At 38.7% G+C, this 112,069-nt stretch carries 121 protein-coding genes, 1 rRNA gene, 2 pseudogenes and 2 other annotated features (1 of these 126 only partly in view); of the genes and pseudogenes, 26 read left to right on the forward strand and 98 right to left on the reverse strand.

The window, feature by feature from the left end; translation table 11 throughout:
• Together B494_RS19740 and B494_RS0117015 are read right to left on the reverse strand one after the other, a co-directional pair.
• Positions 1–17 (reverse strand): 16S ribosomal RNA (locus tag B494_RS19740); it reaches 1,558 nt to the left of the window's first position.
• Positions 18–182: 165 nt separating this feature from the next.
• The gene (locus B494_RS0117015; protein WP_017473583.1) at positions 183–398 is read right to left on the reverse strand and encodes a hypothetical protein; all 216 of its coding nucleotides are present in this window, start codon (positions 396–398) and stop codon (positions 183–185) included.
• A gap of 131 nt (positions 399–529) precedes the next feature.
• On the opposite strand from B494_RS0117015, the gene pdaB reads away from it, so the two are divergent.
• Together pdaB and gerD are read left to right on the forward strand one after the other, a co-directional pair.
• On the forward strand, positions 530–1,291 hold the full coding sequence (pdaB, locus tag B494_RS0117020; RefSeq protein ID WP_026065307.1) for a polysaccharide deacetylase family sporulation protein PdaB: 762 nt from the start codon (positions 530–532) through the stop codon (positions 1,289–1,291).
• Between the two features lie 76 nt (positions 1,292–1,367).
• Complete coding sequence (gene gerD, locus B494_RS0117025; RefSeq protein ID WP_017473585.1) at positions 1,368–1,988, forward strand: spore germination lipoprotein GerD; 621 nt, start codon at positions 1,368–1,370, stop codon at positions 1,986–1,988.
• 109 nt (positions 1,989–2,097) lie between these two features.
• Here gerD and B494_RS0117030 read toward each other — a convergent pair whose 3' ends face one another.
• From B494_RS0117030 to B494_RS0117075, 10 genes are all read right to left on the reverse strand, one after another.
• Positions 2,098–3,141: an Mrp/NBP35 family ATP-binding protein gene (locus B494_RS0117030; RefSeq protein ID WP_017473586.1), complete on the reverse strand. Its 1,044-nt coding sequence runs from the start codon at positions 3,139–3,141 to the stop codon at positions 2,098–2,100.
• 69 nt (positions 3,142–3,210) lie between these two features.
• A complete protein-coding gene (cwlD, locus tag B494_RS0117035; protein WP_017473587.1) occupies positions 3,211–3,921 on the reverse strand; it encodes an N-acetylmuramoyl-L-alanine amidase CwlD in 711 nt (236 codons plus the stop codon).
• Positions 3,922–4,065: 144 nt separating this feature from the next.
• On the reverse strand, positions 4,066–4,869 hold the full coding sequence (locus tag B494_RS0117040; RefSeq protein WP_017473588.1) for an HAD family hydrolase: 804 nt from the start codon (positions 4,867–4,869) through the stop codon (positions 4,066–4,068).
• Between the two features lie 322 nt (positions 4,870–5,191).
• Positions 5,192–5,995, reverse strand: coding sequence for an inositol monophosphatase family protein (locus B494_RS0117045; RefSeq protein ID WP_017473589.1), 804 nt, complete (start codon positions 5,993–5,995; stop codon positions 5,192–5,194).
• 95 nt (positions 5,996–6,090) lie between these two features.
• A complete protein-coding gene (phnE, locus tag B494_RS0117050; protein WP_017473590.1) occupies positions 6,091–6,894 on the reverse strand; it encodes a phosphonate ABC transporter, permease protein PhnE in 804 nt (267 codons plus the stop codon).
• Positions 6,894–7,712, reverse strand: coding sequence for a phosphonate ABC transporter, permease protein PhnE (gene phnE / locus B494_RS0117055; protein ID WP_017473591.1), 819 nt, complete (start codon positions 7,710–7,712; stop codon positions 6,894–6,896). The genes phnE (B494_RS0117050) and phnE (B494_RS0117055) overlap by 1 nt, the downstream gene beginning before the upstream one ends.
• Positions 7,712–8,485 (reverse strand): phosphonate ABC transporter ATP-binding protein, encoded by a 774-nt coding sequence (phnC, locus tag B494_RS0117060; RefSeq protein WP_017473592.1) that lies wholly within the window; start codon positions 8,483–8,485, stop codon positions 7,712–7,714. The genes phnE (B494_RS0117055) and phnC overlap by 1 nt, the downstream gene beginning before the upstream one ends.
• Positions 8,486–8,766: 281 nt before the next feature.
• Positions 8,767–9,711, reverse strand: coding sequence for a phosphate/phosphite/phosphonate ABC transporter substrate-binding protein (locus B494_RS0117065; protein WP_017473593.1), 945 nt, complete (start codon positions 9,709–9,711; stop codon positions 8,767–8,769).
• A 285-nt stretch (positions 9,712–9,996) separates the two neighbouring features.
• The gene (locus B494_RS0117070; RefSeq protein ID WP_017473594.1) at positions 9,997–10,674 is read right to left on the reverse strand and encodes an AroM family protein; all 678 of its coding nucleotides are present in this window, start codon (positions 10,672–10,674) and stop codon (positions 9,997–9,999) included.
• Between the two features lie 171 nt (positions 10,675–10,845).
• A complete protein-coding gene (locus B494_RS0117075; protein ID WP_017473595.1) occupies positions 10,846–12,456 on the reverse strand; it encodes an ABC transporter substrate-binding protein in 1,611 nt (536 codons plus the stop codon).
• 245 nt (positions 12,457–12,701) lie between these two features.
• Here B494_RS0117075 and nikB point away from each other — a divergent pair, with 245 nt between their 5' ends.
• The 8 genes from nikB (at position 12,702) to B494_RS0117115 (ending at position 20,586) form a co-directional block, all read left to right on the forward strand.
• Positions 12,702–13,667: a nickel ABC transporter permease gene (gene nikB / locus B494_RS0117080; protein ID WP_017473596.1), complete on the forward strand. Its 966-nt coding sequence runs from the start codon at positions 12,702–12,704 to the stop codon at positions 13,665–13,667.
• 10 nt (positions 13,668–13,677) lie between these two features.
• Entirely contained in the window at positions 13,678–14,562 is an 885-nt protein-coding gene (locus tag B494_RS0117085; protein WP_420884354.1) for an ABC transporter permease, read from the forward strand.
• 20 nt (positions 14,563–14,582) lie between these two features.
• Positions 14,583–15,608, forward strand: coding sequence for an ABC transporter ATP-binding protein (locus B494_RS0117090; protein WP_017473598.1), 1,026 nt, complete (start codon positions 14,583–14,585; stop codon positions 15,606–15,608).
• On the forward strand, positions 15,592–16,560 hold the full coding sequence (locus B494_RS0117095) for an ABC transporter ATP-binding protein (protein ID WP_017473599.1): 969 nt from the start codon (positions 15,592–15,594) through the stop codon (positions 16,558–16,560). Before B494_RS0117090 ends, B494_RS0117095 begins: the two co-directional genes overlap by 17 nt.
• 17 nt (positions 16,561–16,577) lie before the next feature.
• A complete protein-coding gene (locus tag B494_RS0117100; RefSeq protein WP_017473600.1) occupies positions 16,578–17,513 on the forward strand; it encodes a DUF1177 domain-containing protein in 936 nt (311 codons plus the stop codon).
• An 11-nt stretch (positions 17,514–17,524) separates the two neighbouring features.
• Complete coding sequence (locus B494_RS0117105) at positions 17,525–18,793, forward strand: M20 family metallopeptidase (protein ID WP_017473601.1); 1,269 nt, start codon at positions 17,525–17,527, stop codon at positions 18,791–18,793.
• A 90-nt stretch (positions 18,794–18,883) separates the two neighbouring features.
• A complete protein-coding gene (locus B494_RS0117110; RefSeq protein WP_017473602.1) occupies positions 18,884–19,654 on the forward strand; it encodes an IclR family transcriptional regulator in 771 nt (256 codons plus the stop codon).
• 5 nt (positions 19,655–19,659) lie between these two features.
• On the forward strand, positions 19,660–20,586 hold the full coding sequence (locus tag B494_RS0117115) for an aminopeptidase (RefSeq protein ID WP_017473603.1): 927 nt from the start codon (positions 19,660–19,662) through the stop codon (positions 20,584–20,586).
• Between the two features lie 228 nt (positions 20,587–20,814).
• Here the strand turns inward: B494_RS0117115 and B494_RS0117120 are convergent, their stop codons facing one another.
• Entirely contained in the window at positions 20,815–21,780 is a 966-nt protein-coding gene (locus B494_RS0117120; protein WP_017473604.1) for a glutathione S-transferase family protein, read from the reverse strand.
• 335 nt (positions 21,781–22,115) lie between these two features.
• Between B494_RS0117120 and B494_RS0117125 the strand changes: the two genes are divergently transcribed.
• Together B494_RS0117125 and B494_RS0117130 are read left to right on the forward strand one after the other, a co-directional pair.
• Complete coding sequence (locus B494_RS0117125) at positions 22,116–22,694, forward strand: TetR/AcrR family transcriptional regulator (protein ID WP_017473605.1); 579 nt, start codon at positions 22,116–22,118, stop codon at positions 22,692–22,694.
• Positions 22,695–22,801: 107 nt separating this feature from the next.
• Complete coding sequence (locus B494_RS0117130) at positions 22,802–25,261, forward strand: YhgE/Pip domain-containing protein (RefSeq protein WP_017473606.1); 2,460 nt, start codon at positions 22,802–22,804, stop codon at positions 25,259–25,261.
• Between the two features lie 262 nt (positions 25,262–25,523).
• On the opposite strand, the gene B494_RS0117135 is transcribed toward B494_RS0117130, so the two are convergent.
• Together B494_RS0117135 and B494_RS0117140 are read right to left on the reverse strand one after the other, a co-directional pair.
• Positions 25,524–25,922, reverse strand: coding sequence for a GyrI-like domain-containing protein (locus tag B494_RS0117135; protein ID WP_017473607.1), 399 nt, complete (start codon positions 25,920–25,922; stop codon positions 25,524–25,526).
• Positions 25,923–26,080: 158 nt separating this feature from the next.
• Positions 26,081–26,401, reverse strand: a complete 321-nt coding sequence (locus B494_RS0117140; protein ID WP_017473608.1) for a MazG nucleotide pyrophosphohydrolase domain-containing protein — start codon at positions 26,399–26,401, stop codon at positions 26,081–26,083.
• Positions 26,402–26,501: 100 nt separating this feature from the next.
• Here B494_RS0117140 and B494_RS0117145 point away from each other — a divergent pair, with 100 nt between their 5' ends.
• Positions 26,502–27,083, forward strand: a complete 582-nt coding sequence (locus B494_RS0117145; protein WP_017473609.1) for an LOG family protein — start codon at positions 26,502–26,504, stop codon at positions 27,081–27,083.
• 250 nt (positions 27,084–27,333) lie between these two features.
• On the opposite strand, the gene B494_RS0117150 is transcribed toward B494_RS0117145, so the two are convergent.
• The 7 genes from B494_RS0117150 to B494_RS0117180 all read right to left on the reverse strand — a co-directional run bounded on the left by B494_RS0117150 (position 27,334) and on the right by B494_RS0117180 (position 36,880).
• Positions 27,334–28,677: a NosD domain-containing protein gene (locus B494_RS0117150; RefSeq protein ID WP_017473610.1), complete on the reverse strand. Its 1,344-nt coding sequence runs from the start codon at positions 28,675–28,677 to the stop codon at positions 27,334–27,336.
• Positions 28,678–28,903: 226 nt separating this feature from the next.
• Positions 28,904–29,776, reverse strand: a complete 873-nt coding sequence (locus B494_RS0117155) for a carbohydrate ABC transporter permease (RefSeq protein WP_017473611.1) — start codon at positions 29,774–29,776, stop codon at positions 28,904–28,906.
• A gap of 15 nt (positions 29,777–29,791) precedes the next feature.
• Entirely contained in the window at positions 29,792–30,673 is an 882-nt protein-coding gene (locus B494_RS0117160; protein WP_017473612.1) for a carbohydrate ABC transporter permease, read from the reverse strand.
• 75 nt (positions 30,674–30,748) lie between these two features.
• A complete protein-coding gene (locus tag B494_RS0117165; protein ID WP_017473613.1) occupies positions 30,749–32,038 on the reverse strand; it encodes an ABC transporter substrate-binding protein in 1,290 nt (429 codons plus the stop codon).
• Between the two features lie 401 nt (positions 32,039–32,439).
• On the reverse strand, positions 32,440–33,525 hold the full coding sequence (locus tag B494_RS0117170) for a LacI family DNA-binding transcriptional regulator (protein ID WP_017473614.1): 1,086 nt from the start codon (positions 33,523–33,525) through the stop codon (positions 32,440–32,442).
• A 384-nt stretch (positions 33,526–33,909) separates the two neighbouring features.
• On the reverse strand, positions 33,910–35,766 hold the full coding sequence (locus B494_RS0117175; RefSeq protein WP_017473615.1) for a BCCT family transporter: 1,857 nt from the start codon (positions 35,764–35,766) through the stop codon (positions 33,910–33,912).
• Between the two features lie 151 nt (positions 35,767–35,917).
• Positions 35,918–36,880, reverse strand: coding sequence for a tRNA dihydrouridine synthase (locus B494_RS0117180; protein WP_017473616.1), 963 nt, complete (start codon positions 36,878–36,880; stop codon positions 35,918–35,920).
• A 407-nt stretch (positions 36,881–37,287) separates the two neighbouring features.
• Between B494_RS0117180 and B494_RS0117185 the strand changes: the two genes are divergently transcribed.
• Positions 37,288–37,758, forward strand: coding sequence for a DinB family protein (locus tag B494_RS0117185; protein ID WP_017473617.1), 471 nt, complete (start codon positions 37,288–37,290; stop codon positions 37,756–37,758).
• Between the two features lie 128 nt (positions 37,759–37,886).
• On the opposite strand, the gene B494_RS0117190 is transcribed toward B494_RS0117185, so the two are convergent.
• Both B494_RS0117190 and B494_RS0117195 read right to left on the reverse strand, forming a co-directional pair.
• The gene (locus B494_RS0117190; RefSeq protein ID WP_017473618.1) at positions 37,887–38,855 is read right to left on the reverse strand and encodes an aldo/keto reductase; all 969 of its coding nucleotides are present in this window, start codon (positions 38,853–38,855) and stop codon (positions 37,887–37,889) included.
• A gap of 66 nt (positions 38,856–38,921) precedes the next feature.
• Positions 38,922–39,710, reverse strand: coding sequence for an SDR family NAD(P)-dependent oxidoreductase (locus B494_RS0117195; protein WP_017473619.1), 789 nt, complete (start codon positions 39,708–39,710; stop codon positions 38,922–38,924).
• Between the two features lie 221 nt (positions 39,711–39,931).
• On the opposite strand from B494_RS0117195, the gene B494_RS0117200 reads away from it, so the two are divergent.
• Positions 39,932–40,489, forward strand: a complete 558-nt coding sequence (locus B494_RS0117200) for a TetR/AcrR family transcriptional regulator (RefSeq protein WP_017473620.1) — start codon at positions 39,932–39,934, stop codon at positions 40,487–40,489.
• A gap of 392 nt (positions 40,490–40,881) precedes the next feature.
• Here B494_RS0117200 and B494_RS0117205 read toward each other — a convergent pair whose 3' ends face one another.
• From B494_RS0117205 to B494_RS0117240, 8 genes are all read right to left on the reverse strand, one after another.
• The gene (locus tag B494_RS0117205) at positions 40,882–41,217 is read right to left on the reverse strand and encodes a hypothetical protein (RefSeq protein WP_017473621.1); all 336 of its coding nucleotides are present in this window, start codon (positions 41,215–41,217) and stop codon (positions 40,882–40,884) included.
• On the reverse strand, positions 41,210–41,542 hold the full coding sequence (locus B494_RS0117210) for a hypothetical protein (RefSeq protein ID WP_144032279.1): 333 nt from the start codon (positions 41,540–41,542) through the stop codon (positions 41,210–41,212). The genes B494_RS0117205 and B494_RS0117210 overlap by 8 nt, the downstream gene beginning before the upstream one ends.
• Positions 41,543–42,329: 787 nt before the next feature.
• Positions 42,330–42,722 (reverse strand): 30S ribosomal protein S9, encoded by a 393-nt coding sequence (rpsI, locus tag B494_RS0117215; RefSeq protein WP_017473623.1) that lies wholly within the window; start codon positions 42,720–42,722, stop codon positions 42,330–42,332.
• A gap of 20 nt (positions 42,723–42,742) precedes the next feature.
• Positions 42,743–43,180: a 50S ribosomal protein L13 gene (gene rplM / locus B494_RS0117220; RefSeq protein ID WP_017473624.1), complete on the reverse strand. Its 438-nt coding sequence runs from the start codon at positions 43,178–43,180 to the stop codon at positions 42,743–42,745.
• 192 nt (positions 43,181–43,372) lie between these two features.
• Positions 43,373–44,119 (reverse strand): tRNA pseudouridine(38-40) synthase TruA, encoded by a 747-nt coding sequence (gene truA, locus B494_RS0117225; protein WP_338131644.1) that lies wholly within the window; start codon positions 44,117–44,119, stop codon positions 43,373–43,375.
• Positions 44,120–44,137: 18 nt separating this feature from the next.
• Positions 44,138–44,935 carry an energy-coupling factor transporter transmembrane component T family protein gene (locus tag B494_RS0117230; RefSeq protein WP_017473626.1) on the reverse strand — a complete coding sequence of 266 codons (798 nt, stop codon included), beginning with the start codon at positions 44,933–44,935 and terminating at the stop codon, positions 44,138–44,140.
• On the reverse strand, positions 44,928–45,803 hold the full coding sequence (locus B494_RS0117235; RefSeq protein WP_017473627.1) for an energy-coupling factor ABC transporter ATP-binding protein: 876 nt from the start codon (positions 45,801–45,803) through the stop codon (positions 44,928–44,930). Before B494_RS0117235 ends, B494_RS0117230 begins: the two co-directional genes overlap by 8 nt.
• Positions 45,779–46,618 carry an energy-coupling factor ABC transporter ATP-binding protein gene (locus B494_RS0117240; protein ID WP_017473628.1) on the reverse strand — a complete coding sequence of 280 codons (840 nt, stop codon included), beginning with the start codon at positions 46,616–46,618 and terminating at the stop codon, positions 45,779–45,781. The genes B494_RS0117235 and B494_RS0117240 overlap by 25 nt, the downstream gene beginning before the upstream one ends.
• Positions 46,619–47,105: 487 nt before the next feature.
• Here B494_RS0117240 and B494_RS20025 point away from each other — a divergent pair.
• Positions 47,106–47,941 (forward strand): annotated as a pseudogene (locus tag B494_RS20025) (manganese catalase).
• A gap of 24 nt (positions 47,942–47,965) precedes the next feature.
• On the opposite strand, the pseudogene B494_RS20880 reads toward B494_RS20025, so the two are convergent.
• A pseudogene (locus B494_RS20880) lies at positions 47,966–48,070 on the reverse strand (FAD-dependent oxidoreductase); the annotation flags it as partial.
• A 703-nt stretch (positions 48,071–48,773) separates the two neighbouring features.
• Here B494_RS20880 and B494_RS0117250 point away from each other — a divergent pair.
• The 7 genes from B494_RS0117250 to B494_RS0117280 all read left to right on the forward strand — a co-directional run bounded on the left by B494_RS0117250 (position 48,774) and on the right by B494_RS0117280 (position 54,888).
• Positions 48,774–50,240: a BglG family transcription antiterminator gene (locus B494_RS0117250; RefSeq protein WP_017473629.1), complete on the forward strand. Its 1,467-nt coding sequence runs from the start codon at positions 48,774–48,776 to the stop codon at positions 50,238–50,240.
• A 2-nt stretch (positions 50,241–50,242) separates the two neighbouring features.
• Positions 50,243–50,725, forward strand: a complete 483-nt coding sequence (locus B494_RS0117255; RefSeq protein ID WP_017473630.1) for a PTS sugar transporter subunit IIA — start codon at positions 50,243–50,245, stop codon at positions 50,723–50,725.
• A 17-nt stretch (positions 50,726–50,742) separates the two neighbouring features.
• Positions 50,743–51,054, forward strand: a complete 312-nt coding sequence (locus B494_RS0117260; RefSeq protein ID WP_017473631.1) for a PTS fructose transporter subunit IIB — start codon at positions 50,743–50,745, stop codon at positions 51,052–51,054.
• Positions 51,055–51,082: 28 nt separating this feature from the next.
• Entirely contained in the window at positions 51,083–52,168 is a 1,086-nt protein-coding gene (locus B494_RS0117265; protein ID WP_017473632.1) for a PTS fructose transporter subunit IIC, read from the forward strand.
• 12 nt (positions 52,169–52,180) lie between these two features.
• Positions 52,181–53,023 (forward strand): class II fructose-bisphosphate aldolase, encoded by an 843-nt coding sequence (locus B494_RS0117270; RefSeq protein WP_017473633.1) that lies wholly within the window; start codon positions 52,181–52,183, stop codon positions 53,021–53,023.
• Positions 53,024–53,056: 33 nt separating this feature from the next.
• Positions 53,057–53,956, forward strand: a complete 900-nt coding sequence (locus tag B494_RS0117275) for a ketose-bisphosphate aldolase (RefSeq protein ID WP_017473634.1) — start codon at positions 53,057–53,059, stop codon at positions 53,954–53,956.
• Positions 53,957–54,021: 65 nt separating this feature from the next.
• Complete coding sequence (locus B494_RS0117280) at positions 54,022–54,888, forward strand: ROK family protein (RefSeq protein ID WP_017473635.1); 867 nt, start codon at positions 54,022–54,024, stop codon at positions 54,886–54,888.
• A gap of 56 nt (positions 54,889–54,944) precedes the next feature.
• Here the strand turns inward: B494_RS0117280 and B494_RS0117285 are convergent, their stop codons facing one another.
• The 31 genes from B494_RS0117285 to rpsJ all read right to left on the reverse strand — a co-directional run bounded on the left by B494_RS0117285 (position 54,945) and on the right by rpsJ (position 70,472).
• Positions 54,945–55,415 carry a transposase family protein gene (locus B494_RS0117285; RefSeq protein ID WP_017473636.1) on the reverse strand — a complete coding sequence of 157 codons (471 nt, stop codon included), beginning with the start codon at positions 55,413–55,415 and terminating at the stop codon, positions 54,945–54,947.
• A gap of 380 nt (positions 55,416–55,795) precedes the next feature.
• Entirely contained in the window at positions 55,796–56,149 is a 354-nt protein-coding gene (gene rplQ / locus B494_RS0117290; RefSeq protein ID WP_017473637.1) for a 50S ribosomal protein L17, read from the reverse strand.
• A gap of 44 nt (positions 56,150–56,193) precedes the next feature.
• Positions 56,194–57,138, reverse strand: coding sequence for a DNA-directed RNA polymerase subunit alpha (locus tag B494_RS0117295; protein ID WP_017473638.1), 945 nt, complete (start codon positions 57,136–57,138; stop codon positions 56,194–56,196).
• A gap of 236 nt (positions 57,139–57,374) precedes the next feature.
• Positions 57,375–57,764: a 30S ribosomal protein S11 gene (rpsK, locus tag B494_RS0117300; RefSeq protein WP_017473639.1), complete on the reverse strand. Its 390-nt coding sequence runs from the start codon at positions 57,762–57,764 to the stop codon at positions 57,375–57,377.
• Between the two features lie 25 nt (positions 57,765–57,789).
• Positions 57,790–58,155 carry a 30S ribosomal protein S13 gene (rpsM, locus tag B494_RS0117305; protein ID WP_017473640.1) on the reverse strand — a complete coding sequence of 122 codons (366 nt, stop codon included), beginning with the start codon at positions 58,153–58,155 and terminating at the stop codon, positions 57,790–57,792.
• Between the two features lie 24 nt (positions 58,156–58,179).
• Entirely contained in the window at positions 58,180–58,293 is a 114-nt protein-coding gene (rpmJ, locus tag B494_RS0117310; protein WP_017473641.1) for a 50S ribosomal protein L36, read from the reverse strand.
• Positions 58,294–58,326: 33 nt separating this feature from the next.
• On the reverse strand, positions 58,327–58,545 hold the full coding sequence (gene infA / locus B494_RS0117315; protein WP_003464670.1) for a translation initiation factor IF-1: 219 nt from the start codon (positions 58,543–58,545) through the stop codon (positions 58,327–58,329).
• Positions 58,523–58,858 carry a KOW domain-containing RNA-binding protein gene (locus B494_RS0117320; RefSeq protein ID WP_017473642.1) on the reverse strand — a complete coding sequence of 112 codons (336 nt, stop codon included), beginning with the start codon at positions 58,856–58,858 and terminating at the stop codon, positions 58,523–58,525. Before B494_RS0117320 ends, infA begins: the two co-directional genes overlap by 23 nt.
• A 383-nt stretch (positions 58,859–59,241) precedes the next feature.
• Complete coding sequence (locus B494_RS0117325; RefSeq protein ID WP_017473643.1) at positions 59,242–59,892, reverse strand: adenylate kinase; 651 nt, start codon at positions 59,890–59,892, stop codon at positions 59,242–59,244.
• Between the two features lie 49 nt (positions 59,893–59,941).
• Entirely contained in the window at positions 59,942–61,237 is a 1,296-nt protein-coding gene (secY, locus tag B494_RS0117330; RefSeq protein ID WP_017473644.1) for a preprotein translocase subunit SecY, read from the reverse strand.
• Positions 61,237–61,674 (reverse strand): 50S ribosomal protein L15, encoded by a 438-nt coding sequence (gene rplO, locus B494_RS0117335; protein WP_017473645.1) that lies wholly within the window; start codon positions 61,672–61,674, stop codon positions 61,237–61,239. Before rplO ends, secY begins: the two co-directional genes overlap by 1 nt.
• A 29-nt stretch (positions 61,675–61,703) precedes the next feature.
• Complete coding sequence (gene rpmD / locus B494_RS0117340) at positions 61,704–61,886, reverse strand: 50S ribosomal protein L30 (RefSeq protein WP_017473646.1); 183 nt, start codon at positions 61,884–61,886, stop codon at positions 61,704–61,706.
• A gap of 13 nt (positions 61,887–61,899) precedes the next feature.
• Positions 61,900–62,403, reverse strand: coding sequence for a 30S ribosomal protein S5 (gene rpsE / locus B494_RS0117345; protein ID WP_017473647.1), 504 nt, complete (start codon positions 62,401–62,403; stop codon positions 61,900–61,902).
• Positions 62,404–62,424: 21 nt separating this feature from the next.
• Positions 62,425–62,787, reverse strand: coding sequence for a 50S ribosomal protein L18 (gene rplR, locus B494_RS0117350; RefSeq protein ID WP_017473648.1), 363 nt, complete (start codon positions 62,785–62,787; stop codon positions 62,425–62,427).
• 61 nt (positions 62,788–62,848) lie between these two features.
• Positions 62,849–63,385 carry a 50S ribosomal protein L6 gene (gene rplF, locus B494_RS0117355; protein WP_017473649.1) on the reverse strand — a complete coding sequence of 179 codons (537 nt, stop codon included), beginning with the start codon at positions 63,383–63,385 and terminating at the stop codon, positions 62,849–62,851.
• A 32-nt stretch (positions 63,386–63,417) separates the two neighbouring features.
• Complete coding sequence (gene rpsH, locus B494_RS0117360) at positions 63,418–63,816, reverse strand: 30S ribosomal protein S8 (RefSeq protein ID WP_017473650.1); 399 nt, start codon at positions 63,814–63,816, stop codon at positions 63,418–63,420.
• 30 nt (positions 63,817–63,846) lie between these two features.
• Entirely contained in the window at positions 63,847–64,032 is a 186-nt protein-coding gene (gene rpsN, locus B494_RS0117365) for a 30S ribosomal protein S14 (RefSeq protein WP_017473651.1), read from the reverse strand.
• 30 nt (positions 64,033–64,062) lie between these two features.
• On the reverse strand, positions 64,063–64,602 hold the full coding sequence (rplE, locus tag B494_RS0117370; protein ID WP_017473652.1) for a 50S ribosomal protein L5: 540 nt from the start codon (positions 64,600–64,602) through the stop codon (positions 64,063–64,065).
• A 26-nt stretch (positions 64,603–64,628) separates the two neighbouring features.
• A complete protein-coding gene (gene rplX / locus B494_RS0117375; RefSeq protein ID WP_017473653.1) occupies positions 64,629–64,940 on the reverse strand; it encodes a 50S ribosomal protein L24 in 312 nt (103 codons plus the stop codon).
• Positions 64,941–65,010: 70 nt separating this feature from the next.
• Positions 65,011–65,379 (reverse strand): 50S ribosomal protein L14, encoded by a 369-nt coding sequence (gene rplN / locus B494_RS0117380; RefSeq protein ID WP_017473654.1) that lies wholly within the window; start codon positions 65,377–65,379, stop codon positions 65,011–65,013.
• 51 nt (positions 65,380–65,430) lie between these two features.
• Positions 65,431–65,694 carry a 30S ribosomal protein S17 gene (rpsQ, locus tag B494_RS0117385; RefSeq protein WP_017473655.1) on the reverse strand — a complete coding sequence of 88 codons (264 nt, stop codon included), beginning with the start codon at positions 65,692–65,694 and terminating at the stop codon, positions 65,431–65,433.
• Positions 65,695–65,720: 26 nt separating this feature from the next.
• On the reverse strand, positions 65,721–65,921 hold the full coding sequence (gene rpmC / locus B494_RS0117390; RefSeq protein WP_017473656.1) for a 50S ribosomal protein L29: 201 nt from the start codon (positions 65,919–65,921) through the stop codon (positions 65,721–65,723).
• Positions 65,911–66,345 (reverse strand): 50S ribosomal protein L16, encoded by a 435-nt coding sequence (gene rplP, locus B494_RS0117395; protein WP_017473657.1) that lies wholly within the window; start codon positions 66,343–66,345, stop codon positions 65,911–65,913. The genes rpmC and rplP overlap by 11 nt, the downstream gene beginning before the upstream one ends.
• A gap of 17 nt (positions 66,346–66,362) precedes the next feature.
• Positions 66,363–67,004, reverse strand: coding sequence for a 30S ribosomal protein S3 (gene rpsC / locus B494_RS0117400; protein ID WP_017473658.1), 642 nt, complete (start codon positions 67,002–67,004; stop codon positions 66,363–66,365).
• 3 nt (positions 67,005–67,007) lie between these two features.
• On the reverse strand, positions 67,008–67,349 hold the full coding sequence (gene rplV, locus B494_RS0117405; protein WP_017473659.1) for a 50S ribosomal protein L22: 342 nt from the start codon (positions 67,347–67,349) through the stop codon (positions 67,008–67,010).
• A gap of 20 nt (positions 67,350–67,369) precedes the next feature.
• A complete protein-coding gene (gene rpsS, locus B494_RS0117410) occupies positions 67,370–67,648 on the reverse strand; it encodes a 30S ribosomal protein S19 (protein ID WP_017473660.1) in 279 nt (92 codons plus the stop codon).
• 57 nt (positions 67,649–67,705) lie between these two features.
• Positions 67,706–68,536 (reverse strand): 50S ribosomal protein L2, encoded by an 831-nt coding sequence (gene rplB, locus B494_RS0117415; protein WP_017473661.1) that lies wholly within the window; start codon positions 68,534–68,536, stop codon positions 67,706–67,708.
• A gap of 27 nt (positions 68,537–68,563) precedes the next feature.
• Positions 68,564–68,857: a 50S ribosomal protein L23 gene (gene rplW, locus B494_RS0117420; protein WP_017473662.1), complete on the reverse strand. Its 294-nt coding sequence runs from the start codon at positions 68,855–68,857 to the stop codon at positions 68,564–68,566.
• On the reverse strand, positions 68,857–69,480 hold the full coding sequence (rplD, locus tag B494_RS0117425) for a 50S ribosomal protein L4 (RefSeq protein ID WP_017473663.1): 624 nt from the start codon (positions 69,478–69,480) through the stop codon (positions 68,857–68,859). Before rplD ends, rplW begins: the two co-directional genes overlap by 1 nt.
• Before the next feature lie 25 nt (positions 69,481–69,505).
• Positions 69,506–70,138, reverse strand: coding sequence for a 50S ribosomal protein L3 (gene rplC, locus B494_RS0117430; protein ID WP_017473664.1), 633 nt, complete (start codon positions 70,136–70,138; stop codon positions 69,506–69,508).
• Positions 70,139–70,163: 25 nt separating this feature from the next.
• On the reverse strand, positions 70,164–70,472 hold the full coding sequence (gene rpsJ, locus B494_RS0117435; protein ID WP_017473665.1) for a 30S ribosomal protein S10: 309 nt from the start codon (positions 70,470–70,472) through the stop codon (positions 70,164–70,166).
• Positions 70,473–71,240: 768 nt separating this feature from the next.
• Between rpsJ and B494_RS0117440 the strand changes: the two genes are divergently transcribed.
• Positions 71,241–72,635 carry an L-cystine transporter gene (locus B494_RS0117440; protein WP_017473666.1) on the forward strand — a complete coding sequence of 465 codons (1,395 nt, stop codon included), beginning with the start codon at positions 71,241–71,243 and terminating at the stop codon, positions 72,633–72,635.
• Positions 72,636–72,724: 89 nt separating this feature from the next.
• Here the strand turns inward: B494_RS0117440 and B494_RS0117445 are convergent, their stop codons facing one another.
• Positions 72,725–73,258 carry a hypothetical protein gene (locus B494_RS0117445; RefSeq protein WP_017473667.1) on the reverse strand — a complete coding sequence of 178 codons (534 nt, stop codon included), beginning with the start codon at positions 73,256–73,258 and terminating at the stop codon, positions 72,725–72,727.
• A 429-nt stretch (positions 73,259–73,687) separates the two neighbouring features.
• On the opposite strand from B494_RS0117445, the gene B494_RS0117450 reads away from it, so the two are divergent.
• The gene (locus tag B494_RS0117450) at positions 73,688–75,397 is read left to right on the forward strand and encodes a methyl-accepting chemotaxis protein (protein WP_017473668.1); all 1,710 of its coding nucleotides are present in this window, start codon (positions 73,688–73,690) and stop codon (positions 75,395–75,397) included.
• Positions 75,398–75,416: 19 nt separating this feature from the next.
• Complete coding sequence (locus tag B494_RS0117455) at positions 75,417–76,460, forward strand: sugar ABC transporter substrate-binding protein (RefSeq protein WP_017473669.1); 1,044 nt, start codon at positions 75,417–75,419, stop codon at positions 76,458–76,460.
• Positions 76,461–76,700: 240 nt separating this feature from the next.
• Here B494_RS0117455 and tuf read toward each other — a convergent pair whose 3' ends face one another.
• The 33 genes from tuf to B494_RS0117620 all read right to left on the reverse strand — a co-directional run bounded on the left by tuf (position 76,701) and on the right by B494_RS0117620 (position 111,675).
• Positions 76,701–77,891 carry an elongation factor Tu gene (gene tuf / locus B494_RS0117460; RefSeq protein WP_017473670.1) on the reverse strand — a complete coding sequence of 397 codons (1,191 nt, stop codon included), beginning with the start codon at positions 77,889–77,891 and terminating at the stop codon, positions 76,701–76,703.
• Positions 77,892–78,005: 114 nt separating this feature from the next.
• A complete protein-coding gene (gene fusA, locus B494_RS0117465; RefSeq protein ID WP_017473671.1) occupies positions 78,006–80,084 on the reverse strand; it encodes an elongation factor G in 2,079 nt (692 codons plus the stop codon).
• A 199-nt stretch (positions 80,085–80,283) separates the two neighbouring features.
• Entirely contained in the window at positions 80,284–80,754 is a 471-nt protein-coding gene (rpsG, locus tag B494_RS0117470) for a 30S ribosomal protein S7 (RefSeq protein WP_017473672.1), read from the reverse strand.
• A 37-nt stretch (positions 80,755–80,791) separates the two neighbouring features.
• Positions 80,792–81,205: a 30S ribosomal protein S12 gene (gene rpsL / locus B494_RS0117475; protein WP_017473673.1), complete on the reverse strand. Its 414-nt coding sequence runs from the start codon at positions 81,203–81,205 to the stop codon at positions 80,792–80,794.
• 110 nt (positions 81,206–81,315) lie between these two features.
• On the reverse strand, positions 81,316–81,567 hold the full coding sequence (locus tag B494_RS0117480) for a ribosomal L7Ae/L30e/S12e/Gadd45 family protein (protein WP_017473674.1): 252 nt from the start codon (positions 81,565–81,567) through the stop codon (positions 81,316–81,318).
• 160 nt (positions 81,568–81,727) lie between these two features.
• Positions 81,728–85,342, reverse strand: a complete 3,615-nt coding sequence (gene rpoC / locus B494_RS0117485; protein WP_017473675.1) for a DNA-directed RNA polymerase subunit beta' — start codon at positions 85,340–85,342, stop codon at positions 81,728–81,730.
• A 90-nt stretch (positions 85,343–85,432) separates the two neighbouring features.
• On the reverse strand, positions 85,433–88,969 hold the full coding sequence (rpoB, locus tag B494_RS0117490) for a DNA-directed RNA polymerase subunit beta (RefSeq protein ID WP_017473676.1): 3,537 nt from the start codon (positions 88,967–88,969) through the stop codon (positions 85,433–85,435).
• A 781-nt stretch (positions 88,970–89,750) separates the two neighbouring features.
• The gene (locus B494_RS0117495) at positions 89,751–90,350 is read right to left on the reverse strand and encodes a class I SAM-dependent methyltransferase (RefSeq protein ID WP_017473677.1); all 600 of its coding nucleotides are present in this window, start codon (positions 90,348–90,350) and stop codon (positions 89,751–89,753) included.
• A 388-nt stretch (positions 90,351–90,738) separates the two neighbouring features.
• On the reverse strand, positions 90,739–91,104 hold the full coding sequence (gene rplL / locus B494_RS0117500; RefSeq protein ID WP_017473678.1) for a 50S ribosomal protein L7/L12: 366 nt from the start codon (positions 91,102–91,104) through the stop codon (positions 90,739–90,741).
• Positions 91,105–91,173: 69 nt separating this feature from the next.
• Positions 91,174–91,674 (reverse strand): 50S ribosomal protein L10, encoded by a 501-nt coding sequence (rplJ, locus tag B494_RS0117505; protein ID WP_017473679.1) that lies wholly within the window; start codon positions 91,672–91,674, stop codon positions 91,174–91,176.
• A 53-nt stretch (positions 91,675–91,727) separates the two neighbouring features.
• Positions 91,728–91,887, reverse strand: a sequence feature (ribosomal protein L10 leader region).
• A gap of 42 nt (positions 91,888–91,929) precedes the next feature.
• Positions 91,930–92,625: a 50S ribosomal protein L1 gene (rplA, locus tag B494_RS0117515; RefSeq protein ID WP_017473681.1), complete on the reverse strand. Its 696-nt coding sequence runs from the start codon at positions 92,623–92,625 to the stop codon at positions 91,930–91,932.
• 199 nt (positions 92,626–92,824) lie between these two features.
• Positions 92,825–93,250: a 50S ribosomal protein L11 gene (gene rplK / locus B494_RS0117520; RefSeq protein ID WP_017473682.1), complete on the reverse strand. Its 426-nt coding sequence runs from the start codon at positions 93,248–93,250 to the stop codon at positions 92,825–92,827.
• Between the two features lie 166 nt (positions 93,251–93,416).
• Positions 93,417–93,953: a transcription termination/antitermination protein NusG gene (gene nusG / locus B494_RS0117525; protein WP_017473683.1), complete on the reverse strand. Its 537-nt coding sequence runs from the start codon at positions 93,951–93,953 to the stop codon at positions 93,417–93,419.
• A gap of 111 nt (positions 93,954–94,064) precedes the next feature.
• Positions 94,065–94,244 (reverse strand): preprotein translocase subunit SecE, encoded by a 180-nt coding sequence (gene secE, locus B494_RS0117530; protein ID WP_017473684.1) that lies wholly within the window; start codon positions 94,242–94,244, stop codon positions 94,065–94,067.
• Between the two features lie 53 nt (positions 94,245–94,297).
• On the reverse strand, positions 94,298–94,462 hold the full coding sequence (rpmG, locus tag B494_RS20705; RefSeq protein ID WP_420884353.1) for a 50S ribosomal protein L33: 165 nt from the start codon (positions 94,460–94,462) through the stop codon (positions 94,298–94,300).
• 67 nt (positions 94,463–94,529) lie between these two features.
• A complete protein-coding gene (sigH, locus tag B494_RS0117535) occupies positions 94,530–95,189 on the reverse strand; it encodes an RNA polymerase sporulation sigma factor SigH (RefSeq protein ID WP_017473685.1) in 660 nt (219 codons plus the stop codon).
• A 71-nt stretch (positions 95,190–95,260) separates the two neighbouring features.
• Positions 95,261–95,770 (reverse strand): NYN domain-containing protein, encoded by a 510-nt coding sequence (locus tag B494_RS0117540; RefSeq protein ID WP_017473686.1) that lies wholly within the window; start codon positions 95,768–95,770, stop codon positions 95,261–95,263.
• Positions 95,771–95,774: 4 nt separating this feature from the next.
• Positions 95,775–96,518: a 23S rRNA (guanosine(2251)-2'-O)-methyltransferase RlmB gene (rlmB, locus tag B494_RS0117545; protein ID WP_017473687.1), complete on the reverse strand. Its 744-nt coding sequence runs from the start codon at positions 96,516–96,518 to the stop codon at positions 95,775–95,777.
• A 1-nt stretch (position 96,519) separates the two neighbouring features.
• The gene (locus tag B494_RS0117550; RefSeq protein ID WP_017473688.1) at positions 96,520–96,921 is read right to left on the reverse strand and encodes a Mini-ribonuclease 3; all 402 of its coding nucleotides are present in this window, start codon (positions 96,919–96,921) and stop codon (positions 96,520–96,522) included.
• Between the two features lie 2 nt (positions 96,922–96,923).
• Positions 96,924–98,327 carry a cysteine--tRNA ligase gene (cysS, locus tag B494_RS0117555; RefSeq protein WP_017473689.1) on the reverse strand — a complete coding sequence of 468 codons (1,404 nt, stop codon included), beginning with the start codon at positions 98,325–98,327 and terminating at the stop codon, positions 96,924–96,926.
• Positions 98,317–98,976 (reverse strand): serine O-acetyltransferase, encoded by a 660-nt coding sequence (gene cysE, locus B494_RS0117560; protein ID WP_017473690.1) that lies wholly within the window; start codon positions 98,974–98,976, stop codon positions 98,317–98,319. Before cysE ends, cysS begins: the two co-directional genes overlap by 11 nt.
• A gap of 135 nt (positions 98,977–99,111) precedes the next feature.
• Positions 99,112–99,333, reverse strand: a binding site (T-box leader).
• A gap of 35 nt (positions 99,334–99,368) precedes the next feature.
• A complete protein-coding gene (gene gltX / locus B494_RS0117565) occupies positions 99,369–100,829 on the reverse strand; it encodes a glutamate--tRNA ligase (RefSeq protein ID WP_017473691.1) in 1,461 nt (486 codons plus the stop codon).
• Positions 100,830–100,846: 17 nt separating this feature from the next.
• On the reverse strand, positions 100,847–101,038 hold the full coding sequence (locus B494_RS0117570; RefSeq protein WP_144032281.1) for a hypothetical protein: 192 nt from the start codon (positions 101,036–101,038) through the stop codon (positions 100,847–100,849).
• Positions 101,039–101,042: 4 nt separating this feature from the next.
• Positions 101,043–101,522, reverse strand: coding sequence for a 2-C-methyl-D-erythritol 2,4-cyclodiphosphate synthase (gene ispF / locus B494_RS0117575; protein WP_017473693.1), 480 nt, complete (start codon positions 101,520–101,522; stop codon positions 101,043–101,045).
• Positions 101,523–101,536: 14 nt separating this feature from the next.
• A complete protein-coding gene (gene ispD, locus B494_RS0117580) occupies positions 101,537–102,226 on the reverse strand; it encodes a 2-C-methyl-D-erythritol 4-phosphate cytidylyltransferase (RefSeq protein WP_017473694.1) in 690 nt (229 codons plus the stop codon).
• A 359-nt stretch (positions 102,227–102,585) separates the two neighbouring features.
• Complete coding sequence (locus tag B494_RS0117585) at positions 102,586–103,704, reverse strand: PIN/TRAM domain-containing protein (RefSeq protein WP_017473695.1); 1,119 nt, start codon at positions 103,702–103,704, stop codon at positions 102,586–102,588.
• Positions 103,705–103,786: 82 nt separating this feature from the next.
• Positions 103,787–105,154: a DNA repair protein RadA gene (gene radA / locus B494_RS0117590; RefSeq protein ID WP_017473696.1), complete on the reverse strand. Its 1,368-nt coding sequence runs from the start codon at positions 105,152–105,154 to the stop codon at positions 103,787–103,789.
• 260 nt (positions 105,155–105,414) lie between these two features.
• Positions 105,415–107,844 (reverse strand): ATP-dependent protease ATP-binding subunit ClpC, encoded by a 2,430-nt coding sequence (gene clpC, locus B494_RS0117595; protein ID WP_017473697.1) that lies wholly within the window; start codon positions 107,842–107,844, stop codon positions 105,415–105,417.
• 14 nt (positions 107,845–107,858) lie between these two features.
• Positions 107,859–108,926 (reverse strand): protein-arginine kinase McsB, encoded by a 1,068-nt coding sequence (locus B494_RS0117600; RefSeq protein WP_017473698.1) that lies wholly within the window; start codon positions 108,924–108,926, stop codon positions 107,859–107,861.
• A gap of 6 nt (positions 108,927–108,932) precedes the next feature.
• Entirely contained in the window at positions 108,933–109,478 is a 546-nt protein-coding gene (locus tag B494_RS0117605; protein WP_017473699.1) for a protein-arginine kinase activator protein McsA, read from the reverse strand.
• A gap of 25 nt (positions 109,479–109,503) precedes the next feature.
• Positions 109,504–109,965 carry a CtsR family transcriptional regulator gene (locus tag B494_RS0117610; RefSeq protein WP_017473700.1) on the reverse strand — a complete coding sequence of 154 codons (462 nt, stop codon included), beginning with the start codon at positions 109,963–109,965 and terminating at the stop codon, positions 109,504–109,506.
• A gap of 86 nt (positions 109,966–110,051) precedes the next feature.
• Entirely contained in the window at positions 110,052–110,738 is a 687-nt protein-coding gene (locus B494_RS0117615) for an MgtC/SapB family protein (RefSeq protein WP_017473701.1), read from the reverse strand.
• A gap of 94 nt (positions 110,739–110,832) precedes the next feature.
• A complete protein-coding gene (locus B494_RS0117620) occupies positions 110,833–111,675 on the reverse strand; it encodes a DegV family protein (protein WP_017473702.1) in 843 nt (280 codons plus the stop codon).
• Positions 111,676–112,069: the final 394 nt, after the last annotated feature.

Below are 112,069 nucleotides of genomic sequence, written 5' to 3' on the forward strand. Positions count from 1 at the left end.
TAAGTTGTCTTATTTTTGCGACGAGATATAATATATCACGTTTAAAAAATGGCGTCAACACTTTTTTGAAAAGAATTTTAAAAAGTAGATGATTATTTTATAGCATATTTTTTCTGACAACAAAAAATAATATAGCATACCCTTCCTATGTATGCAATACTTTTTTAATACAATATTAAAAATTATAATTTATAATTTGGGATATACTTTATCACTTCTTGATCATCTGCTATTTTTCGCAATAGTTGAAACAACACTCGATATCTAGCTGTCATTGCTTCCTTAACAACTTGGTCGACTCGACTATCTTCCATATCTAACAATATTTCCTCCATCTCTCTTTTTACTAGATATTCCATTTCTTTCAATTCTGTATCTGAGACCATCAATCCCAACATGTAACCTACTCCATTTCACTCAATCATTATTTATAATTGCAGATCTGCTTGTTTTAATTTGCATGATATACATATTTAGTAGATGGACATGCATATAATGGAGTACATTCTTTTCTAAAAGGAGTTATGTTATGACTTTTTTCTATACCATTAAATTAAAGCATGCCAAAAGATATTTCATCATTATAGTCTGCACCATCCTAGCGATAACTATTCTTGCTATAAACGGAGGCAACCACTTGTCCGTATTCTCCTCACAAGATGGCCCTGTTGGGTTAGCAAAGGGAAATGAAAAAAACGAAGATGTCAGCTTGACCTTTAACGTTACATGGGGAGATCAAATGCTGGAGCCTATTTTAGACCAACTTAACGAACATGATGTTCAAGCAACCTTCTTTTTACTCGGGGAGTGGGCAGAGCACCACCCGCATTTAATCGAACTTATTGATAAGGCTGGACATGAAATAGGCATGCTAGGCTACCGATATAAAAGCTATCTCGACTTAGACAACAGCGACATTGTTAAAGACTTACACCGCGCAAAGGATGTATTTAACAAATTAGGCTACACCGATTTAAACCTATTACGCACACCTAGCGGTCATTTGGATGAAGAGGTTCTAACAATAGCAGTCAATCAAGGCTATGACGTTATTCAGTGGCGGGTTAATTCAAACGATTGGAAAGCACCAGGAATAGATAATATCGTAGAGGAGGTCATATCTGAGACTAAAAATGGAGATATCATTCTCATGCACGCATCAGATTCTGCTATTCAAACAGCAAAAGCTTTAGAGTTAATACTCCCTACTTTAAAAGAGAAAGGTTTTAAATTTGTCTCCGTATCAGAACTTATTTCTCAAGCTGACATTGAAACAGACCCCGTTGAATAGTGATTACACATAATTCTCCTTCTTTCTTCTCATATTAAGACTGTGATGATTTTATTCCAGAAGGAGTAGAGTGGCGATGTCTTATCAAAAAATAGCGTTTTTCATATTAATAGCAGTCATCTCTTTAATGGGCTGTAGCCCGGCTAACAACAATTCAGGTAATCAAGAGGCTAACTACGAAACAACAAAGAAGATGGTGACAGATATTCTCAAAACGGATGATGGCAAGCAAGCTATTGTAGAAGTAATTGCCGATGAATCAACCCAACAGATTTACGTGATTCATGATCAAATCGTCCAGTCAGCGATTGAGGAAGCATTAACCTCTAAAGAAGGACAAGAATTTTGGTCGAATATGTTTAGTGATCAAGAATTTGTAAAAGAATTCTCTGATGCAATGATTAAACAACAAGAAGATGTATTTAAGCGACTAATGAACGATGCTTCTTTTCAAGAAAAAATGCTTGAGCTTTTAGCAAATCCTGAAATTGACGAACAAATGCTAAGCCTAATGAAAAGTCAACAATTTAAAAGCCATTTAGAAGAAAGCATACAAGAAACTTTGGAATCCCCTTTATTCCAAGCGAAGGTTTCAGAAATTGTAGTTGATCACGCAAAAAAAATAATGGAAGCTAAAGATGAACAAGCAACCGAAGATCAGCAATCTGAAGAGGACCCTTCTAACAACAATGATTAAAATATCTAGCTCTCATTAGGCACCTTGCTAGAGCAGACAATAAAAAGACCTATCCTTTGAAAAACGTAGGATGGGTCTTTTTATACGTTGTGACTTTTTCTCATTAATATTATTCTTTATCAATCACATACTGCGCAATTTGATGATATATTTGTCCAATCGGATCGTCTTTGGTGTAAATTGAGCCTCTTGCACTCGGTTGATCACTTGGTTGACCTAATGGAATTTGACCAATTAGTGGTGCTTGTAATTCCTCTGCTAGCGCCTGGCCGCCCCCTTGTCCAAACACATATTCTTTTTCCTTCGTTACTTTACTTTCAAAATAAGCCATATTCTCTATAATACCAATAATTTCATGTTGAGTGTTAATGGCCATTCTACCAGCGCGAGAGGCTACAAACGCCGCGGTCGGATGCGGAGTCGTAACGATAATCTCTTTTGACGATGGAATAGTATTGTGAACAGCTAAAGCCATGTCTCCCGTACCTGGTGGTAAATCAAGTAATAAATAGTCTAGCTTCCCCCATTCAACTTCATCAAAAAAACTACGTAACATCTTTCCTAAGCGTGGCCCTCTCCAGATAACCGGCTCATTGTCCTCAACAAAGAAACCCATTGACATAAGTTGTACACCGTGTGCCTCAACCGGAATAATACGATTTCCTTTTAAAATTGGCCGCTCCGTAATCCCCATCATATCTGGTACACTAAAGCCATAAATATCAGCATCAATAATCCCAACTTTTTTCCCTAAACGTGCGAGTGCAACAGCAACATTCACCGTAACCGTTGATTTGCCTACCCCACCCTTACCACTAGCAATAGCAAGAAATCGGGTGCCCATTTTACCATTTAACAGCGTAGGCTTTTCATCCGTCGTGTTTTGGAACGACTTAAGTTGGTCATCGGGGAGTTGCTCGAACCTTAAGCCCACAGTCTCCGCACCTGCTCGTTTAAGCTTAGCGACCAACTCTTGTTGTAGTTGCATTTGCTCAGCGGTGTTCATTTCAGCAATTGCGATCTTAACACTAACAAGCCCTTTATCTTCATTTATTTTGACCTCACGAACACCACCTGTTTCAGCTAGGGTTTTATTTATAAATGGATCTTTTACTGGTTTCAATAAAGCGATCACTTGGTCTTTTGTTAACACGACTATATCAACCTTCCTTTACTAACGTCTGTAGGGGTAGTATATCACAATCATTTTTAATCAAAAAATTTACTGTTCACTTGAGGCAAAATAATTTAAAATACCGTGATATATGCTTGCTGCCATTTGATCTTGGTATGCAGGTGTTTTTAATAACGCACGTTCTTCAGGGTTCGATAAAAAGCCGATCTCTACTAACGCTGACGGACGGTGAGCATATTTTAATATATAAATACTATTCACAGCTAAAGCATCACGGTTCGTATTACCTAAACCAGTGACGATTTCACTTTGAATAGATTCAGCTAACACCTTCGAGTCCGAGCGATTGGGATGATAAAAGGTTTGAGCGCCTCGCCATTGGCTTGAGGGTAATGCATTCAAATGAATACTAATGAATAAATCAGGATCTTTCTCTTCAACAAAAGCGATTCGATTTCTTAAATCTTCAACTTTCCGTCGCGATAGCCCCTTTGTATCCTGAGCAGCCAAGTCTTTATCCGTTTCCCTCGTTAAATATACAACCGCACCCGCCTGTTGCAGATAGTCTCTTAAATCTTCGCTGACCATTAATGCAATGTCTTTCTCTAATGTATCACCATCTCCAACAGCACCACCATCAACACCGCCGTGCCCAGGATCAAGGACAATAACTTTATTCGTTAAAGGTAAGTTTAAAAATTCCGTTGAGTTAATACTAGTTTCAGTAGGATATTGCATAAGTAAAATTAATACAATGGCCCCTAGTAACCATATCACTACCTTTACACTTTTCGACATCGCTTGTCCCTCCGTTCATACTTACTTAACTATATGGGCACAAATTAATAATTAGAACGAAAGAAAAACCTATCCTATGTACCATACATCAAAGGCCGCCAGAAAATGAGGCAGCTTATTGATGCATAATAAGATAGAATAGGTTTATTTATACCAGTCAGCAATATGACTGTATTGGACTAACTTTTCGTGCGACCCGCCTGGATCATGTGGAGATAAATAAATGGCCTCCATTCCAAGCATCAGTGCAGGGGCTATTTCATTAATAAAATTATCGCCAATTGAGACCATTTGCTGATATGGTAATTGATAAAACGATTGAAGTTGCTCAAAATAATAGCGCGTCTTCTCCGGCTTCCTTGCCGAAGAAATGATGTGATCAAAAATGCCAACCAAATTTAATTCCTTTAATAAGCGTGACACATCTTCACGATCACTATTGGTCATTAGCACAATTTTATCCGTTGCCTTTAATGATAATAGAAATGAACGGAGCCCCTCAATTTCCCGCAATTGAAATTGATCGGTCACCATATAGGCTTTAGTCGCATGGTAACTTGGCTGTGTATCCGCCACACCATAGTGTTTAGCACAAGCAAAGGGGAGCCACCAACCATCACCAATCGCCACAAGTGAAGTGAAGTCAAAGCTTAAGGCCTCCTTGCCGTAAATCGACGCAACATCTTGTACTGGCGTTCCATCCCACTTATGAGCAGCGATTGCCTGTAATGTTAGCGGATCTATGGTCACCGATAAGTCACGCGCAACGTCATAGACTTTTCCTATTGCAATCACATGATTTCCTTGCTTGATTTGCTGGTAATCAGCCCAATAGTTACCCTGATCTTGGACAGGAACACGTTCCATCAAGTGCTCAGCATAATAATCAAAGTGATCCGTTTCCTCATATAACGTTCCATCAAGATCAAAAATATATAATTTTTCCATCGATTCACCCTTTCCTAGTAATTTAAGTAGTGGTGGGCATTTTTGTTATTGATAAAACGAACCTTCAATCAAGGGGCGTTTGCATTCTTCTCCCACCAATTGGCCGTTGACTGAATCAGAGATTAGCGCCCACCAAGATAATTTTCACTACTTTCTATTTTGAGGCTAGAGTTTAACGGACGATTATCCGTGGTAAAGTTACACACAAAAGAGTGAGGTCTTGTTCTAGCATCTAAAACGCTTGTTAAGTTATGTCGCGGATTAATAAGTTAATAAGTAACCCTCTTCTGCATCGTTTAACTCCAAGTGCCTATATCTCCACTCACTTCAATTCAATATATTGATTTAAAAGCTTCTGATGGAGCATTTGTGAAGCAACAAGGATGGATGAGTGACCAAAATAATAAACAGGTGCTCCGGCAAGTGTTGTACAGGTTAATCCTTGCTCCTGTAACATGACGTAAGCAGCTCCAAAATCCCAGGCGCCCAAACCATTATAAACTGCGCCATCGATGCGCCCAGTTGCTACATATGCAAGTTCTAGAGCAGCAGATCCAATACAACGGAAGCCACGACTATCACCAACAAGTTGCTGTAGCTTTTTTTCATTAAGGTCATCGTTTGGAGCCAACCAAAGATGGTTAACACAAAATAACGCTTCTTCAATGGATTTTTTCTCGACAACAGGAGCAACGCGCTTTTGATCAATATATAATCCTTTCCCCTCTAGCACATGGAACATTTCGTCTTTAACTGGATCATATATAACACCTACTGTCGGGTTACCTTTAATATATATCGCAACTGATACTGAGAAGTTTGCTTTAGTATGAACAAAATTCGTTGTGCCATCAATCGGATCTACAACCCAAACGACTTCATGTTCCGGTTGATAATCTCCACTTTCCTCAACGCCTTCTTCTCCTAATAAATAATGGGTAGGATAATAAGTCTTAATCTTGTTTGCAAAAAAGCGTTCAATCTCCTTGTCCTTTTCTGTCACAAGATCGGCAGCTGATGTCTTATATTCAATATCTATCTCTTGTGTAATTGCCTCTCGCAAAATAGCCCCCGCTTCATAGGCCCATTCTTTCGCATGTTGATACATTGTTTCTTCTGTTTGCATATCATATCACCCTTCTGGTTCTAGCACATTTAATTATTATTCGAAACAAATAGAGATGAGGATCAATTATCAGACCCTCACCAATCCTATCTATATTAGACTAATTTCTTACGGATCTTACCACTAATAAAGTCAATTAAACTGACAAATAGTACGACAACAATTAAAATCATGCCTACATCTTCCCAGTTTCTTTGGTAAGTTGCTAAAATAAGTGGCGCACCAATCCCACCTGCACCAACAATCCCAAGTACAGTCGATGCACGAACATCAATCTCAAATCGATAAATCGAGTAAGAAGAGAATTCAGGTAATACTTGGGGAAGTACACCATACCATATCGCCTGCAATCGATTACCACCACTCGCACGAATAGCATCAACTGTGCTAAGATCAATCGATTCAATCACCTCGGCATATAGTTTTCCTAACATACCGATCGAATTAATACTAATTGCTAACACACCTGCATACGGCCCAATACCTACTGCAGCAACAAAAATAATTGCGAAAATTAATTCTGGAATGGCACGAATCGCATTTAACAGCGCCTTACCTAGATAAGAAAATTTCTTCGATATATTACGCGCTGCCAAAAAAGCAACAGGAATAGCCAAGATCGTCGCAACAACTACACCTGCAAAAGCGATCGCGATCGTTTCTAACATATATCCAATGTACTCTGGAAACTGAACGATGTAATCCACTTGTGTAATGGGAACTATAAATATTCTTCTTAGCGTATCTAACGGCGAGGCTTGCGAACCGGAAATACTAAATGATGTATTTAAGATAGCGATGATATAAAGGGCACTGAGGATAATCAGTGTCATATAAAATTTGATTTTCCCTCGTCTTGTCTGGGCTTTTCTTAGTGATATTTTGGCTTGTTCGCTCATTATTCTAAATGCCCCCTCAAGCGATTACTCACTGTATCAATTATTGTAATCGTTAAAAATGTCATAAACACTATTGTTGCTACGTTGTTATAATTAAACATCCTTAATTGTTGTTGCATAATAATCCCAATTCCACCTGCACCAACAAACCCCAAAATAACCGATGCCTTGACGTTAATTTCTAATACATATAACACATATGACGCAAATTGCGGCAAAATTTGCGGCATAATCCCATAAGTAATAACTTGCAGCGTATTTCCTCCCGAAGCCCGTATCGCCTCGATCGGCCCAGGGTCTACCGCTTCAATGGTTTCACTCACGAGTTTTGCAAGAATACCTAAAGAAAATACTGTCAGCGCAAGAATACCTGATACAGCACCAATGCCAACTAAAGCGACAAACAAAACAGCTAAGATAACTTCAGGGATGGTTCGCAAAATATTTAACAGATTACGGACCACCTGATACAGCCACTTATTGCGGTTAATATTACTAGAAGCGATAAAGCTAAGCGGAAGTGCAAAGATCGCTGCAAAAGTGGTACTAAAAAGTGCCATGTTCCATGTTTCTAATAAACTTCGAGCCACCCTGTTCAAATATCCCCAGTTAGGTGGGAATAAGTCCTCAACCATAAAACGATAAATAATCGGTAAACCTTCGATCACTCGATTTGGAAAGGCATTGGTTTGAAAAACCGATAACATATATAAACTAAACACAACGATAATTGTGAAGGCAAGCATCCATTTAAAACGCGGTTGTGTTAATCGATAGCGTTCCATTGTTTTTTTACCGTTCGTATTTTTATTGGCCATTATTCTTCATCGCCTCCAAGAAGATCATCGTCTTTAATTGGGCGACCATAAATCTCCTCAAATGTAGCTTCAGAAACTTCACTAATTGGACCGTCAAAAACGACCTGGCCATCACGCAACCCAATGATACGGTCAGCATATTCCATTGCCATATCAATAAAATGCAAATTAACAAGCGTTGTCAAATTATCTTCTTTACTAATACGTCTTAAATCTTTCATCACTCTATGTGAAGTAGGGGGATCTAAACTTGCTACTGGTTCGTCTGCTAAAATGACTTTCGGCTGTTGAGTCAAAACCCGTGCAATACTAACCCGTTGTTGTTGCCCACCACTTAATTGGTCAGCTCGAACGTAAGCCTTCTCCTCAATACCGACACGCTTTAAATTATTCATAGCTAATTGCAAGTCATCTTGTGAGAACAGCCCGAGCATACTCCTTAACGTGCCGGTATGCCCCAGCCTACCTGCCATAACATTTCGTAAAACGGACATCCGCTTAACAAGGTTATAGCTTTGGAAGACCATCCCTACATTTGTTCGCAATTGACGTAACTTTCTTTCTTTAAAAGTTAATACATTCTCACCATCCAACAGCAATTCACCATCAGTTGGTGTTACCATACGATTAATACTTCTGATTAATGAGGACTTACCTGCCCCAGACATTCCGACCACGACGACAAATTCACCGTCATTGATCGTTAAATTAATATCCTTTAAGCCTTGATGCCCATTTGGATAAACTAACGACATATCTTTGATCTCGATCAAACTTGCTCACCTTCCCCACTGTGGAATTAGCATTAAAGACAAATGCCAACATATTTCTATCTATTATAACTTAAATAAATGACGCTTTACATTAAAAAAATTGACTTTCTCCGTCTCTGCAACAGATAGACCATCGATTTTTTCTATGAATGAACTAGTCGCAAGATTTCTTGATCTCATCTACTTCCTGCATGAGAAAGACAGAAAAGAAGCGTCTGTTATCATTAAAAGTGCATCATGATAACAGACACTCTTGTATCATTTTATTTACTCAAACAGCATTAGTTAGCTAAATCATCTTCAAATTCAGCAAACACTTCACGAACGATATCATAGTCAGAAGACTGCGCTTCAGCTACACCATCCCACGTGTATATTTCATACATAATTTCTAACATTTCTTCGTTATCATTTAAACTTAAAAACGCTTCGGTAATTTGCTGCTTTATTTCATCTGGTAATTCACTTCTTACCGAAATCGTATCATTTGGAATTGGATCTGTATAACCGATGACACGAAGGTCGTCATATACATCTGGAAACTCGTCTGCAAGTGTGTCACGTGCATCGTCAAATGTCGTTGCAAAATCAGCCTGTCCATCAATTAATTGCATCATGGCATTATCATGGCCACCTACGCTAAAGCGTTGGAAATGGTCATCTAAATCTTCGATACCCATGTCAAGCAACTGCTTCGCAGGGAATAAGAAACCTGATGTTGATAAATCATCTGGATAAGCCCAAACCAGGCCTTCTGTTTCTATTATATCTTCGATCGATTCAATTGGAGAGTCCGCTGGAACGGTATATTGTGCAACATACGAATCCTCATCGTTACGAATCGACTTCAAAATAACTTCAACGCCAGCACGGTCTTCAGCTTGAACAAAACCAAATGGGTTTAAAAAGCCAATATCAACCTGTTGTGTACGCATCGCTTCAATAAGCCCACTAAAATCAACCATAACTTCTGCTTGAACAGGAATGCCTAATTCTTCTGACAAAAATGCTTCTAACGGTTCAGCAGTTGTAGCAATGTTGGCCGCATCTTGAGAAGGGATAAATCCCATTACTAATTTATCTATTTCTTCCGCATCTTCACCATTTTCAGAGCCATTATCTGTCTGATCACCCGGTGTAGCATTCTCACCAATTTCTTCACCACATGCGACTAAGGCTAGTAAACCAAAAAAGACTAATACGACAAATCCTAAACGCTTTAACAAAATAATTCCCCCTCCAAATAATCATATGTATTTGACCTACACATCCATTATTATTTAGAGGGGCTAACAAGTCAATGCAATTTACAAAACTTTTACGTTAAAAACTGATTTTTTATGTTAAATAGTCTAACAATGTTAAACTTTTCACTTATAGATTACTCATTATTACGTTTTTTATTCCACTTTATTACTTTTTTTCGTCTATTTCCGAACATTGGTTGTTATCCGCGTTTATTTGTATCGTTTTTTAGAGAGGCAAGCAGGATGACCATTGCTAGTCAACGATTATAGGAGTTCAGCAGCATTACTGAAAACAACATTTCGAGACAAAACGACAGGTTTAGACGTATAGCGTTGCACCGTTTCTTTCATTATTTGCGTATAGCCAATACAATCCAATACAATCACACTTATATCAGTCTGATCTAATTGTTTAGTCGCCTCTACTAATTGTTGTTCAGAATAGTGATAAGGCGAGCAAGCGACGGCTGTTACGTTAAAACCGGCAAGTTGCCACTTTTCTTTAATGGCATCGGATTGTTCAATTAATGGAACAATGACCCCAATATGATCAGTGTCACGAAGTAACCCTTTCGTCACATGGTTTAATAAATAATCAGGATAAATAATCGGAAGATCGGAGTTAAATGGTTTAAAATAACCGGTACACGCTAAAATAATCAAGCTCACATTATCGTGATGATTAAACTGATCAATTAATGTTTGGATGATTGGGAGAATGCGTGTTTTCGCCATTTTAACCTGTGTGCCATCATTTAACTTCGAGACAAGTGTATTTTCATTTGGAAGTGGTTTAATAGACGCTAAGGTCTGTACAGTACATTGATCAAGTACCCCACGCTGAATGAATGCCACATGATTATTAAAAAAACGCGTAATTTCAGGGAACAGATCTCGTCGTGGTGATTGACCAATTGTAATAATCCCAACTTGATTTTGCATGATTTACCCCCTAAAAAATCTTAAATTCGCTTACTATCTATCGAATATCAGTTTTCCTATACTTTGCATTTCAAAATGTTAACGATGTTAAAGACCGCTTCTAAAAATCCAACAGTTCTAACATCTAGTAAAAAGGAAGCAGGCAAATTACCTCACCTACTTCCTTCATTATTATTCGTTACTAAGCGATATGTTAACACCATTTGGACTAACAACATAGATTGAACCATCTGCTGATAAGTGAAACCCTTCAACTTTTGGATTAATTCCCATAGCAATATCTAAATTGTCAAATTCAATGGTCGCATAATCATTCATAATCTCAGAAACAGCTTCTTGATAAAGCTCAGCGCGCTCTTCTTGATCTACTGTTTCAGTAAGCGCTCGATCAAGTAACTCATCTACTGTATCATTGGCATAACCTTTACCATTTCCATTCGAACCATGTTGGTTAGAGTGGAAGCGTGGATTAAGGAAGAAGTACGGATCCGGATACCATGACCAACCACCAATGTTCATCGGTGCATTGTTGCTAGAGATGGTATCTGTCAACGTGCCCCATTCTGAAACTTGAATATTAACATCAATATTTAAGTTTTCTTTCATTTGATTTTGAAAAATCGTTGCATAATTTGTCCGCGTTTCTAATACATAGAGGTCAATTTCAAATCCACCCGCATACTCGGTTTCGTCTAATATTGCCTGCGCTTCTTCTGGATCATAGTCAGCTTTGAGCGATTCAAAATCATCATCATAGCCCCATGATCCTTGTGGCAATGGACCATTAGCTACCGCTGCTCCTCCCCACTGGTGAACACCTTGAACAATTTCTTCTATATTTGTTGCTTTAAAGATCGCTTCTCTTACTAGAGGATCTGCTGTCGGTCCCTCTTGATAATTCATATCTAAATAGGTAATTGAAAGACCTGGTGTTGATAGTAACTCTAGATCATCATCTTGATCAATGACTTCTCTATTTTGCCCTCTAATATCAGTAGCTACATCAATATCTCCTGATCGCAACGCATTGGTCATCATCGCTTGATCGGTAATAAATGTGTAAGTAACCCCATCGAGGTGTGGCTCTTCTCCCCAATAATTATCATGTTTGACTAAATCGACTTGTTGATCGGTTTGCCAGTTTTCTAATATAAAAGGCCCCGTTCCAACTAAATGGGCACCAAATTGATCGCCCCAACCTTCTACTTCTTCTTCAGGGACAATAATATTCCCTTGGTCAGTAAGCATGGCAAGTAATGCTGAATTGGGTTCTTCTAAATGAATAACAACTTCAAATTCTCCTGTCACTTCAACACTTTCTACACCGGACAAGCGATTCTGTGCAGATGTTTCTGCAGAACGTTCCAAGCTATATTGAACATCTTCCGCAGTCATTAAACGGCCATCTTGATACTCACCAGGTTGGAAGTGAACATCTTCTCGTATTGTAAATGTATACGACATCATGTCATCAGCCGCTTCCCATTCCGTAGCCAAGCCAGGAACAAAGCTTTGTAAATCTTGATCGTAGACAATGAGCGTATCTGCTATCGCGCGCATAATTTGTGACTCATACACACCTGTATATAGTGTAGGATCAAGGGTTGCTGCATTGGAAGATAGTCCAATATTTAAAACCCCACCACTCGTTACGCCTTCTTCTTCACCTGATGTACCTTCGTTAGTCTCTTCCGTATCATTTGATCCACATGCTATTAGCACGAGCATAAACGACACAAGTAAAAAAGTTAAAAACAGAAACCGATAAGCTCTTCTTTCCATTCCATGATACCCCCTCTTTGTCATTTGGTTCATATAGTGATACAAAAGTTCATATAATGAATACATATTACCTTATCACATCACATTCTTGTTGTAAATATAAATTTTTAGAAAATTTAAAATAATCATAAAAGTGATTATTTTTTCTTGTCATCCTATTTACATCAGTGAGATTCGATGGTAACATCTTTACTAATTCATATAATAAAACAATAGTTCATATAATGAATCAAGGAGGTGCTCAATTGAAAAAATTTTTAATTAAACGTATCTTACAGCTCATTCCCACTTTATTTGTCGTTGCTGTGATTGTCTTCTTCATTACACGAATGTTACCAGGTGATCCTGCCGCGGTGATGCTCGGACCACAAGCGAGCGCCGAAGATGTTGCTGCTTATTCTGAACGATTAGGTTTGAATGATCCTTTGTATCAACAATTTTTTGACTATTTAGTCAATTTGTTGCGCTTTGATTTTGGTAATTCCCTTAATTATAACCAACCCGTAGCAGACTTAATTATGGAGCGTTTCCCAAATACAATTATTCTAGCTGTTAGCGCCTTAACCCTTGCCATACTTATCGGTGTTCCGGCTGGCATCCTTGCCGCTAAAAAACAAAACACCTTCATTGATTATATCGTCACTACCCTTTCACTCGTTGGCGTTTCAATGCCGATTTTTTGGTTAGGTGTCATGTTAGTTCTATTATTTAGCGTCAACCTTGGTTGGCTACCTTCTACAGGTATGGGATCGATTAATGATGGTTTATGGCCATTTTTTAGACATCTTATCTTACCTAGCCTTGCCTTAGCTACGATACCAATGGCTGAATTTGCAAGAGTGATTCGGTCAAGCATGCTAGAAACACTATCAAATGATTACATTAAAGCTGCACGATCAAAGGGATTGAAGGAAACCATTGTAATCTATAAACATGCACTAAAAAATGCATTGACCCCACTACTAACCGTCATGGGCTTGCAATTTTCTAAACTACTCGGTGGAGCTGTTCTTACTGAAACGATTTTTAGTTGGCCAGGTATGGGATTATTAATCGTTAATGCGATTGATCGTAGAGATTTCGTTGTCGTCCAAGGTTCTGTTATCTTTGTTGCGATTATTTATGTCGTCATTAATTTAATTGTCGACATTCTCTATAAAGTCGTCAATCCAAAGATCAATTTAGATGATCAGCATGGAGGTGGTAGTTAATATGGAAACGATGAGTGAAATTGAGCAAAGCAAAGAACTTCAATATCTAAAAGCAAAACGCGAACAATCCTTTTTGCGAAAACTGTTGCGAAACAGATTTGCGGCTTTAGGATTAGTTATTATCTTCATATTAATTATTACGGCGATCTTTGCGCCTTGGATTGCGACACATAGCCCAAACGCCATGGATGTATCCAAAAGCTTACTCAGTCCTGGTCAACAAGGGCACTTACTCGGCACAGATAGTTATGGTCGTGATACGTTTAGTCGAATCGTGTATGGCTCAAGGATTTCATTGATTGTTGGGGTTTCTGCCGTCTTATTTGGCGCCATATTCGGATCATTGCTCGGACTCATATCTGGTTATGTTGGCGGTCGGACAGATTCAATTATTATGCGGATGGTCGATGGGATGATGGCCTTCCCTTTTATTCTTCTTGCCATCGTACTCATGACCGTGTTAGGGCAAGGATTAGTCAATGTGGTGATTGCCATCGGCGTATCTAATATCCCTGGCTTTGCTCGGGTATTTAGAGGCCAAGTGTTAAGTGTAAAGGAAGCAGAATATATAGAGGTAACTCGCTCATTGGGGGCCAAGCACGGTCGCATTTTATTTAAACATATTGTTCCCAACAGTATAGCGCCATTAATTGTCTATGCAACGATGAGCATCGCTGGAGCAATTATCTCCGAAGCCTCTTTAAGTTTCTTAGGACTGGGGATCGAGCCCCCTACCGCTTCATGGGGAAGCATGCTTCAAGAAGGAAAAGACTTTCTTGTCCTTAGCCCTCAACTAGCCACCGTTTCAGGCTTAGCGATTTTATTTACTGTACTTGGGATTAACTTATTTGGAGATGGTTTAAGAGACGCCTTAGATCCGAAAATGAAAGTCTAACTAACAAGGGAGGTGAACGTATGTCAGATCCATTATTAAAGGTTGATAACTTACACGTTGAATTTAAGACCGGATCCATTATCACACGCGCTGTTAATGGCGTAACATTTGAACTTAATGAACAAGAGAACATTGGCATTGTTGGTGAATCTGGTTCTGGAAAGAGTGTAACTGCAACCTCAATTCTTCAGTTAATACCTAGCCCACCAGCCAAAGTAGCAAATGGAGCTATATATTTTAAAGGGAAAAATTTGCTTAAACTCTCTAGTAAAGAGATGCGTAAAATTCGTGGCAATGAAATATCAATGATTTTCCAAGATCCATCAACAAGTTTAAACCCGGTTTTTACCGTTGGCAATCAACTAATTGAGACGATCCGCGCGCATAAAAAAGTATCAAAAAAACAAGCCAAACAAAAGGCGATTTCACTACTTGATCTTGTTGGGATTCCCGCTCCAGACAAACGCATTGATATGTATCCTCACGAATTTTCAGGGGGCATGCGACAAAGGGTGATGATTGCCATCGCACTCGCTTGTGATCCGGAAGTATTAATCGCTGATGAGCCAACGACTGCCTTAGATGTAACGGTACAAGCTCAGATTCTTAATTTAATGAAAGAACTTCAAGAAAGATTAGGTATGTCAATTATTATGATTACCCACGACCTTGGCGTCGTTTGGGAAACGTGCGACAAACTGTTGGTTATGTATGCAGGTCGAGTCGTCGAATCTGCATCTGTCAAGGATCTTTACCAACAGCCTTTGCACCCATACACATGGGGACTACTTGATTCTCAAATCTCTGAAGGGCAGAATAGCGCAGAGCCTTTAGCTTCAATTCCTGGTAGCCCACCTGATTTAAGCTATGAAATAAAGGGGTGTCCTTTTGTCGAACGCTGTCCTTATGCACAAGATATTTGTTACCAAGAAACACCCCAACTCAATGAGACGATACAAGGGCATGCGGTCGCCTGTCACTTTCAAACCAGTGAGCATCAACTAGAGCGAAAGGAGCGTGAATACAGTGATGGAGACGCTACTTGAAGTTAACGGATTGAAAAAGCACTTTCCTGTTTCTAATCCGATCCCCTTTAAAAAATCAACGCAAAGTGTAAAAGCGGTTGATGGGGTTAATTTCGACGTTTATCAAGGCGAGACTTTAGGTATCGTTGGGGAATCTGGCTGCGGCAAATCGACAATGGCTAGACTCGTTAACCAATTAATTAAACCAACAGACGGATCGGTTATTTTTAAAAAACAGAATTTAATTGACATGCCTGCCGAGAAGCTAAGACAAATGCGGCAAAAAATTCAAATGGTTTTCCAAGACCCTTACGCTTCTCTTGATCCACGCTTAAAAGTTGGCGAGCTCATCGCAGAGCCACTTGTTATTCATCAAATAGGAGACCGAACAAGTCAAAAACAGCGTGTTGAAGAACTACTAGAAATCGTTGGGTTAAATAAACGCTATGCTGATCGCTACCCACATGAGTTTTCAGGGGGACAGCGACAGCGCATCAATATCGCCAGAGCCCTGACGTTAAACCCTGAGCTTGTTATATGTGATGAACCTGTTTCAGCCTTAGATGTCTCTGTTCAAGCACAAGTCATCAATTTGTTAAACAAACTGCAGCAGGATTTCAAATTAACATATATTTTTATTTCACATGATTTAAATGTTGTCCGCTATATGTGTGATCGCATTGCAGTTATGTACTTAGGGCGCATTGTGGAGATCGGTACATTCGAAGAGATTTACGCCAATCCTCAACACCCTTACACGAAGGCACTATTTTCGGCGATACCAAAAGAAAGTCCGTTTGAAGAAAAAGAACGGATTATTTTAAAAGGAACGGTTCCTAGCCCGTTAAATCCACCATCAGGGTGTCATTTTCATGAACGTTGCCCGGTGGCGATCGATATTTGCAAAACTAAAGAACCTAAAATGATTACTAAAGAAAAAATACATCAAACATCTTGCCATTTAGCAGATTAGAAGTCGGAGGAATTCATATGTCATTAAAACATGTTATGGAAGTATACGATTTGATGGACGACATCAATGTGACAGGAGATACGATTAAAGGATATTTAGCGACAATTAATCAACAAGGAACCATTAACGTACAAACCATCTCAGGTGATAAAGGGAAAACAGATTTTATTAAAGTACTTATTCCAGGTAAAAATGGCAAGTCTAAACAAGGAACGGCCCCTACACTAGGCATTATTGGACGACTAGGTGGCATAGGTGCTCGTCCTGAGATGAATGGATTTGTTTCTGATGGCGATGGTGCATTAGCAAGCATGTCAGCTGCCGCTAAGTTATTAGATATGGTGAACAAAGGTGATCAATTAGAGGGCGATATAATTTTAACGACTCACATTTGTCCAGACGCACCAACGCAGCCACATGACCCTGTTCCATTTATGGATTCGCCTGTCGATATTATGACGATGAATCAATATGAGGTCGATGAAGCAATGGATGCCATTCTTTCCATTGATACAACAAAAGGGAATCAAATAATTAATCACCGTGGTTTTGCCATCACACCTACTGTTAAAGAAGGATATATCTTAAAAGTAAGTGAAGATTTACTTCACGTTTATAGTCAATCGGTTGGAAAACTACCCGTGACGATGCCGATTACCACTCAAGATATTACACCATATGGTAATGATGTCTACCATATCAACAGTATACTTCAACCGTCTGTTGCAACAGATAAGCCGGTTGTCGGCGTCGCCGTAACAACAGAAACTGCCGTCGCAGGTTGCGGCACAGGGGCAAGCCGTGTCACAGATGTAGAAGAAGTCGTTCGTTATTGTCTTGAAGTGGCAAAACTCTACGGACAGTCGAAATGCGCCTTTTATAATGAAAAAGAATTCAAGCATTTAGAATCACTTTATGGAAAAATGACACATTTGCAAACGTTAGCCAATTAAGGAGGCTTTAAATGACAACAAAACAAGCATTAAAAGATCGACTTATTCAAGAAATTGAAGATAATCAAGCAGACTTAATCGACCTATGTAGTCAATTGATTAAAATTCCAAGCGAAAATCCACCCGGTGATTCAACTAAAATTACTACTTTTATTGACGACTATTTAAAGGAAGCCGGCACGCATAATTTATGGTATGAATCCGCTGATAAAATGTATAACTTAGTTTCTACCATCGGATCCGATCCTAATGGAAAACACTTAATCTTCTGCGGACATTCTGATGTCGTTCCAACTGGTGATCACAGTAAATGGGACTTCTCACCTACTTCCGGTGAGGTCGTGGATGGCTGGTTATTGGGACGAGGCGCTAGTGATATGAAAGCTGGATTAGGTGGATTAATCTTTACCTTCGCTATGTTAAAGAAGCTTAATATTGAGCTGCCTGGGCAACTAACGCTTGCGGTAGTCCCTGATGAAGAAACCGGTGGCGAATACGGTGTGCCTTGGCTGTTAGATAATCAGTTAATTGTAGGTGATGGTTGTCTGATTGCGGAACCGTCATCACGTTATAACCCAACCATCGGTCAAAAAGGATCCTATTGGTTTAAACTAAAGGTATTCGGTGAACCCGGACACGGCAGCTTATCGCCACTTGCTGGTCACAATGCCATTACAGACATGATCGATGCGATTAATGAGATCCGAAAATTATGGGAACTAGACATTGACATTCCTGAAAGGGTAAAACCTCTAATTGAAAAGTCTAAACGTTATATGCGTGAAGTAGAAACGGATAGAGAAGCTTTTCAGCCGGTAATGGATCATGTAACGGTTAATATTGGTAAGATCCAAGGTGGAACAAAATCGAATATGATTCCGGAAAGTTGTGAAGTCGAAGTTGACTGCCGCCTACCTTTTGGCATCACTCAAGATGACGTCACTGCATTTCTACATGAAAAACTCGACGCTTTAGGGATTAATTATGAAATAAGCCGGTTTGGCTTCCGAAGTAATGCGAATTACACGCATGCCGACAATCCGGTATGTACGTCAATTATTAATAATATCCATTATGTAACAGGTCATGAATCTTACGGTGTCATGCAATGGGCTAGCAGTGATGCTCGTCATTTCCGTGAACACAACATACCGGTCTTACAATACGGACCTGCATACTTGCCTAGTATTCATGGTTATAACGAGAAGGTTCAAGTTGAAGATATCATCCGCTGCTGTAAGGTATATATCGCCGCAGTCGTTGACTATCTATTTGACTAGCAGTTGTTCGTTAGTTGATTTTTCCAGGTGCATATATTAGCATTAATGCATATATGCACCAATTATGCTGCTTCAGGGGGGAATGCTTACATGCTAAAAACATTGAGCCTATCACTAGAAATACTAAAAATGTTCACCAAAGAGAAACCCACATGGGGAGGAAGAGAATTAGCTGCCAAGCTCGATCAAAACCACACTAAAATTTATAGAATATTAGAAACGTTGGAAATGCACAAATTTTTACTAAAAAATAAGGAAACTAAGAAATATTCACTTGGCTTTGCTGTGTGGGAACTGGGGCATACGTTAACAGAGAACTTTCATATTAATGAGCTCCTCCATCCTATTCTAGAAAGAATAAGTACACAAACAAATGAATCCGTATTCTTGACCATTCACGACGGTGAAGACGGTTTAACACTTGATGCCGTTGAATCACAAACAACGATACGTTTCTCTGTCTCTACAGGAAGCCGTACGCCTTTATATGCAGGTGCCTCTTATCGCTCTATCCTAGCGCATTTGTCAGATGAATTTATTGAAAACTATTTAACTAACGATCTCATTAAGTATACAGAAAAAACACTTATCGATCCTAAAGAGATACGAAATGATTTACAGTTAATTAGAAAACGAGGTTATGCCATCAGTGAAGGTGAATATACAGAAGATGTTGTCGCCGTTGCGATCCCGCTCTTTTACAAAGAATCAATATTTGGATCACTTACGATATCAGGCCCTCGCTTTCGAATTACCGATCACGAGATAGACCAATTTGTTAAAACGCTGTTTGAAGCTAAACAAGAAATCCAATCTGTATTTGAAAGATACGGCACCCACTTTGGGCTATCCGCTATTTAAGGAGGATGATTGATTTGCATTTAGTTGATCGTGCAAAGTCAGTACTTATACAAAATTTATCATTAAAACCGACTGAATCACTTCTCATCGTTACAGATGATGAAAAGGTCAACATAGCTGAGCTTTTTTATCAAGCAGGATCACTTATTTCCAGAGATATAGCTTTAATGAGAATGCCGACGCGGAACAAATCTGGCGAAGAGCCTACCGAGTTAGTTAGTATACTTATGAAACAAGCTCACGTTGTGCTCTGTATAACCGAACATTCGCTCACCCATACGCAAGCACGCAAAGACGCTTCAGCGCTCGGCGTAAGAGTAGCGACCATGCCAGGTATGACATTGGATATGTTAGAGCATGGAGCGATAGCCGCTGATTACCATGAAGTACAAGCACTAACGAAACATTATTGTCAGTTACTCGATCACGGATCAACCGTTACGATCAAAAAAGATGATACCGAACTGACTTTTTCTATTAAGGGCAGACCCAGTATAAGTAGCACGGGTGTGTTCACCGAAAAAGGTCAGTCCGGCAACATTCCTTCTGGTGAGAGTTATATCGCGCCAATTGAAAACTCTGCTAATGGACAAATCTTAATTGACGGTTCGATTAGCAATATCGGCGTACTAAGTGAACCGGTGTTACTGACCATCGAATCCGGACGGCTTGTTAACGCATCAGGTCACCAAGGACAAGATCTATTATCACTGCTCGGAGACGGTGACGGCCGTACTATTGCTGAATTTGGTATTGGCACAAATAAAAAAGCACGTTTAACCGGAAATGTGCTCGAAGATGAAAAAGTTTATGGCACCGTACATATTGCTTTCGGTAGCAACAAGTCCTTTGGCGGAATAACTGAGGCTGGTGTTCACATTGATTGTGTCATTAAAGACCCACACGTATGGATTGATCAACAAAAAATTTAAGTGGAGCTAGCATTTAAGCCAATCGATCATCAATAAGCTTATTTGATTGCTTTCGACCAGATAAAACGAAACTTCAATCAGCGGGCGTTTTCGTTCTTCGCCCACTGATTGTTAGTTAAGTAAGCCATAACATTAGTGGCCTTTATCACCCAGCTATATAGGCGAGTGTTTCACGGACGATTAGCTGTGACAACGTAAAACTTACACGTGAGCCAGCCACTTAACCCTTTAGTCATCCAAGCTGAAATCTAACTTTGGACCCACCGGGACAATGCCCGTCGGATTGATCGATTTATGGCTGCGATAATAGTGCTCCTTAATATGATCAATGTTCACCGTTTCAGAGACCCCAGGATAATGGTACAACGCTTTTGTATAACGCCAGAGATTGGGATAGTCGACAAGCCGTTTAATATTACACTTAAAGTGACCATAATAAACAGGATCAAAACGAATTAAAGTCGGAAATAAGCGCCAATCGGCTTCAGTTATTTGCTCACCTACTAAATAGCGGCGGTCAGCCAGCCGTTCTTCTAATCGATCCAGTGCCTCGAACAACTTGGTTACCTCTTCTTGATAAACGCCTTGTTCAGTGGCAAATCCTGCCTTATAAACGCCATTATTAATCGCATAATAAACGTCCTCATTAATGACCTCAATTTCTTGTTGTAAGCTTTCGGGGAAGAAATCTACAGTTTCTGCACCTAAATGATCAAATGCAGTATTTAACATCCGAATGATATCAGCCGATTCATTATTGACAATCTTATTTTGCTTAAGGTCATATAAAACCGGAACAGAAACACGCCCACTATAGCTCGGATCCGCTTTCTGATAAATTTGATATAAATAATCCGCGTCCATAACCGGATCAGCAATCACACCTTGACCTGGCTCAAATGTCCACCCTTTCTCGTCTCGGTACGGATGGACAACAGAAACAGAAATCATTTGCTTTAATCCTTTTACACTTCGCATAATAAGCGTGCGATTTGCCCACGGACAAGCATAAGAGACATACAGATGATAACGGTTGGGCTCAGCTTTAAATCCAGCTTCACCTGTCGGCCCTGCACTGCCATCTGCTGTAATCCAGTTACGAAACTGTGACACTTTACGGATAAAACGACCGTCCTGATTGCTTGTCACATCCTTCTCATCATCATACCATTGCCCATCTACTAGTAATCCCATGATCTCACCCTTCCTCTACTGATAAATACGTGCACTTCTTCAAAAAAGCCTTAAACCTGAACAAACAAGTGCACCATTATATGTATACTACCCCACCATACGCCCTTAAAACTAACTTTTCTTCATTATCAAATCATCCACTTGATTATTTTGTTCTTTAAAGATGAACACCCACCTGTGACTCGACTTGATATTGATCGCTTTATAATGAAAACACCATTCATATCGCAAAGGCCTATTTCATTTGCAATCCTAAAAATCCTATGGTATTCTAAAATATGAATTAATGACCGTATTATTCGTTTGGTCAATACGGATCTTAGGAGGTGTTATGAGTGGCAACAATTGATCGAAAAAAACAAATTGTTGATGCTGCAACAAACTCTTTTTCTTTATTTGGCTATAAAGCCACGACCATTGATCAAATTGCCAAGATAGCCAATGTCGGCAAAGGAACCATTTATACGTTTTATAAAAATAAAGAAGAACTCTTTCATGAAATTATTTCGTCATTAATTAAGGAAATGAAAGATGGGGTTGAAGATATTCTAGAAGAAGACTTACTATTCTATGAGAAAGCAGATCGTGCACTCTTTAAGTTGCTAGAGTTTCGAACGGACCATCAGTTGATGATTAAACTTATTCAAGAGGAGAAAGAATTAGGGACACCAACTGTTAAGGAAGTCATTCAAAATATTGAGAACATGATTATTGACTATTTAAAGACTATCATTCAAAAGGGCATTGAAAAAGGAGAAATTAAGCCTTGTAATCCTGAGCTGACAGCCTTTGTCATGCTAAAGCTATACATTGCGCTTATTTTTGATTGGGATCAGCTTCGTAAACCGTTAGAAAAAGATGAAATTTCAGACCTATTTAAACTTTACCTACTTAATGGATTATCCAATCGATAATCCATTGTTTTTAAACAAAATTGACCGAATGAGAATATCGGTCAATTATTATTAACAAAATGACCAAGTGGTTAAAATAGTCATTAATTCAAGAGAGGGGTTTATAAATGAAAAAATCAAGCTTTTTGTTAGAATGGAAGCAGATTTTAACAAATAAAAAAGTATTCATTCCTATTATTGCCGTCACTTTTATTCCACTACTCTATTCTGGGATGTTCCTTTGGTCTTTTTGGGATCCTTACGATCATATGGAAGATTTACCTGTTGCCATCATTAATCAAGATAACGGCGCTAACTATGCAGGGGTAGAAATGAATTTAGGGAAAGATCTCGTTGATAAGTTAAAAGACAACGATGCATTTCAATTTGACTTTGTCACACAAGAAGAAGGTTATCAAGGCTTAGAAAATCGAAAATATTATATGGTCATTGAAATCCCTACCGATTTTTCTGAAAACGCCACAACATTAATGGATGAAAAGCCAGAGAAACTTGTATTAAACTATATCCCTAATGAAAGCTATAACTTTTTATCATCGCAAATTGGAGAAACCGCCGTGAAAGAAATACAAGCAAGCATCTCAAAAGAATTATCATCGACTTACGCAGAGAGCATGTTCAACAAAGTTTTTCAATTAGGTGATGGCCTCGTCAAAGCAAGTGATGGTAGCGCGGAAATAAATAGTGGCTCTGAAAAGCTAGCAGGAGGTTCAATCGAACTAAAAGAAAACTTAGACGTTCTCGTAGCCCGTTCAATTGAATTTGAAGAGGGGATAACAAAAGTGCGTTCAGGCTCAAATGCATTTGCTGGTGGTTCTCAAGAGCTTGCTGATGGAATAAAGCAACTGGCCGAGGGAGGCGACCAACTTTACGCAGGAGCAATCGATGTGCAGAATGGGACTGAGACATTAAGCGATGGCACGTCACAAGTCAGCGAAGGTCTAGCGGAAATCACTGGAAAAGTTCCGGACTTACTTGCTGGAACTGAGCAAGTTTATGATGGCTTAGAGACTCTTCAAGCACAACTTCCTACTCAGTTGGCGGAGACGATTGGTGATAAAGTAGAAACAAGTGGAGCCGAAATGAATCAGGGTTTAGCACAATTGAACGGAGGGATTAATAATAGTCTTCAGGACCAATTTGCTGTCGAACTTTCTTCAGGTCTTTCCACAACTGTAGCTGAGGTTGTAGCAACACAGATCATCGATACACAGACACAGCAAACAGAGCAACTCGCCAGCTCGCTTATTGAAAATGGCATACCTGAACAAACGGTCGCCAGTATCCTTTCACAGCTTAATGAAGAAGCCCCAACCGAGCAACAAATCAAGCAATCGATCCAAACGCAGCTTGAAACACCAATAAACACAGGCATTAATCAGGGGCTCGACCAAGTAACTGAGGGAATTGACCAAGGATTTGAACACTACCAAGATCAAGTTAATCATAAGCTGTCTACTTCTATTTCTGATATCGATGAACAGATTCAAGAAGCTGTAGATCCCGTCTTTGATCAATTGACATCCGGACTTAAAGATATTAATGTAGGTCAATCAAACTTGAAAGATGGTCTTGATCAATTAGCCGAAGGCACCAACATACTGGAAGATGGTGCTTCACAATTAAATAATGGACAGATAGTTTACGTGAATAATATCGAATTATTCAGCCAAAAACTTCATGAAGCGCAAACCGGATCAACTCAATTAGCAAGTGGTGCGCAGCAGCTAAGTGGAGGAATCGATCAATTAGCTGATGGCTCAGCTAAATTAACAGACGGCTCTCAAAAACTAGCAGACGGTTCGAGCAAGATTTCAGCTGGCACAGAGGACCTTGCTGATGGAACAACAGAACTACATGATAGTTTAGATGAAGCTGCACATGAAGTGAACGCCATAAAAGCTGATGAAGATACGTATGATATGATGGGAAGCCCTGTTGAAGTCAGTAAACAGGAAGTAAACCCTGTTCCGAATTACGGTACCGGTTTTGCACCCTATTTCATTTCTCTCGGCTTATTCGTAGGTGCACTATTGATGACCATTGTCTTTAACTTAAAAGAACCTGCCATCGAACCACGGACTGGCTTTAGTTGGTTTATTGGTAAATTCGGTGTTATTGCAGTCGCAGGTAGTATTCAAGCCTTATTAATTGACGCAGTATTGTTAACGGGCTTAGGGGTAGAAGTTCAAAGTGTCCCATTATTTGTGCTCGTCTCTATCATCACAAGTTTAGTGTTCATGACACTTATCCAACTGCTTGTCACCACACTGGGGAACATTGGACGCTTTATTGCGATTATTATTCTCGTTCTACAACTAACAACAAGTGCTGGAACCTTCCCATTAGAGTTAATTCCAAAGGCGATCCAGCCGATTAATTATCTGTTACCTATGACATACACCGTTCAAGCGTTTAAGGCGGTAATTTCAAGCGGTGATTATACTTTTCTATCAAAAACAATGACTATTCTAACAGGTTACACGATCATGCATATGGCACTTACCATCACCTATTTTACATTAAAAAAGAAAAGCAGTTCCGCTCTTCAAGAAGCAGCGTCCTAATGTAGTATAAGGGCTAATGACAAAAAAACAGAACGTGTTGGTGAATTCAACTCATCAACACGTTCTTTCTACACAGTAATAGAACCTAAGTAAGCCCCAAAGAGGTCATAACATAGCCCTTCATGCTAAAAATCAGGAAGTGCTCTGCTTCCGCTGCTTGTTCGTTGGGAGAATCAGGTCACGGGCGTCCGCCTATATAGATGATCGCTGCTCTCTATTTTGTGACGGCGTTTTACGGACGGTTATCTGTGATAAATTGTCACTATTTGATCGCTATGTGGATTTCAATTTCACCGTTAGGGTAATATTTTTCAAAGTCAAATGTGTACACTCTCTCTATTGCACCGGTCTCTTCTTGATGCCATATTTTACTCCACGCATTAAAGATACCTTCTTCTTCAGTTGTATTTACCTTAAAGATTTCATAGTTCTCCTTTTCCGGTATCTCAATTATAGATTGTCCATTATGATCTTCAATACCAATACTTAATGAATAATCTCCTTTGTAGTCACTTTCATAATTGTGATATACACCGTATGTAACGCCTTCATATTTACTTAAATAACGAGAAGCCTCTTTCCACATTTCTGTAATTTTCTTCATGATACGTTCATCATTAAAGTTATTTGTTCTTATGCTATTAATGATTGCTAATTTCAACATCCTCACCCTTTCACATATTTATACCTTTATTCGTTTCATAAAACGAGCCTTCAATCAGTGTTCTTCACCCACTGATGGTTAGTCAGTGAATCGGGACATGGGCGTCCGCTAACGCCCGCCTACTCTTTTTACTATATTTTTAATTATAATGCTAATTATTTATGAGCGTAACGCTTTGACAGTTTCTCCTGATGAGAATTAAACACTTCTTCTAAAGAAATATTATATTTATTAGCAATTACAATGACATTCCCCAATACATCTCCTAACTCCTCAACTAAAGCTTTCCTATTGTCTGAAAACGATTCTGTTAATTCGTCTGGCCGATCTCTACCAATTTCAAGTGCTCTTATAGCGCGTGCTACTTCTCCCGTTTCTTCTGCTAAAAAGCCAATACGAATAAAAATATCTAGTTCGGACCATCCTCTATTTTGATAGTAATCATTGACCCATTGTTGAAATTCAGCTACATCCATTTTTTCACGCTCCTTAACTCCAATTACTATAAGTTTAACAAATGATTAAGAGTTTTGTATAATATAAATATTGTATTTAATTAGGGGGGGCAATTATAAAGTGAAAAGTATAGCTGTATTTTGTGGTTCAAGTAATGGCGCATCTAAGGTTTATATAGATGAGGCAAAAAAACTCGGTAAAGCGTTGGCTAAACATAATATAGCACTTGTTTACGGTGGCGCAAGTGTAGGTATGATGGGGGCGGTTGCTGATGCCGTTTTAGATGAAGGTGGACAAGTTATCGGCGTTATGCCACGTTTTTTAGAAGAGAGGGAAATAGCACACAAACGCTTATCTAAGCTAATCATTGCTAATTCAATGCATGAGAGAAAGGCTAAAATGGCAGAGTTAGCTGATGGGTTTATTGCTTTACCCGGAGGGCCTGGCACATTAGAAGAATTCTTTGAGATTTTCACATGGGCTCAATTAGGACTTCATCAAAAACCTTGCGGGCTTCTAAATATCAATAACTACTTTAATCCGCTTATTGAATTGTTTAATCATATGACAAAGGAACAATTTTTAGCTGAAAAGTACCGTTCTATGGCAATCGTCGACAATGAACCTAATCAGTTACTTGAAAAGTTTAATGCTTTTGAAGCCCCAACTTTAAAAACTTATAGTAAAGAAAAACAGCTTTAAATGTCAACAACAGCAGGAGAGGAATGCAACCCAACCCCTTCAGTTCCATACGGGATGGGTTATAAATTGATCGTTTATATTAAGTCTTCTGACCTTAATTTATTGGGCTAGCTAAGTGTAACCTATCCATATAAAGAGGTACTTCCGTTGCTGGGGAGTACCTCGAAAATTAAATGACAAACAAAACAATTCAAATATTCAACCAACTCATTTTTTGAAAAAACTATCAAGAAAGAATTGAATATATTTTTTATACGCCTGCCATTGGCGTTTCTCTGAATGCATTTATTGCCTTGTTCATAACAACTTGTGTCTCAGTCCCCGAATCAAGAATCGTATTTTGAAATGATTCTTCTTCTACCAATACCGTTGTTACAGGTAATGCATCTGATGTTTCAGTAGCCAACAAAGCTTCAACTTGCGCAGTGAAACAAGAATTGCTTATCCGGGCAGCAACCTCCGTGGCAACAATATGATTGCTAGAAATGAAATTTCCACTGCCAGAAACAAGACGTATGATTACAGGCGTTGCACCTACTGGTTTGATATTCTTAGTATTAATTACTTCAGAAAAGTGATTAGCAATTATAGAATTTTTATTGCCATTGATATAGAGAAGGCCATACAAATCATCTAAACAATTGTCGATTCCCAAAAAAGGAGACCATGGTTCATGATCTCGTAAAAAGTGATTTGAAGAGACCAAGTTTTCCGAACAATTCTCCTTAAACACCACCATGCCTGGATAAAATGAATGAAGTCTATTATTTGTGATACTAGAGCGTGTCACCCCATCAAAATATATACTGCTCGCCCCTCGTGGAAAAACGTTATTGGCTGTAATCAATAGACCACCAAAGTTTTGAGCGTAAATAGAGTATCCTTTAAAACCTGCTCCTATCAAGTTATCAGTTATTTTTGAAGCCTGTCCCCAACCTCGTAGTTCTATGCAGTTGCCACATTCAGCTATGAAATTATCATGTATAGTCAGTGCATCTGCATGATATATAGTAATACCATGTTCTAAATATACAAAACCCATGCCTGTAATACGAAATGAGTCACAGGCACTTGCAACATAGATTCCTGTTTTTCTGTTAGTGTATGTGTTTTCCGGATTTGTGGCTCCTGAACCATCTTCAATAAAATGCAAACCATCAATACAAAAGCCCTCAAACTCTACCGAACTTATTCGCGGATCTCCATTTCGTTCAACATAAAATGCAGCACCTTTATATTCCTCAACGTCTACTTCTAGGGGAATATCTACTAGTATGCGACTTCCTCCCGGCCACAACTCATGATAATCTGCCCATTCATTCTCAGAAGCATTAAAACGTATACTCGAAGATGTAAAACCATGCCCAGAACCCATAATTTTAAGATAACTGATGTCTATAATCACTTGACTGCTAAGATGATAATCTCCCGGTGGAATATAGATAACCGCACCCGGTTTTCCGCCTTTATTTACATCTGTTTCCCTTTGCCTACTTTTAATGTCTGCTATCATACTATTGATTACCTCACCAATATCCTGATACGGATTACCGACAGGCCACTCTGTTACATCATAATAGTTTTTGCTAACCATAAATAAATTCTCCTATCATTTCAGTGTTTTTTCATAATCTCTTTTTCTAGATATACAATAAGAAACCATTCGCTATCTAGTGGCTCCTATAAATAGATTTGCTCTACTCTTATTTTGAGATGGACGTTTACGAACAGTTATCTGTGATTAAATCTTTCGGTATCATTTTAAATATTGTCTATATCCACCTAAAATGCAGTAGCCTTTAGCTTATACAAAGCTCTGATTATTCTTTCACAGCTCCTAGCGTCATACCACTCACAATGTATCTCTGAACTAAGATTGAGAATACCATTATGGGGAGGCTGAAGCTCACAGCAGCAGCTGTCATTGGCCCTAAATCCAGATTATAAGCTGTCAGAAACTCTGAAATTCCTACAGTTGCAGTTTTTGCATTTGTGCTAGTCAATAATAATGCAAATAAAAAATCATTCCAGGCAAGCATAAAACAAAATATTGCCGCAGTAGCTAACCCCGGAAGCGATACAGGTAATATCACTTTAATAAATGCGCTAAATACATTACAACCATCTATTCTTGCCGCTTCATCAAATTCTTTTGGAATATTATTGAAAAATCCTATCATAAGCCATATTGAAAAGGGAACATTAATGGCTGTATAAGTAATGATTAAAGCTATCCTAGTATCAATTAGACCCATTACATTAATAATGATATACATTGGTATTGCTATACTAATCATCGGAATCATTCGTACACATAATGTGAGTAATAAAAATGCATGACCTGTTTTAGAAGAAAATCTAGACAGTCCATATGCAGCTAGAGCTCCAAGAAAAACAGCCAATATTGTACTAATGGAAGCGGTTGTAAAACTATTTAAAAAATATCTTATAATTGGCATCTGATTAAACATGGTTACATAATTCTCTAATGACAATTGTCTAGGGAAAAATGTTGGTGAGGAGCTGATAGCATCCGATGATGGCTTAATGGACGTTAATACGATATAGATATATGGACTAATAAATAAAAGAGCTAGAACAACTGTAAATATACCAATAATATTTTTGTTGTTTTTCCTAAATAGTCTTCCTAGCATACTTTTATTAGAAACTTCTACATTAGGTTTACTCAACATAACTCTTCCTTTCTATTTCTTATTAGCCTTGAACATTACGAATAAAAAATACGAGCTTATTGCTAACAAGAGAAGAATAAACATCACTGCCATTGCACTTGATTCTCCAACTTGTCCATATCTAGTAAGTGTTTTATACATATATGTGCTTAAAACTTCAGATGAATTCGATGGTCCACCTTGCGTTAACACCCAAACAATATCAAAAGTTCTAGCAGCATCTACAGTTCGGATTAACACAGCTACAATCATTACTGGAAACAGTGATGGCAATGTTACATATAAAAATGTTTGAATTTTGTTCGCACCATCTATCTGTGACGATTCATATAATGTCGGCGAGATACCTTGAAGGCCAGCTAATAACACTAACATCATAAATGGTGTTGTTAACCATATATCTGCGATTATTGTTGAGAATAAAGAAAACCTTTCATCTGATAACCATTGAATAGCATGCCTACTAGAAGTAATATTAAAATCGTATAGTAATTTGTTTACTATACCAAATTGGTTATTTAACATGAACCGCCAAATTAAACCTGACACGAGTGGGGCTATCATTAACGGAGCTAACATTATTGTTCTTACAATCCCATGCCCTTTAAATGCGGTGTTCAATAACAAAGCAAAAAATAAGCCCAGTATCAATTCAAAACCAACTGCTACTACTACATAAATGATTGTATTGGTTGTTGCCCCTATAAACCTTTCAGATCTTATAGCATCAACATAGTGGCTTAAACCGACAAACGCACCTCTCCCTTGACCAATCATATCGATTTCAAAAAAACTATCTCTAATAAGCAAAGCTACAGGAAAAAATAAAAAGATTAACATAAATATGCCTGCAGGAGCGAAAAAATAAATGGAAACTCTCGATTCTTTTGTCATAATATCACTCACTTCAATAATATTTAATTAAACGGATAGAGATGTTTTACTCTATCCATTTAAATTTAGTTAATTCTAGTTCACTATTAATTCTATTATTTCCTTCGCATTATCTAAAGCTTCTTGCGGTGTTTGCAATCCACTAAATACATTTTGAACTGCTGGCAGTAAAGCTTCACTTTCAATTTCCTCCCACTTTTCGGTTGACGGTCTATTTTGCGTCTGCTCTCCATTTAATGTAGTGGCTAACTCGTTTAAATGGGCAAATGCGTCTTGTTGACCATACGCTTCGAAGACTGACTGTCTAGCAGCAACACCTAGAGCATCTGCATATAATTCATTACGCTCATACAAAAAGAGTAAATATTCTTTAGCAATCTCCTTATTCTCCGATGAAGAAGGGATTACCTGATACCAAGGTCCAGGGACAACACCTATTCCACTCTCTCCTGCAATCATGGTTGCCGCACCTACTTTCCCAGCCACATCTGATGTATCTGGGTCATTTGCAGGAACAAAGAAATGCCCCCATGCTAACATCATTGCTAAATTACCATTATAAAATAGTTCTGATGTTTCAGCTGAGGCAGTCTCCATCACACCTTCTGGAACTGTGCCTTCCTCGTTCACTAAATCATTAAGGAACTCTAAAGCTGATACATGGTCTTCGTCATTAACAATAATTTCACCAGCTTCATCAATCACAAAGGCCTCTGCTCCAGCCTGAGCGACGTGATCTAACCAACTTGCCACTGAATCACCTGAACTGGCCCCAAAAACACTAGTACCATATAGTTCAGGGTAAGTATCATTATTACCGAAAAATTTCGCTACATCTTTATATTGCTCCCAAGTTTCCGGAGGGGAAAGTTCATACCCGAATTCCTCCAGGAATGTAGCTTGATTATTTGAGTCATTAAATAAATCTTCCCTGTAGAGTAGAATTTTAGCGTTTGTCCAAGTAGGGAGTCCATAAACATTTCCATTCATTGAAGCGCCGTCAATTAAACCAGGGAATAAATCTTCTTGCATTTCCTCGGTTATTTCTTCTTGAATTGGCTCTAAACCTTGATAAAGCGCAGGTAACCAAATTGTATCAATGGTTGCAACGTCAAAAGCACCCGCACCTGACGTCAATTCTGTTCTCATCCTGTCGTATACACCTGAATAAGGTACGGACTCGATGATAACTTCATAGCCTGTATTTTCTTCAAATTCTTCTTTTGTCAATTCTGCAACTGTTTGGGCTGGACTACCACCTTCGACAAGAACGGTTAATGTCTGATCGTCTTCATTATTTGAACCACAAGCAGATACCAACGCAATAAGCAATGAACTACCCATTATTAATAGTATTTTTTTCATATAAATACCTCCATTATTATGGCATTTTTCATAAAGGATAACTGAGCTAATAGGCTATTCGCTGCAAGCATTTATTAAAACCCTTCATACATTTAAATGCTTTAGTACTTGCAATTAAATTAACCTTTTTCACTTCGTTTATGAAAGGCGTAACAAACCAGTTAATCGATTAACTAGAGTTGAAAAAAATATTAGGATGAGCTTTCTGGGTTTTCAGACTTTAATTTAATACACATGCTCCTTACAAAATGCCCTCCATTAACAAGCCGTTTTATTCTGATCGATTCATTAAGAATCCCCCTTGCATATAAATGCTCTGTTGTTTAAATCATCAAATTCACCTCCTTTGCTTAGTAAAAGATTTAAGAAAACAGTTAATCGATTAACTGAGTCTGAAAAAATTAATAGGATGATCTTTTTAGGTTTTCAGTCTTTAATTTAATATGCTGAAAGCCTGCGGTAGGGTTTTGTATTCTATTTAACATTAATTCTGAAGCTTGCACACCGATTTCAAATGCAGGTTGTTTAATAGCTGACAACGGAGGAGAAATAATTTCTGTCCAATCATAGTTGTCGTAACCAATCATTCCAATACCATCTGGAATGATTAACTTTTGTTCTTGAATAAACTTAACGGAGCCCATAGCCATTATATTGTTTGCTATAAATATAGCATCGACTCCTTTTGAGATTAGCTGTTTGGCTAGGTCGTAACCTGATTGAAAAGAGGATTCACCAAATAACACATAATTAGGATTAAAATTTAGTTTATTATCTGATAGCGCAACTTTATATGCTTGAAATCTTTCATTATTAGGATTAATGTACATTCTATTATTGGATCGTTCTTTATTTACTTCAAATTTATCACTGGAAGTATTCACTCCTAACCCAGAACTTAAAAAACCAATTTTTTTAAAGCCAGATTTAATTAATTCATTGATCCCTTCATAAGTCCCTTGGAAATTATCTACTAAGACATAATCGCCTTTATAGCCAACAGGCAATCGATCAATCATAACAGTTTGGAAGTTATGGTCTATTGTTTCATTTATGGCTTTAAAGTTTTCATTTGTTGGTGCTAATATCAATCCATCAACTTTAGTCTTAAACATTTTTATAAGATTTAATTCTTGTTCTGAATCTTCTTTCGAATTACTTAAGATTAAATTATATCCCTTGCTTTTTAATTTTTCCTCTATCCCTTCTGCAATAGACATAAAAAAAGATTTAGAAGTATCTTCACTATTTATAGGTATTATTAATCCTATTGTATTTGTCTTCGTACTTCTTAAACTTCTTGCCGCAGAATTGGGCTGATAATTCAGTTCCCTAAGCACTGTATTTACTTTATTCTTTATTTTTTCTGAAACATATTTATTTCCATTAATCACATGGGACACTGTTGCAGTAGAAACTTCGGCTTTTTCAGCAACATCTTTAATACGTACATTTTTAATTCTTTTCATATCTTCACCAAATTTCACTTGTTGTACCATCAAGTTAATCGATTAACTGATGATGCATTGATTATAATTTAAATTAAATGCTATGTCAATATTTTTTGGAAGCACTTTCATTTCGTGAAGTTATCCTAAATGTTGGAGCAGGCTCCCTTACCCTCAATTGAATAAGGTATTCGTTCAATATCTGCAATAATATCTTGGTATTTACCTTCTGTTGTCACTCCTTTGTTCTTATTACTGATAACAGCGTGTCCTCCCTTTTCAAAGGATTAGTTGCTAACTGATTAAATCACCGAATAGCTGCTGCTTAACACGTCCTAAACTGGCTCGCAGTATATTAAAAAGCAGTGCAAATCCACTTGCCGTGGATGTTACACTGCTCATCTTCGTCTATTTAATAAAGAGTCACGCGTTTTCTTTATCTACATGGCTTGTCTCTTCTGTAGTTTCGGTTTCCTCTTTTACCGGCTCTGTTACAATATCAACTAGTGCATCATCATGAACTGCTGAAGTAATAACTTCAGTGATCACATGGTCAGTTGTCACTTGCTCTAGCGCTTTATCTACCGATGTTTCTATTTCATATTCTTGTTTGAGTCCTAAGTTCAACGAATAAATCATCAAGAGAAGAATAATCGTAAACGGAAGCCCCGTAATAATTGACGCGGTTTGTAGCGCTATAAGTCCGCCTCCGATAAGGAGTGTCGCTGCAACGACGCCTTCCATGACAGCCCAGAATACACGCTGTGGCACGGGTGAATCGAGTTTCCCTCCTGAAGTCAGGTGATCAACAACTAAAGATCCGGAATCGGAAGAAGTAACGAAGAACACGGTGACTAATATAATGCCAATCAGTGACAGAATGCTTGCTAATGGTAAATTTTCTACCATCGCAAAAAGTGCCAAAGCTTCATTTTGCTCAACGAATGTAGAAATAGCCCCAATCCCATTGCTTTCTTGAAAAATAGCTGTACCACCGAATACCGACATCCATAGAAAGGAGATTAGCGTAGGGATGAAAATAACACCCATAATAAATTCTCTAACTGTTCTACCTTTGGATATTCTAGCGATAAACATACCAACAAACGGCGACCATGATATCCACCAGGCCCAATAGAAGACGGTCCAACCACCTTGCCAATTGGCCGCTCTAAATGTTTCAGTCCATAAGCTCATTTCAATAAAGTTTGATAAATAGTAACCAATATTTTGTGTAAACCCACTTAAAATGTACACCGTAGGTCCAGCTATCAGCACAAATAACAAGAAGACCCCTGCTAAGATCATATTGATTTCACTAAGTCGTTTAACCCCACCATCTAGTCCTAAAACAACTGAAACCGTTGCGAAACCAGTGATGACTACAATCAGGATAACTTGAACAGTAATGCTGATATCAATACCAAACAAGTGATTTAATCCAGCATTTACTTGCGAAACGCCGAGACCGAGTGATGTGGCTAGCCCCATGAGGGTCGCTAAAACGGAAAGAATATCAATAAGATTTCCCCATAATCCGTAAATTTTATTTCCGATAATCGGATAAAAGAGTGACCTTATCGTCAAAGGCAAACCTTTATTATAGGAAAAGAATGCGAGGCCTAAACCAACAATGGCATAAATAGCCCAAGGATGGATGCCCCAATGGAAAAAGGTACTCGCCATAGCAGCTTGTGCAGCAGAAGATGAATTGGCTTCAACACCAGAAAACATAGGGGAAGGTGATCCGTAATGGGTGATCGGTTCGGCAACACTCCAAAATAATAGTCCAATACCCATACCAGCACTCAGGAGCATAGCATACCAAGCAAATTTAGAGAATTCTGGCTTAGCATTTTTCCCACCTAACACGATCTTTCCATATCGACCAAAAGCAAAATAGAGCGAGGCTACAATAAAAATGTTAGCAGCAAAAATCATGAACCAGCCCGTGTTTTTAGTGATACTACTTAAAACATTATCAAATAAACGCTCAGCTGTATTAGGGAATAATAACGTTAAAGAGATGAAAACAATCAAAATAATTGATGAGTAAATCGTAACGTGTGGATGAATATCAAACCCGAATCTTTTCCAATTGTTTTCTCCTACTTCTTCTTTGCCTTCCTCATCAAAAAGTGACACCGTCGGTCTAATCTGTAAGCCTTTAAATGGTTTTCTGTTTTTAATTGCTTTTTTCCTTGCTTCAGCTTCAGCTTTTTTTAGTTTTTTTGCCAAAGCTTGTTGTGATGCAAGTTCTTTCTTCTGTTGTTTATTCATATAACCATACCTTTTGTTAAATTTTTATACCCTCTAAATTATACAAGTAGGAAAGCATGAAAACAATGATAGATCAAAAAATGTGACTCTATCCGACAAATAACTAAGCATTTCGAACGCGTTGCTTTCACTTGAAACACGTTCGCTCACTTTATTTATTATTATGAAAATCAGCTAACAGCGCTCGAGCTTCATCCGTCGATTTCGTATTCATTAATTTAACACGCAAATCACTAGCACCAGGAAACCCTTTAACATAAATTTTAAAGAAGCGATGCAAGCCGGCTATTGGACGAGGTACCAGTTCTGCATACTGATCCTGCAAATCAAGTTGTAACTGCAATAGCCCCAGCAATTCATCAGCGGTATGCTCCCTAGGTTTTTTTTCAAACGCATAAGGATTCTTGAAAATACCACGGCCTATCATAATACCATCGACATCATATTTTTCAGCAAGTTGTAGCCCTGTTTGACGATCAGGAATATCGCCATTTATCGTAATCCGCGTTTCAGGTGCAACGCGATCCCGAATCGCGGTAATTTGCGGAATCACTTCCCAATGAGCAGCGACTTTACTCATTTCTTCTCGCGTTCTCAGGTGAACCGATAGATTCGCAATATCTTGCTTAAGTAAGTGAGTAAGCCAAGCTTCTAGCTCCTCAAGCTTTGTATAACCAAGCCTTGTTTTGACACTTACCGGTAACCCTCCTGTTTTCGCCGCTTCAATCAATTCTGCTGCCACGTTTGGACGCAAAATAAGGCCACTTCCCTTGCCGTTATTGGCCACATTAGGAACCGGACAGCCCATATTAATATCGATTCCTTTAAAGCCCATCTCTGCCAAGCCTACACTCATTTCCCGAAAAAACTCCGGCTTATCCCCCCAAATATGAGCAACGATCGGCTGTTCGTCTTCCGTAAACACTAACCGACCACGCACACTTTGCTTACCATCTGGATGACAATAACTATCCGAATTCGTAAATTCAGTAAAAAAGACATCAGGTGCCCCCGCTTCCTTAACAACATGACGAAAAACGACATCTGTCACATCTTCCATTGGCGCTAATATAAAAAAAGGCTTCGGTAACGTTGCCCAAAAATTATCTATCATTACAATAACCCTCATTTCATAAGTCATGGTATTTCGTTAGCCATTCTGGCACAATTAAAAACCATCGTTATTATACTAGGAATACGAAGAAGAAGCAAAGGCAAGGATAGCTAGGGGTTATTAAGCAAGCTAGACTGAGATAAGCGATGTGCGTATTCAATTTGAAGGGTAAATTTCAGATTACCAACCTTCCTTTGAGCTAGCGGAAGCCGATGAGCCTGTATGCCGTTAACCAGTAGATGAACGTATCTATTTTTGTTTTACTCGTCATGGTTACACCAGTAGGTATATGTTTCAAATTGTCTTTTTAATTCTCCATCACTTACTAACGCTTCCCTTAATCAATTGACGCGAATATTAGTTCGTGTATAATAGAAAGTGTATTTAAAATCAAAGGAGAGGTTAATATGAATTCAATTGATTTAATTATTTTAAATTTTAATGAAGTTAGAAGAAGAAGCATAAAAGTTTGGACATCTATTCCAGAAGAAAAGCTCCACTGGAAGCCAGATGATAAAGCTTTTAGTTGCATAGAAATGATTAGGCACGTACTAGAAAGCGAACATTATTATCACCTAGCTATTAAAAATAAAGGAAGTTTATCCATTTTCGATTCACCCTTCGAAAACCTTCCTTTTACATCTGTAAATGCAGAATTAGAATTTGCAGCCCCTTATCGAAACCAATTCATGGATACAATTAAGACATTTTCAGAAGAAGATTTAATAAATATAAAGATTGATCGATCAGAATCAGGTTATATAAGAGAATTGGGTGACATGCTTTTACGTGTTGCTTATCATGAAGCAGTTCATACTGGTCAGTTATTAGATTATTTAAGAACAGCAGACATTCCAAGAATCCGTATTTGGGATTAATACTTTCAATAGGTAATTATATTTACCTTATGTTAGCATTTTGTTAGTTTCAGATTACTTTAGCGATAAAGACGCAGAAAGCAAAAGATTCTTTAATAAAACGCTGTTTTCGGGCTCATGAGGGGCTATTAGGATTGAGAAGTACCTCTTCCACCAGCTGCCGTTCCCTTAGGTGAAATGTTTTCAATTTCCTGATAATCCTCCTCGGTTAGTTGAACTTGCAGAGCCCCTAGGTTTTCTCTTATTCTTTCCGCTTTTCTAGTACCAGGGATTGGTACAATTTGATCCCCTTGACCAAGCAACCATGCCAAAGCAAGTTGAGCAGGGGAGTAGCCTTTTTTACTAGCTAACTCTTGAATTTTAGTGACGACTTCTACGTTTTTGATAAAATTATCACCTTGAAACCGCTCATACTGACGTCGATAGTCATCCTCTGGTAAATCTTCAAATTTTTTAATCTGACCAGTTAAAAACCCCCGACCTAACGGGCTGTAAGGCACTAAACCTATTCCGAGTTCTTTTAATAGTGGGAGAACCTCATCTTCAACTTCTCGGCTCCATAACGAATATTCCGTTTCTATGGCTGATAGTGGATGAACCTTATGCGCACGTTGAATAATATCTGCAGGAGCTTCAGATAATCCAATATAACGAATTTTCCCTTCTTTAACTAGCTCGGATAAAGTGTCCACGGTTTCCTCAATGGCTGTATTAGGATCTAAACGATGCTGATAATAAAGATCTATATAATCTAATCCAAGGTTATACAAACTCGCATCCACTGATTTCTTAATATATGCCCGATCACCCTTATAGCCCTGAGTATGTGTAATACCAAACTTTGTAGCGATTATTGCTTTCTCTCGCCTATCCTTTAGCGCACGTCCAACTAATTTTTCGTTTACGCCAAATCGTTGCTCTGCATAGTCACCATACAGATCTGCTGTGTCAAACATGGTTACACCCATATCCAACGCTTCATGAATGACACGTACCGATTCGTCGTTATTTGGCATTAGCATCGTACCAAGGCCAAGTGCAGATACCTCTAATCCTTGTGTTCCAAGACTTCTTTTTGCAATGTTTCCATACTCCATTCTCTCGACCTCCATAAAAGTTAGTGTATCTCTTTTGACTTATTACTTTACCATTGAAGCAGGTACTTATATGTCTGCAGGACGAGTCACCCGCTCACCCATAATTGCAGTAAATTTTCGTGGCATAAAGCGACTCGCTTGAGCGATCCAATAATTTTTGACGCCGTCGATGATGTAGCTCCGTTTTTTATCAATTCCTTTAAAGCCAGCTTTCACGACCGATTCAGGCGTTCCATTAATTCCGCCTGGCATATTTTGTGTGCCGATAACATCGAAAAATTCCGTTTTTGTTGTTCCAGGGCACAGTGCCAAGACCCTCACGCCAAGGTGTCGATTTTCTGCGAAAAGCGATTCGGTGAATGACAGAACAAATGCTTTTGTAGCTGCATAGGTAGCCATGTAAGGGATCGGTTGAAATGAACTGAGCGAAGCAACATTAACAATGATCCCCGCCTTTTGTTGCTGCATGTATGGTAAGAACTGATGCGTCATCCCAACAACCGTAGAAATATTAAGGTTTATCATCTCCTGTTCCTGATCATTTGGGATCGTTTCAAAACGCCCATGAGTGCCGAATCCAGCATTGTTAATTAAAATATCAACGTTTAAATTGAGATCTTCAATTTGTTGTGCCAAAGATGCTATTGAATCAGCTTTCGATAAATCTGTTGGTAAGGAATATGTGCGAATTCGATAAGCACTGGATAACTCCGTTGCCAATACCTCTAACTTTTCTTTTGAGCGTGCCACTAAAATAACATCGCTCCCTTTAGACGCTAATTCCTTTGCGTATTGTTTTCCAATTCCGCCTGAGGCGCCCGTTACTAGCGCCACTTTTCCTTTGTAATCAAACAAATGAATGCCTCCTTTCAAAGTTAAGTTGAATAATCAATTATTGGAATGTTTATTCTAATAAAGCGTATAACACTTTTGAAGATAATGCAAGAACAAACTTTCGATATCGTATTTATTTGCTATTACAGGCGATTTTTCAGCTTTGAAATAAAAAAACTTAAATTGACTAATCTCTTCTTTGTGATAAAATATAGAATATATATTCCGATAAGGGGTGCAAAATGGGAAAACGAGAAGATATATTAACTGCAACATTAGATTTAATAACAGAAGAAGGTTTACAATCAGTAACATTTTCAAAAATCTTCACGAAAGCAAATGTGGGTTCAAGCACGTTCTATCATTATTTTAGTAATAAGGAGGACGTAGTGAGTGAGGTTTTTGTTAACGCACGGACGCATATGGGTGAATACATCCTAAAAGAGTATGATGATACTTTAACAACATACGAAAAAATGAAGGCAATATTGTTTAATATGGCCGAATTTGGATTTAGTCACCCTCAAGAAATGTTATTGATAGATAATTATTGCGATTCTCCTTTTATACCAGAAGAGATAAGAAAACAGCCGGTCCCTGCGGATGAAATTATCTTACAAATTATCGTAGAAGGGCAAAAGCACGGCATTGTACGTGACATGGATCCAATTTTTAGTTGTCATATTGTGATTGGCATTATCACATCGGTAATAAAAGGAGACTTAACCGGGAAATTTCGCCTGGATGAAAATAAAATCAAACAGACGGTTGAGATCTGTTGGAAGGCAATTAAAGTTTAATCTATAAAAAGGGCATCCATGTGCTGACTTTATCATAGATGATTTCGCTTATGCTAAAGAAAAAGTGTTGTGTCCTGTTTGTGATGGCATGGTGTAAAGTCCTAAGTGATTAACATACGCTTGGAGGGTCATGATTGCTAAAGAAGATAGCGGAAGCTTTATATCATCTGCAATATTTAATACAAAAGGATAGCATATGATAATATAGGTGTTGCCGCTATAGAGAGAATTGATTGACATGCTTCAGTATCACCTCAGTAAATTCTTTAACAGCGTTCATTTTGCTTGTATTACTATACTTTACCATACAAAAATAACCCGGATGTTAGATTTCACTCTTACATCCGGGGATCAGTACCATTAGGGCGAGGACTATATTTAATTCATCAATATTACAGCTTGGATTGATATAAATGACCCTTTTCATTAACGAATCCTAGTCGATATGCTTTTTCAATATAACTCATCGTTTTTGACTCCATGCCATAATTATTATGTTTTCTTAATTGCGTTTTACTATGTTCTTTTACCCACTGGTCTACATCTCTTGCCAATGATTTATTAACGACTTCCTCTTCTTCAAGGACTTCTTGGAAATCCTTAAAGCTAACCTTATTATCGGTATAATCTCTATTACCTTCCCTTTGCCCTTTTACATGAGCAACAACTGTTAGTCTAGAATATGCTTGGAAAGAACTTAGTTGGTCCGAACTGAAATTTCTAATCATGAATATCAATTCCTTTCAAATTATTACTAACATCTATATTCGATTGCATAGGCACAGTTTTTGTGTTTGTATTATTTGTAAACCAATCAATATTAAAACTTCTAGTTATTGAACGTGTTACATCGATTGGACGATGAATGTCCCTGGCAAAGAGTCTAACTACCCCTATATTTTCGTTTTCAAAGTAACTTAACGGAATGGCTTTATAGTAAATGAAACCTGTGACCAGATTACCTGGTCCGAGTATATCTTCTCTAGGTAAAGGTTCATAAATATCATTTGTAATATCAACATCATCTACATATACTCTAAGTGAATTTCTCAAAATAAATCCCTCTACATAAATAGCTAATACTACTTCATTTCCACTCGCAGTGTACCCAGTATTTAAAAACTCTGACTCAGGATAATGCCGTTGATAGTTATCTCCATCCGAAGTCATTGCGGCAATATTAAGATATGTAAAGGCGGAGCTTCTTGAACACGTGTGACATTAGGTGAAAGAAGTATAGCCGATACTAATCCAATTAAAATAATAAAAGCAGACAATTTTTCACTCTCGTAAGACAACCTCCATATTTTGGTTGCGTTAATTGTAACAAATATGGTAAGTAAGTCAATAGTTAGAATGTATACTGTTAAAGAATATAGTATTTTACTTGTTAGGCTATTGATTAAATGCGGACTCTACTTGCGTTTGAACTGTGCATTCCTGAAAGCTCATATAAAATGGAGATTAAGACATAATATGAATTGGTTAGAAGGGGTGACTAACTCCCGTCCTCTCACACCACCGTGCGTACGGTTCCGTACACGACTGTTTCCTTAAGATTGACGTATTACTTGGTATCTACCATACAAGCTTGTTAAGCCTAGGGTTCTCCAGTAGGAGTTACCTAGGCTTTTGTGTAGGACTGGACTATGCGCTATACGCCATTATCCTATTCAATTCCCCAAGAATATGAGGAGAGATGTGATTTTCAAGTTCCCCAACTGCAACATTAGTCAAAACTGGCGGCTTTTTAGAAGCGATAAATTACTCCCATCAATCATTTACATAAAGCAAAACCCCCCAAATCATAGTGATTTGAGGGATTGAAAAATTGTCCGAATTAACGTTTTGAGAACTGAGGAGCTCTACGTGCGCCTTTAAGACCGTATTTCTTACGTTCTTTCATTCTTGCATCACGTGTTAAGAAGCCAGCACGCTTTAAAGTTAAGCGATACTCAGGATCTACTTCTAACAATGCACGCGCCACACCATGACGAATTGCACCAGCTTGTCCAGTGAATCCACCACCATGTACATTAACGAGTACATCATAGCTACCTTCTGTTTCCGTTGAAGCTAAAGGTTGTTTAATAATTGTACGTAATGTTTCGTATGGGAAGTATTCTTCCGCATCACGATTATTTACAGTGATACGTCCAGTTCCTGGAACTAAACGTACACGAGCTGTTGAACTTTTACGGCGTCCGGTACCGTAGTATTGTACTTGTGCCACTATTCGTTACCTCCTTTTAATTATCCGCGAAGCTCATAAACTTCTGGTTTTTGTGCTTGATGTTGATGTTCTGATCCACGGTAAACGTGTAATTTTTTAGCCGTTTTACGACCAAGGCTACCTTTTGGAAGCATCCCTTTAATTGTTAGTTCTAACATTTTTTCAGGATGTTTCTCACGCATTTCGCCAGCCGTACGTCCTTTTAGACCACCTGGGTGATTAGAATGACGATAATACATCTTATCATTCAATTTGTTACCTGTTAGTTCAATTTTTTCTGCATTGATAATAATGACATAATCACCTGTATCTACATGTGGTGTGTATGTTGGTTTATGCTTGCCACGAAGAATCGTTGCCACTTCACTTGCTAGACGTCCAAGTGTCTGGCCTTCAGCATCAACTACAAGCCATTTACGTTCAATGTTCGCATCATTTGCCATGAAAGTTGTGCGCATGTTCATTACCCTCCTGTATACCTTTTATCTTCTAATTTGAATAAAAATCATCTTTTTTTATCAGTTTTGCTCTTATATTCTACACAATTAACTTTCCGGGGCTAATCGTGGTATAGAAATAAAATGCCATAGATCATCATATAACAATTAAAGCCTAATGTCAACAGCTGTTCACCCGGTTCCGTTGTTTTTTTATGATCTTTTTTCTTTATACTGTACTTCTTGCAAATATAAGCCTTGTGCAGGAGCTGTTTTACCTGCATAGGAGCGGTCAAGGCTGTCAATAATATCGCGAAAAGCATCACTCGTTCTTTCACCTAAACCCACTTCAATCAAGGTGCCAACTATAATCCGAACCATGTTATACAAAAAGCCATTACCAGAAAAAGTGAATGTGACGCGATTCGCCTCTTTTACACAACGTGCTTGATAAATTTTACGGACCATACTGCCCTTCACATTATGATTAGCTGCACAAAATGCAGTAAAGTCATGTTCACCAAGCAAATGCGAACACGCTTGATTGATTGCTTCAATGTCCAGATGCCTTTTAATATGATAGCTATAATTCCGTGTAAATGGATCTAAATCTTCTGCATTCAGAACAACATAACGATATGTTTTTTGACGGACATCATACCGAGCATGGAAATCATCAGCTACTGGCGTAACATCTTTAATTACAATATCTTTAGGCAATAAAGCATTTAAAGCCTTTTTCCAATTTGCAGGCGCTATAGCTAAGTGACTATCAAAATGAAAGGTCTGTCCAATCGCATGAACACCAGCATCAGTTCTACCGGAAGCAACGATTTTGATGCGTTCTCCTTTGTGGATCTGCCTTAGCGCTGCTTCAATCGTCGATTGAATGGTTGTCTGATTAGGTTGAACTTGATAACCCGCATAGTTAGTGCCGTCATAACTTACTATCGCCAACATTCGCATACCTTCTACTCCTTATTGTCTTAGTAAAAATAAACCAATCAATACACAAGAAAAGGATAAAAAAGCTAGCCAATCTAATTTGGCAATAGTCAATTCGCGAAGCTTCGTTCGCCCTTCACCGCCCTGATAACCTCTTGCCTCCATAGCCATCGCTAATTCTTCAGCCCGCTTAAAAGCACTAACAAACAGCGGCACTAACAAAGGTACGACAGCATGGATCCGATCTTTAATAGGTCCTGTTTTAAAATCAACACCACGCGATGCTTGAGCTTTAGATATCTTCTCAGTTTCTTGCATCAGTGTTGGAATAAAACGAAGCGAGATGGACATCATCAAAGCTAGTTCATGGACAGGGAATTTAATCTTTTTCAACGGATGGAGTAATGACTCAATTGCATCCGTTATTTCAATCGGCGTCGTTGTTAATGTCATTAATGACGTCACAAGAATTAACAGAAAGAAACGTAATGATATCGCAAAACCTTGTATAATAGCCCCTGAATAGATAGGGAAACCAATGATTTCAAAAAGCACGGGACCTTCTCTTGTGACAAACAGGTGTAAAATAAACGTAAATATAATTAAAAACCAGACAGGCGTTAGTCCTCTTGCAATAAACTTTAACTTTATTTTTGTCGCCACCGCGCTTGCTACTGCAAATAGCGCTAACCAACCATAACTTAAAGCATTATTTGCAAAGAAAATAAAAATCACAAACAGAAAAATAATAATAATCTTCGTCCGAGGGTCAAGCCGATGAACCAATGAATCTGTTGGCACATATTGTCCAATGATTAAAGAGTTAGCCATCAACTTTCACCTCCTCATGCACTAGCTGATTAATCTCTTGTGCTAACGCCTCAATAGACTGTCCATTATAACGTAAAGCCTGACCAAAACGCTGTTCAAATGAATGGATAAATTGAATGATTTCTGGCATGTCCAATTGGACACGTTGCAAAGCCTCTTTTTGAACAAAAACCTCTGCTGGTGTGCCTTCCATATATTTTTGACCATGGTCTAATATAATAACATGATCAGCATATTTCAAAGCATCTTCCATACTATGTGTCACCAAAATTGTCGTTAACTGCTTACGTGTATGAAGTTCTTTAAACATATCCATGATCTCTTGTTGACCTTTGGGATCTAATCCAGCTGTTGGCTCATCTAAGACGAGCACACGAGGATCCATAGCTAGTACACCCGCAATGGCTACGCGTCGCATTTGCCCACCGCTCAAATCAAACGGGGATCGTGACAGTAATTCTGGTGAGAGATTAACTGCTTCAAGCACTTGTGGGATACGCCGATTAATCTCTTCATCACTCACACCAAAGTTTTTGGGTCCAAATGCAATATCTTTCTCAATCGTTTCTTCAAACAATTGATGTTCAGGGTACTGAAAAACAACACCAACTTGGCGGCGTAAATCTTTAATCTTAGCCGTCTTTTCACTCGCCTTTAATGTAAAGTCACCAATATTAATTTCACCTTTAGTTGGGCGAATAAGACCGTTTAAATGTTGGATGAGTGTTGATTTACCTGATCCTGTATGACCGACGATTGCCACAAATGTGCCTGATTTTATTGAAAAATCAATCTCTTTTAATGCTTGATGCTCAAACGGGCTATTAGGTTGATAAATATAACTTACTTGTTTAAATGAAATGTCCATAATTCGTCTAATAGCTCCTTTTGATTGATGGGTTGCTGAGTTAACGTTATTGATTGTTTGCTAAGCTCATTGGCTAATTTAGCAACGAAAGGGATATCTAAGCCAATTTCACGCAATCCCTCTTCTTGCGTGAATAATACCCTCGGGCTTGTTTCTGTCCATACTTCACCATTGTTCATCACAATCACGCGATCAGCATGAATAATTTCATTTAAATCATGGGTAATCGTTATCAGATTTAATTGGTGATTTTGTTTAACATCATAGACAGTTGTTAATATTTCTGTTCGCCCCTTTGGATCAAGCATTGCTGTTGCTTCATCTAATATAATCAAATTAGGTTGAACAGCAAGTACACCGGCTATGGCCACACGCTGCTTCTGCCCTCCAGATAGTCTGTGCGGTTCATGCATAATGTAATCTGACATGCGAACTGCGGCTAAGCTGTCATTAATACGTTTAATCATTTCTGATCTTTCGACACCACGATTCTCCAACCCAAATGCCACATCATCTTTAACGGTTGTCCCCACAAACTGGTTATCTGGATTTTGAAAAACCATCCCTACTTGTTTGCGCACATCCCAAACCGTATCAGCAGTAACCTTGATGCCATTTACAAAAATCTCGCCTTGATCAGGAAATATTAAGCCGTTAATAAGCTTGGCAATAGTTGATTTGCCTGAACCATTGTGCCCGATAATGGCAACCCACTCATCTGATTTAATCGAGAAACTTACATTATTCAATACCCATGGCTGCTCATCATTATATCGAAATGAAACATTGCGAAATTCAACTTGATCACTATTCATTGGTATTCCCCCATATTGCGACAGATTATTTCCCAGGAAATGAACAGATAAGGAAATAGCACCTGTTGGCTAAATAATATCTCTAACTGCATATTTTATCATAATTCTTTCAAAAACGTTTGAGAAATAGTTAAGTATTTATGAAAATTATTCTATAAGAGAACATTCAATCTCCCGTTAAAAATGAACCCTCACATTTTTGTTTATATGTTATTTCGTTACGCCGGCATTCAAAGCCTAGCTAGCTAACTTCTCTACCTTTTATCCTACCCTTTAAACATGTGTAGTATATCGAATCTTTAATCAGTGTGTGTTGTTAGTTGAGCGCCCGTTATCAGCCATCAAAATAGACTTACCTCTGTTCACTATTTTGGGGGTGATTTTACAGACAGTTAGCTGTGATAAGTGGATCCGGTCTAAATTATCATCAACATTCCACCTCTAGGAATATCTTAATCATGAAAAATAAAACTGAAGATGATCATCTATGTTTTATCATGTTGATGCGCTACAATACCATGCAAAACCAACTCGGCCAGACCCTGTCTATGCAAATAAACTACAAGAAATCCTTGGTGGACAATTCGGGGAAATATCTGTTGCATTACAATATTTATTTCAAGGATGGAATACAAGAGGAGATGAGAAATATCGAGATCTGCTCATGGCCACTGGTACCGAAGAGTTGGCTCATGTTGAAATGCTTGCTACCATGATTGCGCGTTTATTGGACAATGCCCCTATTGGTGATCAAGAGTTAGCCTCACAAAACCCTGTAGTTGGAGCTATATTAGGTGGTATGAATCCTCAACACGCCATTGTTAGTGGATTGGCGCCATGCCTGCCGATAGTATTGGCAATCCCTGGACAGCCAGTTATATAAATGCTAGCGGGAACTTGCTAGCTGATTTCCGTCTGAATTTAACCTATGAATCTCAAGGGCGCTTACAAGCTGTTCGTTTATATGAAATGACAACAGATCCAGGAGTAAAGGATATGCTTTCATTCCTTATTGCCCGCGACACGATGCATCAAAATCAGTGGTATGCAGCAATATGCGAATTAGAAGAAAAAAAAAATATTGTCGTCCCGAGTACTTTCCCGCGTTCACTTGAAAAAGGTGAAGTGGCTTATGATTACTATGATTTATCGGGTGGAACAGCTAGCCAAAAAGGACGGTGGGCTTCAGGAAAAAGCATGGACGGTCTTGGTGAATTTAAGTACTTTCATCAGCCCCAACCTTTTGGGAAAATTCCAAACTTAAGACCAGCACCCCCATATACCCACAATACATTACCGATGTTGCCCCCAAATACAATGTAATGAAGCGCATCAGCCGATACACTTCTATCGGCTATTTTTTATGATGTAATTAGCTACTTTTAAGCCTGAATAAACTACACCTTCCATAGTTGAGAAATAAGGTTGCAATGTATAATCGCCACAAAGATATAAGCCTTTAAATGTTGAGCTCTACTCAGTTTTCCATTAACATTTTATGCTTTCTAAACATACAAAAAAGGGCTTGGATTCAAGCTCATATTGAGACTTCGCTTGTATAATATTTGAAGTTGGTGAAAGGAAAGCCCCATTTCTGATCTATGTGAAAAAGGGACCGAAATTCACGTGGCCACTGAAAACCTTACAATTTTTTCAGTGGTCTCTCGAAGATCTGTCATAATTTTTACTTTATAAACCTTTTGGCACATATCTTCCTTAGCTAAAGGACAGTCCCTACATTCTTCCCTTTACTGTTTTCTTGATTCCCCATTGGTAGGAACTTCGGCTCGGCGTTCCGTTAGGGAAACATCCAACTGAGCCCCCATTTTCCTTTTATAAAGAGTAAGATTGGCTTCTTTTTCAGCCTGTTCCTTTAACCATTGTTCACGCTCTTCTTTGAATTTTTGTTTGGATTCAGGTTTTTTAAGGATAATGAGCGCTCATATCTTACTCGCATAAATGCGTTTAAATAAGGGGCATTTAATGGTTTTTGGGTATGCCTAATAGCACCCAAATATATTAAATATTTCGAAATAGAAATCATTTGGTCTTAGCGTTTGTATATATAATTTTTGAATTGTCCACAACATAGGACACAACTGTGTGTTTGCGCTTACAAAAATATATTATAGTATAAGAGAAGGAGGTTAATGAAATGCAGCTAAGTAAAAGAGAAGGTATAATTATTGATTTGTTGCTAAAAAATGGGTTATCTCTTACTGCAAACCAATTAGCTGATTTTGCTAACGTATCAACTAAAACTATTTATCGAACTGTAAAAAAGATAAATGAAGCATCAGAATCTGGTGAAGTCATAAACTCTGAACCAGGTAAAGGATTGATTTTAGACTATGACCGTTTCCTGAAAGAAAATGCCAAATCGGGGGGAGATGGCCGCATAACAGAACCGGTTGAAAGACGGCACAATATCATGTTAAGCCTGCTTTTCAAGTCGCCTAACAAAGTGGAAATTAATCATTTATTTGAGCCCTATTATGTGAGTGACACCGCAATCAGTGGTGATCTGCAAAAAATGGGCGATTATTTAGCTGCTTATCACATTCAACTAAAGCGTAGTCGCAAAAAGTTATATATAGAAGGAACAGAAAGGAGTATTCGTAAAGCAGTTCTATCAATCATAGCCAAAAATAATCTCATCGATGATGTTTTTACTGCTAGCGCTCAATTAGTCAATTCCTATGATATTGATTTTATTACGGTGATTCTAGATTTCATCGATAAAAAAATGCAGACCACGATTGCCTATCCCTATAATGTCAATATTTTTTCTCATATATATATATTGGTTCAAAGAGTTCGACAGGGAAAGATTCTTCAAGGGAATAATGATGAGTTGGATCATGAAGAAAAAAAGCTGATCAATAGCAATAATGCGTTTTATGAGGTTTCTAGACAGGTGATAAAAAAAATCAGTGTCTACCTTAATGTTGATCTGCCAAATAGTGAAGTATTTTATCTGTTTCAATACTTGGTATCTTCGAGAATCGAGAGTCAAACATATAATGGAACTAAAAATAGGGAGCAAGCAAAAAAAATTGCAGAAGCATTTCTAAAAGAGATATCTAGCACATTAAAAATAACGTTAATTAAACAAGCTAACATTATGAATCTGCTAAGACATATCGAGCCTCTGCTTTATCGTCTCGAAAATGAAATCGTTATTAAAAACGGCATCCTAAAGGATATACTTCTTGAATATCCTGAAATGTTTCAAACAGTTCAGGATGCAGCCAGACATATAGAACAAGCAAACAAGCTTGCGTGCATTTCAGATGATGAAATCGGTTTTTTAACACTTTACTTTGTCAAATATAAGGAAATTTCACAAAAGCAAAAGCGCATTTTGATCATGTGCAGTTCGGGTATCGGTACCTCAGAATTGCTGAAGGTAAAAGTCCAACGAGCGTTTTCAAATGTTAAAATCGTCGATGTGTTATCTTCAAGATTGTTTCAACAAAATATCGATAAATACAAAAACATTGACCTAATACTTACCACGATCCACCTAAACAAAAGTATCCCGATTCCTTCTGTTTTGGTGAACTCAGTTTTTACTAAGCAAGATGAGGAACGAGTAAAACAGTTTCTAGGAGGTATTTAATCATGAACGAGTTAACTGATCAATTTAGCATTGCTGACGTGATCACTAAGGATTTGATCAACTTAGACTTAAAAGCCCAAAATAAAGAAGATGCCATCATCGAACTTTCTCAGATGCTGTTTGATAAAGGCATAATCAATAGTGTTGACGATTTTTCTAAAGATGTCTTTGGGCGTGAAAAAGAAGGAATGACCGGATTAGGACAGGGAACTGCCATCCCTCATGGAAAATCAGATAGCGTGGTTAAAACATCGTTAGCTATTGGCCGAACAAACCTCCCTATCAAGTGGGAATCACTTGATGAAAAACCAGTGAATATCATCATTTTGTTTGCAGTAAGAAATACGGATGCAAACACGGTGCATATTAAATTATTGCAGAGAGTTGCAATGCTTTTGGCAGATGAAGATTTTATCCATCACCTTCATACTGTGGAATCAAAAGATAAAATGCTAGAACTCTTATCCAAGGAACCCACAGAGTAAAGAAAGGAGGGATTTGCATGAAAATAATTGGCGTTGCAGCTTGCACATCTGGTATTGCCCACACGTATATTGCCAAGGGAAAAATAGTGAAAGCAGCTCAAGCGTTAGGGCACACCGCTAACATTGAAACCCAAGGCACTATCGGTACAGAGGATGAGTTGACACCAGAGGAAATTAAGGCTGCTGATGTTGTAATCATTGCTGCAGATATCAAAATTGGCGGTAGAGAACGCTTCAAAGGAAAGAAGATAGTGGAAGTACCAACTAGTATGGTAATCAAGGCACCAAAGGGACTTATTAAAAAAATCGAAGAAGAATTGAAAAAGTGAATAATTCAAAATCAGGAGGGTGAAATAAATGTGGAAAAAGTTACAGCTAAAAAAACATGCACTGACTGCGATTTCTTATATGCTTCCAGTTGTTGTAACGGCCGGTCTTTTGATAGCGATTGGTAATTTAACAGGGGGACAAGTAATTGAAAATTACAAAATTCCTTATTCTCTCCCCGACGCATTAGTTTCACTTGGTGTTTTAGGCATGGGATTATTAGCGCCAGTGATTTCTGCAGCTATTGCTTATTCGATTGCTGATCGTCCTGGAATTGGTCCTGGTTTATTCATGGGATTGGTTGCCAATAGTATTGGGGCTGGTTTTCTTGGAGGTATGCTTGGAGGTTATCTAATTGGTTTCTTCATCAAATGGTTGGTTAAGCATTTAAAGGTTCCAAAATGGGCACAAGGTTTAATGCCGATGATGATTGTACCTTTGTTATCAACCTTGATCATTGGTTTGTTGATGTTTTTTGTTGTCGGCGTGCCGATTGTATGGGCAACTGAAGCAATGACCAGTTTCCTTGCTGGTCTTCAGAGTTCAGGCAAATTTCTATTTGGCGTAATTATGGGAGGGATGGCGGCATTTGACTTTGGGGGACCCGTTAACAAAGTAGCTTCACTATTTGCTGATGGATTGCTCCTTGAAGGTGTACAAGAACCAGAAGCCGTTAAAGTGTTAGCTTCAATGGTACCTCCGTTTGGTGTGACAATCTCTTGGGTATTGTCGAAGGTCTTCAACAAACAAAAATTCACAACCGGAGAAGAAGATAATATAAAAATCGCTTTTCCAATGGGCCTATGTATGATTACGGAGGGAGTAATACCAATTGCAGCGGTCGATCCAATCCGGGTGATTGTGTCCTGTGTAGTCGGCGCAGCAATTGGTGGTGGATTGAGTATGTCATGGGGTGTTGGTTCACCAGTTCCATCTGGCGGAGTATTTATTATTCCTGCAATGACGGATCCTGTGAAATTCACCATTGCTTTGCTAATTGGTTCGGTAATCACTGGTGTGTTGTTGTTCGTTCTTAAGAAAAAGCCTACCACTAACATAGCTATAAAGGATGACTTAGAGGAAGAAGTTGATTTCTCTGATATTACTATCAATTGAGGAGGTTTTAGAATGTATGTTTCTATGAAAGGAATGCTTCAGCGAGCTAATGAAGGTAAGTATGGAGTGATGGCTATCAACTGTTTCAACCTTGAAACAGCAAAAGCTGTGATTGAGGCTGCTGAAGAGTCTAGATCTCCAATCATTATTGATTTGCTTCAGGAGCATTTGAAACAGCATTTAGATTATCGCTATTTAACGCAACCCATCATCCGTATGGCTAATAACGCAAGCGTTGAAGTAGCGATCAATTTAGATCATGGTCAAGATGTTGCATATGTGAAGCAGTGTCTAAACGAAGGATTTTCGAGTGTGATGATGGACGCCTCCATGTATTCGTTGGAAGAAAATATTCGAATCACAAAAGAGATGGTTCAGTTTGCGCAAGTATATGATGCCAGTGTTGAGGCTGAGGTAGGGGACATGGGAAGTAATTGGACCGACGAGGATATGTTCACCGATCCTGACGATGCGATTAGATTTATTAAAGAAACTGGCGTGGATTGCTTAGCTGTTTCTTATGGATCTACCCATGGAGATTATCCAAAAGGGGCTATTCCAGCACTTAGGTTTGATATCGTGGAAAAAATTAAAAAAAACACTAACCTTCCGCTAGTGTTACATGGTGGATCAGGTACTGGTGAAGAAAATATCAAAAAGTCTATCGAATTGGGAATCAATAAGATTAATGTCGGCTCTGACTTTATGCGAGGCCAAGTGGACGATATCTATCAACAATTAAAAGAGAACCCACAGATTGGTTATCCTGACTTAATACATCATACGGTTGCAGCCGGTAAAGAAGTTGTTAAGCGGTATATCCAAATTGCGGGCTCTCAAAATAAGTCACTTTAATAATACTATAAATTAGATGAAGAAGGTAATGAAATGTTAATCAATATGAACCAAATGTTAGAGTTAGCGAAAAAAAATAAATTTGCTGTAGGCGCGTTTAATGTAGCGGACAGTAATTTCCTAAGAGTGGTTATCGAGGCTGCTGAGGAAAATGATGCCCCAGCAATTATTGCTGTTCATCCTACAGAGCTTGAGTTTACTAAAGATGAATTTTTCCAATATACTGTTTCTCGTTTGAAAAATAGCAGTGTTCCTTTTGTTCTCCATATGGATCATGGGGACAGCTTGGCAAGCATAATGCGGGCGATCCACAGTGGGTTCAGTTCCGTAATGATTGATGGCTCATTACTGCCATTCGAAGAAAACATTCAAATGACTAAAGAAGTTGTTCAAGTTTGTCATAAAATTGGCGTTTCTGTTGAGGGCGAGCTGGGGACTATCGGCAATACGGGAACTTCCATTGAAGGTGGTGTTTCAAAGGTAATCTATACCCAACCTGAAGATGCAGAAAAATTCATTGAAGAAACAGGCATTGATACCTTAGCTGTTGCTATCGGAACAGCACATGGCATTTATCCAAAAGATGTAAAACCCGAATTGAAAATGGATGTATTAAAGGCGATTAAAGAAACAGTGGATATTCCTTTGGTTCTTCATGGAGGCTCAGCAAATCCAGATGAAGAAATTGCAAGAGCGGTGGAGATCGGCATCCAAAAGGTGAATATTTCCTCTGATTACAAATATGCATTCTATAAAAAATGCCGTGAAATTTTATCAACTACTGAATTGTGGGATCCGAATGCAATTTATCCTGAATGTATCCTCGAGGCTAAAAAAGTCGTAAAACAAAAAATGACATTGTTTAATTCTATTAACAAAGCTGAGTTATATCGAAATCTAAATGTTAGGCCTTGGAGAAATGAACTGAACTGAATCAGCTATTGAAAATTGCCAAGGGCTCTCTCTTGGCGATTTTTCACAAAAAGGGGTGAAGAAAAATGCTTGGAGGTATTGAAGCTGGCGGAACAAAATTCATTGGTGCTGTCTGTGATAACGAATTAAACATTATTGATAGGGTTGAAATTCCTACAACTACACCGAACGAAACATTCAAACACTTATTCGATTTTTTTGATAAGTATCAGTTGAATAGTTTGGGTATAGGTTCGTTTGGCCCAATCGGAATCGATAAAAATAAGGCAGACTATGGTTATCTATTGTCCACTCCCAAAAAAGGGTGGACGAACTTTGATTTTCTTGGAGAAATCAGAAAGCGTTATTCAGTTCCTTATGTATGGACTACGGATGTGAACGTTGCAGCTTATGCTGAGATAAAAAGGGGAGCTGCGAAAGGAAAAAAGAGTTGTGTTTATTTGACTGTTGGAACCGGAATCGGTGGTGGAGCTGTTTTCAAGGATCAATTGCTTCAAGGAATTAATCATCCCGAAATGGGGCATATTTTTGTGAAGAGGCATGAATCAGATGATTATTGGGGGTGTTGTCCTTATCACAAAGATTGTTTAGAGGGGCTAGCCTCTGGTTCATCCTTGATAGGTAGAACTGGTAAGCTGGGAGAAATGATTGATAAGCGTGATCCGATTTGGGATAAACAGGCATACTATCTGGCGCAAGCGTTAGTGAATTATACGATGGTATTATCTCCCGAGATAATTGTTTTAGGAGGTGGGGTCATGAAACAAAATCATATGATTGGAAGAATTCACAAGGAGTTTGACCGATTGTTGAATGAGTATGTTACTCTTCCACCAACAGAGGAATATATTGTTCCTTGGGGTTTGTCAGGAGAAAGTGGTATTGTAGGGGCATTACTATTAGCCCAAAATGAATTTGATCAGTCAAAATAAAGAAAAATTTCATTCAAGAGTGCAAATCAAGTATCTGCGCTTTTTGTGAACTAAACTTAACTGTAAACGCGATACAAAAATAAATCGTTTCGTTCGGTGCAATTTTCTTTCGTCATGAGCCGTTGAACCGTCGTGGCAGACACAGCCGTATCCTTTGCGATATCTTTTAAAGACTGCGCTTCTGCCGCCTTGATTAAAACACGTGCTTTCGTATATTTCGAAAGATAACAATATTTTCCAACAAGAGATGTAGCCGCCGTAAACGTATTCCCACACGCCTTACACTTAAAGCGTTGCTTTCTCAAATTCAGATAGGTTTTCTTCACTCCACCAATCGGAAGTGTCATACGTGAGCATTGTGTGCCATTTTTATATATCGTGTAATCTTCATTCTTAAACGCCGCAACATGTGCAAACTTCTTGAATATGACAAGTGCGTTCCCTCCCGGATTGGTTTTCGTTGACTTTAATTCTACAGGGAAACGCATTTGTTTTCTATCTATAGAAATAGAAATGGGTTCGATCATCCAGTGATTCGCTTTCCGCAGGCACGGCTTCAGCTAACTCATGTGCGCACAAAACGCGCACATGAGTGGATCTTCAGCTCGTGCTATTCCTGCAGGAGTCTCATCACTTCCTGACCGAACCCGTATGAATTTACGTGTAGATAACTAAGTTAAGATCTATTGAATCGAAATCAGCCCAAAATGCACCTAACCAAACATTCAAGCAGCATAATCCGACTTGAATATTTGTGAAATTCATCTATAAAATTGCCGGCAAAAATTCTCACCAACGTCATTTGACAAAGAACCGAAAATTTATGCTTTACTAGCGTACAAAAAAGGGCTTGGATTCAAGCTCATATTGAGACTCTATCCTGCCCTTGATTCTATCTATTATTCAGTTAGACTAACTCAATAATCGCCATTTTAGCTCCATCACCACGACGTGGTCCAAGCTTAAGTACACGTGTATAACCACCTTGACGGTCTTCATAACGCGTTGCGATATCATCAAATAACTTCTGTATTACATCTTCTGTTTCGCTTGCATCCTTCTTGTATAGGAATGATGCTGCTTGACGGCGAGCATGTAAGTCACCACGCTTACCAAGTGTAATCATTTTTTCAACTACAGAACGTAAATCTTTTGCTTTTGCTTCTGTTGTTTCTAAACGCTCATGAATGATCAAATCACTTGCAAGGTTTCTTAGTAATGCCATCCGTGCATCTGTTGTTCTACCTAGTTTTCTAGCCATTGATTATCCCTCCTTTTTTAGGAATCTATAAAGGTTTTTTATGACTAATCTTCTTTACGTAAACCTAAGCCTAAGTCATCCAACTTATGTTTCACTTCTTCAAGTGATTTACGTCCTAAGTTTCGTACTTTCATCATGTCATCTTCAGACTTATTTGCAAGTTCTTGTACGGTATTAATACCAGCACGCTTTAAGCAATTGTAAGAACGCACAGATAAATCTAGTTCTTCAATGGTCATTTCCAATACTTTTTCTTTCTGATCTTCTTCTTTTTCAATCATGATTTCAGCATTCTGGGCTTCATCTGTCAATCCAACGAAGATATTTAAATGTTCGGTGAAAATTTTCGCACCTAAAGATACAGCTTCTTCTGGGCGAATACTTCCATCAGTCCACACATCTAAAGTCAGCTTATCAAAGTTTGTCATTTGACCGACACGTGTGTTTTCCACTTGGAAAGTTGCACGTGATACTGGCGTGAAAATCGAATCAACAGGAACAACTCCGATCGGTTGATCATCATGGTTGTTAGCGTCAGCAGGACGATAGCCACGGCCACGTTCAGCAGTAATTTTCATGCGTAGGTTAGCATTGCTTCCCAATGTCGCAATATGAAGATCCGGGTTAAGGATTTCCACATCACTATCGTAAGTAATATCCGCAGCAGTAACAACACCTTCTCCTTGTACGTCAATTTCTAACGTCTTCTCTTCATCAGAGTAGATTTTCAAGGCTAGCTTTTTAAGGTTTAGGACAATTGTTGTTACATCTTCAACAACACCCTCGATTGTTGAAAATTCATGAAGGGCGCCATCAATTTGGACAGATGTTACTGCAGCACCAGGAAGTGAGGATAATAGAATACGACGTAAGGAGTTTCCTAGTGTAGTCCCATATCCACGTTCTAGTGGTTCTACGACGAACTTTCCAAAAGTAGCATCATCATTGATTTCTACAATTTCTATCTTCGGCTTTTCAATTTCGATCATTTATAAAACCCTCCTTTGAACGTCGAAACCCCGGTTAGACCATTGTCTAACCGAAATTCCTCAGGTAGGCAGTTCCCGCTCCTGCACTATCTTCTATTCGTATATTTTTTGTCTGTCAGTTTCGATGCTGGTTGAGAATGGTTAAATGAGATCTTATTCAAATCTATCTTCAAACGTTCTGCTTTAAGCAATCATAATCCATTATAGACAGGCTGACAAATTCTATACGGATAAAATTAGACACGGCGACGTTTTGGTGGGCGACAGCCATTGTGAGGAACTGGTGTTACGTCTACAATGGCAGTGACTTCCAAACCAGCTGCTTGAAGTGAGCGAATTGCTGCCTCACGTCCAGCACCAGGTCCTTTTACGGTTACTTCTAAAGTTTTCATGCCATTCTCTTGAGCAACTTTAGCTGCTGCTTCTGCTGCCATTTGAGCTGCAAATGGAGTAGACTTCTTTGAACCTTTAAAGCCTAATGATCCTGCACTGCTCCAGCTAATTGCATTACCTTGAACATCAGTAATCGTAACGATTGTATTGTTAAATGTTGAACGGATGTGTGCGACACCCGTGTCAATATTCTTTTTGACACGTTTTTTACGTGTATTCGTTTTACGAGCCATTCGTATCATAAACCTCCTTTAATGCTTATTTCTTTTTGTTTGCGATTGTTTTACTTGGACCTTTACGCGTACGTGCGTTGTTTTTCGTCTTTTGTCCACGAACCGGTAATCCGCGACGGTGACGCAAGCCTCTGTATGAACCAATCTCAATTAAACGTTTAATATTAAGAGAAACTTCTCGACGAAGATCTCCTTCAGTATTGTATTGATCTACTGCTGTACGAATACGACCTAATTCATCTTCAGTTAAATCGCGGACGCGTGTATCTTCAGAAACGCCAGCTTCTTTAAGAATCGCTTGAGCAGTTGATTTACCAATACCATAGACATATGTTAGTGAAATGACTACACGCTTCTCACGTGGAACATCAATACCTGCAATACGTGCCATTATTGCTTTGCACCTCCTTATTGATTAACCTTGTTTTTGTTTATGCTTCGGATTTTCGCAAATTACCATAACTTTTCCGTTGCGACGAATAACTTTACATTTTTCGCAAATGGGTTTTACAGATGGTCTTACCTTCATCATCCATACCTCCTCTATTATCGGAGCTTATCATTATTTATAACGGTACGTAATACGCCCTCTTGTTAAATCGTACGGAGAAAGTTCAACCGTCACTTTATCTCCTGGTAGAATTCGAATAAAGTGCATACGAATTTTCCCAGAAACATGTGCTAAAACGGTGTGTCCATTCTCTAATTCAACTTTAAACATTGCATTCGGCAAAGTGTCAGTAACCGTACCTTCTACTTCAATTGCATCGTCTTTCGCCATCGAGTTGATCTCCCTTCTTCAAATCAGTCACTACTTCATTGACAAATTTTGATATAGCAAAACGCAGCTTACCATTTGTAACGCGACCTGTTTCTAGAAGGCTTTTTTGAACCTCAGGAGAAATATAACGCATCGGAATAATGTGATTAAAGTTCTTCTTCTTCGGTCGATCATACTTCCGTTTCTCTCCGTCTGCAAGCAGAACAAAACGATCATCGACAATATTGATGACAATGGCATATTGACCTGCTTCTCGCCCTTGCAAGATTTGAACGACTTGACCTATCTCAGGACGCGACTCCGTATCATTCAAACATGATCACCTTCACTTAAGTTTTTGTTATACAACTACATAACCAACTTATTATCCATTGTAAAACATGTTTTTCTACAAGCTTATATTTTACCACGTTTAGTGACAACCGTCCAATTATTCGCAACCGTTACAAGTGTTAACACATCCTGCACAAGCTAAACTCTCGTAGTTAGACAGGGCGCTTTCACTTAACTATGCATTCTATTGAAAAGGGTGGCACCTGGTTTTGCTCTGTGAGACTTAAATTCTGGATTTAGTCTCTCTAGATTACCACCACAGGCAGTAATCGCTAAATTCACGGTGCAAATGCTGCCAATCAGATCCAATCAAACCATTCGATTGCGGATCTTGCTTCGTAGCAAAGATTGCACGATATTATATTATGATAAAGTTTGAAGCTTTTTATCAATCGCTTCAAACACAACATCGATGTCTCGATCACCATCTACGGTGACAAGATAGCCTTTATCTTGATAAAAGTCAAGTAACGGTTGAGTTTGCTCAATATTTACTTCTAGACGCTTTGAAACGGTCTCAGCACGATCATCTTCTCGCTGAATTAATGTTGCTCCATCATGATCACATTTCCCTTCAACTTTAGGTGGGTTGAAGATAACATGATACGTCGCTCCGCATTCCGGACAAATCCGACGACCTGTTAAACGATCGACCAACTTTTCCTGAGGAACATCAACATGTATAACGTATTGAAGTGGCGCATTCAATTCAGATAACAAGTTTTCTAAAGCTTCTGCCTGAGCAATGGTTCTTGGAAAGCCATCTAACAAGAACCCTTTCTCACAATCGGCTTTGCTTAATCGCTCTCTGACGATTCCAATGGTTACTTCATCAGGTACAAGTGCTCCTTGATCCATAAATGATTTTGCTTTCTTACCTAGATCTGTTCCTTCTTTAATTGCGGAACGAAACATATCTCCAGTTGAAATATGAGGAATCTGATATTTTTCTACTATCTTCTCAGCTTGTGTGCCTTTACCTGCTCCAGGAAGGCCCATTAAGATTAAGTTCACTGCTATTCCCCTCGCTCTCATTTATTCAGTCAATCCTTACAACATTGACTTATTTAATAAACCCTTTATAGTGGCGTTTAACAAGTTGACTTTCAAGTTGTTTCATGGTTTGAAGTGCTACACCAACAACAATCAGTATACTTGTTCCACCAATCTGAACGGATTGAGGCAGGTTTGCGATACGACCTAAAGCAATAGGTAATACAGCTACTGCTGCTAAGAAAAGCGCCCCTACAAAGGTTAAGCGATATAAAACGCGAGTCAAATACGTTTCGGTTTTCTTACCAGGTCGAATACCAGGAACATAACCGCCTTGTTTCTTCAAGTTTTCTGCCATTTGCTCAGGGTTTGACTGCACAAAGGTATAAAAATATGAAAAAGCAATGATTAGCGCAACATAGATAACCATCCCAGCTGGCTGTGTATAATCGAAGATCGTTTCGATTGTATTCGCTACACTACCGTCAAAAAAGCTAGCAATCGTTCTTGGTGCCATAATGAAAGCAACAGAGAAAATAACTGGAATAACACCAGCTGTGTTGACTTTCAAAGGTAGATGTGTCGACTGTCCACCAACTGTCGAACGATTAGCTAAACGCTTAGCATACTGAATCGGTATTTTTCGCGTCGCCTGTTGGATAAAGATAACACCAACAGTTACAGCTAATACGACCAACACAATTAATGATACAATAACCGTGTTGATGAATAGTTCATCACCTACATTACCGCCAAAATATTGTTCATATACTTGATTAATTGTATTTGGAATAGCAGCAACAATACCCGCAAAGATAATAACTGAAATCCCATTGCCCACACCATTTGCAGTAATTTGTTCACCAAGCCACATTAGAAATGCAGTTCCAGCAGTTAATACAAGCGCAATAATGATAAATTTATCAATAGTCGGGTTGGCAATGAGGGCGCCCCCAGCCATTGCGTTAAAACCAACTGACATGGCAGTGGCCTGAATAAAAGCTAGAACAATTGTTGCATATCGCGTGACCTGAGCCAACTTACGGCGTCCCACTTCACCTTGTTTTTTCCACTCGGCAAACTTAGGGACGATATCCATCTGTAATAACTGCATAATGATTGAGGCCGTGATATAGGGCATAATCCCCATTGCAAGAATGGAGAAATTTTGTAATGCCCCGCCTCCAAATGTGTTCAGAAATCCAAACACATTTTGTTGATCATTCATAAAGCCAATTGCTGTTCGATCTGTGAACGGTACAGGAATAAAGGTACCGACTCTAAAAACAATTAGCATGAGTAATGTAAAAACAATTTTGTTTCGGATATCTTTTACACGAAAGAAATTGGAGATTGTTTGGAACATTAGATCACCTCAGTTTGACCGCCCGCTGCCTCAATTGCTTCTTTTGCAGAAGCAGAGAACTTGTGAGCTTTTACAGTAAGTTTCTTTTCAATCGTACCATTTCCAAGAACTTTAATGCCGGCTTTTAGCTTGCTAACAAGACCTGTTTCAAGTAAAAGCTCAGGTGTTACTTCTGTACCTTCTTCAAATTTATTTAATGCTGCAAGATTAATAACAGCAAACTCTTTACGATGAATATTTGTAAAACCGCGTTTTGGTAAACGTTGGAATAAAGGCATTTGACCACCTTCAAAACCTGGACGCACACCGCCACCTGAACGAGCATTTTGACCTTTGTGACCACGGCCAGATGTTTTTCCGTTTCCAGAGGACATTCCACGACCGACACGGTTTCGTTGTTTACGAGCTTGTGATGGTTTTAATTCATGAAGTTTCATGCGAGCACCTCCTCTATGCACTAATGTGATTATAATTCTTTAACCGTTACTAAGTGTGATACTTTATTAATAATACCTCTTACCGCAGGTGTATCTTCACGGACAACGGATTGATTTATTTTGTTTAAGCCTAATGCTTTAACCGTTTGTTTTTGCGTTTCAGTTCTGCCAATAACACTGCGCGTGAGGGTAATTTCTAACTGATTAGCCATTCGATTTCCCTCCTTATCCTAACAGTTCTTCAACTGTTTTACCGCGTAATTTTGCTACTTCTTCAGCAGGCTTCAATTCTGAAAGACCCTGAACTGTTGCACGTACCATATTGATTGGTGTATTTGAACCTAATGACTTAGAGTTAATATCACCAACACCAGCTAATTCAAGGACAGCACGAACAGGTCCACCAGCGATAACTCCAGTACCTTCTACTGCTGGTTTAATTAAAATACTCCCTGCACCAAATTGGCCAGTTACTTGATGTGGAACCGTTGTTCCTACAAGTGGTACTTTAATTAAGTTTTTCTTAGCGTCATCAATGGCTTTCTTAATCGCATCTGGAACCTCTTGAGCTTTCCCAGTACCGAAACCAACGTGACCATTCTTATCTCCCACAACCACTAATGCTGCAAAGCGGAAACGACGTCCACCTTTAACTACCTTAGCAACACGGTTAATGGTTACTACGCGTTCTTCTAAATCTAATTTATTTGGATCGATTTGAGTTTGCAATCTTTGTCCCTCCTTTTACAATTAAAATTCAAGACCTGCCTCACGGGCAGCCTCTGCTAATGCTTTAACACGTCCGTGATAGAGATAGCCTCCACGGTCGAACACCACATTTTTGTGGCCTTTATCTAATGCGCGCTTTGCGACCAATTCTCCAACTAACTTAGCAGCTTCAACGTTTCCGGTTGCTTCAGCTTTAAATTCGTTGTCAACAGTTGATGCGCTTGCCAATGTTACATGATTGACATCATCAATCAGTTGCGCGTAAATATGTTTATTTGAACGGTATACGTTTAAGCGTGGACGTTCCGCCGTTCCAAATAGGTTTTTACGGACACGTAAATGTCTTTTCTTACGTACCGAATTTTTATCTGGCTTTGTGATCATCTAGGTCACTCCTTTCTGTTCCCTAACTAACGTAACTAATTAGTTAGAAGGTTAACTGACATTACTTAGCCGTTTTACCTTCTTTACGACGAACATATTCGCCTTCGTAACGGATACCTTTACCTTTGTAAGGCTCTGGTTTACGGATCGCACGAATGTTAGCTGCAATTGCACCTACCAATTCTTTGTCGATACCTTTAACGATAACTTTTGTATTTGCTGGAACATCGAACTCAATACCTTCTGGTTGCTCGACTTCAACTGGATGTGAGTATCCTGCACTAACCACAAGTTTATTTCCTTGCATTTGCGCACGATAACCAACACCTTGGATTTCTAAAGCTTTTTCATAACCTTTGTGTACACCTTCAACCATATTTGCGATTAGGCTTCGAGTCGTTCCGTGTAAGGCTTTATGTTTTTTGCTTTCAGACGGTCTTGCAACAGTTAGCTCATTACCATCGATGTTAATAATCATATCTTCATGAAGTTGACGTGTTAATTGTCCTTTAGGACCTTTAACCGTCACTAAGTTGTTTTCATTCTTAACTTCAACACCTTCAGGGATTTCAAGAATCTTAAAACCTATACGTGACATCTACATGGCACCTCCTATCTTAATGAAAATGATTACCAAACGTAAGCGAGAACTTCGCCACCAATAGCTTGTTGACGTGCTTCTTTGTCTGATAAAATTCCTTTTGAAGTTGATACGATTGCAATACCTAAACCATTAAGTACTCGTGGTAACTCATCAGCTTTGGCATAAACACGCAATCCTGGTTTACTAATACGTTTAAGTCCAGTAATAACACGTTCTTCATTCGCACCATATTTCAAGAAAATTCGCAATACACCTTGTTTATTATCTTCAACGAATTCATAATCGCGTACAAAACCCTCACGCTTAAGAATATCTGCAATCTCTTTTTTGACTGTTGATGCAGGAAGCTCCAGCTTCTCATGGCGGACCATGTTTGCATTACGAATACGTGTTAACATATCTGCAATTGGATCTGTCATAACCATTCAATATTACCTCCTTCCCATAATCGGGGTTTACCAGCTTGCTTTTTTGACACCAGGAATTTGACCTTTGTAGGCAAGTTCACGGAAACAAATACGGCAAAGTTTAAATTTACGTATTACAGAGTGTGGACGTCCACAACGTTCGCAACGAGTATATTCTTGCACTTTATACTTAGGCGTCCGTTTTTGCTTTGCAACCATTGATTTTTTAGCCACTATTTTCCCTCCTTGTACTAGCGGTTAAGCTTATTTTTGGAAAGGCATGCCAAGTTGAGTTAATAATTCACGTGCTTCTTCATCAGTGTTAGCCGTTGTAACAATGACAATATCCATCCCGCGAACTTTACTTACTTGATCATAATCTACTTCTGGGAAAATCAATTGTTCTTTTACACCTAATGTATAGTTTCCACGACCGTCAAAAGCTTTATTCGAGATACCACGGAAGTCACGAACACGTGGAAGTGACACATCAATTAGCTTTTGAAGAAACTCATACATACGTTCACCGCGAAGGGTTACTTTTGCACCGATCGGCATACCCTCACGCAAACGGAATCCTGCAATTGATTTCTTAGCTTTTGTTATTAGTGGTTGTTGACCAGAGATTAATTTCAATTCTTCTACTGCGCTATCTAGCGCTTTAGAATTTTGAACAGCATCTCCAATACCCATATTAATAACGATTTTTTCTACTTTCGGTACTTGCATTACTGAATCATAATTAAATTTTTCTACGAGTGATGACGCAATGTCATTTTGATATTTATTCTTTAGTTCGTTCATCTGAGTAGCCCTCCTTTCGTCGCTAATTACTTATCTAACGCTTCACCTGATTTTTTAGCGATACGAACTTTCTTTCCGTCACGTTCTTCATGTCCAACTCTTGTTGGCTCGCCGGATTTTGGATCAATCGGTAAAACATTAGAAACATGGATTGGCGCTTCTTGTTCAAGAATACCGCCTTGTGGATTATCTTGCGAAGGTTTTTGATGTTTCTTCACCATATTGATACCTTCAACAAGTACACGGTCTTTCTTTGGATATGCGGCAAGAATCACTCCTTGCTTCCCTTTATCTTTACCAGACAAAACTTGTACTTTATCACCTTTTTTTACATGCATGCTAGACGCACCTCCTTACAAGGCTTTTCATTTAAACTGTTTTGTTTTAAGTGTTTCGGTTGCTTAAAACTTAAAGTACCTCTGGTGCTAATGAAACAATCTTCATAAATTTAGCATCACGTAGTTCACGTGCTACTGGACCAAAGATACGTGTTCCTCTAGGGCTCTTGTCATCACGGATAATAACCGCTGCGTTTTCATCAAAGCGAATGTAAGAACCATCTTTTCGACGAGCACCTGTTTTGGTGCGTACGATAACAGCCTTTACAACCTCACCTTTTTTGACAACGCCTCCAGGTGTTGCTTGTTTCACCGTACATACAATAACATCACCAATATTAGCGGTTTTACGACCACTTCCGCCTAATACTTTAATCGTTAGGACTTCACGAGCTCCTGAGTTATCTGCTACTTTCAAACGACTCTCTTGCTGAATCATACTGTAGTTACCTCCCTTCGGAATTCATCCGAGCGAACTTTGCAAATTGTTTTAGATAATTACCGCTTCTTCCACTATTTCAACAAGACGGAAACGTTTTGTTGCTGATAATGGGCGAGTTTCCATGATTGAAACAACATCACCTGTTTTAGCTTGGTTGTTTTCATCATGTGCTTTAAATTTCTTTGAATACTTAACACGTTTACCATAAAGTGAATGGAATTTATACGTTTCAACTAATACCGTGATTGTCTTATCCATTTTGTCAGATACAACACGACCTGTATAAAGCTTACGATTATTACGCTCAGTCATTTGAGGCTAACCTCCTCTCGAGTTTACTAGTTATTTACGCTAAGCTCTCTTTCGCGAACAACAGTTTTCATACGTGCAATCGATTTACGAACTTCACGAAGACGTGCAGTGTTCTCCAATTGCCCTGTAGCTAACTGAAAACGCAAATTGAAAAGCTCTTCTTTCAATGACTTAACTTTTTGTTCAATTTCGGCAGTGGTTAGTTCTCTGATTTCATTAGCCTTCATTGATTTCACCACCAATTTCTTCACGTTTTACAAACTTAGTTTTAATCGGGAGTTTATGAGATGCTAGACGTAATGCTTCTCTTGCTACCTCTTCAGGTACTCCAGCGATTTCAAATAGGATTTTTCCTGGTTTAACAACTGCTACCCAACCTTCAGGAGCACCTTTACCAGAACCCATACGTACTTCTAAAGGTTTCTTAGTATATGGTTTGTCTGGGAAGATTTTAATCCAAACTTTCCCACCACGTTTCATATAACGAGTCATAGCAATACGAGCAGACTCGATTTGACGACTTGTAATCCAAGCAGCTTCAACAGCTTGCAATCCGTATTCACCGAATGCAACCTCTGTTCCGCCTTTCGCTTTACCTTTCAAATTAGCACGGTGTTGCTTACGATGTTTTACACGTTTAGGCATTAACATAATGCGTGCCCCCTTCCTTACTTATTGTTTTTAGTTGGAAGGACTTCTCCACGATAGATCCACACTTTAACACCTAATTTACCGTAAGTAGTATCTGCTTCTGCAGTACCATAATCGATATCAGCGCGAAGTGTGTGTAGTGGTACCGTTCCTTCACTGTAACTTTCCGCACGTGCCATATCCGCGCCACCTAGACGGCCAGATACTTGCGTACGAATACCTTTTGCTCCTGCACGCATAGCACGTTGAATCACTTGCTTTTGCGCACGACGGAATGAAATACGTCCTTCTAATTGACGTGCAATGTTTTCTGCAACTAATTTAGCATCAATGTCAGGCTTTTTAACTTCAACAATATTAATGTGAACTTTTTTGCCTGTTAGTTTATTTAGTGATTTACGAAGTGCTTCAACTTCAGAACCACCTTTACCAATAACCATACCTGGCTTAGCCGTTGAAATTGAAATATTAACACGATTTGCAGCACGTTCGATTTCTACTTTAGAAACAGCAGCATCTTTTAAACGTTTCTCAATGTAATCACGAATTTTAATATCTTCATGTAATAAGTCTGCATAATCTTTGCCAGCGTACCATTTTGAATCCCAATCACGAATGACGCCGACGCGAAGTCCTATCGGATTAACTTTTTGACCCACAGATTATCCCTCCTTCTTTTCTGATACAACCACAGTGATGTGGCTTGTTCTTTTATTGATTTGGCTAGCACGACCTTGTGCACGAGGGCGAAAACGTTTAAGTGTTACCCCTTCGTTTACGTATGCTTCTGATACATACAAGTTGTCGACGTCCATTTCATAGTTGTGTTCTGCATTTGCGATCGCAGAGTTTAATACTTTTTCAACAACTGGGCTTGCACCACGTTGTGTGTGTTTTAAAATAGCAATTGCTTCTCCAACATTTTTGCCTCGAATTAAATCAATGACCAAACGAACTTTACGAGGAGCAATTCTAACAGTTTTTGCAACAGATTTAGCTTGCATCAAGAGTGCCTCCTCTCCTATTAGCGTTTTGTTTTCTTGTCATCGCCCGCATGCCCTTTGAAAGTGCGTGTCGGTGCGAATTCACCTAATTTATGTCCAACCATATCTTCTGTTACATAAACCGGTACATGTTTACGACCGTCATAAACAGCGATTGTGTGTCCTACAAAGTTAGGAAATATAGTAGAACGACGTGACCAAGATTTCACAACTTGTTTCTTGTCACTTTCATTTAAATTCTCAATTTTCTTCATCAAATGGTCATCTACGAAAGGTCCCTTTTTTAAGCTACGACCCATACATAAACCTCCCTTCGTGATTGTCGGACGGGTATTAATGCCCGCCGTTCAACCCCGTTATTTTTTACGCTTACGTACAATAAATTTATCTGATTGCTTGTTGCGTTTACGTGTGATTTTACCAAGTGTTGGTTTGCCCCATGGAGACATTGGTGATTTACGCCCGATAGGTGCACGACCTTCACCACCACCGTGTGGGTGATCGTTAGGGTTCATTACAGAACCACGTACAGTTGGACGAATACCTTTCCAACGTGAGCGTCCAGCTTTACCTACACGAATCAATTCATTTTCTAAGTTCCCCACTTGACCAACAGTAGCGCGGCAAGTACCTAATACGAGACGAACTTCACCTGAAGCTAGACGTACAAGTACGTACTTATCTTCGCGGCCTAGAATTTGGGCTTGAGAACCTGCAGAACGCGCAAGCTGTCCTCCACGACCTGGCTTTAACTCGATATTGTGGATCACAGTACCTACTGGAATACTCATAAGTGGCAGTGCATTACCTACTTTAATGTCTGCATCTGCTCCAGAGAAAATTTCTTGACCTACTTGGATACCTTTTGGTGCTAAGATGTAACGTTTTTCACCATCTGCATAGTTAATTAATGCAATGTTAGCTGTACGGTTAGGATCATACTCAATTGTAGCAACGCGGCCTGGTATACCATCTTTGTCGCGTTTAAAGTCGATCACACGGTATTGGCGCTTATGTCCACCACCTTGATGACGAACCGTTAACTTACCTTGGTTGTTACGTCCACCACGTTTTGATAGTGGTTGTAGAAGTGACTTCTCGGGTTTGTCAGTTGTAATTTCAGCGAAATCTGAAACTGACATATTACGTCTACCATTAGAAGTTGGTTTATACTTCTTAATCGCCATCTTGTTTCCCTCCTTTTCTAGTTACGTTTATTCTACACTTTCAAAGAAATCGAGTTCTTTGCTGTCTTCAGATAATTGAACAATAGCTTTTTTGCGATTTGGACGGTATCCACCATGACGACCCATACGCTTGAACTTTCCTTTAATATTTGAAGTGTTGATTTTAACCACTTTCACATCAAATATTTGCTCTACTGCATTTTTGATCTCAGTTTTATTCGCATTTGTGTTTACTTCAAACGTATATTTTTTATCAACCATTTGGTCGGCAGAGTGTTCCGTAATAATCGGGCGCTTAATAATATCACGTGGGTCTTTCATTATGCAAGCACCTCCCCTGCTTTTTCCGCTGCATCTTTAGTGATGATCAGCTTGTCATGTGCAAGTAAATCAAGTACATTGATTTGACTTACAGATAATACCTTAGTATTTGGTAAGTTGTTTGCACTTTTTGCAATCACTTCATCTTGATCAGCGGTAACAATTAACGCTTTTTCATTTACGTTTAAAGCCGCTAACAGATTTACAACTTCTTTTGTTTTCGGTGTTTCAATTGCTAAACCTTCTAATACAACAAGGCTTTCTTCTTTTACTTTAGAAGAAAGTGCTGATTGAAGTGCTAATCGACGAACTTTCTTTGGCAATTTGTAGCTATAGCTACGAGGCGTTGGACCGAATACAACACCGCCGCCAACCCATTGTGGTGAGCGAATTGAACCTTGACGGGCACGACCTGTACCTTTTTGACGCCATGGTTTACGACCTCCGCCACTCACTGCTGAACGATTCTTAACAGCATGTGTTCCTTGACGACGTGATGCTTGTTGCATAACGACTGCGTCATGTAATACATGCTCATTTGGCTCAATGCCAAACACTGTATCGTTTAATTCTACATCCCCTACTTGCGATCCGCTTTGGTTATATAGTGCTACTTTAGGCATGACATATCCTCCCTTCAACTTTAAATTAGTTAGCCTTTAATGCACTCGTGATTTTTACGAATGATTTTTTAGATCCTGGCACATTCCCTTTGATCAACAATAGATTGCGTTCAGTATCAACTTTCACAACCTCTAGGTTTTGAATAGTTGTTACTACACTACCCATTTGACCTGGTAATTTCTTACCTTTCATAACGCGAGCTGGTTGTGCAGCTGCACCCATTGAACCAGGCGCTCTATGGAAGTGCGAACCATGTCCCATTGGACCACGTTGTTGGTTGTGACGTTTAATCGCACCTTGAAATCCTTTACCTTTAGATGTACCTGTTACATCAATGCTATCTCCAGCTTGGAAAACCTCTACGTTTAATTCTTGACCTACTTCATACTCATCAAGATTTACGTTACGGAATTCACGAATGAAGCGCTTAGGGTTAGTGCTCGCTTTTGCAGCATGTCCTTTTTCTGGCTTGTTCGCATTTGCTGCTTTTTGATCAGCAAAACCTACTTGAATCGCTTCATAGCCGTCATTTTCTAATGTTCTTTTTTGAAGAACGACGTTTGGCTCAGCTTGAACAACTGTTACTGGGATCAATTCACCTTCCTCAGTAAAAATCTGTGTCATGCCGACTTTACGACCTAAGATTCCTTTCGTCATCCGTTACACCTCCTAAAAAATTCAATTATAGTTTAATTTCAATATCTACACCAGATGGTAAGTCAAGACGCATCAACGCATCTACAGTTTGTGGTGTAGGACTTACGATATCAATTAGACGCTTGTGTGTACGCATTTCAAATTGCTCACGAGAGTCTTTGTATTTGTGTACCGCACGTAGAACAGTGTAGATTGATTTTTCAGTTGGTAACGGGATCGGTCCCGACACCCCTGCTCCTGAACGCTTTGCAGTGCTCACAATCTTTTCAGCTGACTGATCCAAAATACGGTGATCGTATGCTTTCAAACGGATTCTAATTTTTTCTTTTGCCATTATATTCCCTCCTTTTCGCCCATTTTATAATAGACATTCTCCGCGGAAATTTCTTAGACTACCCACCCATGGCAAAGGGTCCGGGCGTGCCAACAACCTTCCACATCATCGCCTTTATGACCAACATTACATATTATATTAAAAACATCACGGGAATGCAAGGTTTATTCAAAAAAAGTTGATTTTTTTCTTGCCATTTTTTTCAGCTGTTAAACATAATAATTAGCCATCGATCAAGTTCTTTATCTTTCCTTATTATATATAGAAAGCATTCGACCTGAACTTTTGGGCTTCTAGCTAAATTAATATGTGCTGAATTATCGTATGTTGTTGTGCTACAGCTGTGAGGGTAGCACCATTATTTCCTTTTTGTCATCCCTATAAACCAAACGACGTATAATTTCCACCTCCCATTGCTGAAATGAGCTTAAAAAAACGTGGCCTATTCTTTTTTGGTGTTTATACGCACTTGAAATGAAAGAAACGAGCTCCTTGTTAGAGCAAACACTAAGCCATTTATTCTGCTCATAATCCCCATCGATCGCATAACCTCTATCACCCTATCTCCCGGCGAATGGCCACGATATACCTTTGTGGTTTAGCTCTATGAGTCACGCTTAACACGTTATTATTAAGGTCTATCTTAAGCGCGCTGACAGTATGCTGAAAAGAGCACATCACTTGAACTGATAAGGAATTCGTTATATGATTTTGATTCATGTTTTCTTTGGCATAATGATAGGATTATTATATAAGGGGGATTAAAAAATGGATAATTGGTTTATTGTTTTAAATGTTATTGTCTTTATTGGATTATTAGGCATATTACTTTATATGCAAAAAAAGCATGTGTCCTATGCCAAGCGTGTTTTTACCGGTATGGGAATTGGCGTAGCATTAGGGATTATCTTGCAAGCCATCTATGGAGAAGGCTCCGAGATCTTAAATGACACACTTAGTTGGTATAGCATTGTCGGTAGTGGCTATATCCGCTTTCTAATGCTTATTGTCATTCCACTCGTTATGTTCTCTATTATCCGAGCTATCATCAATTTAAAGGAAACGAAGCAACTAGGTAAAATTGCTGCGTGGGTAATTGGTGTATTGATTACGACAACACTTATTGCTGCAATTGTTGGGATTGGATCTGCGCTTGTGTTTGACTTAAGTGCAGAACAAATTGAAGCTGGTCAAGCTGAGGCAGAACGAGGCGCTTCTCTAGAAGAGCGCTTTGAATCAATGGCCGATCAAACTACACCACAACGGATAATCGAGTTTATTCCTAATAATATCTTTTTAGATATGACGGGGCAACGTCCCACCTCTGTTATCGCAGTTGTTATTTTCTCTGTCTTGGTAGGTGTGGCTACTTTGGGGGTCAGTAGAAAGCAGCCTGAGCAAGCAGAGGCTTTTACTAATCTGATTAATGCCATCTTTGCAATTGTCATGAGGATTGTCACACTTATTCTACGCTTAACACCATTTGGGGTACTAGCACTCATGACTAATATGGTCGCATCGACAGATTTTGATGGTATTATACAGCTTGGAAAATTTGTTATTGCCTCCTATGTAGCATTGGTTGTTATGTTTATCATCCACTTGCTGATCATCAGTGGATTTAAACTAAATCCGATTACTTTTGTGAAAAAGATTTTGCCTGTGCTAGGATTTGCCTTCACGTCACGCTCAAGTGCAGGAACGATCCCGCTTAATATTGCAGCACAGAAAAGTGCTCTAGGTGTTGATGATGGATCCGCAAATATGTCAGCGTCATTTGGTGCGACAATGGGACAAAATGCTTGCGCAGGTATTTATCCAGCGATGCTAGCCATCATGATCGCCCCAACAGTTGATATTAATCCGTTATCACCGGAATTTCTTATTCAGCTTGTCTTAATCACAGCAATTAGCTCGTTCGGAGTAGCTGGAGTTGGGGGTGGAGCAACATTTGCAGCCATTATTGTCCTATCATCAATGGGATTACCAGTTGCATTAGCTGGCTTACTGATCACAATTGAACCCTTAATTGATATGGGACGGACAGCTGTAAATGTTAACGGCAGCATGGTGTCTGGAACGGTTACCTCTAAAGTGCTCGGTTATTTAGATGAAGGAAAATACAATGACAAAAAAGCCGTTGTAGAAAGTACAGACATTTAACTTATTGAAAACACGCTCTTGGCATTTTAAATACCAAGAGCGTGTTTTTTGAATAGAATTGGAGTAATAAATAGATAGATAATTGAATACTAATCATCTACCTCCACTTCATCATTGAGCACAAATTCTGTATAAAAGATTTCATCATCAATTTCAAACGCAAAATAAATCTTTTCACCTTCAGATTCCAGATATGCTTTTGCATCATCTTGAAGATTTTCTGGGTGCTGGACGAGTATTGAGGAAATGTGTTCCCAATCAAAGTTTTTCTCAAAAATCCTCTCATCAGATTCAAACATATTACTACTTAGATAATACTGCTCTAGCTCTTCAGGGAAATAGCCAATATATCTAAAATTAATATCCTTATTAGTTATATTTTCGATTAGAAAAGCAAACTCCAATCTTCTCTCAAAGTCATCTTCGTCCTCAATATAATAACTATCTTCCTCCAACTCAAGTGTGATCTTATCGAATAGAGGGTTCTCCTGTCCTTGAAGCTTTTCAATCTCTTCAATGACATGGTCGTAGGTTAAATTGTCAAATTCAACTTCGTTTGTTTCTGAGCAAGCAAGAAGACTTAATAAAACTATTCCTAATAACAAATATAATTTTGTATGCATAATAACGCTCCTATTAATCAATAGTTCTCCCAGTATGCAGATACAATAGGTGAGTAATTAAAAATAATTACGGTGAAAAATAAAGCAACGACCAGTAATTTCTTAACTAATTGCATTAAAATTGCTGATACCATATTTTTCATGAGTCATTTATTACCAATCGATTCATGTGTAACTTTATAATAGCACAGGAAAAGAAAAAGTAAATATTATCTATGTAAAAAAATTCTATTTAGTCAATTTAGTTTTGATTGTTAATGTGACTATTTAAGATATGGACAAGTATAATCCTGATAATCACCTACCACTAATATATTTTAACATATGAAGAATAAAACTAATCCCATTTAATTCCATATCTTGATCTCTTCATTCGATTGTTTTCATACCGATAATAAATATATAAGATAAAATAAGGAGGACTCTATATTGAAGCGATTCAATGTATTATCTAAACGATCAATCGGGGGTCAATTTGGCACAATTTATGGTATTGTCATTTTGCTGTTTATTAGTTCGGTGTTTATCACCTATTTACTATTAAGCCAAACACACCAAGCAGTTGATGACACTGAAGAGAAGAATGCGGTAGTCATTGAAGTCAATGAACTCATGGCACTCTATCAGGAGAAATACTTATTTATTCCGGAATATATTATTGATGAAAGTGAGCAACGTTTACTTGATTACCTTGAAATTAGTAGACAATTTGTCGCAAAGGCTAAACAAGTTAGCGCGCTATTATCTGATGGAGAGCAAATGACCATCTTCGATCAAATCATTGAAAACAACCATCAGCTCGATGAATATTTCTTTAGTGCAATCGTACCAAATGTTCAACAAATCAACACCGATACCTTTACATCCTTGCAAGCAGATGCTAACCAACTTAAAGAAGACACCATGCAAGACGGTAGTCTACTGATTGAGGAAGCAGTTAATGAAAATCAGTCATCGATTCAAACCGCTCAGCAAAACATCACTTCTACCATCACCATGCTAATTCTTTCTTTAGTGATATCTGTCACGTTATCATTAATTCTCATGCTGTTGTTGAGTAGGAAGATCAAGCGCAAACTCGGCGAGGTGGTTACAACCTCTAATGCGATTGCGAATGGGGATTTAAGTGGTGAAGATTTATTACTTAATGAAGAAAATGAGATTGGTGCACTTGCTCTATCTATTAATAATATGAAACATAATTTAAAGGATATTTTATCGCAGATTACTAACTTGACTAAAAACGTCAATACGCAAGTTGATCAATTTGTCACCATTGCCAACGATGTAGAGTCTGGTAGCGAGCAGGTCGCTGTAACCATTGAAGAATTAGCCACTGGTGCAACTGACCAAGCGGACGAGGCCAGTGCAATCTCGGAAAAAACGAAAGACTTTCATCATCGAGTTAAAGAGGCGCAGCAAAACAGTAATCAACTTGTTACTTTTTCAGATGATGTATTGACCGTCTCAAACGATGGGGATACACAAATGCAACATTCTATAAAGCAAATGGTCACTATCACTGATACAGTCGCATCATCAGTTAAGCGCGTCAATCAACTTGAGAAAGATGCCGTATCTATTAATGAATTTGTAAATGTCATAACTGGTATTGCAGAGCAAACCAACTTACTTGCCCTAAATGCATCGATTGAAGCTGCTCGAGCTGGTGAGTCTGGGAAAGGCTTTGCCGTTGTTGCAGATGAAGTTAGAAAGTTGGCTGAAGAAGTCCACGACTCTTCTGGAAAGATCAGTGGCATTGTCACAGGTATTCAAAAAAGCATGCGCTTAATGGTAGAAGATTTAGAGAAAGGCTTCGATCAAGTCAATACAGGTAAGCAACAAATTGATACCTCAAGTCAATATTTTACTGACATTAAAGATAAAGTTCATTTAATCTCCGATCGTATTAATGAAATATCTAAAACCATCAGTTACTTTGGACAAGCAAGCGATGAAATTAACAGTTCTGTTGAGAATATTGCTGCAATTTCGGAAGAATCAGCAGCAGGTTCTGAAGAAATATCAGCTTCTGCTAATGAACAAAAAACAGCCGTCCAAAGAGTGGCGACTGACGTCAATCAACTTAGAGGCTCAATTGAGGCAATGAATAAGCTGACTGATCAATTTACACTTTAATTCAAAAGGAGGTTCATATATGCTTAACAAAAAACACTTTCTTTCCTTTATAAGTCTATTTTTATTATTCACTTTAACAGGTTGTTTGAATCAATCAACTAATAATGAATCAGAGGATACCTCCGTAACCAAATTACGTAGCGAACAAGATATTCCCTATATAGGCTTTGCAATGGACACATTACAAGATGAACGCTGGTACCGTGATAAGGACTACTTTGAACAAAAAGTCCAATCATTAGGGGGAAATGTTAAGACGCTTGCGGCTAACGGTATCCATGACGTGCAAGTTGAACAAGTCGAATTATTAATTGAAGAAGGTATTGATATACTGGTTATTATACCAGCAGATTCCGAAGCATCTGCTGAAATTGTTGACTTAGCACATCAAGCAGATGTTCCAGTCATTTCTTATGACAAACTAGTACTTAACGCTGACCTTGATTATTATATATCATTTGATAACGTTAAAGTTGGTGAACTTCAAGCAAGTGCCATCTTAGAGGAAGTTGATGAAGGTAATTTCGCCTATGTAGGAGGAGCTGATAACGATAATAATGCCCACCTTTTTAAAGAAGGTACAATGAATATCCTTCAGCCGTATATAGATTCGGGTGATATTAACCTTGTCTATGACGAGTTTACACCAGGTTGGTCTCCAGATGAAGCTGAGTCTATGTTTGGTTCATTTTTAGAGAATAACCAACAAGTTGATGCGGTAATCGCGGCTAACGACGGGACTGCTGGAGGTGTGATACAAGCCTTAACTGCACAAAATTCAACCGTTCCTATAAGTGGTCAAGATGCTGAGTTAGACGCGATTAGACGTATACAAGATGGTACACAAACCATGACCGTCTATAAGTCACTAGAGCAGATAGCAGAAACAGCGGCTGAGACAGCCATGAGATTAGCTAACAGAGAAACGATCGAAACTGATTCAACAATGAATAATAACAACATCGATGTACCATCGATCTTACTTGATCCAATCACTATTACATCTGATAATATTGAAGAAACCGTCATAGCTGATGGTCATATCGATGCTGATGATTTATAAATGTTAGTATCATGCTAAACACATGTAACGCCTATTTCTCTGATGGTATTAACACCACTCGCTCAAAATAGGCGTTACATTTTTATTTATACCTTCGTTTAAACCTGAACGACCTGGTTGATTAGGCATAAAAATCTTTATTTCAAAATCTGGTGAAATAGAGCATCTCTATAACCAACATCAAATAGTATACAACCAAAAAAATCCGATTCCCCTAGAGGAATCGGATTTAGTGTTTAATTACGCTTCAATTTTAGCTACAACGCCAGCGCCTACTGTACGTCCACCTTCACGGATTGAGAATTTAGTTCCATCTTCAATCGCGATTGGTGAGATTAATTCTACAGTCATCTCAACGTTGTCACCAGGCATAACCATTTCTACGCCTTCAGGAAGTTTGATAATACCAGTTACGTCAGTTGTACGGAAGTAGAACTGAGGACGGTAGTTATCGAAGAATGGCGTATGACGTCCACCTTCTTCTTTAGATAGTACATAAACTTCTGCTTTGAATTTAGTATGTGGTGTAATTGTACCTGGCTTAGCAAGTACTTGCCCACGGTTAATATCTTCACGAGATACACCACGTAGTAATGCACCAATGTTATCACCAGCTTCTGCATAGTCAAGAAGCTTACGGAACATTTCCACACCAGTTACAGTTGTTTTGCTTGGCTCATCTGCAAGACCAATGATATCAACTTCATCACCGACTTTAACAACACCACGCTCAACACGACCTGTAGCAACAGTACCACGACCAGTGATTGAGAATACGTCCTCTACTGGCATCATGAATGGTTTTTCAGTGTCACGGTCTGGACGAGGAATATACTCATCAACCGCATCCATTAATTCATAAATAGCATTTACATATTGCTCTTCGCCTTCAAGTGCTTTAAGAGCAGAACCTTTGATTACTGGTACATCATCACCAGGGAAGTCATACTCAGAAAGAAGGTCACGAACTTCCATTTCTACTAATTCAAGAAGTTCTTCGTCATCTACCATGTCACATTTGTTTAAGAATACAACGATAGCAGGTACACCTACTTGACGAGAAAGTAAGATATGCTCACGTGTTTGTGGCATTGGACCATCAGCTGCAGATACAACTAAGATCGCGCCATCCATTTGTGCTGCACCAGTGATCATGTTTTTAACATAGTCAGCGTGTCCTGGGCAGTCTACGTGTGCATAGTGACGTGCTTCCGTTTCATACTCAACGTGTGCAGTTGAGATCGTAATCCCACGCTCACGCTCTTCTGGCGCACCATCGATTTGATCGTAAGCCATTGCTGTACCAACACCAGATTTATTGTGAAGTACAGTTGAAATTGCTGCAGTTAAAGTTGTTTTACCGTGGTCAACGTGTCCAATCGTACCAATATTAACGTGGTCTTTTGAACGGTCGAATTTTTCTTTACCCATTATATAGTTCCTCCTTTAAATAAATAAAAGTTAGTTTTATATGACATGCATGTTCGCTTAAAAAGATTCTAAGCTTACAATACAAGTTATACTTTAATTTTGCTAAAAAATCAATTATGCACCAGCATTTTTCTTAATAATTTCTTCAGAAATACTTTTCGGTACTTCTTCATAATGATCGAAGAACATAGTATACGTACCACGACCTTGTGTATTAGAACGCAATGCTGTTGCATAGCCAAACATTTCTGCAAGCGGAACAAACGCTTTAACTACCTGTGCATTCCCTCTTGCTTCCATACCTTCAACACGTCCTCGACGTGAAGTGACATCACCCATAATGTCTCCCATATATTCTTCTGGAATAACAACTTCTACTTTCATCATTGGTTCAAGTAGAACTGGGTTACACTTGTTTTTCGCATTTTTAAGCGCCATTGATGCAGCTACTCTAAATGCTGTTTCATTCGAGTCAACGTCATGATAGCTACCATCATAAAGTGTTGCCTTAACATCGATTAATGGGTAGCCTGCGACAACTCCATTTTCCAATGATTCTTTAATACCGGCTTCAACAGAAGGGATATATTCACGTGGAACAACCCCACCAACAATTTTGTTAACAAACTCGAAGCCAGCGCCTTCTTCGTTTGGCTCAAACTTAACCCAAACGTGACCATATTGCCCACGACCACCTGATTGACGAACGAATTTACCTTCGACTTCAGCTGAACCACGGAATGTCTCACGATAAGATACCTGAGGAGCACCAACGTTTGCTTCTACTTTGAACTCACGTCTCATACGGTCAACAATGATATCAAGGTGAAGCTCACCCATACCCGAAATGATCGTTTGACCTGTTTCAACATTTGTTTCTGTTTTGAACGTTGGATCTTCTTCAGCTAATTTACCTAGTGCAATTGACATCTTGTCTTGGTCAGCTTTTGATTTCGGTTCAATAGCAACTGAAATAACTGGATCTGGGAACTCCATTGATTCAAGAATAACAAGATTCTTTTCCTCACATAATGTATCCCCTGTTCCTGTATCTTTCAATCCTACTGCACCAGCGATATCACCCGCATATACTTCAGAAATCTCTTCACGTGAGTTCGCGTGCATTTGCAGGATTCGTCCAACACGTTCACGCTTACCTTTTGTGGAGTTCTGTACGTATGAACCAGACTTCAATGTTCCAGAGTAAACTCGGAAGAATGTTAACTTCCCAACGAAAGGATCTGTTGCCACTTTAAATGCTAATGCAGAGAATGGTTCTTTATCATCAGCTTTACGAACAACTTCCTCTTCGGTTTCAGGTACATGACCTTCAATTGGAGGAATATCCAACGGCGATGGCAAGTAATCTACAACACCATCAATTAATAGTTGAACACCTTTGTTTTTAAATGCTGATCCACAAAATACCGGATAAAACTCAACACTTAATGTTGCTGTACGTACCGCTTGACGTAATTCTTCATTTGAAATTTCTTCACCTTCTAAGTAACGCATCATTAGATCTTCATCTAATTCTGCAACGGCTTCTACAAGGCGTGTACGCAGTTCTTCAGCCTTAGCTTTTAAGTCTTCAGGGATTTCTCTGGACTCTGTTCGTGTACCGAGGTCATCTTCATAATAAAATGCTTCCATCGAAACTAAATCAATGATACCTTCAAAGTCATCTTCAGCACCAATTGGGAATTGAACAGGATGAGCATTAGCTCCTAAGCGATCGGATAAAGTACCCACTGAGTACATGAAATCTGCGCCTGTTTTGTCCATTTTATTTACAAAAACAATTCGAGGTACACCATATGTTGTCGCTTGTCGCCAAACGGTTTCTGTTTGTGGTTCAACACCAGACTGTGCGTCTAATACAGTAACTGCACCATCTAGCACACGTAGCGAACGCTCTACTTCTACTGTGAAATCCACGTGCCCTGGTGTATCAATGATGTTAATACGATGTCCTTTCCATTGAGCAGTTGTAGCAGCTGAAGTGATGGTAATCCCACGTTCTTGTTCCTGCTCCATCCAGTCCATTTGTGATGCACCTTCATGTGTCTCACCAATCTTATGGATTTTACCTGTATAGAAAAGGATACGCTCAGTAGCTGTTGTTTTACCAGCATCAATGTGAGCCATGATACCAATATTACGTGTTTTCTCCAAGGAGAACTCTCTAGGCATATGTCTTTCTCCTTCCTTTTTCTTTTCAATTTTACGTTATCTTTAAGCAGATCGCAAAACAGCAAACGCGCATTACTATTTAATGACTGACAAGGCTTCACTAACCCTGTGCAAATAAGAGAGCATCGATTAACCAAAGTCACCTACACATCTTAATTATCTCCACGTATTAGCTAGCCTATATGTCATTAAATGCACCCTACCAACGATAGTGAGCGAAAGCTTTGTTTGCTTCTGCCATTTTGTGCATGTCTTCGCGTCTTTTTACAGCAGCACCTGTGTTATTAGATGCATCTAAAATCTCATTTGCTAGGCGCTCTTCCATCGTTTTCTCTCCGCGTAAACGCGAGTAGTTTACGATGTAACGAAGTCCTAGTGCTTGACGACGCTCAGGGCGTACCTCAACTGGCACTTGATAGTTCGACCCACCAACACGGCGAGCACGTACTTCTAGGACAGGCATAACGTTTTTCATCGCTTGTTCAAATACATCAATAGCTGGCTGTCCGCTACGTTCTTGAACAAGTTCAAACGCACGATAAAGAATTTTTTGTGCCTTACCTCTTTTTCCATCAACCATAATTTGATTGATCAAACGTGTAACAAGCTTTGAATTATATAACGGATCTGGCAAGACATCACGTTTAGTTACAGGACCTTTACGTGGCATAGTCTAACCTCCTTTCTACTAAATCAATCATAACTTCTTATTTTTTAGGGCGTTTTGTTCCATATTTTGAACGACCTTGCATACGACCATCAACACCTGCAGTGTCTAATGCACCACGAACAATGTGATAACGAACACCAGGTAAGTCTTTTACACGTCCTCCACGGATAAGCACAACACTGTGCTCTTGAAGGTTGTGACCAATACCAGGAATATAAGCTGTTACTTCAATTCCATTTGTCAAACGAACACGCGCATATTTACGTAATGCTGAGTTCGGTTTCTTTGGAGTCAATGTACCAACACGTGTACATACACCACGTTTTTGCGGAGATGATTGGTCAGTCAATGATTTCTTGAAGCTATTATACCCTTTATTTAAAGCTGGTGAGTCAGATTTTTTACCCTTGCTCACACGACCTTTACGAACGAGTTGATTAATAGTTGGCATCTTTTTTTCCTCCTCTCATCACTTTCTTGTAATCCCACACATCCAGGTGGTTCATTTATAAGCAAAAAACAAAGTTTTCATGAATCAAATGCTATCAATTCACCAAAACTCTATTGCTTTATCGCTACGGCTGCTGTTCCAACTTCAATTCCACATGCTTTTCCTAACGCTTTCTTAGAATCAACCATTTGATAAGGAATATCCATTTTATCCGCGAGTTGTGAAACTTTCATTATCATATCTGGATCAATATCCTCGGCGATAACAACTTCTTTCACTTCACCACTCTTCATGGCTTTAATCGCTTGTTTCGTTCCGATAATCAAACGATTCCTTGCTTGAATTACTTTATCATAAGACATTCACATATCCTCCAAAGTATTAAGGTAACAGAAGCACCTTGAATATAGTACCACCTTAAGCTAGTTGATGTCAACTTAAAATCAATAGAATCCTTATTTTTTCACTTAAGGGGTACTATATATCGTGCTTATTGTTTTACTACCATTTCATGTTTAATCATTACACGGTTTGTTCATCTTCTGGCTCTTCTGCAATGATGTTTTCAACAGGCATCTCTGTCTGTGCTTCAATTTTACGATAGCGTTGCATACCTGTACCTGCAGGAACAAGTTTTCCAATAATAACATTTTCCTTCAGACCGAGTAATTCATCACGCTTCCCTTTAATTGCTGCATCTGTTAATACACGTGTTGTTTCTTGGAAGGATGCAGCTGATAGGAATGAATCAGTTTCCAATGAAGCCTTGGTAATACCCAATAGAACAGGACGACCAACTGCTGGTTCCTTACTATCTAACAGTGCTTTTTTGTTAGCTTCTCTAAACTGGTGAATTTCAAGGAGTGATCCTGGTAGCACTTCAGTATCACCAGAATCAGCAATACGTACTTTACGAAGCATTTGTCTAACCATAACTTCAACGTGCTTATCACCGATTTCTACACCTTGCATGCGATATACTTTCTGCACTTCTTTTAAAAGATAAGATTGTACACCGTCGACACCTTGGAATTTAAGAAGTTCTTTCGGATCAATTGAGCCTTCTGTTAGTGGCTCTCCAGCAACGACCGTATCACCTACAGCTACCTTAACGCGAGACCCATATGGCACTGTATAAGTTCGCGTCTCTATTACGCCTTGTACAACAATTTCTTGTTTCTCTTTTACTTCGCTTATATCTTGAACCGTACCATTGATCTCACTAATAACAGCTTGACCTTTAGGGTTTCTTGCTTCAAAAATCTCTTGGATACGTGGTAAACCTTGGGTAATATCACTTCCAGCAACCCCACCTGTGTGGAATGTACGCATAGTCAGCTGTGTACCTGGTTCACCAATCGACTGCGCCGCAATAATTCCAACAGCTTCGCCGACTTCAACCTCTTCGCCAGTAGCAAGGTTTCGACCGTAACACTTCTTACAAGCGCCGTGCTTGGTATTACATGTAAATACCGTCCGGATCGTCACTTCTTCAATACCAGCTTCTACAATCTGCTTTGCCAAGTCCTCATTAATAAAGGCGTCCTTCTCAACAATTACTTCATTTGTTTCTGGATGACGTAGTGTTTGGAAAGCGGTCCGACCGATTAAGCGGTCTGTTAATGGTTCAATAACTTCTGTACCTTCCGTAATTGCTTGAACCGTTAACCCTTTATCAGTATGGCAATCATCTTCCCGAATGATAACATCTTGTGCCACATCTACTAGTCTTCTTGTTAAGTAACCAGAGTCAGCAGTCTTAAGTGCTGTATCAGCAAGACCTTTACGGGCACCGTGAGTCGAAATAAAGTACTCAAGCACCGTTAAGCCTTCTCTAAAGCTGGACTTAATTGGTAACTCAATAATTCGACCAGCAGGGTTAGCCATTAAACCACGCATACCGGCAAGCTGGGTAAAGTTAGAGGCGTTACCACGGGCTCCTGAATCACTCATCATAAAGATAGGGTTACGGTGACTTAGTGATTTCATTAATTTCTCTTGAATCACATCTTTGGCTTGCGACCAAATTGAAATGACGCGCTCATAACGCTCTTCTTCTGTAATCAATCCTCGACGGAATTGTTTTAGAACTTTATCTACTTTGGATTGTGCTTCTTCAAGGATTTGTTCTTTTTCCGCTAATACGACAATATCTGCCACACCAACCGTGATCCCGGCTTTTGTCGAATACTTAAATCCTAAGTCTTTCATGCGGTCAAGCATCTTAGACGTTTCACTGATTTTGAACTTCTTAAACACTTCTGCAATGATATCACCGAGAATCCCCTTCTTAAACGGCGGGATAATATCACGCTTAGATAGTTCTTCTTTAATATTTTTTCCTTTAGGGACAAAATATTTATCAGGTGTTTTAACTTCTAAATTCGTTTGCGTCGGTTCATTCATATATGGAAATGACGGCGGTAAAATATCGTTAAAGATCAGTTTACCAATAGTGGTAAGTAATAGTTGTTCTTGCTGTTCACTTGTAAAGTTGTCTTTTCCTAACGATGAAACTTGCACCGCTACACGTGTATGCAGATGTGCATAGCCATTCTGATAAGCGACCATGGCTTCATTTAAATCTTTAAATACCATGCCTTCGCCAATAGCATTTTCACGTTCCATGGTTAGATAGTAGTTACCTAATACCATATCCTGTGAAGGTGTAACGACAGGTTTACCATCTTTTGGATTCAAAATATTTTGAGCCGCCAACATTAATATTCTAGCTTCTGCCTGAGCCTCTGCTGATAATGGTACGTGTACCGCCATCTGATCCCCGTCAAAGTCAGCATTGTACGCCGTACAAACCAGTGGATGAAGTCGAATAGCCCGGCCTTCGACCAAGGTAGGTTCGAAAGCTTGAATACCTAAACGGTGCAAAGTAGGTGCACGGTTTAGTAAGACTGGATGTTCTCTAATAACATCCTCAAGCACTTCCCAAACTTCAGTGTGCAGACGTTCTATTTTCCTTTTAGCCGACTTAATATTATGCGCTAAGCCTCGCTCTACAAGTTCTTTCATAATAAACGGCTTGAATAGTTCTACTGCCATTTCTTTCGGCAACCCGCATTGATACATTTTGAGGTTCGGACCAACAACAATAACGGAACGACCTGAATAATCAACACGTTTACCTAGTAAGTTTTGACGGAAACGTCCTTGTTTACCTTTAAGCATATGTGATAATGATTTAAGCGGTCGATTACCTGGGCCAGTAACAGGACGGCCACGACGACCATTATCAATTAATGCGTCGACAGCTTCTTGGAGCATCCGCTTCTCATTTTGAACAATAATGCTTGGTGCACCTAAATCAAGGAGTCGCTTCAAACGATTATTACGATTAATCACACGACGATAGAGATCATTTAAATCCGATGTAGCAAAACGGCCACCATCTAATTGAACCATTGGTCTCAACTCTGGAGGGATAATCGGCAAAACTTCCATGATCATCCATGACGGCTCGTTACCAGAATGTCTGAAGGCTTCAATCACTTCAAGGCGTTTAATTGCACGCGTACGTCTTTGGCCTTGTGCAGACTTTAACTCTTCCCGTAATGCTTCCACTTCTTTTTCAAGATCAATGTCTTGTAAAATCTTCTTGATGGCTTCAGCTCCCATTTGCGCTTGGAAACCTTGACCATATTTATCTCGATAAGCACGATATTCTTTTTCTGATAGTAGCTGCTTTTTCTCCAAAGCAGTTTCTCCAGCATCCGTAACAATGTACGCTGCAAAGTAAATCACTTCTTCTAATGCCCGCGGAGACATGTCTAACACGAGTCCCATACGACTTGGAATACCTTTGAAATACCAAATGTGGGATACAGGTGCCGCTAATTCAATATGCCCCATACGTTCACGGCGGACTTTTGATTTTGTAACCTCAACACCACAACGATCACAAACCACACCTTTATACCGTACACGTTTATATTTACCACAGTGACATTCCCAGTCCTTTTGCGGACCGAAGATTCTTTCGCAGAATAAACCATCTTTTTCCGGCTTTAATGTCCGATAATTAATTGTTTCTGGTTTTTTTACTTCCCCATATGACCATGACCGAATTTTGTCTGGTGATGCCAAACCAATTTTCATATATTCAAAATTATTTACATCTAGCAAGGGGTCTACCTCCCTTTTAGTATGTGTTATACCATAGTTGATTAATATGTATTAATCAACTATGGTCTTAAATGCTTAAAAGTCTATATACTACTTCTCTTCAAACTCGAGGTTAAATTGTTCTGTTGATGGTTGATCGTCTTCTTCAATATCACGAAGTTCAATTTCTTCTTCATCTGAAGATAACATCTTTACATCCATTCCTAAACTTTGCAGTTCTTTAATCAAAACTTTAAATGATTCTGGAATGCCTGGTTCTGGTACATTCTCACCTTTTACAATCGCTTCATATGTTTTCACACGACCAACGACATCATCGGACTTCACTGTCAGGATCTCTTGTAGTGTGTAAGCAGCACCATAAGCCTCGAGCGCCCACACTTCCATCTCACCAAAACGTTGTCCACCAAACTGCGCTTTACCACCCAGTGGTTGTTGTGTAACAAGTGAGTACGGGCCTGTCGAACGAGCATGTAGCTTATCATCAACCATGTGGGCTAATTTAATCATGTACATAACACCGACAGAGACACGATTATCAAACGGTTCGCCAGAACGTCCATCATAGAGAATGGTTTTAGCATCTCTTGCCATACCAGCTTCTTCTATCGTCTCCCATACGTCCTCTTCATTGGCACCGTCAAATACAGGTGAAGCGACATGGATACCTAATTCTCGAGCCGCCATACCTAGGTGCAACTCCAATACTTGCCCAATATTCATACGCGAAGGTACACCTAATGGGTTAAGCATAATGTCAATTGGTGTTCCATCAGGCAGAAATGGCATATCTTCTTCTGGTAAAATCTTCGAGATAACACCTTTATTACCATGACGACCAGCCATTTTATCCCCTTCATGGATTTTACGTTTTTGTACAATATAGACGCGTACGAGTTGATTTACACCCGGTGGTAATTCATCACCATCTTCACGGTTGAAGATCTTCACATCTAAGACAATACCGCCAGCTCCGTGTGGTACACGTAGCGATGTATCTCGAACTTCACGCGCTTTCTCACCAAAGATAGCATGTAATAAGCGTTCTTCTGCTGATAATTCGGTAACCCCTTTAGGCGTGACTTTACCAACTAATAAATCACCATCTTCAACTTCAGCCCCAACACGAATAATTCCTCGCTCATCCAAATCACGAAGTGCATCCTCGCCGACATTTGGAATATCACGTGTAATCTCTTCTGGACCTAACTTAGTATCACGTGCTTCAGATTCGTATTCTTCAATATGAATCGACGTATAGACATCATCTTTTACTAAGCGTTCACTCATAATAATGGCATCTTCATAGTTATAACCATCCCAAGTCATGAAACCTACTAATACATTTTGTCCTAATGCCAATTCACCATCTTCCATTGACGGACCATCGGCTAAAATTTCACCTTTAGTGACACGATCTCCTACACGAACAATCGGACGTTGGTTATAGCAAGTCCCTTGATTAGAGCGGATAAATTTCTGCAGTTTATAACGATCTAAATCGCCTTGGACTTCTTTGCCATCAACCATTGAAATCCGACGCACACGCACTTCTTTCGCTTCAACGGCTTCTACGACACCTTGATGGCGACAAATAACTGCTGCTCCCGAGTCTTTACCAGACACATACTCCATCCCTGTTCCTACAATAGGTGAACGGGGTTGCATCAACGGAACAGCTTGACGTTGCATATTCGCTCCCATTAAAGCACGGTTGGAATCATCATTCTCCAAGAATGGGATACATGCTGTAGCTGCTGACACGACCTGTTTAGGTGAAACATCCATATAATCAATACGCTCTCGGCTCACACTTTTATTTTCACCGCGGAAACGAGCGATAACTTCTTCATCGATAAATGAACCATCTTCCGCTAAACGAGCATTTGCTTGGGCTACAACATAATTATCTTCCTCATCTGCTGTTAGATAATCATAATGCTCTGTTACTTTTCCTGTCTCCGGATCAACGCGACGATATGGCGTTTCAATAAAGCCAAATTTGTTTACTTTCGCATATGAAGACAGCGAGTTAATCAAACCAATATTCGGTCCCTCTGGCGTTTCAATTGGACACATACGGCCATAGTGTGAATAGTGCACATCACGCACTTCAAAGCCAGCACGCTCACGCGTCAGACCACCAGGTCCCAATGCAGATAAACGACGCTTATGGGTTAATTCAGCTAAAGGATTTGTTTGATCCATAAATTGTGATAACTGAGAACTACCAAAAAACTCTTTTATTGATGCAATAACTGGTCGGATATTGATCAGTTGCTGCGGCGTGATCGCTGATGTATCTTGAATCGACATCCGCTCACGGACCACACGCTCCATTCTTGATAGACCAATGCGAAATTGATTTTGCAATAGTTCACCGACTGAACGCAAACGACGATTACCTAAGTGATCAATGTCATCTGTATCGCCAACTCGATGCAAAATGTTAAAGAAGTAGCTGATTGAAGCAAGAATATCAGCTGGTGTAATGTTTTTAATTGAGGATTCAACCACACCGTTACCAATCACGGTTAGTGTTCTTTCCCCTTCAGGATCAGTTGGATCAATAATTTTGATTGCTTGTAGACGAATCTGGTCTTCTAAAACACCTTCATTCGGTTCAAGATAGTACTCACCTAAGCGTTCCTCGGCTTCATCCAAGTAAGGCAAGATTTTATCAAGTAAACGACGGTCTAACTTAGCACCTTTCTCCGCAAGCACCTCACCCGTTTCATGATCAACTAGCGTTTCAGCTAAAACTTGATTGAATAGGCGATTTTTTATATGCAACTTTTTATTGATTTTATAACGACCTACATGCGCTAAATCATAACGTTTTGGGTCAAAGAAGCGAGAAACCATTAAGCTCTTCGCATTCTCAACTGTAGGCGGCTCTCCTGGTCGAAGACGCTCATAGATTTCAAGTAATGCTTTTTCACTGTTTTCTGTGTTATCTTTTTCTAATGTGTTAAGTAAGTATTGATTGTCACCAATTAGATCAATGATTTCTTGGTCTGTACCAAAGCCTAATGCACGTAACAATACCGTAATTGGTAGTTTTCGAGTTCGGTCAATTCGAACATGCACAACATCTTTTGCGTCTGTTTCGAATTCTAACCATGCCCCTCGATTAGGGATGACTGTTGCGGTGTAACCACGCTTACCATTCTTGTCGATCTTCTCACTAAAATAAACACTTGGTGAACGGACAAGTTGTGAAACAATAACACGCTCCGCACCATTAATAATAAATGTACCTGTGTCTGTCATGAGTGGGAAATCCCCCATAAACACTTCTTGCTCTTTCACTTCACCAGTTTCGTTGTTTAATAAGCGGACTTTCACGCGAAGTGGCGCATTATACGTCACATCTCTCTCCTTCGATTCATCAACAGAATACTTCGGTTCACCTAAGCTATAATCAACAAACTCAAGTGATAAGTTCCCTTGGAAATCTTCAATTGGAGAAATATCCTTAAACATTTCTCGCAAACCTTCCTCAAGGAACCAGTCATATGAAGCTGTTTGAATCTCAATCAGATTAGGTAATTCAAGTACCTCACTGATTCGCGCGTAGCTTCTGCGCTGGCGGTGTCGCCCATACTGAACTAGTTGACCTGTCAACTGCTTCACCCCTCAAATCAAGAATAAAAAATATAAAAACTTGGCCCATGCTATCTGATAAGCATCTATAACAAAAGCCGTTGTTTTAATCACTTTAAAGTTTTACCATTCACTACATCACTGTCTTTAACCTACTGAATAGGCTGCAAGCTCTGTCTAGCATAATCACAGAAAAACTTCTATCATGGCATGACAAAAGCTTGTATGACAGGCATACTACAACAACCATTCTTCTTTTCTCAACTAATAATTCACGATCTACTATTGACTTATGAAGTGGAATCGGTATAATTTAATCAGAATAACGTGCTCAAGTACATTGAACAACAAACTGCCATTATTCTAACAAACCTTTAGCCTAGTTGATAGCAGAAGATAAATGGCTTGATTCTTTAGTAAACAAGCATGTTTAAACTGCATAATTAAACAAAGGATCACCCCTTGACTATGTTCATCAACGTTTTTCAATCCTCTTTCTAATCTACGTTCTAACCATCTTGTCCATTCACCAACAAAATATACGTCTTTTTTGTCTTTTTTTTGTACAAGTAAATAGATTTACTTTCACCATAAATAAGACTATTTGCTTATTCGTTATAACGCGAAACAATAAAGTGAAAGTCCTCTTTCTGTTGTTAAACCCTTGTTACACAAGCTATTAGCACACTTTCAATGCATCTGAAAATGCCTAATCTAAAAAAAGACTTGACACGAAAACGTTCTATTGGCATTTTTCTATGTTACCACAACCCCGTAAGCGAGTCAATTCTTTCATTAATAATTATTTCCTGGCGCGTATGATAAAGTACCCTTTGCTTTTCTTAACTGTTTCAACTTTAGCGAATAAATCATTTAATTTTTGGATAGCCGAGGGCGCTCCTTGTTTCTTCTGTATCACTACCCATAGCTCCCCACCTATCATTAAACGCTGATAGCTGTCACTAAATATTTGGTGCACCACTTTTTTTCCAGCACGAATGGGTGGATTTGTTATAACAGCGGCAAACAATTGCTCCGGGAGATCTGTAAAGCGATCAGAAAGATAGCAGGAAATATTGTCAATGTGATTGTGTTTGGCGTTTGTTTTGGCAAGGGCGATTGCACGTTCGTTAATATCACCTAAAAGAACATGACGGTTTGGAAAAGCTTTAGCCAGTGACAGACCAATCGGGCCATAACCACAACCCAAATCAACAAAATCACCATCTATGTTAGGGGGGATAAATGCTTCAATTAATGCTCGTGAACCAAAATCGACTTCATTCTTGGAAAAAACACCAACATCGCTCGTAAATTTTAAGGTGTGACCACGCAAATCAAAAGCCCACGTCATCGGTTTACTTTTTGCTTGGGGATTCTGTGCAAAATATTGTTCAGACATTAATTCGGCACCTACTTTTAAGAAGTTTTAGATCAGCTAAAGAAATCAACACGTTTAAGTTGGGTATCAATTGATTTCAATGTGTGTCACTATAAACACACTCTCAAAAAAAAAGGTTGAAAACAAGATATTGAGTCCGTTTTTTTACCGGACTTTCTGAGCGATTTCTAGAAACAAAACGAGCCTTCAATTAGTGGGCGTTTTCGCTCTTTGCCCACAGATTATCAGTTGAGTAAATCAGGGCATTAGCGATCATCATCATCAGCCACCTAAACAGATTCGCTCTGCTCTCTATTTTGAGGTGGGTGTTTTACGGACGGTCATCTGTGATAAATGATAAATGAGAGCTCGCCTTTCTAAGACGAGCTCTCTTTTATCAATAGTCTTATTACTTCAATTCTACACTTGCGCCAGCTTCTTCAAGCTTGCCTTTCATTTCTTCAGCTTCTTCTTTAGCAATGCCCTCTTTAATCGCACCAGGAGCGTTATCTACAAGATCTTTTGCGTCTTTAAGACCAAGACCTGTGATTTCACGAACTGCTTTAACAACTTTAATCTTAGAAGCACCAGCATCAGCCAATACAACATCAAATTCTGTTTTTTCAGCAGCTGCATCGCCACCTGCTGCTCCACCCGCTGCCGCTACAGGAGCTGCTGCAGTTACACCAAACTCTTCTTCAATTGCTTTAACTAAATCATTTAATTCAAGAACAGACATTTCTTTAATCGCTTCAATAATTTGCTCTTTAGACATTCTTATTTCCTCCTAATAAATTGTATAATTTTATCGTATAACGAACATTCCGGTTAAATTAAGCTATACTTATGCGCCTTGTTCTTCTTTTTGTTCAGCAACAGCTTTCGTTGCATATGCAAAGTTGCGAACTGGTGCTTGAAGTACGCTAAGCAGCATTGAAAGTAAGCCTTCGTAGTTTGGCAAGTCTGCAAGTTCCTTGATTTGCTCAAGTGTTGCAATATTACCTTGGATAACGCCGCCTTTTATTTCTAATGCTTCATGTTCTTTTGCAAAGTTGTTTAAAATCTTTGCAGGTGCTATAACATCATCATTACTAAATGCAATAGCTGTCGGTCCTACTAACGCTTCGTTTAGCTCAGAAAGCTCAGCTTGATCTGCAGCGCGGCGTGACATGGTATTTTTATATACCTTGAATTCCACACCTGCTTCTCTTAATTGCTTACGAAGTTCTGTCACTTCCGCTACATCCAAACCACGATAATCAACTAAAACCGTTGATTCACTTTCACGAAGTTTAGTTGCAATTTCAGAGACCACTTGTTTTTTGTTCTCAATCACTTTTGACATGGTTCCACCTCCTACAAAACTAAGCTATCATACCGAGAGATTAGGTTATTATTGTAAAATAATAAAAACCCTCACATCTTGGTGTAGACATGAGGGTGATTGCGTGAATATTCAAGGCATGCAAAACGGGTTGCTTACCTTTATTCCAACACCTCGGCAGGCTATTAAGCTTCAATTAGCCCCTGCTGTCTACGGTATAACGTATTATATTTGACCTTCATCATTATAGCGAAGCATCAATTTGAAGTCAAGCTTTTATTTAGCAAAAAGGGTTGGATCAATTTTAACACCAGGTCCCATTGTAGACGTCACCGATACATTACGCATATAGATACCTTTTGAAGATTGTGGCTTAGCTTTAACTAATGTGCCTGCCAAAGCTTCAAAGTTCTCAACAAGTTGACTAATGTCAAACGAAGCTTTACCAATCGGAACATGTACATTAGATTGACGGTCAACACGGTATTCTACTTTACCGGCTTTAATTTCTTGAACCGCTTTTGTTACATCAAATGTTACCGTACCTGTTTTCGGATTCGGCATTAAACCTTTAGGTCCTAGCACACGTCCTAATTTACCTACTTCAGCCATCATATCAGGCGTTGCAACGATCACATCAAATTCAAACCAACCTTGATTGATCTTATTAATAAGCTCTTGTTCACCTACATAATCAGCGCCTGCTTCTTCTGCTTCTTTAGCTTTATCACCTTTAGCAAAAACTAAAACAGTTTGTGTTTTACCGGTACCATGTGGCAACACCATCGCGCCGCGAATTTGTTGATCAGCTTTCTTAGGATCAACACCTAAACGGAAAGCAGCTTCTACAGTTTCATCAAACTTCGCTGTCGCATTTTCTTTCACTAATTTCAACGCTTCTTCAACATCGTATTGCTTTGTACGATCAACTAACTTTAGCGCTTCTTGTTGTTTCTTTGTTTTTTTAGCCATTATTATTTCCTCCTTGAATGTGGTTTTAACGGTTATACCTCCCACTTAAAAAAGCGGACCTCGCTTTATCCGTATAACGCATATAAGCGAGCAACTAGTTGAACTATGCCTCCTAGTCCATCTGCCTACAAAAAGGTTGCGAAATGGGCTAGCCAGCCATCACCGCAACCTTCTACTCCAAACAACGATCAATCGAGAATTAGTCTTCGATGACAATTCCCATACTACGCGCAGTACCTTCGACCATACGCATAGCCGCTTCTACGTCAGCAGCGTTTAAATCAGGCATTTTTGTTTCTGCGATCTCTTTTACTTTGTCACGCTTCAACGTCGCAACTTTATTGCGATTCGGTTCACCTGATGCCGTTTCGATACCCGCTGCCTTTTTAAGCAATACAGCAGCCGGTGGAGTCTTTGTGATGAATGTAAATGAACGGTCTTCAAAAACCGTAATTTCTACCGGAATAATCAAACCAGCTTGCTCTTGCGTACGGGCATTAAATTCTTTACAGAAGCCCATAATGTTAACACCTGCTTGACCTAATGCCGGCCCAACTGGCGGTGCTGGATTAGCTTTCCCTGCTGGGATTTGAAGTTTTACTACTTTAATTACTTTTTTAGCCACGAGACACACCTCCTTAAGTCCGTGATGTGGTAATAGGGTTGTCTCACCCTCCCACTCAATTCATATGCAAAATAATCTTATACTCGAGGCATAAAGAACATTAAAATTTTAGCATGTTCAATATAATAATGCAAGGGATCTCTTTGAATAATTCCATATAAACCGATTATGATAATTTTCTGATTTGTGAAAAATCTAATTCAACTGGCGTTTCACGGCCAAACATATTAACATGTACTTTAACTTTTTGGCGGTCCAAATCAATATGTTCGATAGCACCGGTAAAGTTAGCAAATGGTCCCTCTGTTACAGTGACAGTTTCTCCAGCTTCAAAGTCAACCTCCACCACGGCCTCTTTCATGCCCATTCGTTTTAAGATCATTTCTGCTTCTTCAGGTAATAGTGGCGTTGGCTTAGATCCAGAACCTGCTGAACCAACAAAACCCGTTACGCCGGGTGTGTTACGCACCACATACCACGAATCATCCGTCATAACCATTTCCGCCAATACATAACCAGGAAACACTTTCTTCTTCGCGACCTTTCGTTTACCATCTTTCATTTCTGTTTCTTCTTCTTCTGGCACGAGGATTCTAAAGATTTTATCCTCCATCCCCATCGATTCTAATCGCTTTTCAAGATTAGTCTTAACTTTATTTTCATACCCTGAATAAGTATGAACAACATACCACTGCTTTTCCATAAATAAACCCTCCTTATACTCTTTGATTTTTTCCAATTTAAAAAACCCGCAATAACGGGTTTTTAATTTCATAGCTATGTCTGTTTCCATTATAGCATAGAATTTATCATTCTATTCAAACAAAAGATTCAAAATTTGAGTAAGACCTAAATCCACAACAGTAAAAAACAAGGCGATAAAAGCTACCGTTGCAACAACAGTTACGGTATAGCGAAATAGTTCGTGTCTACTCGGCCAAGAAACCTTCTTCATTTCACGGGAGACATTTTTCAGAAATGTAACACCTTTCATAGATCGTTCCTCCAAACTGTCTTAAAATAATATATAAATAAAATAATACCTTTTTATTTCGTTTCACGATGCCGTGTATGTTTGTTACATCGTTTACAAAATTTATTAAGTTCTAAGCGTTCGGTGCTTGCTGTGTTTTTATTAGATTGGTAATTTCGACTTAAACATTCCGTGCAAGCAAGTATAACTTTTTTCTTCACCGTTATCATCCTAACCATGCATTCATCTTACATACGATAGCATGCTTAACCGCTACTGTCAACGTTACCTTTTCATACGCAGTCATCAAAGCTTAATACCAGAAATATTTAAGTAGCGTTCTAATTTCTTCTTAACCCGCTGTAACGCATTATCGATCGATTTTATATGCCGATTCAATTCAACCGAAATCTCCTGATACGTTCGACCGTCTAAGTAAAGAATCAATACATCACGTTCAAGTCCACTTAACATTTTTACCAACTTACCTTCTACTTGACCGTGACTTTCTTGATTAACGAGCAGCTCTTGAGGATCGTCCATTGCTTCGGCATTCACTAACACATCTAATAATGTTCGCTCAGATTCCTCATCAAACATAGGCTTGTCCAATGATACATAAGAATTTAATGGGATGTGCTTTTGCCTGGTTGCTGTTTTAATGGCCGTTATAATCTGCCGGGTCACACAAAGCTCCGCAAAAGATCGAAACGAAGAGCGCCGATCCCCTTTGTAATCACGTATAGCTTTATATAAACCTATCATCCCCTCTTGCACAATATCCTCATGGTCTGCACCAATCAGAAAATAAGTACTCGCTTTAGCCCTTACAAACCCTCGGTACTTTTGAATTAAAAAATCTAGCGCATGGCTATTACCTTGATGAACCAGCGAAGAAAGCTCACTATCATCAAGCTTTTCAAAGTCAATTGTAAAATTATCTCTGCCTTGATGTTGTCTGTGCAAGCCGAACTCCTCCTGAATTATATAATAGAAATATTATACAGTAAGCGTTTTACAATAGTCAACTACCGCTTTTATTTACGACCTCTTCTCATTTTCTCAAATTCAGCTAGAATATCTTTGCTAATCGGGAGGGTTCGCGCCTGTTTCTGTGCCGAAAAAGCGTGCAATTCCTCTTCTATTTCACTTTGGATATGATTAACTTCTATAGCTAATTCTCTTGCTGACTTGCGATAGGCACCTTGTTGAAAAATTGTTTGTTGTTCTGCAAAATCAGATGTCGCTACATAGACCTTTGTTTTTATATTTTTCAATTCTTTAATTAAGCGCTCGATGCATTGATCTGCCGTTTCTTTTTCTTTCGTATAAACGACTTCAACATTATATTCTTTATACTTGGATTCAATGCCCTTGACTTCATAAGCATCAAATACAATGATAACGCGATAACCGCGATATGCTTGATATTCAGCCATCTTTTCGATCAAGAGTTGTCTCGCCTGTGCTAAGTCTGTGTCTCGCAAAGCTTTTAGCTCGTCCCAGTCACCAATGATATTATAGCCATCTACTAATAAGATGTTCATATGCTTACTCTCCTATAGCATGGCGTTTACGATACACTTCGTACATAAGTAAACTAGCAGCAACGGATGCATTAAGCGAAGATACTTGCCCTTTCATTGCTAATCTGATCGTCCAATCACATTTTTCACGAACAAGGCGACTAATCCCCTTACCTTCATTGCCAATCACTAACGCTAACGGGAGATGCCCTTCTAATTCTCGATAGTCTTGGCTTCCTTCCGCTTCTGTTCCGACAACCCAAACACGGCGCTCTTTTAGATGCTCAATCGTCTGTACCATATTCGTCACCCTAGCAACAGGAACATACTCGATTGCCCCTGCGGAAGTCTTCGCCACTGTACTTGTTAAACCAACAGATCGCCTTTTAGGAATAATAACGCCATGAGCACCCACCGCATCCGCAGTTCTTAGAATTGAACCCAAATTGTGAGGATCTTCGATTTCGTCAAGCAAAATAAAGAACGGTTCCTCTTCTTTTTCTTCGGCACGAAGAAATAAGTCATCTATGGTAGCATAATCATAGGCCGCCACAGCTGCCACTATACCTTGATGTTGCCCGGAGACCATTTGATCAATCTTTTTCTTTGGTACTTTCTTAACGATAATTCCTTTCTCTTTAGCCAGCTGTTGAATACGTTGCGTTGCTTTATAAGTTAAATGATCAGCTAAAAACAACTTATTGATTGATCGCCCTGACCTAAGCGCTTCTGTTACTGGATTTTTTCCAATGATCCATTCCTCGCTCACCTTATACCTCTCCTTTCTCTATTAAATCAATTGCTGTATTCATTAACTCGTATAAGCGTGCCTGTTGATCTGAAAAATAGTGAAAACCTAATAAAGCTTCAAAAGCTGTACTGTATCGATAGGTCATCACATCAGTATTCTTCGGAACCGTACCTGATTTTGCATTCCGTCCCCGTCTTACTACGCCTTCTTCTTGCTCATCTAAATATGCCGACTCCAACCAAAAACGCAAAACCCTTGCTTGTGCTTTAGCAGAAACAAACTGGACGGCTTGGCGATGTAATGCGTTAACTTTAGCTTGACCAGACATAATCAAATGCTCCCGTACATGGACTTCATATAAAGCATCTCCCATATAGGCTAGAGCTAAACTCTTCATTTGCTTTACTTCGTTAACATTCATGCCTATCCCCTTTTCCAGCGTGTACCTTGGGCTGTATCTTCAAGGATAATATTTTGATCTTTTAATTGATCTCTTATTTGATCAGCCCGAGCAAAATCTTTCATCTTTCGTGCTTCTTCTCGTTCTCTCAGTAGCTGGTCAATTTCATCGTCTAATAGAGCTGCAGATGTTTGCTGAAAATCAATACCTAATATTGATGACAATTCATCAAATAACGATATAAAGGCCTCTATCGTTTGGCGATTCGTTTGTTGTTCGGTCAAATATAAGTTTGCTTCTTTAACAAGATCAAAAACAACTGCTAACGCATTGGCCGTGTTAAAGTCATCATTCATCTCTGCTATAAAGGTTGCTTTTAACTGATCTAATTTCACTTGATAATCAACTGTATCATCAACTAAATTCATGCTTGTTTCTTTGCGATGCTTTAAATTGCTATATACATTTGTGATCCGATCGAACCCATTTTTCGCCTGTTCTAATAAGGATTCACTAAAGTTGATTGGATTACGGTAATGCACACTTAAAATGAAGAATCGAATCAATTCAGGCGGATACTTTTTAATCAGTTCGTGCGCTAATATGAACTTCCCTGTTGACTTCGACATCTTTTCATGATCAATGGTAATGTAACCATTGTGAATCCAATAATTTGCAAAAGCCCGATCATTACAAGCTTCAGACTGTGCAATTTCATTTTCATGATGTGGAAATGCTAAATCTTGACCACCAGCATGTATATCAATGGTATCCCCTAAATGTTTTTTTGCCATTGCCGAGCATTCAATATGCCAGCCTGGTCGTCCGTCTCCCCAAGGCGAGGACCAGTGGATCTCACCAGCTTTCGCTTTCTTCCATAATGCAAAGTCAAGCGGATCAGCCTTCTTCTCCCCAACTTGTATTCTAGCACCAGATCTTAAATCATCAATTGACTGGTGAGATAGTTTTCCATAGTCATCAAATGATCTTGTTTTAAAATAGACATCGCCTTCTGCCTCATAAGCATAGCCTTTATCAACTAATGTTTTAATAAAGCCAATAATATCATCCATTGATTCCGTTACACGCGGGTGTAGTGTTGCTTCCTTAACACCTAAAGCAGCCACATCCTCTTTATAGGCTGTTATAAAGCGCTCAGCAATTGTCTGCACATCTTCCTCCATTTGCTTTGCCGCTTCAATTAATTTGTCATCAACGTCAGTAAAGTTAAGAATATACGCTACTTGGTAACCTTGATACTCTAAATAACGACGAACCGTGTCAAATACAACTGCTGGCCGAGCATTACCAATGTGGATATAATTATAAACTGTCGGCCCACACACATACATCTTTACCTTACCTGGTTCAATTGGGTTAAAGATTTCTTTCTTACGCGTTAATGTGTTATACAGTTTAATCGTCATGCTTCTTCTCCCCTTTTAAATGTGCTATTTCTTGTTTTAGTTTCGTTACTTCACCTTGAAGTTCAACGATACAATCATCTATTGGATCCGGTAACTTATTATGGTCAAAGTCTTTTTGTACCCGTTCGCCATTTTGTACAACGACATGACCAGGTATACCTACAACAGTAGAGTAATCTGGCACATCATCCAATACCACTGAGCCTGCACCAACCTTTGAAGCGGTTCCTATTGTAATAGAACCTAATACTTTTGCACCAGAAGCAATCAGTGCATGATCTTTAATCGTTGGATGACGTTTTCCTTTCTCTTTTCCGGTTCCTCCTAAGGTTACGCCTTGAAAAATAGTGACGTTATCTCCTATTTCGCAAGTCTCCCCAATTACAACTCCCATCCCATGATCAATAAAAAAGCGTTGACCGATCTGTGCACCCGGATGAATTTCAATCCCTGTAAAAAAACGGCTGATTTGTGATATGGCTCGAGCAATAAAGAAGAATTTTTTCCGATAAAAGAAATGCGCAACACGATGTGACCAAATAGCGTGCAAACCAGAATATGTTAGAATGACTTCAAAATAAGACCGAGCGGCAGGATCTTGATCAAAAACCACTTCAACATCCGCTTTTAGTTGCTTCCAAAAACCCACTTTCAGACCACCTCCATTACCTAATACTCAATAGCTCCTTTTTATTCCATTATAAAACCCTCGCTTACTTGCCTTTAGTCATTCATCGATCAGGATTCCGCAGACAATAATAAAGGCGCCTCTGTGCTATTGATACACAGAGACGCCTTTATTTGCGCGGTCCCACTCTGTTTAGGTAATATGATCACTACCTCGACTTTAAATCTCATAACGGGAGAAACCGCTTTTGTCTACTTAACCCTTTTCGACAAAAGACTCCGAGGGGCATTGAATTAAAATGACTTAAAATCACTTTCAGCCTAAGGTGATTCTCTCTTGATAAGTTTTTTTAATCCCTATCCTCATCAACGTTTTTATTTATAAGTATGTGGCATAGCTAAAATATGTGTTGATTAACCATTAAGAACATGGTCTAATCGTGTGACAACAACTTCTTTTCCTAAGAGATGAATCGCATGAGGTAATTCAGGTCCATGAACCTGCCCTGTTGTCGCTACACGTATTGGCATAAATAACTGTTTGCCTTTTTGTTTTGTCTCTTTTTGAGTCGCTTTAACAGCAGCCTTAATCTCCTCAGGGCTCCAATCCTCTAATTGCTCTAACTTTGCTTTATAAGACTGTAGAACCTCAGGAACTTGTTCCCCTGATAAAACGGCTTTTGCATCTTCATTATAATCGATCTCTGTTTGAAAGAAAAGTTCAGTGAGTTCAACAATTTCTGCTCCATAATTTAGTTGCTCTTTGAAAAGTAAAATAACTTGGCTTGCCCAGTCTTTTGTTTCTTCCTTCATATCAGCCGGTATTTTTTTTGCCTCAATAAGGTGTGGAAGAGCGAGCTCTACTACACCGTTGTCATCTAGCATCTTGATATATTGATTATTCATCCATTTTAGTTTTTGCTGATCAAAAATAGCAGGTGATGTGGATAAACGTTTCGGATCAAACATGTTAATAAATTGCTCTTGAGAGAAAATTTCCTCTTCTCCGACTGGAGACCACCCTAACAAGGCAATAAAGTTAAACATCGCTTCTGGTATATAACCTAGTCGCTTATATTGTTCAATAAATTGTAAAATATGTTGGTCTCGCTTACTCAATTTTTTCCGCTCTTCATTTAAAATAAGTGTCATATGACCGTATTGAGGAGCTTCCCAGTCAAAAGCATTAAAAATCATCATTTGTTTTGGTGTATTAGAGATATGTTCTTCACCACGTAACACGTGAGAAATCTCCATCAGGTGATCATCAATAGCTACCGCAAAATTATACGTCGGTATCCCATTTTTCTTTACCATTACCCAATCACCAAAATCACTAGATTCAAATGTGATCGTTCCTCTTACGATATCTTCAAATGTATAGCTAATATTTTCTGGGACGCGGAAACGAATACTCGCTTGGCGACCTTCAGCCTCAAATTGCGCTATTTGTTCTTTTGTCAAATCACGGTGCGCACCCGAGTACTTAGGCACTTCGCCATTAGCACGTTGCTGCTCCCGCTCCTTCTCTAACTCATCTTCTGTCATATAACATTTATAAGCTAAGCCACGATCAAGCAAATCATCGATATAAGTTTGATACAAAGAAAGACGCTCCGTTTGTCGATACGGCCCATATTCACCACCAATATCTGCACCTTCATCCCAAACTAACCCTAACCACTTCAAATATTGGAGTTGGCTTTCTTCACCGCCCTCTACATTTCGCTTATCGTCTGTATCTTCTGTACGTATAATGAATTTACCACCTAAATGTTTAGCATATAGATAGTTAAATAAGGCAGTTCTTGCATTGCCAATATGTAAATGGCCTGTTGGACTTGGCGCATAACGCACACGAACTTGATTTGTCATTTCTCGTTGTTCCCCTTTCAATCATTACCTTCGTCTATTCTTATATTAGCATTTTTCGCCAAGTTTTGCTCGGCAAAATATTTATTTGCTTGTGCGTGCATGTCATAATAGGTTAACAAACACCAGACACAAACATTTAAGAAATATAGAGATTGACTAAGACGAGCGTGTTGCCACACGACGCCATTCATCGTATTCTTAATTATCATTCCGTTAGCTTTCTTTTTCAATTAATACAACGGCTTGTGCAGCTATTCCCTCTTCTCTACCAACAAAACCTAGCTTCTCTGTCGTTGTTGCTTTAACATTAACTTGGTCAACAGTGACACCTAATATACCTCCAATATTTTTACGAATGGCATCTATATAGGGAGACAGCTTAGGTAACTGCGCCATAACTGTGCAATCTAAATTAACGAGATGATAACCCTTAGCTTGTACCAAATGCCAGACATGTGTTAATAATTTTGTTGAGTCTGCATCTTTATAGGTTGGATCGGTATCAGGAAAGTGCTTTCCGATATCACCTTCTCCAATTGCTCCTAGTAATGCATCTGCAATGGTATGTAGTAAAACATCTGCGTCTGAATGCCCTAAAAGACCTTTATTGAATGGGATAACTATTCCGCCGATTATACACGGACGATCCTCTGTAAATTGATGTACATCAAATCCTTGCCCAATTCGCATCATACGATCACTCTTTTCTATTCTTTATTATTTTGATTTAAGATAAATCGTGCGTGTTCTAGATCTTCCGGTGTTGTAATTTTTATATTGTGGTAATGGCCCTGAACAAATTGAACACGCTCTCCCATTCGCTCAACTAAGGAAGCATCATCAGTACCATAGTAGCCAGAAGCTTTTGCTGCTTGATGAGCATTTAAGATAAGCTCATAATCAAATCCTTGTGGGGTCTGAGCAGCATACAACAAAGAGCGATCAAGTGTTTCGACATGATCTCCTTGCTTTCGCTTAATCGTATCTTTGACTGGTACCACTAATAAGCCCGCACCATTATTCGTAACCACTTCATTTAAACAATCTAAATCAGACTGACTGACAAAAGGGCGCGCACCATCATGAATAAAAACTAATTTATTAGGATTTTGAATAGCTTTTAAACCGTTATAAACTGAATCTTGTCGCTCTTTCCCACCATACACAAGTTGAATCGGCTTCGACCACTTTTCTTCGGCTAGCAAACGCTCGACTTGCATCTGCTCTTCAGCACGAATGAGTAAGTAAATCGATACACAATAAGGATCTTGCTCAAAAACAGCAAGTGTATGACTTAGCAATGCTTTTTCATTAAGCATAATAAATTGTTTATTCCCACCGGCTTTCATTCTTTTCCCCATACCCGCTGCCAATATTATGACATTATATTCTCTCATTTTCTACACCACTTTTATTTATGATCAGCTTCTTAATTATGAAAATAAAACGAACCTTCAATTAGTAGATGTTTTCGTTCTTCGCCCACTGATTGTTAGTTGAGTGAATCAGAACACTAGCGACCGTTAACACCCACCTCAATAGATTTAGGTCTGTTCTCTATTTTGAGGTAAGTGTTTTACGGACGGTTACTCGCAAAAAAGATTATAGAAGAAATTGCATGCACTCTTCCACTTAATGAATGGTTGGCTTTTTCTATTCATAGTTAGCACTTTAAAATTAACGTTATCAATGTCAAAACAAATAAAAGTGATAACCTTTGTTATCACTTTTATCTTCTTTATCTGTTATACCTTTTTTATTGAGCTTTTTCAAGTGCTTTCGGTTTTGCAAAAATCATCCGTCCAGCTGACGTTTGTAAAACACTCGTTATAATGACCTCGATTGTTTCACCAATATAGTTGCGACCTTCTTCAACAACAATCATCGTTCCATCATCTAAGTAAGCTACACCTTGGTTTTGCTCTTTTCCATCTTTAATCACTTGGACCATTAATTGCTCACCTGGTAAAACAACAGGTTTAACAGCATTAGCAAGGTCATTAATATTCAAAACTTGAACATTTTGAAATTCACAAACTTTATTTAAGTTAAAATCATTTGTCACCACAATACCATCCATCACTTTAGCTAATTTAACAAGCTTACTATCAACCTCTTGGATCTCCTCAAAATCGCCATCATACATTTCTACCTCAATCGGTATATCCTTCTGTAATCGATTAAGTACATCCAAGCCTCGACGCCCACGATTTCTTTTTAGGGCATCAGACGAATCGGCAATATGTTGTAACTCTTCAAGAACAAACTGGGGAATAATTAAAGTTCCTTCTAAGAAATATGTCTGGCATATGTCTGCGATTCGACCATCAATAATCACGCTCGTATCAAGTAATTTAGGTTTAGGTAATTGCGGATTAGTTGACTGATCCTCAGAATCCGATTTACCGTCTTTATTGTCTTTATCTCTTTTGGCCAACGTCATAATACTAAGAAATTCATCTCGTCGCTTAAACCCAACTTGAAACCCTAAATAACCTAATAAACCCATTGTAAAAAGGGGAACCACTTGTGACAAAATCAAAATTTGAAGATCTTGAATCGGTTGGTTAATAATATAGGCAATAATTAAACCTAAAACTAAACCTAATCCTCCAAAAAATAAATTAGCCAATGGTGCACCTAACAACACTTCCTCTAAGTATTGAATAAAATGAACAATGTGGTCAACTAACCAAAAAGATAATAAATATAAAATAATAGCACCAAGTACTAAACCTATATAAGGAGCTACGTAAGGATGATCAAGCCACGTATCCCTCGTAAAACCCATTACTTCAACAAGGATTGGAAAATATAAAAAACCAGTCGTACCTCCTGCTACAATAATAAAGAATTGCACTATTCTTTTTAGCACCACAGTCACCTCCTATCAAATAGTCTCCCCAATATCATGTTTCTTTAACCGCTTTTCTTACAAACTTTCTTCTCTACTTATACTATTGATTGAATGTTATTTTTAGAGCATCTTGAATCGCATCAACGCCTATCACTTCAATTTCCTTCGGCGTTTGCCAGCCATCGAGGTTTCGTGATGGTATAATTGCTCGTTTAAATCCGAGCTTCGCAGCTTCTTGTACACGTTGTTCAATACGTGACACGCGTCTAATCTCACCTGTTAATCCCACTTCACCAATTAAAACATCATGCGGACTACAAGCCTGATCTTTGAAGCTTGAAGCGATACTAACAGCCACAGCTAAGTCAATAGCAGGCTCATCTAACTTAACACCACCGGCTACTTTAACATATGCATCCTGATTTTGCATTAATAAGCCTACTCTTTTTTCTAACACCGCCATTAATAATGGCACACGATTGTGATCAATACCTGTCGCCATTCGACGGGCCTGACCGAAGCTAGTAGGTGAGATTAATGATTGAATTTCAACTAGAACGGGCCTCGTCCCTTCCATTGAAGCAACAACTGTAGACCCCGCCACTCCTTGAGTACGTTCTTCTAAAAAGATTTCTGAAGGGTTGAGCACTTCCTGTAAGCCTCTTTCTTTCATTTCAAAGATACCCATTTCATTTGTGCTACCAAAACGATTTTTTACACCTCTTAAAATACGAAATGTATGGTGGCGTTCTCCTTCAAAATAAAGCACTGCATCGACCATATGCTCTAGCATTCGAGGACCTGCAATTGCGCCTTCCTTCGTTACATGACCGACAATAAAGACCGGTACATGCTTTGTTTTGGCAATGCGCATAAGTTCACTGGTACACTCACGAACCTGTGCCACACTTCCCGGAGCACTTGTTACTTCATCCTTAAAAATCGTTTGAATGGAATCGATAACGATGAAAGAGGGAGCAAGTTGATCGATTTGATTCGATATCAATTGTAAATTCGTTTCAGAAAGCACATACAGCTGTTCAGAAGTCACACCTAGTCGATCAGCTCGCAACTTGGTTTGACGTGTAGACTCTTCACCAGAAATATACAGAACCGATATATCCTTCTGCGCCAGTTGGTTAGAAATCTGAAGAAGCAATGTTGATTTACCAATACCTGGATCGCCACCAATTAACACAAGCGAACCAGGGACGATTCCACCACCCATAACGCGATTAAACTCAGGCATTGCGGTCAACATTCTCGATTCTTCTTTTGTTTGCACAGAACTGATCTTCTCAGGGGACTGGCTACTGCCTTGTCCAATACCTGTATGTTTGGGATTCGATTTAACAACAACCTCTTCAACCAATGTATTCCATTGATTACAGCTGGGGCATTTTCCCATCCATTTAGGTGTCTCGTACCCACATTCTTGACACACAAAACGCGTTTTAGCTTTAGCCAATATTATGTTCCTCTCTTTCATTATACCTTAAATTTACTTTTACAAGGTTACATATCAATTAATACTTTGTGTAAAAACAATGTAATTTCATTCTAACAGTTTTAGCACCAAAGCTTTAGTATTTATTAAAAATCAAATGATATTATCTTCTAAATGCAACTTTAAACCTATACTCTTTTTGATGTAAGGGACTTCTCAATGGTCTATAAAGATAAGAAGCTGAGAGGTTAACGACCTCTCAGCTTTTCTAACAGTATGCACTAATCTAGGATAATGAACTTTCCTTTACTGTTTAAACCAATTCGAACTTTTTCACCTTTTTTGATATCTTCACGCAGCAAGGCTTCTGATAACAAGTCTTCTATGTTTTTCTGGATTGAACGGCGTAACGGCCTTGCACCATACTCAGGATCAAAACCTTCTTCTGCAATCTTTTCAACCGCCTTGTCGGACAAAGTGAAATCAAGCCCTTGCGTAGATAAGCGTTTTTGTAAATGATCGAGCATCAATGTAACAATGTCTTTCATATGCTTTTTCTCTAGAGAATGGAAGACTATCGTCTCATCAATGCGATTGAGAAATTCTGGTCTAAAGGCTTTTTTCAATTCTTCTGTGACCTTCAATTTCATATCCTTATAATCTGCTTGCTCATCCTCTAGGCTAAAGCCAACATACTTATTTTGCTTTAACTCACTTGCACCGACATTCGATGTCATGATCAAAACGGTATTTCTAAAGTCAACTAGTCTTCCTTTAGAATCAGTTAGACGACCGTCTTCTAACACTTGAAGTAAAATGTTAAATACTTCCGGGTGCGCTTTCTCTATTTCATCTAACAAAACAACCGAATACGGTTTTCGGCGTACTTTTTCTGTTAATTGCCCACCTTCTTCATGACCAACATAACCTGGGGGCGAACCAACTAAGCGTGATGTCGTATGTTTCTCCATATACTCTGACATATCGACACGAATCATAGCATCTTCATCACCAAACATCGATTCAGCCAATGCTCGAGCAAGCTCTGTTTTCCCTACACCCGTCGGACCTAAAAAGATAAATGATCCGATAGGACGCTTAGGATCTTTTAAACCAGCTCGCGCACGACGTATCGCTTTAGCTACAGCATCAACGGCTTCCTCTTGCCCGATCACACGATTATGCAATACATTTTCTAAATTAAGCAAGCGTGTGCTTTCATCTTTTGTTAAGGAAGAAACGGGTACCCCTGTCCAAGTCGAGACAACAGTTGCTATATCTTCTACAATAACTTCAGAATCTTCTTGACCTTGCTTTTCTTTCCATTGCTCTTTTGTGGATTCCAATTCTTTTCTTAATTTCTGCTCCTTATCTCTTAATGAAGCAGCTTTTTCAAATTCTTGACTTTGAACAGCCGCATCCTTTTCTTTTTTTACTTCGCCTAAATTTTGTTCTAATTCTTTTAAGTTAGGCGGCGCAGTATAAGAACGCAAACGAACTTTTGAAGCTGCTTCATCAATCAAATCAATCGCCTTATCAGGTAAAAATCGGTCCGTAATGTAGCGGCTCGATAAATGAACTGCTGCTTCAATGGCCTCATCAGTAATAGTTACGCGGTGATGTGCCTCATACCGATCACGTAAGCCTTGTAAAATCTGTATAGATTCCTCCAGGGTCGGCTCATCAACTTGAATGGGCTGAAAACGACGTTCAAGCGCTGCGTCTTTTTCAATATATTTACGATATTCATCCAGTGTGGTTGCTCCGATACACTGTAACTCTCCACGTGCCAATGACGGTTTTAATATATTGGACGCATCAATAGCCCCTTCAGCACCACCTGCACCAATTAACGTATGCAATTCATCAATGAAAAGTATGATATTCCCTGCTTGGCGAATCTCTTCCATTACTTTTTTTAAGCGATCTTCAAATTCTCCTCGATATTTTGTACCTGCTACAACAGTTCCCATATCTAGCGTCATTACACGCTTATCTCGTAGTGTTTCTGGCACTTCATTATTTACAATTTGTTGAGCTAAACCTTCAGCAACAGCCGTTTTTCCTACACCAGGCTCTCCAATAAGAACCGGATTATTCTTTGTGCGACGACTTAATACTTGTATAACCCGCTCAATTTCTTTTTCACGACCTATTACTGGATCAATGTTTCCTTCTTTAGCGATAACCGTTAAATCTCTTGCTAGAGAATCTAACGTTGGTGTACTAGCCGGATTACTCTGTGTATGTCGACCTTGGCCTTTTCTGACCGTCTCATTACTCCCTAGCAATTGAAGCACTTGTTGACGGGCACGATTTAGACTAACATCTAAATTATTAAGTACACGAGCAGCTACGCCTTCCCCTTCTCGGATTAAACCTAGAAGGATATGTTCTGTACCCACATACGTATGACCTAATTTTCGAGCTTCATCCATTGAAAGTTCGATCACTTTTTTCGCTCGTGGCGTATAATGGATCGTTTGTGATCCTTTCTTACCCACACCGATTAAGGCCTCAACTTCTTCTTGAATTTTATTGGTTTCTAAACCTAATGAAGTTAACGCTTTAGCAGCAATACCCTCACCTTCGCTAATAAGACCAAGTAGAATGTGCTCCGTTCCAATATTATTATGGCCTAATCGAATCGCCTCTTCTTGTGAGAGCGCTAATACTTTTTGCGCTCTTTCTGTAAATCTTCCAAACATCATGATGGGTTCCTCCTTTACGATTCCTCTAATCTTAAACGCTCTCTTATAATCGTTGCCCGTTTAATATCTCGTTGCTTTGGTGTTAATGTCTCTTGGGCGTATTGTTGTAAAAAGGCCGGTTGAGTTAATACCATTAATTCATTTAAAATGGATCTCGACAGATGTTTAAAATAGCCAACATCAATCCCTAATCTCAAGTCCGACAGACACTTTGCCGCTTCTTTCGATTCAATAATACGGCTATATTTTAAAATGCCATATGAACGAAACACTCGATCTTCTAATCGTAATTCAGATTGTTCAACAAGCAGTTCGCGTGCAAAACGTTCTTGTTCAATCAACTTTTCAACAACACTTTGTAGGTCTTCTATAATATCTTGCTCAGATCTTCCTAGAGTGATTTGATTCGAAATTTGATAAATATTACCTACTGCCTCACTTCCTTCACCATACATACCTCTGACAACTAAACCTAATTGATTAATAGCAGGCACCATTTTACCAATCTTACTAGTCAGCGTTAATGCTGGTAAATGCATCATGACAGATGCTCTTAAACCTGTACCTACATTTGTTGGACAACTTGTTAAATAACCTCTTTTTTCATCAAAAGCATAATCAATCTTTTCTTCTAGCCAATCATCCAAATGAAAGGCTTCTTCAAGTCCACGGTCCAATTGTAAGCCGGGGAAATAAAGTTGCAGACGAATATGATCTTCTTCATTGACCATTAAAGAAACTTGCTCATTCTTTGAAACCAGTACACCACTTTCCTTTTCCTGTTCCATAAGGTATGGGCTAATCAGATGTTTTTCAACAAGTGCTCGCTTCTCAATCGGTTGCAATGTCGACATTGCAAAGTACTCAAGCCCATCGTATTGATTAAAAGATTTTTGATTAAAATGTTCTTTAATCCAATTAGATACAATCTTTAGTTTTTCTTCTTCTGCCACAATAGGAAAAGGTACATCAGTGAAATTTCTTGCCAGTCGGATACGGGTACTTAAAACAATATCATGATCTGGACCTTCTTCTTGCATCCACGGGCTAATTGCATTGTCTATAAATGATTGCAAAGACATATACGCTCACTCCTCCTCATTGCTGTCAGAAGATGACTCGCCACTTTCTAAAGCTTTTATACGGTCTCTTAACTTAGCGGCCTCTTCAAAGTTTTCTTCATCAATTAAAATCTTCAATTGGTTACGATAATCTTGAATTAGACGCTTTTGTTGAAGATAAACATGTTGTCGCTTCGGTATTTTTCCACTGTGCTCAGTATTACCACTATGAACCCTTCTAAAAATCGGGTTAAGATGATCCTCAAAAGTTTTATAACAATGTGCACAACCAAATTTACCAACTTTGGCAAATTGATGATAGGTCATTTTGCAATGTGGACACGTTAATTCACTTTGGTTTGATTTATTGATACCAGGTTGTTTAGATAGGTTAGAATTGAAGCTAAACAATCCACTTAAAAGATCATGAATAGTATAGGCATCATCTTTTGATTCGATGTAACCTTTTTCCATCGCACATTTCTGACATACGTGTAATTCTGTCTTTTGACCATTTATATAATTTGTTAGGTGTAACGTTGCAGGGTTTTCATGACAGACTTCACATTCCATATCTACCCCTCCTCACGAATACTTATTATTCGTATTTTAAAGTTGTTAACATGGCAACTAAGATCCGTGCTCTCAACTCATCTCTAACCGGTATTTCTATTGCTATAACTTCTCTATTTAAGGCGCTAATCATTAATTTTGCCTCTCTGGTTGTGATTAGCTCATCATCTAAAAGACGTTCAATAACTGCAATGGCAACCTGTTGGGTAGTCCGAGGTTGTATCAGTTCAATAAGTTCGTCAATCAGTGCTGTTTTATCATTATTAATCATCCGCTGTATTCTAATGTAACCACCGCCACCTCGTTTACTCTCTACAAGGTAACCCCTTTCGAGAGTGAAGCGGGTATTAATAACATAGTTAATCTGAGAAGGAACACAGGAAAATTGATCAGCTATCTCACTGCGCTTGATTTCAATACTATTATGTTGATTATTTTCAATAATTTGTTTTAAATGGGCTTCAATAATATCTGAAATATTACGCATTTTCCTCCCCCTTATTGACTTTGACTATATTTGACCATAACTATATTCTATACTGTGATTCCCAGATATGCAAATAATATATCACTTTATACTTCTTTTACTTGCTTAACTTGCTCTAATTGAAGTAACTCATAATATAAATCATTAATATTTGTATTCTTACCTATTTGAACATCGGTTTTCAATTTTGTATCTTGTTCATTTTCATTATCTACATTAATGTTCTTTACTATAACATTAAAATGATTATAGATGGTAAATATTGCGTCTAGTTCCTGGAAATCATACATTGAAATTTCCAATTTCACCCTAAGTTCTCTTTTAGAGATATAGCGTTCAAAATTATTGAGAAACACAAGACTAAGTAAAATGATGGTCGTTGTCAATATAGCTATACTATACATGCCAATACCCACAACTAAACCTAATCCGGCAACAGCCCAGATCGATGCAGCTGTTGTAAGGCCTCTAACAGTCATTCCGTTTACGATAATAGTGCCAGCACCTAAGAAGCCAATTCCACTAATCACATAAGAGGGAATTCTAGCTGGATCAAATCGTACGATATCTGCGTATGTTTCAAGATAATCTTGAAATCCGTATAGCGACATTAACATCATTAAACAAGAGCTCACCCCCACAAGAATGTGCGTTCTAAAACCAGCAGAATGCCGATTCATTTCACGTTCAAATCCTATCAATCCTGACAAAAGCAAAGCTAACAATAATCTTATACTCATTGTAATAAAATACTGATCGAATAATTCATACATCGCTTAAATTTCGTTAAACAACGAAAACTCCTCTCCTATTATTTTTTAAAAATAAATAGACCACCATATGAGGAGATCTATTTATTTTAAGACTTTATTCTTTTAACCAGGAAATGGCCATCGTTCCGTAGCCAGTATGGACACCTGCGACCGGAACAAGCGGCTCTACTTTAACCTTCAGGTTCTGATATATTTCTTTTAAGTCACGTTGCCATTGCTGTGCTTGTTCCAAAGCTCCTGCATGCATAACACCTAATTCTTTTAGGTCTCCATTTTTATAAGCATCTTCAATCTTCTGGAACAAATGACGAATAGCCTTCTTTTTACTTCTTATTTTATCGTCTACAATAACTTTTCCGTTTTCAAATTTTAAAATTAAATTAATATTTAACAAATTTGCAAATACTGTTTGTGTTGTACTCACTCGACCACTTCTTTTTAATTGCTCAAGACTTTGAGGTAATAAATACATTTCAGTTTGATCAGGGTATTGTTTTAACTTAGCAACGATATCTTCAAAGCTTTTCCCGTTACTTTCCATCTCTAGTCCCTTCTCAATCATTTTCCCAAGAGCATAAGAACCTATTTTCGAATCTATAACTTCAACGTTAAACCCCTGCATTTCAGAAGCACTAATCGAACTTTGGTACGTTCCCGTTAATTGACTAGAGGCATGAATCGCTATTCCAACATCATAGTTTTCTTTTAACTCCTCATACAGTTGAACAAATTCTCCATAGGGCGGCTGGCTTGTTTTCGCTCCTTCTCCATGTTTTTTTAATAAAGTATAAACTTCATCTTTAGTGATATCAATATCTTCTCGATATGAGATATTATTGATATTCACAATCATGGGGAGTACATGTATTTTATGCTTATCAATAAATTCCTGTGATAACCCACATGTACTGTCTGTAATCCAAGCAATTTTTTTCATTTTACAAGCTCCTTTAATTTATGCTTTATGACTAGATACTAATAACTAACTATAACACACTATTAAAAATTATTACAGGTTTATTATTGTCATATTATTCCCTTATTTAGCTCATATAAAACGGACTTTTAAGCAGTGTGGTTTTGTTTTCGTTCATCTTCCACTGATTATAGCTGAGTGTATCAGGACATTAGCGTCTGTTATCTACCGCCTAGATAGATTTGTTCTACTCTCTATTCTATGGTGGACGTTTCACCTAGAGTTAAGCTTTAAGTTTTAGCTTTGAAATTGGCTTATATAGTTGATTAGTACCTTTATCATTAATAATAATTAGAAAACTAAAAAGAAGCTATCTCTAAACATGAGATAGCTTCTTTTCTAAGTTGCTTAGCGA

It is taken from the genome of Amphibacillus jilinensis Y1, assembly GCF_000306965.1.
In the GTDB taxonomy this organism is placed as follows: Bacteria; Bacillota; Bacilli; order Bacillales; family Amphibacillaceae; genus Amphibacillus_C; species Amphibacillus_C jilinensis.

Bases quoted from the DNA above. Each gene is read 5' to 3' on its own strand.
- B494_RS0117540 (WP_017473686.1), bottom strand. From the start codon at position 95,770: ATGAACATCTTATTAGTAGATGGCTATAATATCATTGGTGACTGGGAC.
- B494_RS0117040 (WP_017473588.1), bottom strand. From the start codon at position 4,869: ATGGAAAAATTATATATTTTTGATCTTGATGGAACGTTATATGAGGAA.
- rpsJ (WP_017473665.1), bottom strand. From the start codon at position 70,472: ATGGCAAAAGAAAAAATTAGAATCCGTTTGAAAGCATACGATCACCGT.
- rplO (WP_017473645.1), bottom strand. From the start codon at position 61,674: ATGAAACTTCATGAATTAAAACCATCACAAGCTCGTAAACAACGAAAC.
- B494_RS0117140 (WP_017473608.1), bottom strand. From the start codon at position 26,401: ATGGATGTAGCTGAATTTCAACAATGGGTCAATGATTACTATCAAAAT.
- rplX (WP_017473653.1), bottom strand. From the start codon at position 64,940: ATGCATGTAAAAAAAGGTGATAAAGTACAAGTTTTGTCTGGTAAAGAT.
- rpsL (WP_017473673.1), bottom strand. From the start codon at position 81,205: ATGCCAACTATTAATCAACTCGTTCGTAAAGGTCGTGTGAGCAAGGGT.
- pdaB (WP_026065307.1), top strand. From the start codon at position 530: ATGACTTTTTTCTATACCATTAAATTAAAGCATGCCAAAAGATATTTC.
- rplJ (WP_017473679.1), bottom strand. From the start codon at position 91,674: ATGTCAAAAGTGATTGAGAACAAAAAACAAGTGGTCTCTGAAATTGCA.
- rpmG (WP_420884353.1), bottom strand. From the start codon at position 94,462: ATGGTTAGGATGATAACGGTGAAGAAAAAAGTTATACTTGCTTGCACG.
- B494_RS0117610 (WP_017473700.1), bottom strand. From the start codon at position 109,965: ATGCGTAATATTTCAGATATTATTGAAGCCCATTTAAAACAAATTATT.
- B494_RS0117230 (WP_017473626.1), bottom strand. From the start codon at position 44,935: ATGGCTAACTCTTTAATCATTGGACAATATGTGCCAACAGATTCATTG.
- B494_RS0117440 (WP_017473666.1), top strand. From the start codon at position 71,241: ATGGATAATTGGTTTATTGTTTTAAATGTTATTGTCTTTATTGGATTA.
- rplM (WP_017473624.1), bottom strand. From the start codon at position 43,180: ATGCGCACAACTTTCATGGCAAATGATGCGAACATTGAACGTAAATGG.
- B494_RS0117550 (WP_017473688.1), bottom strand. From the start codon at position 96,921: ATGAATGTTAACGAAGTAAAGCAAATGAAGAGTTTAGCTCTAGCCTAT.
- rpsM (WP_017473640.1), bottom strand. From the start codon at position 58,155: ATGGCACGTATTGCAGGTATTGATGTTCCACGTGAGAAGCGTGTAGTC.
- B494_RS0117085 (WP_420884354.1), top strand. From the start codon at position 13,678: ATGAGTGAAATTGAGCAAAGCAAAGAACTTCAATATCTAAAAGCAAAA.
- rplW (WP_017473662.1), bottom strand. From the start codon at position 68,857: ATGAAAGACCCACGTGATATTATTAAGCGCCCGATTATTACGGAACAC.
- B494_RS0117165 (WP_017473613.1), bottom strand. From the start codon at position 32,038: ATGAAAAAAATACTATTAATAATGGGTAGTTCATTGCTTATTGCGTTG.
- rpsH (WP_017473650.1), bottom strand. From the start codon at position 63,816: ATGGTTATGACAGATCCAATTGCAGATATGTTAACACGTATTCGTAAT.
- B494_RS0117260 (WP_017473631.1), top strand. From the start codon at position 50,743: ATGAAAATAATTGGCGTTGCAGCTTGCACATCTGGTATTGCCCACACG.
- B494_RS0117445 (WP_017473667.1), bottom strand. From the start codon at position 73,258: ATGCATACAAAATTATATTTGTTATTAGGAATAGTTTTATTAAGTCTT.
- B494_RS0117185 (WP_017473617.1), top strand. From the start codon at position 37,288: ATGAATTCAATTGATTTAATTATTTTAAATTTTAATGAAGTTAGAAGA.
- gltX (WP_017473691.1), bottom strand. From the start codon at position 100,829: ATGACAAATCAAGTTCGTGTGCGTTATGCGCCAAGTCCAACAGGCCAT.
- B494_RS0117015 (WP_017473583.1), bottom strand. From the start codon at position 398: ATGTTGGGATTGATGGTCTCAGATACAGAATTGAAAGAAATGGAATAT.
- B494_RS0117615 (WP_017473701.1), bottom strand. From the start codon at position 110,738: ATGTATGAATTATTCGATCAGTATTTTATTACAATGAGTATAAGATTA.
- rpmD (WP_017473646.1), bottom strand. From the start codon at position 61,886: ATGGCTAATCAGTTAGAAATTACCCTCACGCGCAGTGTTATTGGCAGA.
- rpsG (WP_017473672.1), bottom strand. From the start codon at position 80,754: ATGCCACGTAAAGGTCCTGTAACTAAACGTGATGTCTTGCCAGATCCG.
- B494_RS0117120 (WP_017473604.1), bottom strand. From the start codon at position 21,780: ATGGGATTACTAGTAGATGGGCAATGGTATGATGATGAGAAGGATGTG.
- B494_RS0117175 (WP_017473615.1), bottom strand. From the start codon at position 35,766: ATGAATAAACAACAGAAGAAAGAACTTGCATCACAACAAGCTTTGGCA.
- B494_RS0117275 (WP_017473634.1), top strand. From the start codon at position 53,057: ATGTTAATCAATATGAACCAAATGTTAGAGTTAGCGAAAAAAAATAAA.
- B494_RS0117180 (WP_017473616.1), bottom strand. From the start codon at position 36,880: ATGATAGATAATTTTTGGGCAACGTTACCGAAGCCTTTTTTTATATTA.
- B494_RS0117240 (WP_017473628.1), bottom strand. From the start codon at position 46,618: ATGAATAGTGATCAAGTTGAATTTCGCAATGTTTCATTTCGATATAAT.
- B494_RS0117115 (WP_017473603.1), top strand. From the start codon at position 19,660: ATGATTGATTTGCATTTAGTTGATCGTGCAAAGTCAGTACTTATACAA.
- B494_RS0117285 (WP_017473636.1), bottom strand. From the start codon at position 55,415: ATGATCGAACCCATTTCTATTTCTATAGATAGAAAACAAATGCGTTTC.
- tuf (WP_017473670.1), bottom strand. From the start codon at position 77,891: ATGGGTAAAGAAAAATTCGACCGTTCAAAAGACCACGTTAATATTGGT.
- rplR (WP_017473648.1), bottom strand. From the start codon at position 62,787: ATGATCACAAAGCCAGATAAAAATTCGGTACGTAAGAAAAGACATTTA.
- B494_RS0117270 (WP_017473633.1), top strand. From the start codon at position 52,181: ATGTATGTTTCTATGAAAGGAATGCTTCAGCGAGCTAATGAAGGTAAG.
- B494_RS0117200 (WP_017473620.1), top strand. From the start codon at position 39,932: ATGGGAAAACGAGAAGATATATTAACTGCAACATTAGATTTAATAACA.
- rpsQ (WP_017473655.1), bottom strand. From the start codon at position 65,694: ATGACTGAGCGTAATAATCGTAAGCTTTATACAGGTCGTGTTGTATCT.
- B494_RS0117235 (WP_017473627.1), bottom strand. From the start codon at position 45,803: ATGGACATTTCATTTAAACAAGTAAGTTATATTTATCAACCTAATAGC.
- B494_RS0117280 (WP_017473635.1), top strand. From the start codon at position 54,022: ATGCTTGGAGGTATTGAAGCTGGCGGAACAAAATTCATTGGTGCTGTC.
- B494_RS0117620 (WP_017473702.1), bottom strand. From the start codon at position 111,675: ATGAAAAAAATTGCTTGGATTACAGACAGTACATGTGGGTTATCACAG.
- B494_RS0117090 (WP_017473598.1), top strand. From the start codon at position 14,583: ATGTCAGATCCATTATTAAAGGTTGATAACTTACACGTTGAATTTAAG.
- truA (WP_338131644.1), bottom strand. From the start codon at position 44,119: ATGTTGGCGATAGTAAGTTATGACGGCACTAACTATGCGGGTTATCAA.
- secY (WP_017473644.1), bottom strand. From the start codon at position 61,237: ATGTTCCAAACAATCTCCAATTTCTTTCGTGTAAAAGATATCCGAAAC.
- rplV (WP_017473659.1), bottom strand. From the start codon at position 67,349: ATGCAAGCTAAATCTGTTGCAAAAACTGTTAGAATTGCTCCTCGTAAA.
- rplD (WP_017473663.1), bottom strand. From the start codon at position 69,480: ATGCCTAAAGTAGCACTATATAACCAAAGCGGATCGCAAGTAGGGGAT.
- B494_RS0117250 (WP_017473629.1), top strand. From the start codon at position 48,774: ATGCAGCTAAGTAAAAGAGAAGGTATAATTATTGATTTGTTGCTAAAA.
- B494_RS0117480 (WP_017473674.1), bottom strand. From the start codon at position 81,567: ATGTCTTATGATAAAGTAATTCAAGCAAGGAATCGTTTGATTATCGGA.
- B494_RS0117095 (WP_017473599.1), top strand. From the start codon at position 15,592: ATGGAGACGCTACTTGAAGTTAACGGATTGAAAAAGCACTTTCCTGTT.
- rplF (WP_017473649.1), bottom strand. From the start codon at position 63,385: ATGTCACGTATAGGTTTTAAGATTCTTGAAATCCCTGAAGGTGTTGAA.
- nusG (WP_017473683.1), bottom strand. From the start codon at position 93,953: ATGGAAAAGCAGTGGTATGTTGTTCATACTTATTCAGGGTATGAAAAT.
- rpmC (WP_017473656.1), bottom strand. From the start codon at position 65,921: ATGAAGGCTAATGAAATCAGAGAACTAACCACTGCCGAAATTGAACAA.
- rpsK (WP_017473639.1), bottom strand. From the start codon at position 57,764: ATGGCTCGTAAAACGAATACACGTAAAAAACGTGTCAAAAAGAATATT.
- B494_RS0117150 (WP_017473610.1), bottom strand. From the start codon at position 28,677: ATGGTTAGCAAAAACTATTATGATGTAACAGAGTGGCCTGTCGGTAAT.
- rpmJ (WP_017473641.1), bottom strand. From the start codon at position 58,293: ATGAAGGTAAGACCATCTGTAAAACCCATTTGCGAAAAATGTAAAGTT.
- B494_RS0117110 (WP_017473602.1), top strand. From the start codon at position 18,884: ATGCTAAAAACATTGAGCCTATCACTAGAAATACTAAAAATGTTCACC.
- B494_RS0117570 (WP_144032281.1), bottom strand. From the start codon at position 101,038: ATGATAATTAAGAATACGATGAATGGCGTCGTGTGGCAACACGCTCGT.
- B494_RS0117075 (WP_017473595.1), bottom strand. From the start codon at position 12,456: ATGGAAAGAAGAGCTTATCGGTTTCTGTTTTTAACTTTTTTACTTGTG.
- clpC (WP_017473697.1), bottom strand. From the start codon at position 107,844: ATGATGTTTGGAAGATTTACAGAAAGAGCGCAAAAAGTATTAGCGCTC.
- rplB (WP_017473661.1), bottom strand. From the start codon at position 68,536: ATGGCGATTAAGAAGTATAAACCAACTTCTAATGGTAGACGTAATATG.
- B494_RS0117605 (WP_017473699.1), bottom strand. From the start codon at position 109,478: ATGGAATGTGAAGTCTGTCATGAAAACCCTGCAACGTTACACCTAACA.
- rplL (WP_017473678.1), bottom strand. From the start codon at position 91,104: ATGTCTAAAGAGCAAATTATTGAAGCGATTAAAGAAATGTCTGTTCTT.
- B494_RS0117130 (WP_017473606.1), top strand. From the start codon at position 22,802: ATGAAAAAATCAAGCTTTTTGTTAGAATGGAAGCAGATTTTAACAAAT.
- ispD (WP_017473694.1), bottom strand. From the start codon at position 102,226: ATGAGAGAATATAATGTCATAATATTGGCAGCGGGTATGGGGAAAAGA.
- B494_RS0117455 (WP_017473669.1), top strand. From the start codon at position 75,417: ATGCTTAACAAAAAACACTTTCTTTCCTTTATAAGTCTATTTTTATTA.
- ispF (WP_017473693.1), bottom strand. From the start codon at position 101,522: ATGATGCGAATTGGGCAAGGATTTGATGTACATCAATTTACAGAGGAT.
- rplC (WP_017473664.1), bottom strand. From the start codon at position 70,138: ATGACGAAAGGAATCTTAGGTCGTAAAGTCGGCATGACACAGATTTTT.
- cysS (WP_017473689.1), bottom strand. From the start codon at position 98,327: ATGACGATTAAACTGTATAACACATTAACGCGTAAGAAAGAAATCTTT.
- B494_RS0117190 (WP_017473618.1), bottom strand. From the start codon at position 38,855: ATGGAGTATGGAAACATTGCAAAAAGAAGTCTTGGAACACAAGGATTA.
- B494_RS0117265 (WP_017473632.1), top strand. From the start codon at position 51,083: ATGTGGAAAAAGTTACAGCTAAAAAAACATGCACTGACTGCGATTTCT.
- fusA (WP_017473671.1), bottom strand. From the start codon at position 80,084: ATGCCTAGAGAGTTCTCCTTGGAGAAAACACGTAATATTGGTATCATG.
- B494_RS0117600 (WP_017473698.1), bottom strand. From the start codon at position 108,926: ATGTCTTTGCAATCATTTATAGACAATGCAATTAGCCCGTGGATGCAA.
- B494_RS0117495 (WP_017473677.1), bottom strand. From the start codon at position 90,350: ATGTCTGAACAATATTTTGCACAGAATCCCCAAGCAAAAAGTAAACCG.
- B494_RS0117160 (WP_017473612.1), bottom strand. From the start codon at position 30,673: ATGACAAAAGAATCGAGAGTTTCCATTTATTTTTTCGCTCCTGCAGGC.
- B494_RS0117045 (WP_017473589.1), bottom strand. From the start codon at position 5,995: ATGCAAACAGAAGAAACAATGTATCAACATGCGAAAGAATGGGCCTAT.
- rplA (WP_017473681.1), bottom strand. From the start codon at position 92,625: ATGGCTAAAAAAACAAAGAAACAACAAGAAGCGCTAAAGTTAGTTGAT.
- phnE (WP_017473591.1), bottom strand. From the start codon at position 7,712: ATGGCCAATAAAAATACGAACGGTAAAAAAACAATGGAACGCTATCGA.
- rplN (WP_017473654.1), bottom strand. From the start codon at position 65,379: ATGATTCAGCAAGAGAGTCGTTTGAAAGTAGCAGATAACTCAGGAGCT.
- B494_RS0117070 (WP_017473594.1), bottom strand. From the start codon at position 10,674: ATGCAAAATCAAGTTGGGATTATTACAATTGGTCAATCACCACGACGA.
- B494_RS0117100 (WP_017473600.1), top strand. From the start codon at position 16,578: ATGTCATTAAAACATGTTATGGAAGTATACGATTTGATGGACGACATC.
- B494_RS0117205 (WP_017473621.1), bottom strand. From the start codon at position 41,217: ATGATTAGAAATTTCAGTTCGGACCAACTAAGTTCTTTCCAAGCATAT.
- cwlD (WP_017473587.1), bottom strand. From the start codon at position 3,921: ATGTCGAAAAGTGTAAAGGTAGTGATATGGTTACTAGGGGCCATTGTA.
- rplQ (WP_017473637.1), bottom strand. From the start codon at position 56,149: ATGGCTAGAAAACTAGGTAGAACAACAGATGCACGGATGGCATTACTA.
- B494_RS0117295 (WP_017473638.1), bottom strand. From the start codon at position 57,138: ATGATCGAAATTGAAAAGCCGAAGATAGAAATTGTAGAAATCAATGAT.
- rplE (WP_017473652.1), bottom strand. From the start codon at position 64,602: ATGAACGAACTAAAGAATAAATATCAAAATGACATTGCGTCATCACTC.
- B494_RS0117255 (WP_017473630.1), top strand. From the start codon at position 50,243: ATGAACGAGTTAACTGATCAATTTAGCATTGCTGACGTGATCACTAAG.
- B494_RS0117105 (WP_017473601.1), top strand. From the start codon at position 17,525: ATGACAACAAAACAAGCATTAAAAGATCGACTTATTCAAGAAATTGAA.
- rplP (WP_017473657.1), bottom strand. From the start codon at position 66,345: ATGTTAATGCCTAAACGTGTAAAACATCGTAAGCAACACCGTGCTAAT.
- gerD (WP_017473585.1), top strand. From the start codon at position 1,368: ATGTCTTATCAAAAAATAGCGTTTTTCATATTAATAGCAGTCATCTCT.
- rpsS (WP_017473660.1), bottom strand. From the start codon at position 67,648: ATGGGTCGTAGCTTAAAAAAGGGACCTTTCGTAGATGACCATTTGATG.
- infA (WP_003464670.1), bottom strand. From the start codon at position 58,545: ATGGCGAAAGACGATGCAATTGAAGTAGAAGGTACGGTTACTGACACT.
- phnE (WP_017473590.1), bottom strand. From the start codon at position 6,894: ATGAGCGAACAAGCCAAAATATCACTAAGAAAAGCCCAGACAAGACGA.
- secE (WP_017473684.1), bottom strand. From the start codon at position 94,244: ATGAAAGGTGTTACATTTCTGAAAAATGTCTCCCGTGAAATGAAGAAG.